Genomic DNA, 115,343 nt, shown 5'->3' on the forward strand with positions numbered 1-115,343 from the left:
ATGACCGAGGTCAGCCGTCCCACATTGCCGTGGAACTGGCCCTGAGGCCCGACTGCATCGCGCAGTATGTACTCGAGCGGATAGGGTGGGGCATCGAACACCAGGGGTTGCTCCCCGGCCATCACGGCCCAGCCCGAGGTGTAGTCGTACTCCATGGTGTGGCCGGTGACATGCTTGCCTTCGAGCAGACACTTGCGTTGATCGAACTCGCGGGCGAAGGCCAGGCAGGCGACGGTGTAACATTCGGCGGCGATCGGCTTGTCCTTGTAGTAAAAACCCAGGATCAGGTCGTGCAGCCGACTGTTGTTGACCATGTCGACCACGGGACCGCTTCCGCCCACCAGCAGCAGGGCGTCGTATTCGTCGATGCGCTCCCAAGCCTGGGTCCGCGCCGTGTAGTAGTGCTCAAGGGCGCCCAGGTAGCCGTCGCGGCTGCTCAGATAGGGGCGAACCGGAAACCACTCCTGCAAGGCGATGCGGTTCGCAAACAGGCTGTCCCAGTCCATGTCTTTACCGCGTACCGCGAGCTCGGGGGAGGTGACGGGGCGGCCCAGGGGAGGATCGCTATAGGTCGAATCCAGGCTGGCGCCGTCCGGGAAGGGCACCTTGTCTCCCTTGTTCACCAGGAAGTCGAAGCCGATGCCGGCCGCCTTCAGGTGATCCAGGGGTTTGAGCAGCTCTTCGACCCAGAAGCCGTGCTCGGAGACGGCGATCAGTACTTTTCCTGCCATGATGTCACTCCTTGTGTCAGTTGCGTGCGGCACGTGCCGCTATCTGGTTGGCGATGGCGCGGATGAAGGGGACTACCTCGTGCTTGCTAAATCCGGTGACGAGATCGTCGTCGACCACCACCTTGCTGGGGGCCATGGCGCCACTGCCGTCACTCTCGAACTGGATGTCGGCGTTGCAGTTGAGGATGTCGGCCATGACCACGGTATGGCAGGTGACCTTGCGGCCGCTGAGCAGCTCGGGGAAGGGGGTCAGGGCCCACAAGCCGTGGCATAGCGCCCCCTTGACCAGATCCTTGCGGGCCATCGCCTGGGCAAACAGTCTGGGCACGGGGGCTGACTGAACAAATTCCCGGGCCGACGAGGCGTCCGCCATCTCGGTGTAGCGCAGGCGCACACTGACGTAGTTAGCGGACATGATGATGGCGTCGTAGTCCTCCAGGCGGACCTGACTCACGTCCATGTTGTCGCCCAGCTGGATCTTGTTCGGGCCCTGCCAGGGGTCGTTGTCGCTGGGATCGACATCCCCGTAGAAAACGGGGGACTTCCAGCTCGGGTGGCCCGGCTTGTAGTCGCCATACCAGAGGCGGGAGATGAAATCGACCTCCATACCGAGCAGGGCGAAGTTATAGCGATAGGCGTCGAACTCCTCCGGGATGAACTTGTGTTCGGCGATCACCGCCACCCGCTTGCCGCTGAGCAGTTGCATATCCATAGGGATCTCCTGTGAAAGGAAGGAGGGGGCGAGTCGCCCCCCCGGGTTAGCGCTGCATGCCGATCTTGCTGATGGCCAGGCGGGCGTCTTTGATCTCCCGCTCCGTGGTCTTGCCGTGGCGCAGGGGCAGGTATTCCACTTCGATCACGGCTCCCTCCGGATAGGAGGAGATGTCGATCTGGAAACGGGTCTTGTCCTGGATGTCCACCACCATGCCGTTGACCTTGACGTTGATGATGATGAGATCCTTGGGCCGGAAGAAATCGGGCATCACGTTCAACGTGGTGACACTGCTGTTGTGCATCGGGCAGTAGGTGAGGGAGAAGCTGTCCCCCTTCACATAGGTGTGGATGTAGAGGTTGGCCAGGTAGTTCAACTCGAAGGCGTGATAGCCAGCGATGGCGTGCCCGGCCTGGTTACCGTACTGGCCGTCGATCACCGGCTCGCCGCTCTCGGTTGTTCTGAAATGTACTCGTCGCTGGTCGTGATCCAGGAAGAAGAGGTTCCAGAAGGCGGAGCAGTGGCGAGCCAGTCGCAGCAGCTTGCCATCCGGATCGGCCTGTTCGTCAATGCCGTGCATGATGTAGAAGGCCAGAATGGCCTGCTCTTGCTGCCAGAAGTCCTTGGTCGGATCCCAGGCAAATTCGGTCGGCATGCCGTTCTTGGGATGGCGCTCCAGCGCGTCGAAGATGCCGCCGCGCAGCAGATCGACGCCGACTTCAGACATGTTATGGCCAAGGCGCAGCGCAGTGTCATAGCAGCGTCGGGCCTGCTGCCGGCACTTGTCACGGGTCTGGACGTCACCCACCTCGTCGGCACGGGTTGCCCGCTGCTCGTAATAGTGGCCGCAGCGGGTCAGGTTCCAGGAGATCTTCAGGTTATGGCCCACTATGCCTCTGTCCTGCTGCCAACCCCAGGTGTGATCCGGCTGCCAGTCCTTGGTGAAACGCTCGTTGACGAACTTGGACTCATCTTCGGGGGGGAAGTGGTTGATGATGTTCTCGACGCAGTCATCCAGCATCTTCTGGCACAGGCTGCGCAGCTCTTCCCAGGCGGCCGAATGGGACGACTTGGGTAGGGGATCGACCGATACCAGCAAGTTGATCAGATAGGCGGGGATGTGATCGCCGATCGAGTTCCAGTTCTTCTTCTCCTTGTTGTTATACAGGCCTCGATCCAGGGAGACGGCGTCGGGGCGCATGGTCACTGTGTCGATGTGGGAGAAGTAACCCCCCTGGCCGGTGAAGCAGGGGTCTCCGTCGCGGAAGGCGTCCAGATAGAAGGTTTCGAACGCTGCCATGGTGCGAACTATGTAGCTCAATACCCAGGGATCCTGGGTGATGCGATAGTACTGGGCCAGGCCAGAGAGTGCGTAGATCTGCTCGTAGAGCGCATAGGTGCCGAGATCGTCATAGTTTTGGGAGGCCAGGATCTCGCGGGTGGTGTTCTCATCCTTGACCCGACTGAACTTCCAGAAGCAGTACTCTCTGTCGTGGCTCAAAATGGCGTAGGCGTTGATCAGGTACTTGGCACAGGCTCGCGCCGCCGACAGGGCGCGATCGTTGCCGGTCAGCAGGTAGGAAGAGGAGAGACCATACAAGAAGCGCGACAGGGTGGCGCACTCCTGAGAGCTGTTATCCAGCTGATTACCGACCATGCCCAGATAGGTGCGGTAGTGACGGGCGAAGTCGTTCTCGTCCAGCTCACGCTTGGATTCGAACAGGGTGTCGAGCCACTGCTCAAACAGAGTGTTGATCTGCTGGTTCCACCAGTGGTTGTCTTCCCAGCCGTATTTGTTCGGGTTGGAGTGCATCAGCACTACGCGTCGGGCCGACAGCTGGGATTGGCCGTCTGCTTGGCTGTAGACGCCAGAGACGCAGATCATGCAGCCCGCCTTGAGATACTTGTAGAGCTGGGCCTGGGCATCCCACAGCTCGCCGTCGGTAGCGCTCTCGCGTCGACCCAGGGCTTCCACCAACTCCTCTTGGCTCGGATTGGGTACGCGATCACGGTTATCGTCGGCCAGATTCTTGAGGACCTCGTACCAGGTGGTCTTGGTCACCAGAGCGGTGATCACGTCGCCCGAGGCCAGGGTCAGATCGAAACGAGCCGCTCTGGCATCGACCTGGGTTACTTCACCCATCAGGGTGATCGACTGGTAACACTTGGTCAGGTTATTGATATTCATGAAAGAAATTCCCTCTTCCCGTTAATGATTGCCTTGTTGCATGACAAGGGGGTGCTCACCGGCGGCACCACCGGTTTGACGCCGGGGCGATAGGCTGAGTGAGTACGCACGTAAATACCGGTATGTGTGGTGGGGAACTGCGGTTATCCCGTTGTTGGTTTTTTTATCACCAGCACAGTCTAGATGGTGAAAAAGGTTTCCACATGAAGCTTTAATGAACCATCCAACCATTTACGCATAAGCATTTGAGTCTCGTTGCGAGCGTTGGTTATAAGGCGCGGAATAGGTCCTCATCTGGAAATGGCTGAGGCGGGCTAAGGTTCTGGGTTCGGTCGGGTTTGTCTGCCCAATGCTGCGGGTCAGCTTATCGGCGGCGATCCCTGCCTGATGGGAGACTGACCAAATGAGGGTTGCTGGCGGAAGAAAATGGACTACGGGAGTCAACTTATTGAGGGGGAAAGGAAAGTGGCGGATCCCCATAGGGGACGTTTCATCATCGGAGAGAAGGAAAGGGCGCCTAACGGCGCCCTTGTTATGTCAGGAGCTGCGTTCGTCGACGAGAGCAGCCGGTCGGAACTTCACCAGGAAGGCCACGGTGAGGGCCAGGGTGGTGCCGATCCCGATCACGGTGGATACGGTCATTCCCATCCCAAAGCCGATGGGGGCGTTGGCCAAGTAGGTGATGCACACTGAGGTCATGAACATGGCCGGAATGGTGCAGATCCAGTGCAGCTTACCCTCTTTGATGAGATAGGCGGCGGCGGCCCACAGCATGATGACGGCCGTTGTCTGGTTGGCCCAGCCGAAGTAGCGCCAGATCACCCCGAACTCGGCCTTGGAGATGATGAAGCCCAGGACGAACATGGGGATGGCAATGAGCAGTCGCTTGGCCATCGGCTTCTGAGTCAGGTTCAGGAAGTCGGCGACGATGAGACGGGCGCTGCGAAACGCGGTGTCACCGGAGGTGATGGGCAGGATCACCACGCCCAGGATGGCCAGGATACCGCCCACGGTGCCGAGCAGACTGGTGGAGACCTCATGCACCACGGCAGAGGGACCGCCATTGGCCAGGGTGGCGTTCAGGGCATCGGTGCTCTCGTAGAAGGAGAGGCCAAGGGTGCACCAGATGAGGGCGATGATGCCTTCACCTATCATGGCTCCGTAGAAGATGAAACGGCCGGATTTCTCGTTCTGCATGCAGCGCGCCATCAGTGGGGACTGGGTGGCATGGAAGCCCGAGACAGCGCCACAGGCGATGGTGATGAACAAGAGTGGCCACAGCGGTAGCTCGGTCGGGTGCAGGTTGGAGAAATCCATCCCGGTGTTGTAGAACCCCTTGCCCGAGGCGATGAGGCCAACGATAAGACCGACCGACATGAACACCAGCAGGGCGCCGAAGATGGGATAGAAGCGGCCGATGATCTTGTCGATGGGGACTATGGTCGCGAGGATGTAGTAGGCAAAAATGGCGCCAATCCAGTAGACCAGGTCGGTGGAGGTTAGGTTGGCCAAGAGGCCCGCCGGGCTCAACACGAACACCACGCCCACCAGCATCAACAGCACCACGGCGAACAGGTTCATGAAGTGCTTGGCGGCGGTGCCCAGATGCTCACCGACCACGGTCGGCACAGAGGCGCCCTTGGCGCGTACCGACAGCATGCCGGAGAAATAGTCGTGCACCGCACCCGCAAAGATACAGCCAAACACGATCCACAGCATGGCGACCGGGCCATAGAGGGCGCCCAGGATGGGGCCGAAGATGGGGCCGACGCCGGCGATGTTGAGTAGCTGCACCAGGTAGACCTTCTTGTCCGACATGGGGACATAGTCCACCCCGTCGGCCATGGTCATGGCCGGTGTTGCCTGCTCGGGCTTGGGCCCGAAGATGTTCTCTACGAACTTGCCGTAGATGAAGTAGCCGGCTACGAGTAAACCGACGCAGAGGAAAAACCAGATCATTTCGACGCTCCTTTTCTTTTATTGTGCTTGGCATGGTAGGAGCGCAGGTGTCACTTTGCAGCCTCTTTGCCGCGAGCGGTGGGATGACACGATAAGCGGTTATCAGTTGTGATCTGCCTCACGTCAGGCCGAGCTGATCCCGGATTGAACGCAGGAAACGACGGCTCACCGGTACCGCCTGACCGCAGGAGGTAATCAGCTCCACCTGATGGCCATCGGTGTGCAGCTCGCGTATCGCGTTGGGGTGGACCAGATACTGGCGGTGGCAGCGTAGCAGAGGGGTGCGTTCCTCCAGCGTCTTGAGCGTTAGCTGGGTGTGCAGCACTTCGCCCTGATGAGAGTAAACATGCACGCCACCGGGATCGGAGAAGGCGACCTCCACCTCATCGAGCGGCAATACCCTGACCCGGTCGTGGCAGTAAACGGGCAGTCGGGTGAGAGGCGGAATCAGGGAGGCGAGGGCCTGAGGGGCGAGATCCTGACGCAGCCGCCGCAGCGTCTTGTCGAGTCGGCGGGGCTCTATGGGTTTGAGCAGGTAATCGAAGGCATTCTCCTCGAAAGCCTGCACTGCGTAGTCGTCGAAGGCGGTAACGAAGACGATGCGCGGCATGGGGGAGGTGAGCAGTGCCAGCAGCTCCATGCCACTGATCTGCGGCATCTGGATGTCGAGAAACAGCACGTCGGGTTTGTGCTGCTGGATCTGCGCCAGGGCCTCGATGGCGTTGGCGGCCTCCCCCAGAATTTGAAGGTCGTCTTGCTCGGCCAGCAGCGCCTTGAGCTCGGCACGGGCATAGTGTTCGTCATCAATGATGAGGGCGGTGATCATAGCGGCTCTCTGGGTAGGCTCAGTATGGTGCGGGTATAGCTGCCGTGTTGGCACTCGACGGTCAGGGTGGCTCGGGGGCCGCAGGCGCTCATGAGACGGCGCTCTACCAGCGTCATGCCCAGCCCGTCGCCTGCCTCTTCCCGTTGCCACAAGCCGGCATTGTCCTCAATGGTGAGGGTCACCAGTTCCCCCAGGTCTGCACTGGAGATGAGGATCTTGCCCTGGGTGAGCAGCTGCGCCGTGCCGTGTTTGATGGCGTTTTCGATGAGGGGCTGCAGGGTGAAACTCGGCAGTTTCAGAGGCAGGTGGGCGGGGTCGATGTGGCGTTCGACGCTCAGACGATCGCCAAAGCGAGCCAGCTCGATCTCGAGATAGTCATCGCAGTGTTCCAGCTCTTCGGCCAGGGTTGAGAGCTTCTCCTGGCGTTTTAAGTTCTTGCGAAAGAAGCGGGAGAGGTGCAGGAGCAGCTCCCGTGCTCGCTGAGGGTTACTGCGAGTGATGGCACCTATGGTGTTGAGGGTGTTAAAGAGAAAATGGGGGTTGACCTGAGTGTGCAGTAGCCGTAGCTCGGCCTGCATCAGCTGGTGTTTTTGCTGCTCGAGCCGGCCGCTGAGTAGCTGGTGGGAGAGGAGGGTGGCGATACCCTCACCCAGGGTGCGATTGAATTTCAGAAAGAGTCGCTGCCTCGGCTCATAGAGCTTGATGGTGCCGATCACCTCCTGCTCACCCTGCAACGGGATAACCAGCACAGAGCCGAGCGGGCAGTGACTGGCCAGAGAGCATTGATAGGGAGTGCTGTTGCCATCGGCAAACAGCACCCGATTCAGCGTCATGGCATCCAGGGTGAGTGGGGAGGAGATGGGGGTGCCCGGCAGGTGATGGTCCTGCCCGATACCGGTGAAGGCGAGGATGGCGTGCCGATCCGTGATGGCTACGGCCCCCACCCCCGTCTCTTCCTGCACGATGCGGGCAATGGCTCGGCTTGCCTCCGGGGTAAAGCCGTCGTGCAGCAGACCCACGGTGCGCTGGGCGATGCGAAGAGCCTTGGCGGACGAGTCGCTCGAGAATTTTTCATACATCCATTTCTGATCGCGGATCATGCTGATAAACAGCGCCGCGCCGAGGGCGTTGGCGGTGAGCATGGGGATGGCGATGTGGCGCACCAACTCGAGGGCGTCGGCGAATGGGCGGGCTACCAGCAGAATGATGATCATCTGCAGCGCTTCGGCCACGAAGGTGGTGATGAGAGCAACCTTGGGATGAAACAGGGTATCGAGGCGGTCGCGGCGCAGTAGATACCAGTGGACCAGACCGCCGAGCAGCCCCTCGACTGTGGTGGAGATGGCGCAGGCCACATCGGTGAAGCCACCCAGAGTCCAGCGATGCAGGCCACCGGTGAGGCCCACCAACAGACCGGTCAGGGGACCCCCCAGCAATCCGCCCAATACGGCACCCACAGCGCGGGTGTTGGCGATGGCCCCCTGGGTCTCCAGGCCAAAATAGGTGCCCATGATGCAGAACGAAGAGAAGAGGAAATAGATCACCACCTTGTGGGGAAGTCGGACCGAGTAGTTGACCAAGGGGTGAAACAGCGGTGTCTTGGAGAAGAGATAGGCGATGACCAGAAAGACGCTCATCTGTTGCAGCAGGGAGAGAACCAGCAGCATCATATTCATCCTTGCTGAAAAACGGCGCCATGGTACGCGCTGGTGGGATCAGTGGAAGTCCGGGGGCATCATAACGAGATCTCTCTCACAGACTCATCTCCCTGACAGGAGATAACTGATGCCATAGGCGTCGATTTTTTGCACACGGTACGATAGAGCAGGGAATGGGTGGTCCGAATAGATTATTCAGGGTTGTCCAATGAGTTATCCCCAGCTTCTGGGGATAACTCAGAAAGCAAAATAATAACTGAAGCGGCGGCTCAGGTTGAAAAACTGACGCTGTGCCTCGTCGAGCTCTTCGATAAGACAGGCCCGAACTATGGTGCGCTCATCCTCTTTCAGATCCACCATGGCAACCCCTTCCTGCCTCTGCCCCTTGATGTAAGGGAGGATCTTGGGTTTCAGTGCCGACGATGGCTCGGAGGAGAGTACCAGCGCGATGCTCTCGTCAGAGAGCTGCACCAGTGTCCCTGGCGGATAGATCCCCAGAATTTTGATGAGCAACTTCACCTGGTCTGGTTCAAATTTACCCTGAGACTGTTTGAAGAGCTGGCTGACCACCTGATTGGGTGGTGCAGGGAAGCCACTCATACGCGGGTGGAGCAACTCGTCATAGTAGTCCACCAGGCTGATGAGACGCGTGAGGGGGGAGATGTCTTCACCCTTGAGTCCCTTGGGATAGCCACTGCCATCGAGCCGCTCATGATGCTGTAAGGCCACGGCGCGGATCTTGGGCTCGAAGGCCTTGAGCTGGGTCAGCATCTCGAATCCGTATTGAGGGTGCATGCGCAAGAAATTGATTTCGGCCTTGTTCAGCTCTCCCCGCTTCTGGGTGATCTGGGTGGGCACCCTGAGTTCACCGATATCGTGGACCAGGCCGGCCAGTCCCACCTCCTCGATCTCGATGGGGGTCATGCCAAGTTCTCGTGCCATTAACATGGCCAGGTAGGCCACATTGAGGCTGTGCTGCAGCAAGACATCGGCGTGGGTTGAGCGAATAAGATGCAGACCGAGGGGCCCCTCATGCAGGGCTATCTGAGCGGCCGCATTGCGCACTATCTGTGCCGTGTTGGCCAATCCTTCATCGGGTTTGAGGTTGAGTGCTCCAAGTGCGTCGCGAAGCTCCGATACGGACTGGCTAAAGGCTTTCTCGGCCACCCGCATGGAGCGTCGAAACGCCTTCTCATCGAAGGGGAGTGGCCCCGATGGTTCAGCAATCACCGGAATGGGGGGGGGCTCTTTGATCACCTCACCGCGGATCAGCGGCTCAAGGGGGAGATCGCTCTTGTCGGTATCCACCATCACCAGCATGGTGGAGTCGAGATGGCGAATGATGTTGAGTTGATCCTCATCCTTTATCTTGAACGCATTGAACATGAAGGGGTGGTTTTTCCACCCGCCAGGCAGGTGGACAAAGTGACCGACTCGCAGCTGCTCGATAGAGGCCTGGATCAATGGCATGGCGTTATCCCTTTGCGCTATATAGCTAAACCTAGCAAGGAGATAGCAGAAAAGAAAAGCCCGCGCTGTGCGCGGGCTTATCTTTAGAGCGAAGAAGATTAGGCTTTGGCCTTCTTCTTGCTGTCAACCTTCTCGGCCTTGGGGGCTTCGGCGGCTGCAGTGCCCTCGGTGAAGGGACGACCGTAGTAGGAGTCCAGCAGCACCTGCTTGAGTTCGCTGATCAGCGGGTAGCGCGGGTTGGCGCCGGTGCACTGGTCATCGAAGGCCTCTACGGCCAGCTGATCAACGGCGGCCAGGAAGGCTTCTTCGGATACGCCGGCTTCGCGGATGGAGGCCGGGATACCCAGGGTGGCCTTCAGCTCGTCCAGCCAGGTCAGCAGCTTCTCGATCTTGGCGGCGGTGCGGTCACCGGCGGCGGTCAGACCCAGGTGGTCGGCCACTTCGGCGTAGCGACGGCGAGCCTGCGGACGGTCGTATTGGGAGAACGCGGTCTGCTTGGTCGGGTTGTCATTCGCGTTGTAGCGGATGACGTTGCTGATCAGCAGGGCGTTGGCCAGACCGTGCGGAATGTGGAACTCGGCACCCAGCTTGTGGGCCATGGAGTGACACACACCCAGGAAGGCGTTGGCAAACGCGATACCGGCGATGGTGGCCGCGTTGTGTACCTTCTCACGAGCGATCGGGTCGTTGGCACCGTTCTGATAGCTGGAGGGCAGGTATTCCTTCAGCAGTTTCAGAGCTTGCAGGGCCTGACCGTCGGAGTACTCGTTGGCCAGTACGGAAACGTAAGCTTCCATGGCGTGAGTGACGGCGTCGATACCACCGAAGGCGCACAGGGATTTGGGCATGCCCATCACCAGGTTGGCGTCGACGATAGCCATGTTCGGGGTCAGCTCGTAGTCGGCCAGCGGGTACTTCACGCCGGTGGCGTCGTCGGTCACGACCGCAAACGGAGTCACTTCAGAACCGGTACCGGAAGTGGTGGTGATACAGACCAGCTCGGCCTTCACGCCCATCTTCGGGAACTTGTAGATACGCTTGCGGATGTCCATGAAGCGCATGGCCAGGTCTTCGAACGCGGTGTTCGGGTGTTCGTACATCACCCACATGATCTTGGCCGCATCCATCGGTGAACCACCACCCAGGGCGACGATCACGTCCGGTTTGAAGGAGTTGGCCATTTCGGCACCCTTACGCACCACGGTCAGGGTCGGGTCAGCTTCTACTTCGTAGAACACTTCCACTTCCATGTTCATGCCCTTGAGCAGGCGCACCACTTCATCGGCATAGCCGTTGTTGAACAGGAAGCGGTCGGTCACGATCATGGCGCGCTTCTTACCTTCCAGGTCGCCAAGGGCGATCGGCAGGGAGCCACGACGGAAGTAGATGGATTTCGGAAGTTTGTGCCACAGCATGTTTTCTGCCCGTTTTGCGACTGTCTTCTTGTTGATCAGGTGCTTGGGACCCACGTTCTCGGAGATGGAGTTACCACCCCAGGAGCCGCAACCCAGCGTCAGGGAAGGAGCCATGGCGAAGTTGTACAGGTCGCCGATACCGCCCTGAGTGGTCGGGGTGTTGATCAGGATACGAGCGGTCTTCATCTTGTCGCCGAAGTACTTGATGCGGTCGGCGTTGCGATCCTGGTCGGTGTAGAGACCGGAGGTGTGGCCGATACCACCCAGGTTGACCATGTCGCAGGCCATCTCGACGGCTTCTTCGAAGGTCTTGGCGCGGAACATACCGAGCAGCGGGGAGAGCTTCTCGTGAGCGAACTCTTCCTCTTCACAGATTTTCAGGCCTTCACCGATCAGGATCTTGGTGTCGGCAGGCACGGTGACACCGGCCATTTCGGCGATCTTGATGGCCGGTTGGCCAACGATGTTGGCGTTCAGGGCGCCGTTGATCAGGATGACCTTGCGAACCTTGTCGGCTTCGTCTTTGGCCAGCACATAGCCCTTGTGGGAGGCGAAGCGCTCTTTCACCTGGTCGTAGACGGCGTCAACGACGATGACGGCTTGCTCAGAGGCACAGACCACACCGTTGTCGAAGGTCTTGGACATCAGTACGGAGGCGACGGCACGCTTGACGTCGGCGGTTTCGTCGATGACGACAGGTACGTTACCGGCACCCACGCCGATGGCCGGCTTACCGGAGGAGTAGGCGGCCTTCACCATGCCCGGGCCACCGGTGGCCAGGATCAGGTTGATGTCGTTGTGCTTCATCAGGGCGTTGGAGAGCTCAACAGAGGGTTGGTCAATCCAGCCGATGATGTCTTTCGGTGCACCGGCGGCGATAGCGGCATCCAGAACCAGCTTGGCAGCGGTGTTGGTGGCATTCTTGGCGCGGGGGTGCGGAGAGAAGATGATGGCGTTGCGGGTCTTCAGGGAGATGAGAGATTTGAAGATCGCGGTAGAGGTCGGGTTGGTGGTCGGTACGATACCGCAGATGATGCCCACCGGCTCGGCGATGGTGATGGTGCCCATCTCGTCATCCTCGCTGAGGATGCCGCAGGTCTTCTCTTCCTTGTACTTGTTGTAGATGTATTCGGAGGCGAAGTGGTTCTTGATCACCTTGTCTTCGATGATGCCCATGCCGGACTCTTCGACGGCCATCTGGGCCAGGGGAATACGGGCGTTGTTGGCGGCCAGGGCAGCGGCGCGGAAGATCTTGTCAACCTGCTCTTGAGAGAAAGTAGCGAATTCACGCTGAGCTTCCTTCACACGGGCGACCAGTGCATCCAGTTCTGCCAAGTTGGTTACTGCCATAGATGTCATCTCCTGATGATTTTTGAAAACTGTTTAACAAAACGTTGTGAGAAATTTTCAGGCTTGGCAATTATAGCCACAGCTCGGTGAGCCATTCACTCTATCTGGGTATTGCATGCCTTGTTAAACTGCTTTCGACACCGATTATAGGGGCGAGGGAACCCTGAAAAAATTGATCCCGATCAAATGTAACAAAAGAACAAAAGAAATTTTTTTTCATCGCCTCACGCCGCAACAGAGTCAGGCCGGAACGGGCGGTGATATATGCGGCGCTTTGGTTTTTTGTTTTTTAAAAACAAGGTATTAGTCCTGTTTTTGCGTGGTTGTTCAGCGTTAATCACCCCTTTGTGCAGAGAGTGACCAAGGGAAAGAAGAGGACATCATGAGAGATTTTCTATTACAAATTGAATCAAATACGGTGAATTAGTCTCCTTCGCCCGAGGTCGGGGTGCGACTCGGTAGTGGAGTAGGATGAGGTATTTCGTGATGTGACCGTCTTGTTGCTAGATTGTGCTGAGTGTGACGAAGTTCGGGTCTGTGCTGACCAATGTTGTGTTGCAAACTTGTGTGTTATTAGCCGGATTATCTGGAATCAGGGCAAATGGCCAAGATTAACTAATTGGCCTGCGCCATAGTGTTGATGTAAATTTACGCATGCTTTGAACATCGCCCTTCAGTGTGAACAGGACGCCATGGCTGAACTCGACTTCTCCCTCTATCTCAAATTTTTCATTGGCCTCATCGCCATCATCAACCCGCTCGGGTTGCTGCCGGTTTTTGTCAGTTTGACCAGCCATCAGAGCCCGGCCGAACGGATGAAGACCAACACCACAGCCAACTTGGCGGTGATGGTGATCCTGCTGGTCTCCATGTATCTGGGTCAGCTTATTCTCGATGGATTTGGTATTTCTCTGGCATCGTTTCGTATCGCCGGTGGTTCGCTCATTACCCTGATCGCCTGGTCCATGCTGCAGGGTAAGCTCGGTGAGGTAAAACATAACAAGGAAGAGAAGGGGGAGCTGGCCGCTCGCGAGTCGATCGCCGTGGTTCCTCTGGCGCTGCCCTTGATGGCCGGGCCGGGCGCCATCTCGTCGGTCATCGTCTATGCCAGCCAGAGTCACTGGCAGCAGCTTATCGGCATGTCCATCGTGGTGGTGGTCTTCTCGTTCTGTTCCTGGCTCATCTTCCGTGCCGCGCCGCTGCTGTTCAAGCTGATGGGCAACACGGGTATCAACGTGGTGACTCGTATCATGGGGCTCATCATGATGGCTCTGGGCATCGAGATCATGGTGGCGGGGATCAAGGCGATGTTTCCTGCGCTTGTTTAAGCCCGAACATGCTGACAAACCGGCCCTTGTGGCCGGTTTTTTATTTGTTCCCTTTTAGGTGTTGATTACCTACAATCGAGCGGATTTGTACAATAAAACGCCATTTCCACGTTAAGAAATTCTGCCGGCGCCGCGATTTGATGGCTTTCTATCCAGAAATAGCCAGGGATAACGCACGAAACTATTGCATTATTCAATAGTGCAGGGAATTATGCGCCAAGCGGGATTTTTTCTCGTGAATGGATGTCAGCATGGAATGTTCTTGTTGGAGTATGGAAATGACTCACAAAAAAACGATTATAAACACATTGTTGGTTGCAGCCCTGTTTGGCGGTTCGGTGCAGGCAGCCGAGGTTCCCGCCGGTACCAAGTTGGCGGATGTACAAGAGTTGGTGAAGGGCAACGGCTCCGAGCCCGCCACTTTGGATCCGCACAAGACTGAAGGTGACGTAGAATCCGCAGTCTTGCGCGACCTGTTTGAAGGACTGGTCACTTCTGGCCCCAAAGGGGAAGTGCTGCCAGGCGTCGCTGAGTCCTGGGAGACCAAGGACAACAAGCATTATGTCTTCCACCTGCGTAAAAACGCCAAGTGGTCCAACGGGGATCCGGTCACCGCCCACGACTTCGTCTACGCCTTCCAGCGCGCTGTGGATCCCAAGACCGCCTCTCCCTACTCCTGGTATCTGGAGATGCCAACCATCGTTAACGCCTCCGCCGTCATCGCTGGCAAGAAGCCGGCTGATACCCTGGGTGTGAAGGCGACCGATGATTACACCTTCGAGGTACAACTCGAGAAAGCCATTCCCTACTTTGTCAGCATGCTCTCCCACACCACCACCTATCCGGTGCCTAAGAAGGTGATCGAGCAGTTTGGCGAGAAGTGGACCCAGCCCGGCAACATGGTGTCCAACGGCGCTTATGTGCTGAAGAACTGGGTGGTCAATGAGCGCATCGAGCTCGAGCGCAACAAGAGCTACTGGGACGACGCCAAGACCGTCATCAACAAGGTGACCTATCTGCCGATCCAGTCCACCAACGCCGAGCTGAACCGCTATCTGGCCGGTGAGCTGGATATGACCAAGAACACTCCGATCGAGCGCTTCAAGCAGCTCAAAAAAGACTACCCGAACGAGCTGAAGGTGACTGGCCAGGTTTCTACCTACTTCTACCAGTTCAACTTCAAGAAGAAGCCGTTTGACGATGTACGGGTGCGTACCGCTCTTTCCTATGCGGTCAATCGTGACGTGATCGCCGACAAGGTGATGGGCCAGGGCCAAACCCCCGCTTATGGTCTGACCCCGGATTATGTTGATGGTTTCAAACCCGTCGTGGCCGAGTGGTCGAAGATGACCCAGGCCGAGCGTGATGCCAAGGCTAAAGCGCTGTTGACCGAAGCCGGTTTCGGCCCGGGCAACCCGCTCAAGTTTGAGCTGCTCTATAACACCGATGACAACCACAAGAAGGTGGCCGTGGCTGTGGCCTCCATGTGGAAGAAGCTCGGCGTTCAGGTGAGCCTGGTCAATCAGGAGTGGAAGACCTACATCGAGACCAAGAAACAGGGCCAGTTTGACGTCAGTCGCGCCGGTTGGGTTGCCGACTACAACGAAGCCTCCTCCATGCTGGACCTGATGCAGACCACTCATGGTAACAATGACGGCAAGTACTCTAACTCTGCCTATGACAAGCTGATGAATGAGTCCCGCGATGTGGCGGACGATGTGGCTCGTAACAACTTGTATGCCCAGGCTGAGGCTATTCTGGCGAAGGATATGCCGATCGCTCCCATCTATCAGTACGTCATTCCGCGTATGGTCAAGCCCTATGTAGGCGGCTATCCGGCCAACCCGCTGGACAACCTCTACAGCAAGGACATGTACATCATCGCCCATTGATGGGTCGAGTCGCATAAGAAGCAGGGGGTCCACCCGCCGGGTGGGCCCCTCATTACAAAGCGACCCTTTGGAAGCAGTTAGGACAGGTATTGTCTATGTTGAAATTTATCTTCAAGCGTCTTCTGGAAGCGATTCCGACGCTGCTGGTGCTCATCACCGTCTCCTTTTTCATGATGCGTTTCGCGCCGGGTAACCCGTTTAGTAGCGAACGTTCCCTGCCACCCGAAGTCATGGCCAACATCGAGGCCAAGTACGGGCTCGACAAGCCGATCGGGGTACAGTATCTCACCTACCTGGGTAACCTGGTGCAGGGGGATCTCGGTCCCTCGTTCAAGTACAAGGACTTCTCCGTCAACGATCTGGTGAGTGAGGCGCTGCCGGTCTCCGCCAAGATTGGCTCGGTGGCCTTCCTGTTTGCCGTGCTGCTTGGGGTGACCTTCGGCACCATAGCCGCTCTCAAGCAAAACACGGCCATCGACTATCTGCTGATGTCGTCGGCCATGGCGGGGGTGGTGATACCGGGCTTCGTGTTGGCGCCCCTACTGGTGCTCTTCTTCAGTATCCACCTCGGCTGGCTACCGGCCGGTGGCTGGCAGGGGGGCGGTGTCCAGTTTATGGTACTGCCGGTGTTTGGCATGATGATGTACTACATCTCGGCCATCTCCCGCATCATGCGGGGCAGCATGATTGAGACCATGAACTCCAACTTCATTCGTACTGCTCGCGCCAAGGGGTTGCCCCTGCGCTACATCATACTGCGTCACGCCCTGCGTCCAGCCATGCTGCCGGTGGTCTCCTACCTGGGCCCGGCGTTTGTGGGCATCATCACGGGGTCGGTCGTGATCGAGACCATCTTCGGCCTGCCGGGAATTGGTCAGCTGTTCGTTAACGGAGCGCTGAACCGTGACTACTCCATGGTGCTTGGCCTGACCATCCTGGTCGGCGCACTCACCATCACCTTCAACGCCGTGGTCGATATCCTGTATGCCTTTATCGACCCGAAAATTCGTTATTGATCAGGGAGTAGATCATGGTTGTATCAACAGAAAAACGTGCTGTGGTCGAGTCGTTCGCCCAGCAAATGGAGGTGGAAGGTCGCTCCCTGTGGCAGGACGCACGGCGGCGTTTCTTCCGTAACAAGGCGGCGCTCACCAGCCTTATCATTCTGGCCATCATCTCGGTGGCGGTGATAGTGGGCCCGCACCTCTCCCAGTACACCTTCGACGATCCGGACTGGAATGCCATGCAGTCTGCGCCGGATATGGAGACGGGTCACTGGTTCGGCACTGACAGCCTGGGGCGCGATCTGTTCGTGCGTACCCTGCTGGGCGGGCGTATCTCGCTCATGGTCGGTATCATGGGTGCCCTGGTGGCCGTCATCATAGGTACCCTGTATGGCGCCGCATCAGGCTTTATCGGCGGACGCGTCGACAGCCTGATGATGCGACTGCTCGAGGTGCTCAACGCCTTCCCCTTCATGTTCTTCGTCATCATGCTGGTGACCTTCTTCGGCCGTAACCTGGCGCTCATCTTCCTCGCCATCGGTGCGGTGAGCTGGCTCGACATGGCCCGTATCGTGCGCGGCCAGACCCTGAGCCTCAAGAGCAAGGAGTTCATCGAGGCGGCCCACGTCTGCGGCGTGTCGAAGTGGAAGATCATTACCCGCCACATAGTGCCGAACGTGCTCGGTATCGTGGCCGTCTACGCCACCTTGCTGGTGCCGGGCATGATCATGTTCGAATCCTTCCTGAGCTTCCTTGGCCTCGGGGTCCAGGAGCCGATGACCAGCTGGGGTGCCCTGCTGGACGAAGGCTCCAAGGCGATGGAAGTCGCCCCCTGGCAGCTCCTGTTCCCCGCCAGTTTCATGGTGGTGACCCTGTTCTGCTTCAACTTCCTCGGGGACGGTCTGCGTGACGCCCTCGATCCGAAGGACCGCTAATCGCGTGTCCTATGGGTCGTTAATAAAGCGTCACAAGACTGATAAGGAGTTTTTATGAAGTTACTGGATGTAAAAGATCTGCGGGTCGAGTTCAAGACCCCGGACGGCAATGTGGTGGCCGTGAACGACCTCAACTTCTCCCTCTCTGCCGGCGAGACTCTGGGGATCGTCGGGGAATCGGGTTCAGGCAAGTCCCAGACTGCGTTTGCCATCATGGGGCTGCTGGCCAAGAACGGCATCATCACAGGGTCGGCCAAGTTCCAGGGCGACGAGATCCTGAACCTGCCCGAGTCCAAGCTCAACCGTATTCGCTCCGAGAAGATCGCCATGATTTTCCAGGACCCCATGACCTCGCTGAACCCCTACATGAAGGTGAAGGATCAGCTGATGGAAGTGCTGATGTTGCACAAGGGGTTGACCAAGGCTGCCGCCTTCGAAGAGTCGGTGCGTATGCTCGATGCGGTGAAGATCCCCGAGGCGCGCAAGCGCATGGGCATGTACCCCCACGAGTTCTCTGGCGGTATGCGCCAGCGGGTGATGATCGCCATGGCGCTCTTGTGCCGGCCCCAGCTGCTGATCGCCGATGAGCCGACCACGGCGCTGGATGTGACGGTGCAGGCCCAAATCATGGAGCTGATGGCAGAGCTCAAGCGTGAGTTCAACACCTCCATCATCATGATCACCCATGACCTCGGGGTGGTGGCCGGCATCTGCGACAAGGTATTGGTGATGTACGCCGGTCGGACCATGGAGTACGGCAAGGTCAATGACATCTTCTACCGCCCGAGCCATCCCTACACCGAAGGGTTGCTGCGCGCCATTCCCCGTCTCGACACCGAGGGCGAGGTGCTGCCGACCATACCGGGCAACCCGCCCAACTTGCTGCGTCTGCCCGTGGGCTGCCCCTTCCAGGAGCGTTGCCACCGGGTGAGCGACATTTGTCGCAGCCAGTCCCCTGTACTGACTCCGTTTGGCGATGGGCGCCAGCGGGCCTGTCACTGGGTATCTGAAGTCATGGGCAAGGAGGCGGTATGACAGTCGAGAAGAAATTGCTGCTCGAGGTCTCCGACCTCAAGGTGCACTTCAGCATCAAGAGCGATCGGGCCTGGCCCTGGGCCAAGCCCTCTACCCTCAAGGCGGTGGACGGGGTGACCCTGCGCCTCTATGAGGGGGAGACCCTGGGCGTGGTGGGGGAGTCGGGCTGCGGCAAGTCGACCTTCGCCCGTGCCATCATAGGCCTAGTGCCGAGCACGGCGGGCAAGGTGGTGTGGCTGGGTAACGACCTGACCAAGCTGGATCACCAGGCGCTGCGCGAGAAGCGCAAAGAGATCCAGATGATCTTCCAGGACCCGCTGGCCTCGCTCAATCCACGTATGACCATAGGCGACATCATCGCCGAGCCGCTCATCACCTTCTATCCCGAGCTCTCGAAGGATGAGGTGAAGGGCCGCGTGCGCGCCATGATGAGCAAGGTGGGTCTGCTGCCCAACCTGGTGAACCGTTATCCTCACGAGTTCTCCGGCGGCCAGTGCCAGCGTATCGGCATCGCCCGGGCGCTGATCCTCGAGCCCAAGATGATCATCTGCGACGAGCCGGTCTCGGCGTTGGATGTGTCGATCCAGGCTCAGGTGGTAAACCTGCTCAAATCCCTGCAAAAGGAGATGGGGCTGTCGCTCATCTTCATCGCCCACGATCTGTCGGTGGTCAAACATATCTCGGATCGGGTGCTGGTGATGTACCTGGGCAATGCGGTGGAGCTCGGTGAAGGCAAGGAGATCTACGCCAACCCCCTGCACCCCTATACCAAGGCCCTGATGTCGGCGGTGCCGATCCCGGATCCGGACCTGGAGCGCAGCAAGACCATCCAGATCCTCGAGGGGGATCTACCGTCGCCCATGAATCCGCCGTCGGGTTGTGTGTTCCGCACCCGCTGCCCCCTGGCCGGGCCCGAGTGTGCCAAGACCCGTCCCGTGCTGGAGGGGAACTTCAGCCATGCAGTCTCCTGCCTCAAGGCCGATCCGCTGTAAGCATGAAAAGAGGGGGCAAGGCCCCCTCTTTTTTGTGCGCGGGCCCACAGATTTCCCTTGGCGCGGTTTAACCGCCCTGCTATTCTCCGCCCCATCAAGGGGAGTAACTTCTTTGCCGGCCTATCGTCAATTCGGTGCGCAGCGCGCATCCGGTAGCCGGGCGGACACGAGTCCGTAAGTGAGACCTTGCCGAAAGGCGAGGTCTATCTGCTCCAAATGCAAACCCACGCCTTTCGGACGTGGGTTTTGTCGTTTTGGAGGACTGAAAAATGGAACAAATGTGGTTGTGGGGTGGCTTCTTCGCCATCGTCTTGCTCCTCTTGTGGGTTGATATTCGCTTCGTTGGGGGTGGCAAGGCGCACAAGGTCTCCCTCAAGGAAGCGGGGATCTGGTCGCTGGTGTGGTTTGCCGTGGCGATGCTGTTCAACCTGGCTATCTGGTGGTGGTATCAGAGCAATGTGGGTGAGGCCGTCGCTCATCAGAAGGCGGTGGAGTTCTTCACCGGATACCTCATCGAGAAGGCGTTGGCAGTGGACAATGTCTTCGTCTGGCTGATGCTGTTTGGCTACTTTGCCATCCCGGCAGAGCTGCAACGCCGGGTACTGCTCTACGGCGTGTTGGGGGCCATCGTCATGCGTGCCGGTATGGTGTTTGCCGGTAGTTGGCTCATCGAACAGTTCCACTGGATCCTTTATCTGTTCGGCGCCTTCCTGCTGCTGACCGGCGCCAAGATGTTGTGGGCGGCCGACAAGGAGCCGGATCTCGAGAACAACGCCTTGCTCGGCTGGATGCGCCGCCGCTTCAAGGTAACCGAAACCCTGGAGGGGGAGAAGTTCTTCGTGCTGCGCGACGGGGTACGCTACGCCACGCCGCTCCTGCTCATCCTGGTACTGGTGGAGGTGAGCGATCTCATCTTCGCGGTGGACAGCATACCGGCTATCTTCGCGGTGACGACCGATCCCTTCATCGTGCTCACCTCGAATATCTTCGCCATCATGGGGCTGCGGGCCATGTACTTCCTGCTGGCCGGGGTGGCCGAGCGCTTCGCCCTGCTCAAATATGGCTTGGCAGCGATCCTGATGTTTATCGGGGTGAAGATGCTGCTGCTCGATGTGTTCAAGATCCCGACCGGCATTGCGCTGGGAGTGGTCGCCGCTATTCTGGCGCTCTCCATGGGGCTGAGCCTCTGGGTGACGCGCAAGCAGAAGACGGCGACAGCCGAGTAATGAGAAGGGCTCCCGTGGGAGCCCTTCTTGTATCAGCGCTTGATGATGCGCGGGTTGGTGTAGCCCCAGATGGTGTACATGTCCGCCAGGAGGGCGCCGTTGTACTCCTCGAGATCTGACTGCTTCACCTCGGCGTCGCCCTGGCGACCAAACAGGACCACCTCGTCACCCGGTTTGACTCCCTTGAGGTCGGTGACGTCCACCATGATGGTGTTCATGGAGGTTTTGCCCACCACCGGCGCCTTCTGGCCGTTCACCAGCACATAGGCCTTGTTGCTCAGCGCCCGGCGATAGCCATCGGAGTAACCGAGCGGCAGGTTGGCAAGCCAGGAGTCGCGACCCAGGGTGAAGGTGCGGTCATAGCCCACCGTGTTTCCCTTGGCATAGTGGTTCACCGAGGCGACCCGGGTCTTGAAGGCCATCACCTTCTTGTACTCGGTGTAGGAGGGGATGGTGTCACCGTAGATGATGCCGCCCGGGCGGACCATGTCCAGATGCGCCTCCGGCACTTCCAGTGTGGTGAAGGAGTTGGCGCAGTGCAGAGTCAACTTGCTGCGATCCAGACGAGCGGCCTCGATGAGCCACTGGGTGTCGAGCTGGAACTGGGCAAAGCCCATCTTCACGTCGTTTTTCTCTTCGACCGGGAAGTGGGTCATGATGCCGACCACCTGTAGCCCCTTGAGCTTGACCAGCTCGAGGGCATCGCGCTTGGCGTCGGAGAGGCGCAGATCCAGGCCGTTACGGCTCATGCCGGCGGAGTTGAGCCCCAGATGGTAAGCAATGGTGGTGTGGTGACGCAGGGCGATCTCAGACATCAGGCGGGCGCTCTCTAGGCTACCCACCAGCTCTTCCATCTTGTAGGGGAGGGCGGCTTCCACCTCTTGCGGGGTGGCGGCGCGCACCCGCATTAGGCGGCCTTCGAAGCCTTTCTCGCGGGCGACACGGGCCTCTTCGTTGCTGGCGATGCCGATGCAGGGGATGCCTGCCTTCACCACCGAGGGGACCAGCAGGTCGATGCCGTGGCCGTAGGCGTCGGCCTTCATGATGGCGCAGATCTGTGGGCCCTTGTCACCCAGGCGATCTTTCAGGGTCTGAATGTTGTGTTCGAAAGCGGCGACATCCACCTCGAGCCAGGCGTTGGCCGCGGCAAACTCCTGGCCGTTGCGATGATCGTTGTCGAGGGGGAGGTAGGGGGCGGCCATGGCAGGGGTGGCAAGAATGCCGAGGATCAGGCTGGCCAGCAGCGTCTTCTTGTTCATTGTTGTTCCTGTTATTGTCGTTGAGGTTGGTGCATCACGGGAGTATTCAAGAGGCTAGTCGAACTGGGATCCCCGTGCATGCCCAGGGTGCTGTTCAGGCGTTATCCCAGCAAGGCGTTAAGTGTAACTGCCTAAAAGAATAGAGAAAATGAAACAGATCAGGTTTTCAATAGAGGCTTTGTATGGCTGTCTCGGTCACCTGCCGCCACCGCTTGTCTTCCTCTGCTGCGCCATGGGTATGGCCCTGCCAGGAGAGCTAAACGGCCCCGATAATCTCTTCTGGTCCCTGCTGGTTGTCTGCCTCGCCGTTGTAGGGGCGCTTATTGCACTCTGGGCCCTGCTGGGTCTCAAGCTTCGCCATACCACTGTCGATCCCATCCATCCGGAACTCAGCTCTGTGTTGGTGACCACGGGGGCCTATCGCATCGGCCGTAATCCCATGTACCTCTCTTTGTTGATCTGGCTGATGGCATGGGGCAGCTGGCTACAAGGGGGATGGTGGGGCGGGGTCCTGTTTTGGCTCTGGATAGACAGGGTACAGATCCCCAGAGAGGAGCGTGCGCTGACCACACGCTTTGGCTCCCATTATCTGGAGTATTGCCGCCGAGTCCGGCGTTGGTGCTAGAAGGGGAGCACAAACAGCAGCTCGGCCAGATCCGGTTGCCACTGCCAGTCGCGAAGACGCACCCGACCACTGATGACCGAAATCCCCTCCTCCTGTAAGCGCCCCACCTGCTCCTGATAGCCATGGGAGCCTTCCGGGAGCGAGATGCGGCCGCTGGCTCCCAGCACCCGGTGCCAGGGGAGGGTCAGTGCCGTGGTTTTTAGCACCCGACCGACCAGACGGGCCCGTCCGGGTAGACCGGCGAGATCGGCCACCTGGCCGTAGGTGGCGATCCGTCCCTGTGGGATCAGGGTAATGACGATTTCGATGCGCTCTTGAGGGGTCATAGGGGATCCGGCCAAAAGCCTATTGTTATCGGTCGTGCCGGAAGAGACAAGGGGGGAGAAAAAGCAGGGGAGAGAGGTGGCGCTCTCCCCGGGCGGGCTAGCCGAAGGTGCGCGTCAGCTCCTTGAGCTGGTTGGTGCGTCCCAGCAAGGAGGCGCTGCTGTGGGTCACCTCCTCGATCTTCTGGCTGTTGTCGTGGGAGAGGGAAGAGATCTGGTTGACGTTACGGCTGATCTCCTCGATGACGGTCTGCTGCTCCATGGAGGCCGACGAGATCTGGGTAGAGAAGTCAGAGATCTTGTCGATCTCCTCCAGCATCCGATGCAGATTGTCAGAGCCGGCCTGGGTCGTGACCAGGCAGTGAGCGGTCTGATCCAGGTTGCGGTGCATCACATCTCGCCACTCGTTGAGGGTCCTCTGGATGTGTCTGATGCTCTCCTGGATCTGCTCGGTGGCGCCGTGAGTGCGGGTCGACAGACTGCGCACCTCGTCGGCTACTACGGCAAAGCCACGTCCCTGCTCCCCGGCTCGGGCGGCCTCGATGGCGGCGTTAAGGGCCAGCAAGTTGGTCTGATCGGCGATGCCCTGAATTTCGCTCATGATACTGCCAATCCGATCGGCTTCATTGGCCAGGGCCACGGCCGAGTCGAAGGCATCCTTGGCCTGTTTGGCCAGCTTGTCCATCTCCTGACCCACTTCGCTCAGCTGCCCATCGGTCTGCTTGCAGTGGCTACGGGCCTCCTCAATCTGGGAGCTGGTTTCCTGTATGTTGCGGGTGATCTCGTTGGCGGTGCTGGCCATCTCGGTGATGGCGGTGGCCACCTGTTGGATCTGTTGGTCTTGATCCGTGATGGCCTGGCTTGCCAGACGGGCCGAGTCAGAGAGATTGTCGGCCAGCCCCTTGAGGGAATAAGTGGCATCGTCCACCCGCCCCAGCACGGTACGGATGCGGGCCTGCCACAGCTTGATGTGAAAGTCGGCGATGCTATGGGGGGCATTCCCCGAGAAGATCAATCGGCTGACGCTGTCATATTCGCGACTCAGGCGCTGCAAGAAACGCGGGGTGGTGATGAGGGAGTCCCGCATCAGCAAGATGCCGGCGATGAGGGGCAGCAGTACCCAGAGGGCCGCGAGAGGGCCCGTCAACCAGAAGAGAGCGCCGAGGGACGCCGCCATGGCGGCCTTCGCCAGCCAGGGGGCCGCAGCCTTAAACAGCCCGGCACCGCGTCTTGCCTGCCGCTCCTGGCGCTTGAGATCCTCATAGAGACGGGCCGCGATGGCCTTGCTCTCGGCAGTGGTGCGGCAGCGCACCGACTGATAGCCACAAATGGCCCCGCGTTCATAGATGGGGGTGACATAGGCATCGACCCAATAATAGCGTCCATCTTTGCAGCGGTTCTTGACCAGGCCGCGCCAAGGTTGGCCCGCCTTGAGATGGTGCCAGAGGTCGCCAAACGCGGCCTTGGGCATGTCTGGGTGGCGCACCATGTTATGAGGCTTTCCGATTAACTCTTCCCTGGTGTAGCCGGCAACCCGGCAGAAGTGATCGTTGGCATAAGTAATGATGCCACGTAGATCCGTGGTGGATACCAACTGTTCGTCGTCGGCAAAATCCACCTCCTGATCCACCATTGAGTGGGGTCCAGTGCTCATGCTTGTCTCCCTGATTATCCCGCTTTTTTATTGCGTCCGGCCGTTTGTCCCATTCCTTGGGGTCAAACGGCTCGATGATCAGTGTAGACAAACTTTGGAAAATGATAGTTTTAACAGTTGATCAGCCAAAAGTATGGCCGAGCCCGGCCAGCTGCCCGGCTCGTCGCTGCAGCTCCTGCCCGGTGTCGCGAACCTCGTTCAACTTGGCACTATTGAGGCTGCTATGGTGTGAAACCTGCTGCAACGCTTCGCACATCTGCTCGATGACGGTCTGTTGCTCCGCCGTGGTGACACTGATATGACTGGCGCTCCGATTGACCTCGGCAAGCGAGCTTTGTACCTCTTCCAGGGTGTCGGCCCCCTCTCGGGTGAGGTCGGCACAGTGGCGAGTCTGGGCCAGATTGGCCTGCATCAGGCTCTGCCAATGGAGCAGTGTCTGCTGAATACCTTCCATGCGCTGCTGAATTTGCACCGTCGCATCCTGACTGCGCCTTGAGAGTGCCCGTACCTCCTCCGCCACCACGGAGAAGCCGCGCCCATGCTCCCCGGCGCGGGCGGCCTCGATGGCCGCATTGAGGGCGAGCAGGTTGGTCTGTTCGGCGATGGCGCCAATGGCCCCCATGATGTCATCAATCCGGCGTGACTCTTCGCTCAGGCGCTGGGCCATCTGGTGTGCCTCCTGCGCCTGCTCGGCCAGGGATTCAACCGCCTGACGAGTGTGGCGCAGGGTCTGGGTCGCCTGCTCGCTACGCTGGGTGATCCCCTCAATCTGGGTGGCGCAGTGATGAATATGACGGGTGACGTCGGTTGCACCGGTGCCGAGCTGGCTCATGGCGGCGGCCAGCTGCCGGGTTTGGTCTTCCTGTTGGCGTACCGCCTGACTGGCCACCTCGCTGGAGTGGTCGAGTCGCTCGGCCAATCGGTGCAGGTTGGCGGTGGCATCATCGACACGTCCCAGCACGGTACGGATCCTGGCCTGCAGCATCTTGATATGAAAGTCGGCAACCGCCCCCGGGCGCTTGCCCGAATAGATGAGTCGGGTCAGGCTGTCGTACTCTGCGGCCAAGTGTCTGAGGTAGCGCGGCATGGCGAAGAGTTCGTGACGGCAGAACAGGGCTACCAGCAGCAGTGGCAGAAGCTGATAGGGCAGGGCCTCCATTCCCTCCCGATAGGCGCCCCATCCCAGGGTGGTGACCAGCAGGAGTGGCAGCAGCCAGGGACGCAACCGCTGCAAGGAGAGGGGGGGGCGTCGCCCTTCACGCTCCATACCAAGCAGCAGGCGATAACTCTGCTCGGCCTTTTTCACCAGTGCCCGCTCAGGTTTGCTGCGAACAGATTGGTATCCCACCACACGTTCCCCTTCCAGCAGCGGCGTCACATAGGCATCGACCCAGTAGTAGCGGCCATCCTTGCAACGATTCTTGACCACGCCACGCCAGGGTTTTCCCTGTTTTAACTGTTGCCAGAGATCCCCGAATGCCGCCTTCGGCATATCGGGATGACGCACCAGATTATGGGGCTGACCGACCAGTTCATGGGGCGCGTAGCCCGCTATCTGGCAGAAGGCATCGTTGGCATAGGTGATGTTACCCGCGAGATCAGTGGTAGAGACCAGCTGCTGGCTGGCATCGAAGGTGACCTCTTGGTCGAGCAGGGGGGCGTGGCGCAGCATGAACCGAATGAAACCGTGAAGTGAGAGGAACGGGGCGCGATTTTGCCAAAAGTTTGTCGCCAGTGGCATTGCATGTAACGGCAATGTTGCCCTGTTTTTTATGATTCTGTGACGGCCATGACAAAAAAGGCGGCCAGAGGCCGCCAACAGAAAAGGACAACATCAGGTTCGAAGAGGGCGGTAGGCAACCCCCATTCGGTCGAGCATCCGCAACTGGCCCGGTAGTCGGGCACACAATGACTGCCAGGAGCGTTGTGTCATCATGCTCCAGGCCACCTCAGCCGAGGCGAGCAGGCGGGGATAGAGCATGTAATCCAATCGCTCCCGAGAGATGATGTGTTCACTCCACAGGGGGCTCAGGATGCCGAGTATGTTGTCATGGGCATGGAAATCGGTGGGGGCCGGATCACAGTCGTAGAGGGTGCGAAGATCCAGGGTCCCGGCCCAGTAAAGGCCGGGCTCGGCAGGGTCTTCACTCCAGGCGAGATCGAGGTAGAGATACTGGGCCGGCGCCATCACCACGGGGAAGCCGGCGGCGGCAGCCGCCAGTCCCGCCTCGAAGCGGGTCCAGGCCCACACGGCGGCCTCCCGGCTCACCTTGTCACCGTGCTGCATCTCCTCCCAACCGGCCATCTGCTTGCCCTTGCCAGCCAGATAGTGCTGGCAGTGGCGCAGCAGGTGACCCTGCAGCTCTTTGGGATCCTGATAACCGTGTTGCGCCATGAAGGCGTGGCAGGCGGGGCTGTCGGTCCACACCCCTTCCGGAACCTCGTCGCCCCCCATGTGAATCAGGGGGCCGGGGAAGAGCTCACACACCTCATCCAGCACCGCCTCGAGAAAGGTATAGGTGCCAGGCAGGGCCGGGTTGAGCACATTGTCTTCGAAAAACTGCACCGAACGGTAACGGGAGCCGTCGGCAGGCTCGGTCAGGAGAGCGGGCAAGGCCTTGATGGCTGCATGACAGTGACCGGGAATGTCGATCTCGGGGATGACGGTGATCCCGAGTGTCGCCGCGTGAGCCACCACCTCCCGCACCTCGCTCTGGGTGTAGTAGCCGCCATAGGGGGCGGGGCCGCCGCTCAGCTGGGGAGTGACAGGTAGATCGTGGCCGCGCCAGGCACCCACTTCGGTGAGGGCCGGGAAGGCCTTGATCTCGAGGCGCCATCCTTCGTCATCGGTCAGGTGCCAATGAAAGTGGTTGAACTTGAAGAGGGCCATCTGGGTAAGCAGCCGCTTGATGGTCGCCACGCTGTGAAAGTGGCGGGCGCAGTCGAGAAACAGGCCGCGAAAGCCGAAACGGGGGGCATCTTCTACCTCGATACAAGGGAGTGACTCACCGTGTTGCAACACCCATTGGGCCAGGCTCATCAGGGCGTGGCGCCAACCCTTGCTCGAGCCGGCGACAATGGTGATACCGGTCGGCGTGATGCGAAGGCGATAGGCCTCCTCGTCCATGGGCTCACGGTGCAGATGGATCAGGGCATCGTGATCTTGTCTGAGGGAGAGACCTGTCAGCTCGTTGAAGCCGCCAAGCAGGGTGTAGATGGGTTCTGGTGCGGCCACATGAGCCCGCTCCGGCAGGCGAAACTCGCCATCCAGCAGCCGCCAGTGGCGGGGGGCGGGCACCAGGCCGGCCTGCTCCTCTGCGGGATCCAGGTCCGGGATGGTGCGTGTCGTGGGGGGGAGCCTCAGCTCACGCCGGCCGATGGCCAGGGGCAGCAGAGCGGGTTGCGACTGGGGACCCGAGTAACCGAGGTAGCATCCCTGAGGGAGATCGGAGAGGCGCTGGGCGGGAGCCGCAGGGCAGCAGAACTCGATGCTGAGACTGTCGGGGGCCAGGGTGACCACCTTGTAACTGCCGACCTGGCGCTGCAGGGTCCCCCCCTGGAGGCTGTCGGGAGCCAGATATCGGGCCAGGCAGAAATGCAGCGTAGCGCCTACCGGGGGGCGCTCGGTCAGGGTCATGCGTAGCCAGACATCGTTTCCCTCCCGGCGAATGACATCCAGGTCGATCAGGGGTGCAGACATGGCAGCTCCTTGTTTTTGATAAAGAGAAGGGCCCCCTCCAGGGCATCGGCCCGGGGTGAGACCAGCAGATCCGGGCAACGCTGGGCGAGGCGAGGGGCCAGGGCCGTTCCTATCCCACCGAGCAGGGCGATGGCGGGCGCCCCCAGCCGATGCATGCCGTGCAGCAGGAGCGTCAGGGTACCCAACAGCTCCTCCTCGAGCGCTTGGGCGAGCTCATCCCCGTCCCGGGCGGCCTCTATGACCCAAGGAGCAAAGCGCCCATAGTCGGCGGGAATGGCCTGACTGGCCCAGCGTACCGCCTCGACCTGATCGCGACCGAAGTGATCCATGACGCGCACCGCCAGCAGGCTCGGCGGCAGTATGCCGTCGTGGCTGAGCAGGGCGCTCTGGAGCGCGCGCAGGCCAAGCCAGGCACCGCTGCCGAGATCCGAGATGGGAAAACCGCGCCCGGAGCAGGTGTGGATCGCGCCATGTCGATAGATGAGTCCCACCGAGCCGGTACCGGCGATGAGGATGGCGCCTTCATTGCCCCCGAAGGCGCCGAGGCAGGCGCCGAAGGCATCGGAGGTCAGACACACCTCGGCAAACGGTAACGGCTCGGCCAGGAAGGCGTGGTAGCAGTGGGGCAGCTCGGCCGAGGCCAGCGCCAGGCCCGCGTGCAGTCGGCCGTAGTCATGAGGGCCCAGGCCGGCCTCGGTCAGGGCGCCGTCGATGGCGGCCATGACCGCCCCTTTAGCCTGCTCGATACCGAGTTCCAGATTGCTGCCGGCGGCTATGCCTTCCCCGAGCAGCCGCCCGGTCACATCGCGCAGGCGGGCCCGGGTGTGGGTGCCGCCCCCGTCGACCCCGACGAAGAGATCACTCATGGGGGACCCCCTGCAGGGTGATCGCCAGGGCGAACCAGGCGGCGTGCGGGATCCACTGCTCTCCCCAGCGCCAGTTCTGATCCAGCCGCTCCCGATAAGGCTCCGGGATGAAGGCGATATCCGCCTCGTCGTCAAATCCTGCGGTGATGCCGTTGCAGATCCCCCCGGCGGCGTTGGGCCAGCCGGCGGTGTAGGCCGGGTTGTTGATGCCGTGGCCGTCCAGCATGCAGGCATTGAACGGGTTGGCGCCGAGGATCCAGTCGAGCTGACGCTGGCCGTGCGCCTCGAGGCGGGCCGCCAGCTGCGGCAGCAGGGGGCGGGCGGCGAAGGCGAGGGCCGCGAGCGAGGCGAGCCGCGCGTTCTCCCCCTGCCACCAGTAGCCCGACTCGTTACGATGGGGCATGAAGAAGGCGAGGCGGGCCGGTTCATCGACCCCCTTCACATACTGGCGAGCCAGGGCAAAGGGGTTGCCCGGAGCCGCGCACCAGGCCAGCTCGCTCGTGAGCGAACGCTCAATGGTGCGAAGCGCCCCCTGTAACCGCTCGTGCTCCGGCTCTATGCTGAGGTACTCGATGAGTGCCAATGCCGGCAATCCCGCTTCCACCGCGTGGTAGTAGGGGCGCGCGCCATCGTCGTTGGCGCTCCAGTAGTGCCCCCCGTCCGGATGGGGCCGCAGGCGCCGCTCCAGCCGGGTGGCCCAGTGACGGGCCTCTCCCAGCCAGTCATGGCCGAGGGTGCGGGTCAGCTCGACGGCGGCCAGCAGGGCGCAGTACTCGTCGATGATGTTCTCCTGCCCGTCATCGAGATAGTGGGGGTTCATCTCGCGCAGATGGTGATAGCCGAGCTCGGCCGCGGCGGCGTAGTGGGCATTGGCAAACTCCCCCGGCTCACTCTCGCGTGCGGCGCGGGCCAGGGCAGCGATGGCCATGCCGCCCCCCTGGCGAAAGCCAGCCTGATAGTCGGTCGACTTGTGTCCCTGCTGGGTCGCGTAGGCACACAGCTCCCGCTGCTCGGGATCCTTGCTCCATTTGTCGAACAGGGTCATGTAGAAAAAGCCCGACGCGTGTTGCATGCGGCAGAGAAAATCGGCCCCGTGCAGGGCCTCGTCGGTGAGGCGCTTGCACAGGTTCTGGCTGTCGATGTCTCCTTGCCGTGCCAGCAGGGCGCGACACTTGAGCAGGGACCAAACCACCAGCGGGGTCTGCTGGGGATTCATGTAGTTAGCGTAGGAGAGGTGGCTTAAGTACTTGCTCACATCGCCACTGGCGTCATACCAGCCGCCGTGCACGTCGCGGCGCTCTTCGCAGCCCAGGATGCGGGCCGCGCGATCGGCGCGCTGGAAACGGCCGCTGCAGCGCTGCCCCTTGAAGTAGTGGACAAGGTCGGAGAGGCAGCGGCGGCGCAGTAACTGCTCACCGACCCTGAACCGGGTCGAGCGGACTATGCCGTGGCGGGTGACCGCCTCAAGGCGATACTCTCCCGGCGCGGCGAGGGCAGAAAAGTCCCCTTGCCAGAAGAAGCGTCCCTGCCATCCGGGGACGACGCCCGCCGGCTCCAGCGGCACCTCCAACACCACGGCATCGTCACCGAGGCGGCGCACCCGCAGGCTTCCCTCGAGGGGCGCATCGCTCGCTTTTTGCAGCAGCGCCCGTTTAACGGCGCCGCACTCATAGCCGACCTGGTTGATCAGAAGTTCCATGGCGTCTCACTCGAACAGGTAGCAGCGAACGAAGTGGTTGTCGGCAAGCTTGGTCACCGGCGGCAAGGTGGTCTTGCAACGTGGCTGGACCGAGTTACAGCGACCGGCAAACGGGCAACCGCACGATTCGGGCGTCCATAGCGGTATCTCCCCCTTGCGCCCCCCCTCGAGGGCGGCGTGGATGCTCTTCTCGGGGTCCGGCACCGCCGAGATGAGCAGCTGGGTATAGGGGTGCTGAGGGTGGTGCAGGATCTCATCCACGTCGCCCCACTCCACCATGTGGCCCACGTACATCACCGCCAGATCTTCCGCCACGTAGCGGGCCGTGGCGATGTCGTGAGTGATGTAGAGCATGGAGATGCCGAGCTCATTCTTCATCTGCTCCATCAGGTTGAGGATGCCGATGCGAATGGAGACGTCGAGCATGGAGGTGGGTTCGTCGGCCAGCACCACTTCGGCCTCTACCGCCAGATTGCGGGCAATGTTGACGCGCTGGCGCTGCCCCCCGGAGAGCTGGTGCGGGTACTTGGCCGCGGTCGCCTTGGCCGGGGTCAGCCCCACCTTCTCGAGCAGGCCATAGACCATGTCGGGCAGGTCTCTCTTGTCGAGCACCTTGCTGTGCAGCAGCAGGGGACGGGCGATGTGGTGGTAGATGGTATGGGTGGGATTGAGTGAACCGAACGGGTCCTGCCACACCATCTGCACACTCTGGCGGTAGTCGAGCAGGGCGGTGCCCTTGTCAAACTCATCCAGATTGCGTCCCCGGTAGAGGATGCGGCCGGCGCTCGCCTTGTACATCTTGGCGATGATCTTGGCCACCGTGCTCTTACCCGAACCCGACTCGCCCACCACCGCCAGGGCACGCCCCTTGGAGAGGGTGAAGCTGATGTCCGAGAGGGCCCGCATCTTGTCGCTCTTCAGGGCGTTGGAGTTGATGGGGAAGTCCTTGTAGAGGTGCTGTACCTCGATGATGGCTTCCTGTCCGTGTGCAATCGTCATGGCTTACATCCTCAAGCGCCAGCGGCCCGACTGAAATGAATGATCTGATCCTCTGCCTGGGTGTGGAGATGGCAGGCGGCGAGCTGACCCGGCCGTACCTCGTGCAGGGCCGTGTACTCCTGTTTGCAGCGGTCGTGTACCCGGTTACAGCGGGCCTGGAAGCGGCAGCCGACCGGCACCTCCAGCAGGTTGAGCGGGGTCCCCGGGATCCCCTCCAGCACCTTCTTCGGCCCGTGCAGGGGCGGGAAGGAGTTGCCGAGCCCTTTGGTATACGGGTGCAGTGGCGCGGTCAGGATCGCCTTGGACGGAGCCACCTCTACCAGTTCACCCGCGTACATGATGCCGATGCGATCGCAGAACTCGACCATGAGCGAGAGATCGTGGGTGATGAAGAGGATTGAGAAGTTGAACTTCTCTTTGAGCGCATAGACCTTCTGCAGGATCTCGCGCTGCACCACCACGTCCAGGGCCGTGGTCGGCTCGTCCATGATGAGCAGCTCGGGGTTGAGGGCCAGCGCGATGGCGATCACCAGACGCTGGCGCATACCGCCGGAGAACTGGTGCGGGTAGTCGAGCAGCCGGCTCGGGTGGATGTCGACGATCTCGAGCAGCTCCTGGGCGCGCTTGATCGCCTCATAGCGGGTCAGCCCCGGGTTGTGGGCCAGCAGCACGTCGCAGAACTGCTCCTCCATGCGCAGCACGGGGTTGAGCGCGTTCATGGCGGATTGGAACACTACCGAGGCCTGTTGCCAGCGATAGTCGCGCAGACGGCGATCGTCGTAGCTCAGAATGTCTTCGCCCTTGAACAGGATCTGACCGCCACTGATGTAGGCGGGCGGCTTGTGCAGTCGGGCTACCGAGAAGGCGACGGTGGACTTGCCGCAGCCAGACTCGCCGGCAAGGCCAAACACTTCACCGGGGGCGATGTCGAAGCTGACCGAGTTGACGGCGCGCACGTCGCCATTTTCGGTGATGTAGTCGACGCAGAGATTGCGTACCGACAGCAGGGGTTGCTGGTTCATGCTGTCTTCTCCTGTGCTGTGGCAACCGGTGTGGTGACCGGGGCGGCGAGTTTCTTCCAGCGGCTCAGCCCCTTGTGGGAGCGCAGCTGCGGGTTGGCGATCTCGTCGATGGCGAAGTTGAGCATGGCCAGGCCCGCGCCCAGGGTGGCGATGGCAAAGCAGGGGGCCAGGATCTCCCACCAGGCGCCGATCAGGATGGCGCTCGAGGTCTGGGCGTTGTAGAGCATGATGCCCCAGCTCACGACGGTGGGGTCACCCAAGCCCAGGAACTCCAGGGTCGCCTCGGTGACGATGGCGTAGATGATGGAGCCGATAAAGCTCACGCCGATGATGGAGATGAGGTTGGGCAGAATTTCCACCAGTATGATGCGCCAGGCCGGCTCGCCCAGCACCTCGGCGGCGATGACGAACTCTTTCTCCCGCAGGGCCAGGGTCTGGGCGCGGATGACGCGCGCGCCATAGGCCCAGGAGGTTAGCCCTATGATGAGGGCGATGACCCAGGGGGAGGCTTCCCCGATGAAGCTGGCGAGCACCAATAGCAAGGGGAGGTTGGGGATCACCAGCACTACGTTCATCAGGAAGGTGAGGCACTCATCCACCAGGCCGCCGAAGTAGCCGGCGGTGATGCCGATAGCGACCGCCAGGGCGCAGACCAAGAGACCCGCGCTGAAGCCCACCATCAGGGAGACGCGCGCCCCGTTGGTGAACTGGGCCCAGATGTCGTGACCCATGCGGGTTGAGCCCATCACATACTCGGCACTGGGGGGCTGGTGGGGGCGGGCCACCCGCTTGGTCGGCTCGTTGCTGGCCAGGAGGGGAGCAAAGATGGCCATCAGTACGAAGGCGACGACGATGGCGAGGCCGAAGGCGGCCTTCTTGTTGCCCAGTAAAATCTTGAGAATGGTCGGCATACGCATCTTATTTGCCTCCTGTACGCAGACGGGGATCCAGGAAGACGTAGAGCACGTCGGCCAGGAAGTTGAAGCTGAGCATGGTGATGGTCATGATGAGCAGCTGCCCCTGAATGAGCGGGTAGTCACGGGCCAGAATGCCCTGATAGAGGGTCAGGCCCAGGCCGGGGTAGTTGAAGATCACCTCGGTGATGAGGGAGCCGCCGATGACGAAACCGAGCGCCATGGAGAGGGCGGTGACGCTGGGCAGGATGGCGTTGCGAGCGCCGTAGTTGAAGATCACCCGGTTGCTGGAGAGCCCCTTGGCCTTGGCCATGGTGATGTAGTCTTCGCCCAGCAGATTGATCATGTTGTTGCGCATGGTGATGAGAAAGCCCCCCACCTGCACCAGGGCCAGGGTGCCCACCGGCATGATGGCGTGGGTCAGGATGCTCTTGATGTGCTCCCAGCCCCAGTCGGGGGTGATCTCCGGGCTGTAGGCATAGCCGATGGGCAGCCATTCCAGGCTCACCCCGAACAGGAAGAGGGCGAGTAAAGAGACGACTACCGGGGGGATGGCTTGCATCACCAGGGTGAGGGGGGAAAGCACGCTGTCCATGCGGCCACCGCGATACCAGGCGGCGAAGATGCCGACGATGGAGCCGATGGAGAAGCTCAGGATGGTGGAAGTGCCCACCAGAAACAGGGTCCAGCCGATGGCGCGACCCAGCACGTCAGAGACCTGCTGCGGATAGAAGCGCACCGAGGTGCCGAGATCCCAGGTGAAGACGCTCTTCACATAGGTCAGAAATTGGGTGCCAATCGGGCCGTCAACGAAGCCGAAGGTGGCCTTGAGAGCCTCGAGGGCGGCCGGTTCCATCATGGCGCCGGCGCGGGCAAACATCACGGAGACGGGATCGCCTGGCATGGCGCGGGGGAGCAGGAAGTTGATGGTGGCGGCTACCAGAAAGGCAACCAGATAGAAGGAGAAACGTCTCAGTATGAATCCCATGATAGTACCTTTTACTGCAAGCCTGCCCCGCATCGGGTATAGCTACCCCAACCCCGGCAGAACCGGGACAAGAGGTGGATGACGGGGAAGAGGGCCCCCCGCAGGGGGCCGGGATTGATTAGCTGTTTGGCTTGAGGGACAACACGTGCAGCAGACGCTCGGGTGTGTCCGGGTGGAGCTGGGGTTTGGCAACCGGGTTGTCGGCACTGAACCAGCCATTGAAGCGCTTGGTGCTGTACTCGTACCAGGTCGGGTTGTTGAACACCGGGATGATGGTCTGGTTGGCACCGACCTTCTCCTGGATGGCGAACATGATCTCCTTCTGCTTGGCCGCATCGGCGGTCTGGGTGAAGTCGTCGATCAGCTTGTCCAGCGCCGGGTCCTTGTAGCGGGGGGCCGCGAAGCGGTTGCCACGCTCACCCATGTTGCGGGAGTGGAAGGCGGTCTCGAAGTACTTGTGCGGGTTGGCACCGGCAAAGTAACCCTGCAGGGCGACGTCGAAGTCGCCGGTGATCAGGTTCTCGGTCCAGACGGTGGCTTCCGGGGTGGCGGTCTTGGCATTCAGGCCCAGTGCCTGCAGCCCTTCCACGCCGATCTGTACCGTGTTGACCCAGTCGGTCCAGCCGTTCGGTACCAGCACCTTGAACTCGATCTTCTTGCAGCTCGGGGTGTCGAGGAACTTGTCGCCGTCACAATCCTTGTAGCCCGCTTCCTTCAGCAGCGCCTTGGCCCCTTCCAGATCGAACTTGTTGTACTTGCCGTACTTCTTGTCCACTTCCGGGTTGTTCCAGGAGTCGAATGCCTTGCCAAGGCCGGACGGGTATTCGTTGACGGTCGGGTAGCCGTAGCCCGCGATGTCCACCATGGACTGGCGGTCCATCGCCATGGAGAAGGCGCGACGGAAGTTGATGTCATTGAAGGCTTCGTGGTTGCCCGGGTTCTTGGTTTGGAAGTTGACGTTGAACGCCACGGTACCTGAGGCGGGGAACCAGTACTTGTTGTTCTTCGGATCGTTGCCGACGTAGAGACGCTCGATGTCCGGCACGAAGGAGCCGAACCAGTCGATGTCACCCTTCATGACGGCGGCCAGTACCTGGTCGTTGGTGGCCATCTGCGGCATACGGATACAGTCGATGGCGAGGTTGGCGTTATCCCAGTAGTGGGGGTTGCGGCACTGGGTGTAGAGCTGGGCGGAGAAGTTGTCCACCTCGGTGAACGGGCCGGTACCAACCGGCTTGTCGTTGGTGAAGGCGACCGGGTCTTTGACCGACTTCCACTGGTGTTCAGGCACAATCGGAACCAGAACCAGATCGTTCACCACGTTGGTGTTGACGGCACTCAGGATGAACTTCACCTTGTTGGGGGCCAGCTTCTCGACGCTCTCGATCTGGGTCCAGATTGAGCGCTCATCCAGGGCCTTGTTGGCCTTGACCAGGTTGAAGGAGAAGAGGATGTCGTCTGCATCAAAGGCTTCGCCATCAGACCACTTCACCCCGTCACGCAGATCGAAGGTGACGGATTTGAGGTCATCGCTGAAGGCGTAGTTGGTCGCCAGGCGGAAGACCGGTTTACCCCCCTGCATATCGTTGAAGATCACCAGGGGTTCATAGATGAAGTGGCGGGTGGTGTGCAGCAGGCCAGCCTGCAGGAAGGGGTTGAAGTTCTTCACCCAGGCAGTTTCCTGCTGGGCCACCAGGGTCAGTACCGTCTTGTTATCGGCAGCCACTGCGGTGCCGGCAGCACCGGCAATCATCAGGGTACCCAGCATGACCGAGGCAGAGAGTTTGGACAGTTTGGCAAGCATAGTTATTCCTTTCTTCTTTTATTCCTTGTTTTGGAGTGAGCACCGAGCCTCGCATGCTGGTGAGGTCGGCCCTCTGTCGTTGGTGTGGTCTTGTGCCACTTGTTGCTTTCCAACGTCTCTAGCAAAGCAGAGGTAAGGGCATAACCCAAGTGGTGAGATCGTCGATTTCGTAAAAAACCGCAGCGCTTCGTCAAATTCGTCAAAGCGATTTTTTAATCGTTTATTTTCAATGCGTTACATTCTTTCTTTTGGCGTAAAAAGTACCTGAAAAAATGCGCTTTTTACAAAAGTGTGACACGAGTCCGGCGGCCCGAACGCCCTCCTTTCACGGACCATATTTTCGATGAAAAAAAAGAGGGCACCGGGGATCAGGGACGTCGGCTGGCGAGTTGGCGCAGCTCCTGGCTGCACTGGTGCAGCCGCTGCCGAGCGCCTTCATCGAGGGGGCAGTGCTGCAGTACATACTCGGCGGTGGCCACCACCGTCTTCCAGCGCGGGGTCTGGGGCAGGGTATCCAGATGCAGGTACTTGTCGAGGGTGCGGGTCTGGGGGCTCGACTTGTCGAGATAGACGCGCCACAGCTTGCTCTTCTCGGCCAGCGCCACCTTGCCCTTACCGGTGGCGTCTTGCCACGCCTCGAGTGAGAGCTGCATGGTATCGACCAGAGTGCGGCGCAGGGGATCGTCATCTTGCTGGCGGATCAGGGTGTCGGCCAGAGTGCGGAACTCGCCGCCGAGGCGGCTGAGCTCGCCGAGCAGTTGATCGTCTTCGATGATGGCCTGACGCGACAGGCTACGCAGGGCATTCTCCAGGGCGAGCACCCGCTCCGGTGTGGCCGTCTCCCACGGCAGCAGGCAGAGGGCGAGTGCCGCTTCTCCCTGGAAGCGAGTCTCGATCAGGTGAGCCGTCATCGACGTTACCTGTCCCGCCAGAACGAGGGTCAGGGTCTGCTGCCCCTCCTTAAGCTCGGGGAGTGGGGCTGCCAGCAGCTCGGCGAGATGCATCTGCTCGAGGGGGCGCTCGTCGGACAGACCGAGCAACTCGGCAGCCGCTCGGGAGGCAAACAGCAGGGTGCCGTCATGACGCACGAAGAGCAGGGGATCGCGCCCCTGGGTCAACAGGTTTAGCAGGTGGCGCTGATCCTCCTGAAGGGCCTGTTGCAGGGAGAGGCGATGCTCGACTTCTCGCTTGAGCAGGTCGTTCTCCACCAGGGTGTCACGACCCCGTTTGGCCTCAAGCAGGGCATTGACCCGGGCCAGCAGCTCCTCCCGAGCGAAGGGCTTGACCAGATAGTCGTTGGCCCCGGCACTGAACCCTTCCTCGATATCCTTGGGTGCGCCGAGGGCGGTGAGCAGCAGCACGGGCAGACGATCGCGCGAGAGATGCTCACGCAGACGGCGGCAGACGTCGAAGCCCGAAAGGGTCGGCATCATGACGTCGAGCAGCAGGAGATCCACCGGCTCCTCCTCGAGGCGGCGCAGGGCGTCGTGGCCATCGCCACTGGTCAGGATGCGGTAACCGCAGGGCGCGAGCAGGTGCTGCAAGATGTGAAGATTGATGGGCTCGTCATCGACGATAAGCAGACAGGGAGCATCGTCCGGGAGCGGGGCCGCTTCGTATTCGGGCAACGGGGCCGGCTGTTGGCGTAGCAGTTGCTGCTCCATGGGGCGAACATCCGGAACCATAGGGATGGCGCCGCCGCTGGCCAGGGGGAGGGTGAAAGAGAAGGTGGAGCCCACGTCTCGCTCGCTGCTCACCTCCAGCGTCCCTCCCATCAGCTGTACCAGTTGGCGGGTGATGGTCAGCCCCAGGCCCGATCCCTGTTTGATCCCTTCCAGCTGCACCAGTGGCTCAAAGATGTGCTCCAGCTGTTCCTTCGGAATGCCGATCCCGGTGTCGGTCACCCGAAAGCGCAGACTGTCTCCCTCGACGGCGGCGCTCAGCACCACCTTGCCCTCAGGGGTGTACTTGATGGCATTGCCGACCAGGTTCCACAGCACCTGCTCGAGTCGCTGCTCGTCAGCCATCACCGCAGGCAGATCGTCTGTCGTGAGGTCGACCAGGCGCAAGGGTTTGGCCTGGATAAGGTGGTGGCAGAGATCGAGCACCAGCCGGATCACCCCCTTGGAGGAGACGGGAGCGGCATGGATATCGAGCTGGCCGTGGCGCATGCGATGGTAATCGAGCAGATCGTCGACCAGGCGTGCCAGGCTGTCGGCGCTTTTGACAATCAGGCTGAGCTGGTCCTGCTGTCGCTCGGTCAGGGCATCTCGCTGGGTGAGCATGGCCTCGGCCATGCCTCTGATGCCGTGAATGGGGGTACGCAGCTCATGGGAGGTGTTGGCCAGCAACTCATCCTTGAGGCGGTCCGCCTGCTGCAGGCTGAGGTTCTGACGGTGCGTCAACTCGACTTGCTCCTGCAACGCCTCGGTCTGGCGGGCGATGAGGGCCAGCTTTTCCCTGAGTGACGATTGCATGTGGGCAAAGGCGCGCGAGAGCATGGCAATCTCGCCGTCCCCGCCAGGGGGCGTGATGGGATGCTCAAGATCGCCGTTGGCGACGCGCTCTGCTGCCTTGGCCAATCCTCGCAGAGGCGCCGTAATGGTGTCCGACAGCCAGCGGGAGAGGAAGATGGCGAGAATGATGGAGCCGAGCGTGAGGGTAACGGTAAAGGTTTCGAGCTGGTGGATCCTGGCGTAGGCCTCGCGGGTGGAGATCTCGGCGATGAGCGCCCACTCCGAGCCAAACACCCTGACCGGGGTATAGGCAGCCAGTACCTCATCTCCCAGATAGGAGGTGAAGAGCCCCACCCCTTGCTTGCCGGCCAGCGTTTGCTCCACGAGCGGGGTATTCATGGGATGTGCCGCAGGTGAGAAGCTCTGTGCCACGCTGTAGCGGGGATCGAGCCAGGCATCGGCGCGCATGCGCCTGTCCGGCCCCACCAGTATGGTTTCGCCTGTCTCGCCGAGCCCCTCGCGCTCCCCCATGATCTCGCTTAGCTTGTCGGTGCGCAGCTCGAAGATGACCACGCCGCGCACGTAGTCATATTGCATCACAGGGGCAGCCAGGTAGGCGACCACCTCACCACTCAGGGGATTGAGGCCAAAATCGCTGAACTCGAACACTTGCTGCGGGGCCAAACCACCATCCAGGCTGCGTTTGACCCGTCTGAAGGTGGTGGCCAGTTCGCTGTTTTGATAGGGGCCCGAGAGCAGGTTGGTGGCAAAATTGGGGCGTTTGGTGACCGAATAGACCACATCCCCGCTGAGATCGACCAGATAGATATCCGAGTAGTGGCCGCTGCGCACCATATCCGCGTAACCGCGATGAAAGCGTTGATGAACTCGGCCGTACATCTCGTCGGCGAGGATCAGGGCACTGATCTCGGGTTCAACCGGCAGCTCAGGATCGGGTTTTTGCAGTTGATCCCATGAGCCGGGTTGATAACGGTGGGCCGCTCGTTGGCGTGCCTCTTCCGGGGTGGTACCCAGTTTTTCGAAGGCGCCGGTAAAGCCATAGAAGCGGCCTATGCTGTTGCCGGCGAAGTCCTGTCGGGCAAAGGTGACGACCTGCTCCTTGAGATTGCCAAAATAGTCCTCAAGCTGGGATTTCTTGATGTTTCGTGCCGAAACGAGGTGGTTGGACGTCTGTTCGGTCAGATCCTTGCCGTGAGAATGCAGAAAGAGCATGGAAACTGCCAAAAATGGCACCATGCCCAGCAGGAAGAAGACCAACATGAGTCTGGGCCGAAGGCCCGTTGCGCGTGAAATCCCTGTCATGCCAACGATTGGATTGAGTCGATATCGAATAACTAGCCACATATTGACCAAAACCATCAGTTTTTCAATGTGCTTAAGCGCAAAGCGCCTGTGGGCTCACAAAGGGGAGTCCTCTTTTTGACGGTTTTGTCTGAAGTGTGAGCAAACGAGCCAAAAGAGGATGATTCGTGGCAAAAAACACTTGTCTCATCCAGTGGCACCCGTATAATGCGCCTCGTTGTCAGGCAGTCGTCTGCACAAGGCGGGAATAGCTCAGTTGGTAGAGCACGACCTTGCCAAGGTCGGGGTCGCGAGTTCGAGTCTCGTTTCCCGCTCCAAACTCTCTTAGAGAGCATGGCGCGTTAACAAAGCGGTTATGTAGCGGATTGCAAATCCGTTTAGTCCGGTTCGACTCCGGAACGCGCCTCCACATTCAGAAAAGCCCGCTCAATGAGCGGGCTTTTTGTTTTCCTGAGGCTATTGCAGCGTCATGTCGCATGCCTTGTCTCGCCACTGTTTCAACAGGTGGTGGCTGACTTCATCGAAGGTTTGGCGATCCCTGACCTGGGTTGCCGTCGCCATCAACTCCTCTATATCGGCCATTCGGCTCTTCAACACGCCACACTGCCATATCGATCCATTGACGGGGACTCTGTCACTCAGTTGAACCAGATCGTTGCGATTGGTTCTCCAGTCTTGCGCCTCGGGCCAGAGTATCAGGCCGGCAAGCAGGACCAGAATAAGCTCGCTGAAATGCATGACTCCTCCTTGTGTCAGAAAGCGCGCTTCTTAACTGTGGTCAGCCTGGACCAAGAGGGCAATATGTGTTTTTTATGTAATTAAATTGTGTTTTTTGCTTTCACTATATCCTCTGACATCCAGATATTCTCTTTTTTTGTGAGATTGTGTAGTAAAAGTACATTGATGACGCTATGCTAGCTCAAGTGGTCCAACCAGTGAGGTATAGAGTCATGTTTCAGCCTTTTACTCTGACCCGGATCGTACTGCGTCGCTGCTTCGTACTGCTCATCGGGTTGTTGGCATTTCCTGTCATGCTGTTTCGCCGTGACAGGGCTCGTTTTTATAGCTATCTCCATCGCATCTGGTGCAAGACCAGCAGCAAGCCGGTGTGGCTCAAGCAGAGTGAGCGTGCCGAGCGCATTTTCTATTGATGATGCGAGCCCGAAAAAAATCCCGCTACGGCGGGATTTTTTATGCGAACAGGTGTGGTGGGAATAACGAGAGGCCCGCCAAGAGCGAACCTCGTGAGAGCAATACGGGTGTCGTCAGGCTATCAGCGGGGCAGGCAGCAAGAAGTCGGAGCGTTGTCTACGGTGACGCTGGCGCTTTTCGGCACTGAGCTTTAACCGGCGTCTGTGATTCCAACTGCTCTTGGGTTTGCTGCTCGCCACGTGTGCCCGTCTGCGTTTTAGCATTCTGACCTCCTTGTGTGGCAGAGGGCCCGGGTTCTCATGAACGATTTGATTTTCCACAAGAACCCTTAGGGCCATGGCTCGATACTAACAGAAGGGAACGGGGAGTAAACCAGCTCAGCTGGAGAGGGCGGTGAGCAGGGTGCTGGTGGCCGGGGCCGCCTTGACGGGTTCTGCGGCCAGCGCTTCATCCTGCTCCAGCAGGCTCTCCCGTTGCCTGAGCTTCTGCTGCTCGTTATCGAGCCACAGCAGGCTCTGGTAATACTGGCGTACGTTGTTGACGTAGTTACGTGCCTCGCCGCCACGGGCGTAGCCGTAGCGCACCTTGCGATGCCAGCGGGACTCCTGCAGCAGTGGCAGGACATCCTTGACGTCGCTCCAGCTGTCGGGGTTCTTGCCCTGCATCTTGGCCAGCCGGCGGGCATCCATCATGTGGCCATAGCCGATGTTATAGGCGGTCAGCGCAAACCAGAATTTCTCATCTTCGGGCACCGAGTCGGGCACCTGCTCGATGAGCTGGTGCAGGTAACGGGCGCCGCCGGCGATGCTCTCCGCGGGATGAGTCCGATCTTTGACTCCCAGAGACTTGGCCGTGTTTTCGGTCAGCATCATCATGCCGCGTACCCCTGTGTAGGAGCGGGCATCGGGATTCCAGTGGGACTCCTGATAGCTCAGGGCCGCCAGCAGACGCCAGTCGAGCTTGCCAGCGTGCTCCTTGAAGAGCGGCTGATACTTGGGCAGCAGGGTCTTGGCGCGCTTTAAGAAGGTGCGGGTATCGACGAAGTCGAAATTCTGCACATGGCCGAAGTACTTCTCGTCGAGCTGGGCAATGGTGCCGTCGAGGAAGCGCTGGCCAAAGAAGTCGATGACGCTGGCATAGAGGGTATCGTCGGGCAGCTTGGCCATGGCCCACCCGACCTGATAGTCGTTCTCCAGGGTCAGCCCTTCGGCCAGATCGGGATAGTAGCGCTGGATCCGCGCCAACACAGTGTCATGGACTATGGTGTAATCAATTTTGCCTTCGGCAACCTGGCGCAGCAGCTCCTCATGATCTGCGAGTTTGTTCATCTCCCAGGTCAGGTTGGGATAGCGCTCTTTGAGGCGCAGCAACTGCTCTTCACTGGCCGAGCCGGCGGCGATCACCAGCTTGCCATTGAGATCGGCGAAGCTCTTGGGTTTTTTGGTTCCCTGGCGATAGACAAGCTTTGGCGAGACCTGATAGTAGCCGGGGCCAAAGCGCATCCCCTTGCGACGCTCCGGGGTGATGGCAATGGCGCCCGCGGCCAGATCCAGATCTCCGTTGCTCAGTCCCTGTTGGATGGCGCTGGCAGATTCCATGGGTCGCATGCTCAGCTTGACGCCCAGCCAGTCGGCATACGCCTTGGCCAGCTCGTAGTCATATCCCTGGTCGGTGTTGTCACGCTGATAGTAGGAGGTGGGCCCATAGACGGTGCCGACTCTCAGCTCCCCACGGGCACGGATCTGCTCCAGCTGACTGGTGGGTTGGCTGAGGTTACAGCCAGCCAGCAGCAGGGCAATCGACAGAATGAACCATTTGGCTAGTAGTCTCAAATAGACCTCTCTGGTTGTCTAAAAAATCATCACTAGTCAAAAAAGAAGCACCTTTATACCAGAGAGTGTGCGCCCTGTCACATCGAGGGGAGGGTGAAAAACGTTTGTCCGCTCTGGGCCCCCTCCCTATAATACGCGCGTCTTCAATCCCCCCACTCTTGATACAAGGTGAGAAAGGCCATATGGAAATCTTGCGCGGTGCTCCCGCTCTGTCTGAGTTTCGTGTCCAGAAACTGATGCAAAGCCTGGCAGAACGAGGAGTCGAGATAACGGGCATCTATGCCGAATTCATGCACTTTGCCGAGCTTGTCGACCCCCTCTCACCGGATGAGCGAGCGACCCTGGACCGGCTTCTGCGCTACGGTCCCACCATCCCCGAACATGCTCCCCAAGGTCATCTCTTCCTCGTTACTCCCCGCCCCGGCACTATCTCCCCCTGGTCTTCCAAGGCCACCGACATCGCCCACAACTGCGGCCTGACCAAGGTCAAACGCCTCGAGCGCGGCGTCGCCTATTACGTCGAAGGGCAGGTGACCGATGCCAACCGGGGCCAGATCGCTGCGTTGTTACACGATCGCATGATGGAGACAGTCTTTGACGCGATGGGGGCCGCTTCGGCTCTGTTCGCTCATCACGAGCCTCGTCCCTTCACCCAGGTCGACGTGCTGGGCGGTGGTCGCGACGCCCTGGCGCAGGCCAACCTGAGTCTGGGCCTGGCCCTGGCCGACGACGAGATCGACTATCTGGTGGCGAATTTCCAGCGTCTGGGTCGCAACCCGAACGACATCGAGCTCTACATGTTCGCCCAGGCGAACTCCGAGCATTGCCGCCACAAGATCTTCAACGCCGACTGGATAATCGACGGGGAGGCCCAGCCCAAGTCACTGTTCAAGATGATCAAGAACACCTTCGAGCAGACCCCGGACTATGTGCTCTCTGCTTACAAGGACAACGCCGCCGTGATGGAGGGCAGCCTGGGTGGCCGCTTCTTCCCGAGCCCGGAGAGCGGCGAGTATGACTACCACCAGGAGCAGGTCGACATCCTGATGAAGGTGGAGACCCACAACCACCCAACCGCCATCTCCCCCTTCCCCGGGGCGGCCACCGGATCCGGTGGCGAGATCCGTGACGAAGGCGCCACCGGCCGCGGCGCCAAGCCCAAGGCGGGCCTGGTGGGCTTTAGCGTCTCCAACTTGCGTATCCCCGGCTTCGAGCAGCCCTGGGAGCAGGACTTTGGCAAGCCGTCGCGTATCGTCAGCGCCTTCGACATCATGCAGGATGGGCCCCTGGGCGGCGCCGCCTTTAACAACGAGTTCGGTCGCCCGGCCATCCTCGGTTACTTCCGTACCTTCGAAGAGGAGGTGGAGAGCCACAACGGTCGCGAGGTGCGTGGCTATCACAAGCCCATCATGCTGGCCGGCGGCATCGGCAACATCCGCACCGATCACGTCCAGAAGGGCGAGTTCCCGGCGGGCTCGGCCCTCATCGTGCTGGGCGGCCCGGCCATGAACATCGGCCTCGGTGGCGGCGCGGCGTCGAGCATGACCTCGGGCCAGTCGGCCGAGGATCTCGATTTTGCCTCGGTGCAGCGCGACAACCCGGAGATGGAGCGCCGCTGCCAGGAGGTGATCGACCGCTGCTGGCAGCTCGGTGACGACAACCCCATCCTCTTTATTCACGACGTCGGTGCCGGCGGCCTCTCCAACGCCATGCCGGAGTTGGTGAGCGACGGGGGGCGTGGCGGTCGCTTCGACCTGCGCGCCATTCCGAACGATGAGCCGGGCATGAGCCCCCTCGAGATCTGGTGCAACGAGTCCCAGGAGCGCTACGTGCTGGCGGTCGCCCAGGACAAGCTGCCCCTGTTCAAGGTCCTGTGCGAGCGCGAACGCGCGCCCTATGCGGTGATCGGCACCGCCACCGAGGAGCCGCACCTGACCCTGTCGGACAGCCACTTTGACAACCAACCCATCGCTCTGCCGCTCGAGGTGCTGCTCGGCAAGCCGCCCAAGATGCTGCGTGATGTGACGACTCAGCAGGCCGACGGGCAGGCCCTGCGCCTCGACGGCGTCACCCTGGGCGAGGCGGCCCTGCGGGTGCTGCGCCTGCCGACCGTGGCCGAGAAGAGCTTCCTCATCACCATCGGCGATCGCAGCGTGACCGGTCTGGTCAACCGTGACCAGATGGTCGGTCCTTGGCAGATCCCGGTGGCCGACTGCGCCGTCACCGCCGCTACCTACGACAGCTACCACGGCGAAGCCATGTCCATGGGCGAGCGCACCCCGCTGGCCCTGCTCTCCCATGCCGCCTCTGCACGCATGGCGGTGGCCGAGGCGCTGACCAATATCGCCCCGACTAACATCGGCAGCCTCAAGCGCATCAAGCTCTCCGCCAACTGGATGGCGGCCGCCGGTCACCCGGGGGAAGACGCCGGCCTTTACGAGGCGGTCAAGGCGGTGGGCGAAGAGCTCTGCCCGGCCCTGGGGCTGACCATTCCGGTCGGCAAGGACTCCATGTCCATGAAGACCCGCTGGCAGCAAGATGGCGAGGAGCGCAGCAACACGGCGCCGCTCTCTCTGGTGATCTCCGCCTTCGCCCGGGTCGAGGACGTGCGCAAGACCGTCACCCCTGAGCTGCGCACCGATCTGGGCGAGAGCGATCTCATCCTCATCGATCTCGGTCATGGCAAGCAGCGCCTCGGCGGCTCGGCACTGGCCCAGGTCTATCGCCAGCTTGGGCAGAGTGCGCCGGATCTCGACAACCCGGTGCTGCTCAAGGGCTTCTTCAACGCCATCCAGGCCCTGGTCTCCGACGGTCGCCTGCTGGCCTACCACGACCGCTCCGACGGCGGCCTGCTGGTGACCCTGCTGGAGATGGCCTTCGCCGGTCACTGCGGCCTCAACATCGAGCTCGACCGCGTCGGTGGCGAGGTGCTGCCGGCCCTGTTCAACGAGGAGCTGGGTGCCGTCATTCAGGTGCGCCGCGAGGACAAGGAGGCGGTGATGACCCTGCTCGCCGGTCACGGCCTGGCCGCCTGTGCCCACGTCATCGGCACAGTGACGAGCGGTGACGAGATCGTGCTGCGCCGCGCCGGCGGTGAGCTGTGGCGCGAGAGTCGCACCCACCTGCGCACCGTGTGGGGCGAGACCAGCTGGCAGATGCAGCGTCTGCGTGACAACCCAGAGTGCGCCGACAACGAGCACGCCGCCCGCCAGGACGCTACCGATCCGGGCCTGCAGGCCACGCTGACCTACAACCCGTCCGACGATGTGGCCGCGCCCTACATCGCCAAGGGGGCTTCACCCCGTCTGGCGGTGCTGCGCGAGCAGGGGGTCAACTCCCACGTGGAGATGGCGGCCGCGTTCGACAGAGCCGGCTTCACCGCGGTCGACGTGCATATGAGCGACATCCTCGGTGGTCGCATCGCCCTGGATGGCTTCCAGGCCCTGGTGGCCTGTGGCGGCTTCTCCTACGGCGATGTACTGGGGGCGGGCGAGGGCTGGGCCAAGTCCATTCTGTTCAACGGTGCCGCCCGCGAGCAGTTCCAGCGCTTCTTCGAGCGCGGCGATACCCTCTCCCTGGGGGTGTGCAACGGCTGCCAGATGATGTCCAATCTGCGCGAGCTGATCCCCGGTGCCGACCTGTGGCCGCGCTTTGTGCGCAACCGCTCCGAGCGCTTCGAGGCCCGCTTCAGCCTGGTCGAGGTGCAGGGCTCACCGTCCGCCTTCTTCGCCGACATGGTGGGCTCTGTGATGCCGATCGCCGTCTCCCACGGGGAAGGGCGGGTCGAGCTGCGTGACGAGGCGCATCTGGCGGCCCTCGACGCCTCCGGCCTGGTGGGACTGCGCTTCGTCGACAACCGCGGCGGGGCCACCGAGCGTTACCCGGCCAACCCGAACGGCTCGCCGCGCGGCATCACCGCCGTGACCACCACGGACGGTCGCGCCACCATCATGATGCCGCACCCGGAGCGGGTGTTCCGCACCGTCGCCAACTCCTGGCATCCGGACAACTGGGGCGAGGACGGCGCCTGGATGCGCATGTTCCGCAACGCCCGGGTTGCCCTGGGCCGATAGGCAGCAAGAGAGAGGGAGGCATTAGCCTCCCTCTCTCTTAGCGACAATCTATACCTCCGGATGAGGGAGTGATGGTGTCGGCCGGGGATGGGTCTCATGGCTCTGCCGCTGGCGCTCTTCCATCCACACCATCATCGCTTTCAGCTTCATCGGTCTGGCAAACAGGTAGCCTTGCATCAGATGGCATCCCAGCGCCAGAAGACGGCTCATCTCCTTATCGGTCTCCACTCCTTCTGCGATCACCTCCAGCTTCATCTCACGGCTGATCCAGAGGATGGCGCGCACCAGGCGTTCATCACCCCGCTCAAGGGTCTGGGTGAAGCTGCGGTCGAGCTTCAGAGTATCGACTGGCAGATTGAGCAGACGCTCTAGCGAGGAGTAGCCGGTGCCAAAATCGTCCAGATGCACCTTGAAACCGGCTTCGGTCAGCTGGCACAGATGTTGTACCAGCACTTCGTTTTTTTCGGCGAACAGGCTCTCGGTCAGTTCGAAATGCACCGCATCGCGGGGCAAGTTGTTGGCATCCGAAAGTTGGCAAAGTCGTTCAACCAAGGTGGTCTGCATCAGCTGCAGCACCGAGAGGTTGATGTTGAGCTTCAGGTCGGGGTTGACGGCGCGCAAGGCCGGTAGGTCAGCCATGGCTTTTTGGGCGATCTGGTAACCGAGTGGAACGATAAGCCCGGTATCTTCGGCCAGAGGAATGAAGTCGTTGGGCATGACATAGCCTTCCTCAGTCGGCCAGCGAGCCAGTGCCTCGACCATATCGACCCGCTGGGTGCGTACATCTATGATGGGCTGATACCACACCTCTAACTGACAGTCGGCGATGGCTTGGCGCAGCTTGTGCTCCATGTGCAGCCGGTTGCTGATGTTTTGATGAAGGCTATCAGAGTAGGCCTGAATGCCGTGCTTGCCGTGTCGCTTGGCCTCATACATGGCCAGATCCGCGTTACGGATCAGGTCGTTGCTATCGAGCTGACCATGGTTATAGGCAATGCCAATAGAGGCACTCAGCTGTACCTGGATCCCGTCGACATCCAACGCCCGGCTCAGTCCACTCAGGATACGCCTTGCCAGCCGCTCGGCGGCCTGACTGCCGCGGGGCAGTATGCTCAGCACGGCAAACTCGTCACCCCCCAGTCGAAACAGGACATCGGCGCCCCTGGCCAGGGCAGTCAACCGCTCGGCCACACACACCAGTACCCGATCTCCCCGCTCGTGTCCCAGGCTGTCGTTGATGACCTTGAACTCGTCCAGATCGATGAGCAGTAGCGCGAGATCGAGATGGTGATGTCGGCACAGCAGCGGAGAATAGCGCTCGACCAGCTCCAGCAGCAGGGTACGATTCCCGAGCCGGGTGAGAGGATCGCGACGGGCTTCGTTAAAGAGACTCTTCTGAGAGAGCTTTAACTGGTTGACCATGTCATTGAGAGAGCTGGCCAGGTTGTCGAGCTCATCTTTTCCCTCTACCGGCCAGAGCTGAGTCTCATCGAGCAGGCTTCTGGGGTGCATGGCCAGCTGTGAGAAGCGGCTGAGTCGTCGCATGACCATACGGTCAAACAGAAACGCCACCACGAGAAAGGAGATGATCACCAGGGTCAGCACGTTGCCCACCAGCACGCGTTTGGCAAGTTGACTCTCTTTGGACAAGGAGAGCTCGTCTTTGACGGCGAAGTGGACGCTGGAGGGGGCTCCCATACTCTGAAGCGCCCCGACCGGGAGGGCTTCGTCGTGACTGTCTGTGGCATGGAAGAAGCGGATCTCGCTCTTGAGCATGGTTTGCAGGCGGTCAAGGTTGCGTTGGTCCATCAGGCGCCCCATGGCGAGCCAACCATTCTGGGTGGCGCGGTCCTCCCCATTCCAGATGGGCTCGACCGCTAGCATGAGTGGTGTGCCATCGAGCCAGAGGGTAAGGTTGCCGCCCATCGCGCCTTGGGGCCAATAGGCCTCCAGGGCGGTCGAGATGGATTGCCAGATGGAAAGATCATTCAATGGAACCACCCGAGAGGCATCGTGCTTCAGAGAGAGCGTCAGCCGGTGCGCTCGGTCGATAAAGAACACCAGATTGACATTCAGGTTCTCAAGGGATTCGTTCGTATAGTTTTCATTCAGGTAGTCTTGGCCACCCTGCACCATAAATGACCAGGTATCCAGCCAGGCGGCATAGTCATTGGTCATGGTGGTGAGCGCTTGCTGCTGTGAGGCGAGGTAGAGGCTGGCCCGATCCAGACTCTCTTGCCTGTGATGCTGTTGCCATCTGGAAAACTGCAGGTCGATAAAGGTGCTACTGAAGTAATAGGCCACCCCTCCCGACAGGGAGACCAGCACCAATAAATAGAGTGAGACTCGCGTTCTCAGACTATTGATATTCATTATTGTATGGTCTCGATTGTGAATCCCGTTGCACAAAGAATAGGTTCCCCTCTTTTGGGGAGCAAATGAGCCGCCCCTGAATAGGGGGATAAGGGTGTGACATGATTCAAGTTTTCCCGCCCGAGGCGTGAATATTGGCGCATGCCGATCCCACCTTGGCCCAGCGTGAATCCCATGAAAAAGGCCACCTTGCGGTGGCCTTTTTTGCGCCTGCTTACTGACGGTAGCCCTTGAGGAAGCGGGCGAGGCGGCCGATAGCCTCCTCCAGCTCCTCTTCGCGGGGCAGGAACACCAGGCGGAAGTGATCCGGCGCCGGCCAGTTGAAGCCGGTACCCTGTACCAGTAGCAGTTTCTCCTGCTGCAGCAGGTCGAACACCATCTTCTGGTCGTCCTTGATGTCGTACACCTTGGGGTCGAGGCGCGGGAACATGTAGAGCGCCCCCCTGGGTTTGACGCAGGAGACACCGGGGATCTCGTTCAAGAGCTCCCACGCCTTGTCGCGCTGACGGCGCAGGCGCCCGCCCGGCAGGATCAGCTCGTTGATGCTCTGGTAGCCGCCCAGCGCCGTCTGAATGGCGTGCTGCATCGGCACGTTGGCGCACAGGCGCATGGAGGCCAGCATCTCCAGACCCTCGATGTAGCCGCGAGCGCGCCCCTTGGGCCCGGTCACCACCATCCAGCCCTGGCGGAAGCCGCAGGCACGGTAGGCCTTGGAGAGGCCGTTGAAGGTGACGACGATGACGTCATCACACAGGGTGCAGACGCTGGTGTGGGAGATGTCGTCGTAGAGGATCTTGTCGTAGATCTCGTCGGCGAAGATGATGAGGTTGTGCTGGCGGGCTATCTCGATCACTTCCAGCAGAAACTCGCTGCCGTAGACGGCGCCGGTCGGGTTGTTGGGGTTGATCAGCACGATGCCGCGGGTACGCGGGGTGATGCGGGCGCGGATGTCGTCGAGATCCGGGTACCAGTCTGCCCCTTCGTCGCAGCGGTAATGCACGGCGTGGCCACCGGACAGGGTGACGGCGGCGGTCCACAGGGGATAGTCGGGGGAGGGTACCAGCATCTCGTCGCCGTTGTTGAGCAGGGCCTGCATCGCCATCACGATGAGTTCGCTGGCGCCGTTGCCGATGTAGATGTCGTCGATGTCGACGTGACGCATCCCTTTCTGCTGGTAGTACTGCATCACCGCCTTGCGGGCGGAGAAGAGCCCCTTGGAGTCGCAGTAGCCCTGGCTCTGGGGCAGGTTCTGAATGACGTCCTTGATGATCTCTTCGGGGGCGTCGAAGCCAAACGGGGCCGGGTTACCGATGTTGAGTTTGATGATGCGATGGCCCTCGTCTTCGAGACGACGGGCTTCCTTGTGCACCGGGCCGCGGATGTCGTAGCAGACATCGTCGAGCTTGTGCGACTTGTCGATGGTGAACATGGTCGGGATGAATCCTTGCCTGTTGTGGCTTATGGGGCGGGAGTGCCCATTTAGAATCAAATCTGTCTTACCCTATTCTTCACAGAATTCAATTCCATCACAATCCCATTTTTAGAAGATCTGGCTAATTCTCTTCTGGTGGACAGAGTTTCCGGATAATTCCATTTAGCATGATTGTTTGTCTGAATATGCCTCACTAGACGATTCTCATGCACTCACCCTGAAGTGGCCCATGCTGCACCACGTTGTGCGCTTCGAGTGGCAGGAAACCCTCGTCAAAAAAAGTGTGGAGTACCCGCCATGGCGGTGGCACAGTGAGCCGCTTGCCATCGGTTTTGAGCATCAGGAAGGAGGAGAGGGTGGTTGGAAAACCCTTGCGCACCGGGTTGTGGCGTCACTACAAGGGGGGCCTCTACGACGTGTTGATGGAGGCGCGCCACTCGGAGCGGGAAGAGCTGTTGGTCATCTATCGCAGCGTCGATGACGGAACCTGCTACGCGAGACCCAAACCCATGTTTCTGGAGTGGGTGCGGCACGAGGGCCGCCTCATGGCCCGTTTTGCCCCTATCGATGAATAATAAAAAGCCCTGATCACTCAGGGCTTTTTCGTTGGTGAAGGCTTAGTGGAGGATACGGGCACGGATGGTGCCGTCGATGTCTTTGAGCTTGGCCAGCGCCTTCTCACTGTGCTCGGTCTCGACGTCGATCACCACATAGCCTATTTCGCTGCTGGTCTGCAGGTACTGGCCGGCGATGTTGATCCCCTCCTCGGCGAACGCCTGGTTGATCTTGTTCATCACCCCCGGTTGGTTGCGGTGCACGTGCAGCAGGCGGCTGGCACCACGATGACCCGGCAGGGAGACCTCCGGGAAGTTAACCGCAGAGAGGGTGGAGCCGTTGTCGGAGTACTTGATGAGCTTGTTGGCCACTTCCAGACCTATGTTCTCCTGCGCCTCCTGGGTGGAGCCGCCGATATGGGGGGTCAGGATCACGTTGTCAAAGCCGCGCAATGGGGTCATGAACTCCTCGTCGTTGGACTTGGGCTCGACCGGGAAGACGTCGATGGCGGCGCCACTGAGGTGGCCGCTCTTGAGCACGTCGACCAGGGCGTCGATATCGACCACGGTGCCGCGAGAGGCGTTGATGAAGATGGCGCCCGGTTTCATCATGCGTAGCTGCTCGGCACCGATCATCTCCTTGGTGGAGGGGGTCTCGGGCACGTGCAGGCTGATGACGTCAGACATGTTGAGCAGCTCGGCCATGGTCGGCACCTGGATGGCGTTGCCCAGCGAGAGCTTGTTCTCGATGTCGTAGTAGTAGACCTTCATGCCGATGCTCTCGGCGATGATGCCAAGCTGGGTGCCGATGTGGCCGTAGCCGATGATGCCAAGCTTCTTGCCACGTGCCTCGACGCTGCGGTTGGCCAGTTTTTCCCAGATGCCACGGTGGCATTTGGCGCTCTTCTCGGGTACACCGCGCAGCAGCAGCAGGATCTCACCCAGCACCAGCTCAGCCACCGAGCGGGTGTTGGAGAAGGGGGCGTTGAACACGGGAATGCCACGGATCTCGGCCGCCTTGAGCTCGACCTGGTTGGTGCCGATGCAGAAGCAGCCGATGGCGACCAGCTTGGCGGCGGCGTCCAGCACTTTCTCGGTCAACTGGGTGCGCGAGCGGATGCCGATAAAATGCACATCGCGAATGCGCTCGATGAGCTCCTCTTCAGAGAGTGAACCCTTGAGATACTCCACGCTGGTATATCCGGCCGCCCGGAAGGTCTCCACCGTGTTGGGGTGAACGCCCTCAAGCAGCAGCACCTTAATCTTGTCCTTGTCCAATGAAAACTTGACTGTCATGACGATCCCTTTGCGTTACTGATGGTGCGAGAAGAATTTGTAAATTAACAAAAACACCGGGCACAGGGAATAAGTGTGATGAAAGTCAAATTTTTTGAAGTTTTCAACGAATTACACAAGCCGCTAAAGGGAGAAAGGGAGCTCGCAGAGAAAATAAAAGGCGCCTGAAGGCGCCTTGGTCCGTACAAAATATTGATCAAATCACTTCAGGGTGACGACCCCGTCCGGCGTGCCCATTACCACCACGTCGGCACCGCGGGCGGCAAACAGGCCGTTGGTCACCACGCCGACGATGGCGTTGAGACGAGCCTCGAGCACCTTGGGTTCGGTAATGGCCATGCCGTGCACATCGAGGATATGGTTACCGTTGTCGGTGACGACCCCTTCGCGCCAGAGAGGGTTACCGCCGAGTTTTCTGATCTCGCGGGCCACGTATTCGCGGGCCATGGGGATCACCTCGACCGGCAGGGGGAACTGGCCGAGCACCTCGACCGTCTTGGTATTGTCGATGATGCAGATAAACTGATCGGCCACGGCGGCGACGATCTTTTCGCGGGTCAGGGCGGCGCCGCCACCCTTGATCATGTCACGGCTGGCATTGATCTCGTCGGCACCGTCCACATAGACAGAGAGGCTTTCGATCTCGTTGAGATCGAAGACGGTGATGCCGAGGGCCTGCATGCGCTCGGTAGAGGCAATGGAGCTGGAGACGGCGCCCTTGATCCGATCCTTGATGGTGCCGAGGGCATCAATGAAATGGTTGACGGTGGAGCCGGTGCCCACCCCGACTATGGTGTCGGGAACCACGTATTCCAGGGCTGCCCAGCCGGCGGCCTTTTTCATTTCATCTTGAGTCATGACTGCTCCTTGGGGACAAAAGCGGGCGCATTATAAGCCAAGGCGGCCGTGCGGAGCGACCGCCAAGGATAGGCAGGATGAGGGCTCTCTCACGTTTTTTTAAACTGCCAGTGCCGTGACGGGGTCAGCAGCTCCGGCAGGGGGATGTCCCACTCCTCGCTCGGTACCTTGTCTACCAGCTGGCAGTCGTGGGCGACCCCGATGGGCTTGGGGCCGAGCTGATGCTGCTGCCAGCAGGCCAGGGTGCGGTCGTAATAGCCGCCGCCCATGCCGAGGCGGTTGCCGTCGGCGTCGAAAGCCACCATGGGGGTGAACATGAGATCCAGGCCGCTGTAGGGGATCACGCGCTCCATATCGAGCTCGGGCTCTTCGATGCGGAACTTGTTACGCACCATGGGAGAGGTCGGCGTGTAGTGCAAGAAGAGCAGGTGGCCCGGGGTGAAGGGGTGCACCACCGGCAGGTAGACCTCTTTTTTCTGGGCCCAGAGCCAATGAATGGTAGGCAATGGGTTGATCTCGCCGTCGTTGGCCAGATAGAAGGCGATACGTCGGGCGTGGGCCACATCGGGATGACTCTTGATGCGCTCGAGCAGGGCCTGGGCGGCCAGATGCTGCTGCTCGGCTGTGAGCGCCCGGCGGCGCTCACGGATCTGTTGGCGCAGGGTATGGCGTTCTGACATGGTAACTCCTTGTGACTACCGGAGCATATCACTACGGGGCCTGCCTGTGCATGGCCCCGTGATGTGGATTAGCGGCTGCGCATCTGATGTTTGATAAAGACGGCCAGGATGGCGGTCAGGGCCAGGGCCATGGGGTAGAAGCTCATGCTGATAACGGCCAGCGGCGACAGACCGAAGATGGAGCCGAGCAGCAGGGCCTGGGCGCCCCAGGGGATGAGACCCTGCACCACGCAGGAGAAGATATCGAGCAGTGAGGCGGCGCGGCGCGGCGTGACACCGTGCTGCTCGGCCAGCTCTCTGGCCACCTTGCTCGCCACTATGATGGCCACCGTATTGTTGGCGGTGCAGGCGTTGGTCAGGCTCACCACGGAGGCGATTCCCAGCTCGGCTGCCTTCTCATTCTGATCCGAATCGTGACCCCGGCTGAAGCGGGCAATCAGGGCGGCGATGTGACCGGTGATCCAGGCGAGCCCGCCCTGGCGCTCCATCAAGGCGCCGAGGCCGCCAATGAGCATGGAGAGCAGGAAGATCTCCTGCATGGAGGTAAAACCCTTGTAGATATCCTGGGTGAACTGACCCAACTGATAGCCACTGCCGGCCAGCCCGACCAGACCTGCGGCCAGGATACCTGTGCCCAGTACCAAAAAGACGTTCATGCCAGAGAGCGCCAGCCCCAGGATCAGCAGGTAGGGGAGCACCTTGACCCACTGGTCCAGATGCTGCGTCGGTACTTCTGCCACGTGGCCGAGCAGCAGATAGCCCATCATCACCAGCAGTGCGGCCGGGGCGGCGATCATCAGATTCTCACGAAACTTGTCCTTCATCTCGCACCCCTGGCTGCGGGTAGCGGCTATGGTGGTATCCGAAATAATCGAGAGGTTATCGCCAAACATGGCGCCGCCGAGCACGGCACCGGCCACCAGCACGGGGTCGAGCCCGGCGCTCTGGGCGACCCCCAGGGCGACAGGTGCGACAGCGCCAATGGTGCCCATGGAGGTGCCCATGGCGGTGGCAATAAAGGCAGAGATGAGGAACAGACCCGGCAGCAGGGCCCAGCCCGGTATCAGTGACAGGCCCAGTGCGACGGTGGCATCCACTCCGCCGGTTGCCTTGGCCACGCTGGCAAACGCGCCGGCCAGCAGGTAAATGAGGCACATGGCCATGATGTTGCTGTCGCCCACCCCCTTGAAGAAGGTCTCGAGGTTCTTGCTCAGCCCCTCGCGACCGATGAACAGGGCGAGCACGACGGCAGGCAGTGCGGCAACCGGGGCGGGCAGTTGATAGAAGGCGAACTCGACCCCTTGCAGGGTCAACCAGGTGCCGGTACCGATAAAGAGGGCAAGAAAGAGCAGCAAGGGCAGCAGGGCCCGGGCGCTGGGTTGGGTCTGGATCATGTGTTCCTCTGAAATTGAACAATGACCTCCTGTCGTGAACTGCTTTGTGCCTTTATCGGGTTGGGATAGGGGAAAACAGGGCGGGCATCCTGCCGCATTGGGGGGCCCACAGTAGTGAGTCAACTCATTGGGGTCAAGATAGCCGTCCAGATGGATAGGTGTTTTTGTTTTGTGATTCTGCCACCTCTTAAATATCGGAATAATATTCTGAGTATTTAATTTTCACTGTTCATTATTCGGTGTGATTTGGGGGCTGATGTGGGTATTGAGCGGCGCTGTGTGCCCCTGACAAGAAGCGCCGCCCAGCGGTATCCAGGGGCAGGGTCTTGCTGCCGAATGTTTGCTGCATCATCCGGCAGTGGGCAGTGGGCAGTGGGCAGTGTCAGGAAATGTACAGACCGCCTCGCTAAAGGGAGCGACCGGGCAGTGGCTGGGCCAGTTTCTCCACCGCCTGAACCGCTGCCTGGGTGGCGTCATGGTCCAGAGTCAAAGGTATGTGCCCAATCCCCGGCAGCAGGGTGACAGGCCACTGAACGCCGAGGCGTCTTAACTCTGGCTCCAGTTGATCAGTCTGAAAGGCTTCATCATCAGTGCCAGCAAGCACGGCGCAGGGGCGCTTGGCACTGCGTATGTTTTGCTGGTATTCGCGGTCTGGCTGAAAGTTCGACGCCAAGTTGAAAGAGTAAGAAGGGGTCAGCTGGGACTTCGCTTCTTCATTGAGTGCAAAGTTGAGTACGGTCAGATGGTTGAGCGCGAAGATGCGCAGGCCATTGAGGATGTTCAGGGCAATCAGGCGAGGAATGCCGACACGCACCCAGCCACCACTGTTGGGCCGATAGTTGGCGGCAGTGGGGCCGAGATAAGGGGAGAGGAGCAGATAGTGATCGAACAGGGATTGCCGGGAGCTGCCGGCAACGCGCAGGGCAAAGCCTCCCCCCGATGAGAAACCGACAAGAGTGGCTGGCTTGCAGGGGGCTACCGCCCTGATGAAATCCTCCAGGTCGTCTTCGAGCTGACCGATGTAGGCGATGGTGCCCTTGTTGCCAGACTCGCCATGACCGCGAATATCGAGGGCGTAGGCGTCGTATCCGGCTTGCGAGAAGGCACTTGCCATCTTGTGCATGCTCTGGCTGCTGGCAGAAGAGCCATGAACCAGTATCACGCTGCCTCTGATGGCACTGCCTTCTGCGGCATAGTGGCGGTAGGCCAGCTGAGCGCCGTCACGCGCCGGGTATCTTGAAAGTGAAGGTAAACCGCTCCAGTCCAGGCCGGTAAAAGGATTGTTAATACTGGCCATCTCCTGCGCCTGTCTCGGCCCGCCAAACAGTAGAGCCATGGCCAGTGTCGCCAGCCCAAGCGACGCAAGGCCCACTGCCAACAGCCATCCTTCATGCATACTTGCCCATCTCCGATTGAAGTCGACGTGGGCCGACTCGTGGTTTTGACTCGCTCTGAATCTATCAGATGGCCTTTTGTCTGCCAAAACCCTTGGGACAACCATCAGAAGGGGCGCCTTCTGCCGAGCGGAGGGCGGCCCCGTTAGCGGGTGTCATAAGGTGGGGTGCGTGATGGCTTTTCAAAGCAGGCCCAGGCTGGTAAAACGGACTCTTTCCTTGATAACGAGATGAGAGGGTGGAGATGGACAATCCGATCCGTGTGGCCGTGATGGGCTGTAATGGTCGTATGGGCAAGGTGCTGCTGGAGGCGATCAGCCAAGCCGAGGGTGTGGTGGTCGGGGCGGCGCTGGAGCGACCGGGGTCGGCGGTGATCGGTCTGGATGCCGGCGAGCTCAACGGGTTGGGTCATCTGGGCGTGGCCATCAGCGACAGTCTCGACAAGGTGCGCGACCAATTTGATCTCATCATCGACTTCACCCGTCCCGAGGTGACCCTGCAAAACCTCGCCATCGCCCGTGCGCACGGAAAGATGATGGTCATCGGCACCACCGGCTTTGACGAGGCCGGTAAAGCCACCATCGAGCAGGCGGCTCGGGAGATTGGCATCGTGTTCGCCTCCAACTACTCGGTCGGGGTCAATCTGGTGTTCAAGCTGCTCGAGCAGGCCGCCAAAGTGATGGGGGAGTACACCGACATCGAGATCATCGAGGGGCACCACAGACACAAGGTGGACGCGCCGTCCGGCACCGCCCTCTCCATGGGCGAAGTGGTGGCCAAGACGCTCGGACGTGACTTGAAAGAGTGCGCCGTCTACGGCCGCGAGGGGATCACCGGCGAGCGGGATCGCAACACCATCGGCTTTGCCACCATCCGTGCCGGCGATCTGGTGGGCGAGCACACCGTCATGTTTGCCGACATCGGCGAGCGGGTGGAGATCAGCCACAAGGCCTCCAGCCGCCTCACCTTCGCCAATGGCGCCGTGCGTGCCGCCCGCTGGCTCAAGACTCAGCCTGCCGGCCTCTACAACATGCAGGACGTGTTGGGGCTGTACTGAGCAAAACGTATAAAAAAGGCGGCTTTGCCGCCTTTTTTTATTAAAGCATGTAAAACCAAGCGACTTCTATCTTCTCCCCGCACCGGTTGTTAATCGGCTTGCCGCTCACTTGTCATCACCCTGTTATCGGTTGGTCGTAACATGACCACAAAGACGCATCATCAAAAAAGATTAAAAATGCATAACTAGTAAAACGTTTTTCTTTGTCTTTGGAAATTTCACATGGCTCAAATGGGTTTTGTTTGTTTGTTGTGATTCCATGATTGCTTCTCAAGATGATGAAATAAAAGAAAAAAATAATGTTTTATTGGAAATTTGTGGCTCCGTGGTGCGCATCTGGCTAGAGGGCGCAAAAAAGTTTTACGGCGGGGGTTGCGCGGCGAGGCAATGCATAGATAATGACTGGAATTGCCTTTTTATAGAATTTAAATGCATTCTGGTTGAGGTTGCCGGTTGAAATGCCGCAAGTTTTCAGTAGAATGCGCGCAATTTGCCCGAAACCTGCCGGCCCAGCTGGGTCCAATTGACCCGGCGCTCGGTCAGTAACACCCAGGTAAATTGCTGAATTTCAAGCTAAAAAACTGGAGGTTGTCTTGAATCACACTGCATTGTTAGTGCTGGAAGATGGAACTGTCTTCAAGGGCGTTTCGATAGGCGCCGAGGGATGTTCCGTTGGTGAAGTGGTTTTCAATACGTCGATGACGGGCTACCAGGAAATCCTTACCGACCCCTCCTATTCCCGTCAGATAGTCACCCTCACTTATCCCCATATCGGCAACACAGGTACCAACGCAGAAGATGAAGAGTCCACCCAGATCCACGCCCAAGGCCTGATCATCCGCGACCTTCCGATACTGGCCTCCAACTTCCGCAATCAGCAATCCCTCTCCGATTACCTCAAGTCCCACAACATCGTTGGCATCGCCGACATCGACACCCGCAAACTGACCCGCATCCTGCGCGAGAAAGGCGCCCAGGCCGGTTGCATCCTGGCCGGCAAGCAGATCGATGAAGCATACGCCCTCGAACAGGCGCGCGCCTTCCCCGGTCTGAAGGGGATGGACCTGGCCAAAGAGGTTACGGTTGGCGAGGCGTACAACTGGACCGAAGGCAGCTGGCAGCTTGGCAAGGGGCACGTCACCCCGGATGCCGACCAGCTCAAATACCACGTGGTGGCCTACGATTTTGGCGTCAAGCGCAACATACTGCGCATGCTGGTGGACCGCGGCTGCCGCCTGACCGTGGTGCCGGCCAAGACCCCGGCTGCCGAGGTACTGGCGCTGAACCCGGATGGCATCTTCCTCTCCAACGGCCCAGGTGACCCCGAGCCGTGCGACTACGCCATCGAGGCCATCAAGGCCTTCCTTGATACCAACACCCCGGTGTTTGGCATCTGCCTGGGTCACCAGCTGCTGGGTCTCGCCTCCGGCGCCAAGACCGTCAAGATGAAGTTTGGCCACCACGGTGCCAACCACCCGGTGAAGAGCCTGGACGACAACACCGTCATGATCACCGCCCAGAACCACGGCTTCGCAGTGGACGAGAACAACCTGCCGGAGTGCCTGCGCGCCACCCACGTCTCCCTGTTCGATGGGTCCCTGCAGGGCATTCATCGCACCGACCGTCCGGCCTTCAGCTTCCAGGGTCACCCCGAAGCGAGCCCGGGCCCGCACGACTGTGCCGGTCTGTTCGACCACTTTATTGAATTGATTAAGCAGTATCGCGCCTAAGAGGATAAAGAGAGCCATGCCAAAACGTAACGACCTTCAGAGCATCCTGATCCTCGGCGCCGGCCCCATCGTCATCGGCCAGGCCTGCGAATTCGACTACTCCGGCGCCCAGGCGTGCAAGGCCCTGCGCGAGGAGGGCTACCGCGTCATCCTGGTCAACTCCAACCCGGCCACCATCATGACCGACCCGGAGATGGCCGACGCCACCTACATCGAGCCCATCACCTGGGAAGTAGTGCGCGAGATCATCAAGAAAGAGCGCCCGGACGCCATCCTGCCCACCATGGGCGGCCAGACCGCACTGAACTGCGCCCTGGCGCTGGAGCAGCACGGTGTGCTCAAGGAGTTTGGTGTCGAGATGATCGGTGCCACCGCCGACGCCATCGATAAGGCCGAGGATCGCTCCCGCTTTGACAAGGCGATGCGCAGCATCGGCCTGGAGTGCCCGCGTGCCGGCATCGCCCACAACATGGAAGAAGCCTGGAAAGTGCAGGCCGAAGTGGGCTTCCCCTGCATCATCCGCCCCTCCTTCACCATGGGCGGCTCGGGTGGCGGTATCGCCTACAACACCGAAGAGTTCGTCGAGATCTGCGAGCGCGGCCTGGACCTGTCGCCGACCAAGGAGCTGCTCATCGACGAGTCGCTCATCGGCTGGAAAGAGTACGAAATGGAGGTGGTGCGCGATCGCAACGACAACTGCATCATCGTCTGCGCCATCGAGAACTTCGACCCCATGGGCATTCACACCGGTGACTCCATCACGGTCGCGCCGGCTCAGACGCTGACCGACAAGGAGTACCAGATCATGCGCAACGCCTCCATGGCGGTGCTGCGCGAGATCGGCGTCGAGACCGGTGGCTCCAACGTCCAGTTCGGCATCAACCCGAAAGATGGCCGCATGGTCATCATCGAGATGAACCCGCGGGTGTCGCGCTCCTCCGCGCTGGCCTCCAAGGCAACCGGCTTCCCCATCGCCAAGATCGCCGCCAAGCTCGCCATCGGTTACACCCTGGACGAGCTGATGAACGACATCACCGGCGGTCGCACCCCGGCCTCCTTCGAGCCGGCCATCGACTACGTGGTCACCAAGGTGCCGCGCTTCAACTTCGAGAAGTTCGCCGGCGCCAACGACCGTCTGACCACCCAGATGAAGTCCGTCGGTGAAGTGATGGCCATCGGCCGCAACTTCCAGGAGTCCCTGCACAAAGCGCTGCGCGGCCTCGAGACCGGCAAGACCGGCTTCGACCCCATGCTGGATCTCAACGCCCCTGACGCCCTGACCCGCATCCGTCACGAGCTGCAGGATGCCGGTAGCGATCGCATCTTCTACATCGCCGACGCCTTCCGGGCCGGTCTCTCCATGGACGGCGTATTCCGCCTGACCAAGATTGACCCCTGGTTCCTGGTGCAGATTGAAGAGCTGGTGAAACTCGAAGAGCAGGTGAAAGAGCGCGGCATGGCGGGCCTTGATGCTGACTTCCTGCGCAGCCTCAAGCGCAAGGGCTTCGCCGATGCCCGTCTGGCCAAGATCCTCGGTGTGGCCGAAGGTGAAGTGCGTAAATTGCGCGCCCGCCACAACATCTTCCCGGTCTACAAACGGGTCGATACCTGCGCCGCCGAGTTCGCCACCAACACCGCCTACATGTACTCCAGCTATGACGAGGAGTGCGAGGCCAACCCCACCAACCGCGACAAGATCATGGTCATCGGTGGCGGCCCGAACCGTATCGGCCAGGGTATCGAGTTTGACTACTGCTGCGTACACGCGGCGCTGGCTCTGCGCGAAGACGGTTACGAGACCATCATGGTCAACTGCAACCCGGAGACCGTCTCCACCGACTACGACACCTCCGACCGCCTCTACTTCGAGCCGGTCACCCTGGAAGACGTGCTGGAGATCGTGCGCGTCGAAAACCCGAAAGGCGTCATCGTCCAGTACGGCGGCCAGACCCCGCTGAAACTGGCTCGCGCCCTGGAAGCGAATGGCGTGCCGGTCATCGGCACCAGTCCGGATGCCATTGACCGCGCGGAAGACCGCGAGCGCTTCCAGTCCGCCGTCGAGCGCCTCGGTCTCAAGCAGCCGGAAAACGGCACCGTCACCGCCCTGGAGCAGGCGGTGCTGCTGGCAGAGCGCATCACCTACCCGCTGGTGGTTCGTCCCTCCTACGTGCTGGGTGGCCGCGCCATGGAGATCGTCTATGACGAGCAGGACCTGCGCCGCTACTTCGCCGAGGCGGTGAGCGTCTCCAACGAATCGCCGGTGCTGCTGGACCGCTTCCTGGACGACGCCACCGAGGTGGACGTGGACGCCATCTGCGACGGCGTGGACGTGGTCATCGGCGGCATCATGGAGCACATCGAACAGGCCGGTATCCACTCCGGTGACTCCGCCTGCTCCCTACCGCCCTACACCCTCTCCAAGGCCATCCAGGACGAGATGCGTGAGCAGGTGCGCAAACTGGCGCTGGAGCTTGGCGTAGTGGGCCTGATGAATGTGCAGTTCGCGGTTAAAGACAACGAGATCTACCTCATCGAGGTGAACCCCCGTGCCGCCCGTACCGTGCCCTTCGTCTCCAAGGCCACCGGCGCGCCGCTGGCCAAGATCGCCGCCCGGGTGATGGCCGGTCAGAGCCTAAAGGAACAAGGTTTCACCAGCGAGATCATCCCGCCCTACTACTCGGTGAAAGAGGTCGTGCTGCCGTTTGCCAAGTTCCCGGGGGTCGACCCGCTGCTGGGGCCGGAGATGCGCAGTACAGGTGAAGTCATGGGGGTGGGCAGCAGCTTCGCCGAGGCCTATGCCAAGGCGCTGCTGGGTGCCGGCCATCAAGTGCCGCGCGAAGGTCGCGCCCTGCTCTCGGTGCGTCACGGCGACAAGGAGCGGGTGGTCAACCTGGCCGCCAAGCTGCTGGAGCTGGGCTATGACCTCGATGCCACCCACGGCACTGCGGTGACTCTGGGGGAGGCGAGCATCAATCCGCGTCTGGTCAACAAGGTACACGAGGGTCGCCCGCACATTCTGGATCGCATCAAGAATGGCGAGTACACCTACATCGTCAACACCGCCGAGGGCCGCCGCGCCATCGAGGACTCCAAGCAGCTGCGCCGCGGCGCCCTGCAGCACAAGGTGGCTTACACCACCACTCTGCACGCGGCGTTCGCCACCTGCATGGCCATCAGCGTCGATGCTACCGCCAACGTGAGCTCGGTGCAGGAGTTGCACGAGAAGGTGAACAATCGCTAAAGGTTCGTTCGATAAGTCAAACACCCCGCCTCGGCGGGGTGTTTTGTTATGGGCGGCGGTGGCCGGCGAGGAAGGCATCCACCGCCGACTCGGCGCTGCGGCGCATCTCGGCGGGGCTCGGGATGGTATCGGCGTAGAGGGCCTCGAAGTGGCGGTTGCCCCGCAGTGCCCCGAGCAGCTGCTCGCAGGCCAGCTCGGGATCGTCCAAGTGCACTATGCCCTGGCCGTCGAGCGCCTTGAGGAAGGTGCCGAGCATGCTCTGGGAGTGGTAGGCACTGCGCTCGAGGAAGAAGCGGATGAGATCGGGGTCCTTGTGCACCCGGGTCATCACCAGCCGGCATAACTTGAGGCGGCGTTCGTCATAGACCAAGTGCAGGTAGTTCACGGCGAGTGCCATCAGCTGTTGACGTGGCGTGCTCTGGTCGGTGGGGAAGGCGAGGGCCTCCTCCAGCGGCTCGGTCAGCTCGGCCACCACGGCGCGCAGCAGTCCCTGCTTGTCGCCGAAGTAGTTATACAGGGTCAGCTTGGAGCCGCCACAGCGCTCGATGATCTGTGCCATGTTGGTGTCGTCATAGCCCTGCTCCAGAAACAACTCGATAGCGCTCGCCAGGTAGCGTTGGCGCTTCTCCAGACTCGATGGACGCATAGTTACAGTACTCCTCGGTACATTTTTTGTCGTCGGGGGCTTGTCACCGTTCACGACGCCCTCTATGATTTTGGTACTGTACGGTACAGTATCATGCGCGGAGTGAAGATGAAAGCGACGATGAAGAAGGGAGCGGTCGCCCTGGCGCTGCTGGGGGCCGTGGCCGGTCTCTATGTTTATCTGATGCCCCACGTCGGGGAGGTGGTCACCGACAACGCCTATGTGCAGGGGGAGATAGCCCAGATCAGCGCCGAGGTGGCCGGCGTGGTGACCCGGGTTCATGTCGCCGACAACCAGTTCGTGCATGCCGGTGAGCTGTTGGCGGAGGTGGATGCACGCGACTACCAGGCCCTCAAGACCCAGGCGGAGGGTGCTCTGGCCGCCGCCGAGGCGGCGCTGGCCAACGTGCGCGAGCGCATCGCCATGCAGGAGATCGGCATCGGGGAAGCGGCCACGCGTATCGAGGCGGCCCAGGCCGATGCCGAGCTTCAGCGCACCGAGTGGGCACGCTATGACAACCTGCTCGGCAAGAAGCTGGTGGCCAAGTCGAGTGCCGACGCCCAGCGCACCCGGATGCGCCAGGCCAACGCCAGCCTGGAGGCGACCCGCCTTGGGCTGGCCAGCGCCAAGCGTCAGCTGGGCTCCCTGCAGACCGAGCGCGCCCAGCGGCTGGCACAGCGGGATCAGGCCCGCGCCGCCCTCGAGCTGGCCAGCCTGAGCCTGGAAGACACCCAGATCCGGGCCCCCATCAGCGGCGTGGTCGGCAATCGCAGCGTGCGCAAGGGGCGCTTCGTTACCAAGGGGACCAACCTGCTGGCCATAGTGCCGGTGGACGATGTGTGGGTGGAGGCCAACTACAAGGAGACCCAGATCACCCACATCCTGCCCGGCCAGACGGTAGAGGTGAGGCTCGACAGCTTCCCGGACCGCCCGCTGCGCGGCCACGTGATCGGCGCCTCGCCGGCTACCGGCGCGCGCTTCAGCCTGCTGCCGCCGGACAACGCGACCGGCAACTTCGTGAAGATTGTGCAGCGGGTGCCGGTCAAGATCGCCCTCGACATCCCGAGTGAGCTGCGCGGTCGGGTGGTGCCCGGCCTCTCGGCCGAGGTGGCGATCGCCGTCGGCGGGCGGGGCTGATCATGCTGCGCATACCCCAACTGCTGGTGCTGACCCTGCTGCTCTTGCTGCCCCAGGGGATCACGGGGGAGCTCTACGGCTCGGGGGCGGCCGAGATTGCCGGTGCTCTCGGCCTCTCCGGGGACGAGGCGAGCTGGCTCAAGACGCTCAACATGATGGGCCAGCTGATGACGCTGCCGCTGGCGGCCTGGCTGGCGCGTCGGCTGGGTTATCGAAGCATGACCCGGCTGGGTGCCCTGATTGGCCTCGTCGCCGCCCTGCTCGCCTGCCTGTGCCGGCAACCTGCGCCGCAGCTGCTTGCCTGGTGGGGGCTCGGGGTGTCGGCCAGTTTGTTGCTGCTGGTGGCCCACGGCCTGGTGCTGCGGGGGCTTGGCTATCGGGCCATCGCCCTGGTCGAGGGGGCCATGCTGCTTGGGGTCGTGCTGATCCCTATGGGGCTCTATCCGCTACTGCTGGCCCATCTGGCCGAGGAGAGCCTGTGGCACTGGGCCTTCGCGGTGCAGGTGCCGGTGTTTCTGGCGCTGCTCTACTGGACCCGCTTTGGCCCCTGGTTTGCGCGCGGCGAACGCTCACCCCTGCACTTTAACCTGTTGCAGGCGCTGCTGCTGAGCGGTTTCATCGGCGGGCTGACCTACCTGCTGCTGCGCGGCGAGCGCTTCGACTGGTTTCAGACGCCCCATCTGGTGGCCCTGGGCTGGTTGCTGCTCGGCTTCGGCGGACTGACGGTGTTGGCACTGCGCCGGCGCTGGGGGCGCGGCGTCTACCTGCGCCCCGATCTGCTGGCCGCCCCCCTGTGCAAGGCGGGCATGCTGGATGCGGTGATGGCCGGTTTTGTCGTCCTCGGCACCAACCAGCTGGTCACCGTCTACGTCACCCAGGCCATGGGCTACAGCCACGTCGAGCTTGGGCGCATGGGGTTGGTGGGCTTTGCCGGCATGCTGGTGGGCTTGCTGATCGCCCTCTATGCCACCACGAACCCGGCGCGGGATCCGGAGAAGGTGATCCCCATCGGTATCGTGCTGATGCTCACCGCCTGCTGCCTGCTCGCCGGGCGCAGTGCCGGCAGCGGCTTCGATGACTTCTGGCCGGCCCTGCTGCTCAAGGGGGTGGCCATCGGCATCCTCAACATCACCCTCACGGTGCACGTGCTGCGCAGCCTGCCGTGGGCCTATCTCGACGAGGGAGTGGCCTGGTTCTATCTGTTTCGCAGCCTGGGCTCCCTGCTGGCGGTCGCCCAGCTCTCGCACCTGATGCATCAGGAGACGAGCCAGGCCGTCAACCGGCTGGGGGAGCACTACAACAGCGCCAGCCAGGCCTTCCTCGACTATCAGCAGGCCGCCTCAGCCCTGGGGCAGGAGGCCGCGCCGGCCCTGCTCGCCAAGCCGCTGCACACCCAGGCCATGGCGGTGGCCGGGGTCAACAATGTGCAGTGGTTCCTGTTCACCCTGGCGTTTCTCATCCCGGTGGTGATTGGCACCATGCGCTGGGCCCACCACAAGTCGCAGCAAGGGCAATAAGGGGTGCACCGGGCTGCGGCGCTCCACTACAATGGCGCAGTTTGTTTCTCGCGCCGCCTGCCGGTGCCCAACAGGGAGCTCCCGATGACCCGATTGCCACGCCTGCCGCTGGCCGTCCTCTCTCTTGCCTTGCTGCTCGCCGGTTGTGCCAGCGAGCCGCCCGCACCGGCCAGCTCGGCGACCCCGGCGGGACGCCCTATCCCTAAGGCGATGCAGCCACAGAAACCGGCCGACATGAAGACTCGCATCGTGCGCTTCCTGCCCAAGCAGGTGCCGGACAAGCCGGGCTGGGCCAACGACGTGGTGACGGCGCTCACCAGCCAGGGGCTGACGGTGAGCGATCACAACGTCTGCACCGTGCTGGCGGTGGCCGAGCAGGAGGCCACCTATCAGGCCGACCCCGTGGTGCCTGGCCTTAGCAAGATGGCCTGGAAGGAGATCAACACCCGGGCCGGCAAGCTGCTTATTCCCGAATTCATGGTGCGCACCGCGCTCTCCATCAAATCCCCCACCGGCAAAACCTACGCCGAGCGCATCGATGCGCTTCGCACCGAGCGGGAGATGAGCGAGATTTTTGAAGACATGATAGGCACCGTGCCTATGGGCAAGCAGCTCTTTGGCAACATGAACCCGGTGCGTACCGGCGGCCCCATGCAGGTGAGTGTGGCCTTTGCCGAGGCGAGCGCCCGCGGTTACCCCTATCCGGTCAAGGAGTCCATTCGCCACGAGGTGTTCACCCGCCGCGGTGGCATCTGGTTTGGCACCAAGCACATCTTCGGCTATCCGGCCGACTACCCCGATACCCTCTATCGCTTCGCCGACTTCAATGCGGGCTGGTACGCGAGCCGCAATGCCGCCTTCCAGGCCGCGGTGAGCCGGCTAAGTGGCAAGACCCTGGCGCTGGATGGGGATCTCATTCGTTACGATACCGACAAGCCCGGCAACACCGAGCTGGCCGTTCACACCCTGGCCGGCCAGCTCAAGATGAGCAAGACGGCCATCCATCAGAGCCTCAGGCTCGGCGACAGCAGCGAGTTTGCCCAGAGTGCCCTCTATCACAGGGTCTTCACCCTGGCCGACCAGAAGGCCGGCAAACGGCTGCCGCGCGCCATTTTGCCCGGCATCCAGCTGAAAAGCCCCAAGATCACCCGCAATCTCACCACCGCCTGGTTTGCCAAGCGGGTGGATGAGCGCGAGCAGCGCTGCGTGCAGAAGATGGCGACGATCCGCTGACCCTGTCTGGCCGCTATTTCAAGCGGGATAGCGGCTCACTGTTTTCCCACGATCTCGGCCTTGTCACCAGTGACCACAATGGCTTGGGCGTTGCTGAAGGGATAAAGCGCAATGTCATCTGATAGCGTGTTGATAATCTCTTCCACCACCTCTTTGAACGGGAAATTGGTGTGATGGGGAAGAGGATAAAACGAGACGAGGGCCAGTGATGCAAGAGAGCCTAAATCGGGCGCGGCACGGATATCATCCATCGCCTTGATATAGGAAATATCGGGAGAAAGCACGATAGCCCCTGCGGACTCGCCGATGTAACACTTTCCTGCCTCTATCTGGCGGACGATGAGCTTGTCAGCACCACTCTTTCTGAGCTCTTGCAGTAGGAAAAAGGTATTTCCACCAGAAACATAGATATAGTCACACCTCTCGAGTGCCTCTGACATTTCGGCTTCTGTGGCGGTGGCTATCTCCAGCTCGCAGACCTCCATCCCCATGGCGATGAACGCTTCTCTTGCCGCGGCGACATAGAAGTTGATCTCCTCATGAAGGCTCGCCGTGGGAATGAATGCCACGGTTTTACCCTTGCCCTCACCCTGTGAGAATTGCGCGAAGATGTCGGCGACATCGGCGAATGATGAGGCTAAAAAGAGTCGTTTCACTTTCCTTTCCTTGTAATGAGCCAAATGGCTATCTGTTATTCCTTGCTGGTGCAATAGGGGGCCCTGTATTTGCACCTTGGATAGGCATGGCATCCCCAAAATGGGTTGCCTTTATTCTCCCCTCGCTGAGCCGTACGCAGCACCAGAATATTGCCGCATCTGGGGCATGCCGGGGTCTCACTCTGGTTGGTGGACCCCATGGCCACAGGCGGTGTTGGGTTGGCGGAGACCGCAGAGTTGGGAGAAGTCTGATGACGTTCCCTCAGCTGGGCCACATGCTGTCTGTGGGTCTGCCAGTTGGCGGCTAGCCGCCCTTGCTCGATGGTGTCAACCACACGGGTGACGTCGGCTGGGGTTAATACCGGTGTGGTTTTCCCCTTGACGTAGCGAATGAGCCCGCGGTTCATCACGTTGTCCGGCATAGGGGTCTTGAAGGTGCAGTCACCTATAAAGCAGATGACGGAGTGAAGCTGGTGGTCCGCCAGCCCCAGCAGGGACTTGAGCGTCATCACATGCAGGTAGTTCTGATGCAGGGGATTTTGAAAATTGTGCCGGCTGCGATAGATCTGTTGGGTCCAGCGCTTGTGATCCGGGTGGCCGAAGATCCATCCCCTCATGTTCTTCGTCTCGATGACAAAGACCCCGAAGCGCGACACCAGTACATGATCGATCTGGGTTGTGCCCTGCGGGGTGGGCAGGGTCACGTCCTTGAGCAGGTGATATTCCTGTTTGTCGAGAAAAAGGCGAATGCTGAGATTGATAAACCACTCCCCGATCATCCCCTTGAACCAGGGGGTTCTGATCAGAGTGATAATCAGCAGCAGAGGCAGCAGATACCAAAGCTGTGCCAGCAGCGGGGCCATCGCAGCAGTGACGTTCATCTAGTGTCTCCTCTACATCCCCTTATCAGGGGGGGATTTGACCATGTTTCCAGCAATAGTGGCGGGTCATGACGCATATCACTCGGTGTCCGGCATGGGGCACCTGAAGCATGAGTGCAGAACATGTTGAGCCACTAGCCCGGTTGATTGAGCCCAATGGCAGGTCCCGGGCGCTCTGGATAAGCCGTCTGAGCCCATTGGCGTTGACGTGGGCCACGCTCGTTGTCGACTTGACTGGGGCTCGTTTGGGTGTATTAAATCGCTCCGTAATGAAGATGTACAGTGAAGAGCAGAGGACTGGCCATCAGCGCAGGATGAGTGCTGTGGTCGACATCTTTATGGAAGACAAGGAAAAATCCTTAAGATTGCCAACCTGGCAAGGCAATACCATATGAACCGAGAAGGAAGTAGCCATGACAAACGCCATACTCTTTAGCTTGCTGCTTGCTGCTTGCTGCTTGCTGCTTGCTGCTCGCTGGCGCTGCCGCGAGTGCGACGGAATTGACCGTGCAGCCACTGTCAGCGCAAAGTCGGTACATCGAGATCCCCGCCGAAGGGGGGCCGTTGTGGAAGTTTGAGCAGGGGGACGAGTGGGTCGAGGTGAGGCGCGACGGCAAGGAGCCCAATCAATATAAGATCACGCTGCTGCAGCTGGATAAAGATGGGAGCTCCAGAGCACTCACCAACAGCGTGTATCTCGAACCTGGGCGGACTGAATCGCTCGGTGGTTCCTGGGATGACAAGCGAGGAATGACCATCTATCTGGTCTCGGTAGCCCTTCCCTTTACAAAGAACGGCGATGAAGGGGCGCCATGAGCATGTCGATCCCGTGCCAGGGAGAGGGTGATGCTAATCTTAAAAAGCGATTGATGTGAGCTTTTTAATTCAATGTTCAATGCATTTTAGCGGGCGTAGGCTAGTCTCATCAGCGAAGCGAAGGGTTTCGCCGTCAGTATGACCACACGAGGATCTGATAGATGGACAAACACGCCAGCGGGGCCGGTCAATGCCCCATCGCCCACGGTGCCGCCACTTCCGCCGGCCAGGAGCCTCAAGTTTGGTGGCCCAATGCCCTCAACCTCGACATCCTGCACCAACATGACCGCAAGACCAATCCGATGGATGAGTCTTTCAATTATGCTGATGCCTTCAGCAGCCTCGATTACGATGCCCTCAAGGCCGACCTCCATGCCCTGATGACCGACAGCCAGCCCTGGTGGCCGGCCGACTGGGGGCACTACGGCGGCCTGATGATCCGCATGGCCTGGCACTCCGCAGGCAGCTATCGCGCCACCGACGGCCGTGGCGGTGCCAACACCGGCAACCAGCGCTTCGCCCCCCTCAACAGCTGGCCAGACAACGGCAACCTCGACAAGGCGCGCCGCCTGCTGTGGCCCATCAAACAGAAATACGGCAACAAGATCTCCTGGGCCGACCTGATGATCCTGGCGGGCAACGTCGCTTATGAATCCATGGGGCTCAAGACCTTTGGTTTTGCCGGTGGCCGCGAGGACATCTGGCATCCGGAAAAAGATGTCTACTGGGGCTCCGAGAAGGAGTGGCTGGCGCCGAGCGGCAGCGAAGGGAGCCGTTACAGTGGTGAACGGGATCTGGAGAACCCGCTGGCCGCGGTGATGATGGGGCTTATTTACGTCAACCCGGAAGGGGTGGATGGCAACCCTGATCCCCTGAAAACCGCCCACGACATGCGCGTCACCTTTGCCCGCATGGGGATGAATGACGAAGAGACCGTCGCCCTCACCGCAGGTGGCCACACCGTCGGCAAGGCCCACGGCAACGGCAGCGCTGCCAAATTGGGGCCGGCCCCGGAGGGCGCCGAGCTGCACGAGCAGGGGCTTGGCTGGATCAACCACGAGAGCCGCGGTATCGGCCGCGACACGGTCACCAGCGGGATCGAGGGCGCCTGGACCAGCAACCCGACTCGCTGGGACAACGGCTACTTCAAGATGTTGCTGGGCCATGACTGGTGGCTCAAGAAGAGCCCGGCCGGTGCCTGGCAGTGGGAGCCCATTGCCATCAAGGAGGAAGATCGCCCGGTGGACGTGGAAGACCCCTCCCTGCGCTGCAACCCCATCATGACGGACGCAGACATGGCACTGCGCTTTGACCCCGTCTACCGGGAGATCTCCGAGCGCTTCGCAGCGGATCAAGACCTCTTCTCCGACGCCTTTGCCCGCGCCTGGTTCAAGCTGACCCACCGCGACATGGGGCCGCGCAGCCGCTACCTGGGGCCGGAGGTACCGAGCGAAGTCATGGTGTGGCAGGATCCGGTGCCGGTGGTGAATTACCAGCTCTCCGAGCAGGAGGTGAGCGAGCTCAAGGGCAAACTGCTGGCCTGTGGCGTGGCGCCAGCCGATTTGATCGCCACCGCCTGGGACAGTGCCCGCACCTTCCGCGGCTCCGATTATCGCGGTGGGGCCAACGGTGCTCGTATCCGCCTTGCGCCGATGAAGGAGTGGGAAGGCAACGAGCCCGCTCGCCTCGAGAAGGTGCTCAACGCCCTGACTGCCCTGCAGGCCACCCTGAACAAGCCGGTCAGCATCGCCGACCTGATTGTGCTGGGCGGCAGCGCAGCGGTAGAGCAGGCGGCCAAGCTGGCCGGCGTTGATATCGTCGTTCCCTTTGCGCCGGGTCGCGGCGATGCCGGCGCCGAGCAGACCGATGCCGAGTCGTTCGCCTTCCTGGAGTCGGTGCACGATGGTTTTCGCAACTGGCAGAAGGGGCACTACCAGGTGCAGCCGGAAGAGATGCTGCTCGACCGTGCCCAGTTGCTGGGGCTCACCGCCCGCGAGATGACAGTGCTGGTCGGCGGTATGCGGGTGCTTGGCACCAACCACGGCGGCTCGGCCCACGGCGTCTTTACCGACCGGGTCGGGGTGCTCAGCAACGACTTCTTCGTCAACCTGACCGACATGGCCTATAGCTGGCAGCCAACTGGCCGCAACAGCTACCAGATCGTGGATCGTCAGAGCGGCGCAGTGAAGTGGACCGCCACCCGGGTTGACCTGGTGTTTGGCTCCAATTCGGTGCTGCGTGCCTACGCCGAGGTCTATGCCCAGCAAGACGGCAAGGAGAAGCTGGTGCGCGACTTCGTCAAGGCCTGGGTCAAGGTGATGAACAACGACCGTTTCGACCTGAAATAATCCGCCAGGTCCGTAGAGAGAACGCCAGCGCTCATGCTGGCGTTTTTTTATGTGTTAGGCTCAGTTGCCGCCACTCTGCATTGACGGCAATGTTTGCCGCTTGCCGGCCACAGGTTGCACCGCCGAACGGTTTGAAAGAAGCGAACTCGGCCCGGAGGGGCCTTCGCGAAGGGACTGATAAATTGGCCCATTTTTTGCTGAAACAGGGTGGGTCCGTCAGAGACCCGGCGTCGGCCAACGATGCACAATGCTCAGGAGAATGATGACAGTGGTCATCAGAGGAGAAGGTCACCGGCCTCTCTCCCCGGATACCGGCCTTCGGGCCGGTATTTCTTTATCTGCTTAAACCATGAAGTCGCTCATGCCGAAAATGGATCCGCTCGCCTACGCTGATAGCTGACAGTTTGCTAAGTCGATGAGGTGAGTGATGAAAAAGCTTGGGCTGACCGGCAAGATGCTGCTGATCGTCTGTCTTCCACTCCTGGCGCTGCTCTTCTTCTCGGGCCGCTTCGTGCTGGATCGTTATCATAGTGGCGTCCGGACTGGAGAGGCCTTGGCGCAGCTGACCGTGGTGCAGGAGACGGCGCAACTGGCCCATGAGCTGCAAAAAGAGCGCGGCATGTCGGCGGGTTTTGTGGGCTCGAAGGGGAGTAAGTTCGTTCAGACGTTGCCAGAGCAGCGTGCCCGGGTCGATGCCCTGCTGGGCCGCTTTTCCAGCGAGCCTGCGCTGCAAGCCTTGAGCGATGTTCAGCAATCCCTGCGAGGATTGGCGGCGATGCGTGATCGCGTCTCGTCCCTCTCGGTAGAGGTTGGGGACTTGGTCTCTTTTTATAGCGGTCTGATTGGCCATCTGCTCGCCGCCGTCGATGGGGTCAGTCAGCGCAGCGAAGATGCGGATCTTGCGTTGCAGACCAGCGCCTACGCGGCCTTCTTGCAGAGCAAAGAGCGTCTGGGGCTGGAGCGGGCCACCTTAAGCAATGTCTTCGCCAGCGATGCCTTCACGCCTGTGCTGTTGCAGAAATTTATCGCGCTGCTGTCGGCGCAACAGACCTATCTGGAGCGGTTTGATGCCCTGGCTACCGAGGCCCAGCGGGACTTGTTCGCCAAGGCGCTGCAAAGCCCTGTGGTCGGTAAGGTGGCCGAGCTGGAGCAACTGGCCCTCTCCAAGGCCAATGAAGGCCACTTTGGTGTCGATCCCGAGCAGTGGTTTGCCCTGATCACCGACAAGATCAACTTGTTCAAACAGGCCGAGGACAGCCTCTACGGGGAGCTCCATCAGGGGGTTGCGCGCCTTTATGAAACCACATGGCAGCAGTTCTGGTGGGCGGCCGGCGCCGTGCTCCTCTGTCTGCTGGTGACCATAGCCGTGAGCTGGAAGATAGTCACCGACTTGCATCAGGGCTTTACCCGCTTGCACCGCACCTTCCGGTCTCTGGTGCAGAACAACGACCTGAGCGTGCGGGTTAACTGGCAGTCGGAAGATGAGCTGGGGGCTCTGGCCAGGGATCTCAACCATTTCCTCGAGCATCTGGAGGGACTGATGGTCGAGGTCCGTCGCTCCTGCCATGTGCTGACGCGCAGCGCCGCCGATTCGGCGCGGGTGATAGCCCAGGTTAATGAGGGGGTGGCGCGCGGATTTGGGCAGGTCGATCTGGTGGCCACGGCGGCCACCGAGATGGCGAGCACGGTGAGCGAGATTGCACGCAATGCCACCGAGACCTCTCAGGCGACTCAGCAGGCGATCGGGCGTGCCCGTCAGGGGGATGAGGAGGTTGACCAGACCATAGCCGCCATTCAGCAGGTCTCCTCGACCCTGGCCGAGACCCAGTCTCTGGTCGATAGCCTCAATGCCGAGACCGAGTCGGTGGCCGCCGCCCTGGACCTTATCAAACAGATCTCCGATCGCACCAATCTGCTGGCCCTCAATGCGGCCATCGAGGCGGCGCGGGCCGGAGAGTCGGGCCGCGGTTTTGCCGTGGTGGCCGAAGAGGTGCGGGCATTGGCGGCGCGCACCCAGCACTCGGCCGATGAGATTGAGCAAATGTTGTCGAGGCTGCGCAGCGGCGCCCGTCAGGCCGTGGTGGCCATGCACTCGGGGAGTGAGCAGGCCGAGCGCTGCGTCTATGAGGCCAAGCGAGCCGGCGGCGAGCTCTCGGAGATTGTCAGCGAGGTGCGCCGGGTCAGCGACATGACGGCTCAGGTGGCCACGGCGACCGAAGAGCAGCGTTATGTCACCGACGACATCCAGAACAACGTGCTGGGGATAAGGGAATTGTATGAGGCCCATCGGCTGCACTCAGAGACGCTGGAGCGCAGCAGTGTAGAGCTCGATGCCCTGGCCCGGGAGTTGTCTAATCGTCTCGAGCGTTTTCGTATGCGCGACGAGATGACGCCCCATTAAGACGCGGCGCCATCGCCGGTGCGATGGCCTGGTCAGTTGCCGTTATTGTGGCGCAGTGGGCTCACGAGAGCACGGAGCAGCTTGCCGGCCGTGACCCAGAAGGGACGAAGGATCAGGTTGTGGATCCGCATGTAGCGTTCGTTGTCTTTGGGTCCAACCCCGAACTCCAGTTGCTCCGGTACCTGTGTCGTGACATAGAGGGTGCCAAACATCCAGTCCCACAGTGAGAGATTGGTGCCAAAGTTGCGGTTAAAGTGCTTGGGATCCCGGCTGTGGTGGATCTGGTGCTGGGCCGGGCTATTGAGGATGTGCTCGATGCGAGGGCCGAACGAGAGCCAGATATGGGTATGGCGCAGGTTGGCCGCCAGCGAGTTGAAGATGAGCACCATATAGCTCACCCCAAACAGGGTGTATTTATCCACTTCGCCGCCGCAGAGCCAGTAAACGATGCCGCCATAGAGGGCGAGCAGGGTGCCCTTGACGATCATCTCGCTCAGCTTCTCCATCACGTGGATGCGGCTGGCGGTTGGGGGCACCATGACGGTGGCACTGTGGTGTACCTTGTGAAACTCCCACAGCCAGCGACCATGAAAGGCGCGATGCAGCCAGTAGTGGGCAAAGTCGCTCACCACGAAGGCGCCCAGGCCGTAGAGTGCCATGATCGCCATGTTTTCCCCTACACGCGGGCGAGCCCCCCAGAGCCGTTCGAGCAATGCCTGTACGTCGGCGCTTTTCAGCAGCACAGGATCGAGCCAGCCCAGAATGGGCAGGATAAAGAGCAGGTGAAGTAGGGCGCGAACGAAATAGTACTGGTAATCAACCAGCGCCGAGCGGTGCAGCCAGATGCGCCGCCCCCCCAGAAAGGCGCCGAAGCTCTTGGCCTGGCTATACCCCTTACGGGTCTGATGGCGATAGAGCAGAAAGGCGACCAGCAGCGAGATGGTCAGGAAGGGGAGGCCGAGACGGCCATTAAAATCGAGTAGCCCCGCGGCTTTTTGCCAGAGAGGGGAGAAAACAAGCTGCGTCAGGCTATCCATATTGGGGTCCGGTACTGCACTGGGACGCCATTTTAAATACTAATGGAAATCACTTCCAGACACCCCTTATGCCCTGTAAGCGATGAGTGCCAGGCGAGGCGCGCAGTGCTATGGTGGTGTTTTAGACTCAAGGTGCCACCCTGTGCCGGAGCTCACCATGAAAATTAGCCGCCGAATCACCCTCTCCATTCTGCTGGTGCTGTTGCTACTGCTCACCTCCGGCTACCTCGGACTGCATCTGCTGGTCGAGGGGCGTTTCGCCGAGCTCGAGCACGGGGCCATCGAGCGCAATCAGAACCGTGTGGAGCAGGCCATGGGGGGGGAGGTGGGTAATCTGCTGAGGTTGGCGCGCGACTGGGCCGAGTGGGACGACACCTATGACTATATGGAGACCCGGGATCCCCGCTATCTGGCCTCCAACATCAATGCTCGCACCTTTGAAACCCTGGGGTTTGATCACATCGCCCTGTTCGATGGGACCCGCCGTCCACAATTTGCCGAGCGTTACGAGAAAGGCCAAACCCTCGCCATGACGCCCGAGCAACTGGCCGGTCTGGAGAGCCTGCTGGCTCGTCAGGCCGCCGGGCGGGAGTTTTCCGGTCTCTGGCTGGATGGCAATGAGCGTTTGTTGATAGCGGGCTCCCCCATCCTTACCAGCGAGGGGGAGGGGCCTGGCCGAGGCATGCTGCTGATGGCCAGGCACCTGGATGAGCCCTTTCTTGCGCAGCTGCGAAAGCGTCTCTCCCTCACCTTTACCTTACCCGATGAGCAGACGCTGACCGAGGCGCTTGGCGAGGAGCAACGGCGCAATCTCGCGCTGGGTGAGCGCGTGCTCAAGGTGGACGAGCAGGAGATCACCTCTTTTGGGTCTTTCGAGACCCTGGATGGGACAGTGATCCCGTTTGCCGTGACCCAGGGCCGAATGTGGCGGGAAGAGGGGCGCGAGATCGCCGACCGCCTTATCCTCTGGTCGGGCGGTGCTGTGGTGCTGTTTGGCGCCTTGGTGCTGCTCATCCTCAACCAGGGCATCACGGCCAGACTCGAGCGACTCGCCGCTAACCTGCGCCTCATCAACCATGAGGGCGCGGTGCGCCGGGTGCTGGTGGAGGGACAGGATGAACTGGCCCAGGTGGCGCTCGATTGTAACCGGATGCTCGATACCCTGGAGCAGCTGCGTGAAGAGCAGCTCATGGCTCAACGGCGTCTGCGTGGGCAGCTCGATGCCCTGCTTGCCCTGGCGAGCAGCGATGCCCTGACCCGAGAAGATGTCAGGCGCGCCGCCGGCGCGGTGACGCGCGCCATCTGTGAGGGGACTGGGGCGGTGCGTGCCAGCCTCTGGTTTTGCACCGAGGGAGAGGCGCGGCTCTATTGCCAAGATCTCTATCTCGCCCCCAAGCAGGAGCACCAGCAGGGCTTTTCCATGCCCATGGCGATGTTGCAGGGGCGCTATGAGCAGTCCCGTCAGGGGGATGAACCCTGTCTGGTACTCAGTGACCCCTATGATCTCTCCCGCTTCAGCGCCATGTTGACCCAGCTTGGTCTCACCCCCTTCGCGGGTCGTGTCCTGATGGCGCCCCTGCACCATGAGGGGGAGCTGCTTGGCTTCATCATCGCCGAGCATGAGCGCCCCCAGCAGGCCTGGCAGGCCGATGAGCTGACGTTTGTGCTCTGTGTGAGCGACTTCTCAACACAGACCCTATTGACGCTGAGTAAACTCACCCGCCTCAACGGACATTAAAAAAGTACAGAAAAGGTGAAAGCGATTTGCCGTGATCCCGGTTTTATCTGTGAGCGTGTCATGAGGGCACGTCACACTAAAAAAGGAAACAGATCATGAGCAAATCAATCGCTATCGCCTCCGTCGTGACCGGCCTGTTGACACTGGGTGCCCAGATGGCCGCCGCTCCTGCCTTCGCCGCAGAAGAGAAAGAGAAGTGCTATGGCGTGGCCAAGGCGGGTAAGAACGACTGTGCCACCAAGTCCAGCTCCTGTGCCGGCACCGTCAAGGACGATGCCATGAAGGATGCCTTCGTCGTCGTGCCCAAGGGGCTCTGTGAGAAGCTGGCAGGCGGTAGCCTCAAGCCCATGTAAGTGGGGGCAGGGGGCAAGCGCCCCCTGCCGTCTCAGGAGCGACAGATGAACAGCGCGTTTCACCCTCTGGTCGGCATTGGCTGGCGTCCCCCCCACTATCAGGCTCTGCTCACCGAGCGCCCTCCCTTGGGATGGATCGAGGTGCACAGCGAAAATTACTTCAATCCTCATGGCGAGGCCCGGGCGTGGTTGCGTCAGGCGGCCTGCCACTATCCGATCAGTCTGCATGGGGTCGGCATGTCGCTCGGGTCGGCCGATCCCCTCGACGGCCAGCATCTGCGGCAGCTAAGGCAGTTGGTTGACGAGATGAAACCGATCCGGCTCTCCGAGCATCTGAGCTGGAGCTCGGTGGATGGCCGTTTCTTCAACGATCTGCTGCCCATGCCCTATACCCGGGCGGCGCTGGCTCACTTTGCGGACAAGGTGAGTGCGGTGCAAGACGCCCTGGGGCGTCGCCTGCTGATTGAAAATCCCTCCTCTTATCTCATGTTTGCCGCCGCAGAGCTGACCGAATGGGAGTTTTTGGCCCGCTTGCAGCGACAGACGGACTGTGGGCTCTTGCTCGATCTCAACAATCTCTATGTGAGTGCCCACAACCACGGCTTCGATCCCGAGGTCTATCTGGCGGCGCTCGACCCAGGCTCCGTCGAGGAGATCCACCTGGCCGGTTATAGCGAAAAGCCCTTGCCCGGGGGGAGCATCTACATCGATACCCACAGTGCTCCCGTGGTCGACGGGGTCTGGCAGCTCTACCGGCAATGGGTGGCTCATCACCCGGTGTTGACCCTGATCGAATGGGATCTCGATATTCCGCCCCTCGAGGTGTTGCTGGCGGAAGCCGGTAAGGCGGCAACCATACTGGAGGCCTGCCATGAGCGCGCTGCATGAGTGGCAGCGAGGGGTGGCGAGCGCCCTGCTGGGGGAGGGGGATGAGGTGGCCGTGACCCTTCGCCAGGGCGCCATACCCGCCGAGGCCCTGCTGCAGATCTACCGCAACCATTTCATTCTGAGTCTGTGTGATGCGCTGGCGGCAACCTATCCGGCGGTGGCGGCCATGGTCGGGGAGGAGTACTTCGCCGCCGCCGCTCGCGGTTTTGTGTTGGCAACCCCCCTGGCTCAGGGGGCGCTGCAAGATTACGGCGAGGGATTTGACGGTTGGCTGGCGAGCCTGCCGACGGCGGCTCATCTTCCCTGGCTTGTCGAGTTGGCCCGCTTCGAGTGGATGCGTGAGCGCTGTGCCCTGCGTCCCTATGACGACCGGGTCTTCGTGCCCGATCAGTTGGCGGGTCTGGATCCCGCTCTCATGGGCAGGGTGCGCCTGTTACTACCCCATGATCTCTGCCTGTTTAGGGCCGAGACGCCGGTCGAGGCGCTTTGGGCGATGGCACTGGGGCAGGGACAAGCCCCCAATGACCTCGCTCAGCCCTGTTGGTTGGCCCTGCGTAAGGGAAGGGATCACCGGGTGATGGGCGTCAGCCTTACCCAGGCGCAGTGGCAGTTATTGGCGCAGATCCAGGCCGGAGCCACCCTGGATCACCTGGCCGAAGGGCAGACCCATCTGCTCGCAACCCTGGCCACCCTGCTACCGCACCGGTTGATCGTGGGGTGGCAAGCGAATGATAAGGAGTGTTTGGATGATATCCCTGTTTGAACGGGCCTCGCAGTGGCAGGCGCGCCTGCCCTCTCACGCCCTCGATCTGCTCTTGCTGCTGGCCCGTGTCACGGTTGCCATGGCGTTCTTGCGGGCCGGGCTCCTGAAGATAGAGAGCTGGGACAGCACCCTCTACCTGTTCGAGTTCGAATATCGGGTTCCCCTGCTGCCATGGCAGTGGGCCGCCTGGATTGGTACCGCTACCGAGTTACTGCTGCCTCCCTTATTGCTGTTGGGGCTGATGACCCGCCCGGTGGCGGCGCTGCTGTTTGGCTTCAATGCCATGGCGGTGCTCTCCTATCCCGTCTTGTGGGAGCAGGGGTTTTACGATCACCGGTTGTGGGGATGGCAGCTGCTGACCCTGGTGGTGCTGGGGGGGGGCCGCTGGTCGTGTGAGCGATGGCTGCGGCGCGGCAAGGGACGCGTGCCGCCGGGTCATTAATGGTTTATTCAGTTGCCTTACCCTATAAGGGAGCCCGGGAGCTGGGCTCCCTTCATCTTTTCCCCACTCGGAGTCGCAGTAGATGCAGGAGATGCTGGTCGCCATCTGGCAGCAGGATTACGAACAACTGAGCCACCTTGGTGCCGTCGGCCTGCTGGTCACCTGCCTGGTGGCCATCCTCTTTCTGGAGTCGAGCTTCGTCTTTCTGCCCCTGCCGGGTGACAGCCTGGTGCTGCTGGCCGGTGGGTTGGTGGGGCTGGGCGTGCTCGGCCCCGAGGTGACGCTGCTCTACCTGCCGCTGGCGGCGGGTCTGGGGAGCATGGTGGCCTATTGGCAGGGCCATGCCTTGGCCGGTACTCGCTTCATGCACCACATCGAGCGGCTGATCCCGGAAGGGAGTGTGGAGCGGGCCGGGCATTTGCTTCGCCGCTACGGCTTCCTGGCCATGTTTATCTCCCGCTTCATCCCGTTCGTGCGAGTGCTTACTCCCATGTTGATGGGGGTGTCTCGGCTGCACCTGCCGAGGGTTGCCCTGGTCAGCTTCGCCAGTGCATTTCTCTGGAGTCTTGCGCTCAGCCTCATCAGCAAGGGGATGATGCAGGTGCCGCTGCTGGCCGAGTACCACCATCTCTTCGCCAAGTGCCTGCTGGTCACCTCCCTGCTGCTCTTCATGCTGGCCATCATCACCATCGGCTTGCGTCTCTATCGACGCCGTCAGGCAGCACGTCTCGGATCCGGCGAGTAGAATCGGGTCGAAATTGGAGCATCCTCACGTCCTGCAGCAAATTTGGTCTCTTATGGGGCTGTTCATGGCAGGCTTGGCGCGGTAGGCTTCTGTGACCGTGTTTTGGAGTGGCCCCGGCCGCCCCCTCCTCTCGTCGACGCTGTGGTCGACGGGAGCCTGTATTACGAGGAGCGTGAGCACATCATGCATGATTTGCTGCTGGCCATCTGGCATCAGGATTACAACCATCTGATCCATATGCAGGCCATGGGACCCCTTATCGCCTGCCTGATGGTGATCCTCTTTCTCGAATCGAGCTTCGTCTTTCTCCCCTTGCCGGGAGACAGCCTGGTGTTGCTGGCGGGCGGGCTCACCGGCCTCGGCGTCATGGGGCCCGAAGTGGCACTGGTCTACATGCCCGTGGCTGCCGGGCTGGGCAGTCTCATCGCCTATTGGCAGGGGCATGCCCTGCACGGCACCTCCTTCATGGGGATGATAGAGAGAGCCATCCCCGACGAGAGCCTGCCCAAGGCCTCCCGCTTGCTGAAACGTTACGGTTTCCTCGCCATGTTCTCTTCCCGCTTCATCCCCTTCGTGCGGGTCTTGACCCCCATGCTGATGGGGATGTCGCGCCTGCACCTCTCCGGGGTCATGGTCTCGAGTTTTGCCAGCGCCTTTCTCTGGAGCATGTTGCTTGGCCTCTTCGGGCGCGCCGTCATGACGATCCCCTTCTTCGCCCAGCATCAGCAGCTCCTGACCAAGAGCCTGCTGATCTGCTCTATGACCCTCTTTGTCGCCGCCATGGTGACCATCGGTCTGCGCCTCTATCGTCGCCGTTACGGTTAGCCAGGTCATGGGCTCCCAACGCGGGGCCGCCCACTCCCGCGGTGCTTGCCCAGGGGGTGGGTAAGTGGCACCCTGTCGTACTCCAATGAGTACGGAAGGGAGGCCGAATGCAGATTGCTATTCTCGATGACTACCAGCTCAGCAGTCAGACTATGGGGTTGCCCGAGCCCCACCGGTTGACACGTTTTACCCGCCCGGCACCGGATCGGCAGACCCTGATCGATCGACTCTTGCCCTTTGATGCGTTGATCCTGATCCGCGAACGCACCCGGCTCGACGCCGAGCTGCTCGCCGCCTTGCCCAATCTGAAGGTGATAAGCCAGACCGGACGCGTCAGCGGCCACATCGATCTGGCCGCCTGTGAACGGTTGGGGATTACTGTGTTGGAAGGGGGCGGCTCCCCGGTGGCGCCGGCCGAGCTCACCTGGGCGTTGATCCTGGCGGCCAGCAAGCGCCTGCAGCCCTATCACGCCTCGTTGGATCGGGGCGAGTGGCAGTGGGGAGCGGGGGCGTCGCTCGGGCGCACCCTCGCTGGCCTTACCCTCGGGATCTGGGGGTTTGGCAAGATTGGCCAGCGGGTGGCCCGGTTTGGCGAGGCCTTGGGCATGAAGGTGCTGGTGTGGGGCTCGGATTCTTCGCGTCAGGCGGCCATCGCGGCCGGTTATTCGGCTGCGCCGGACAAGGGCAGCCTGTTTGCTCGGAGCGATGTACTGAGCCTGCACCTGCGGCTGGTTGAGGCGACCCGGGGTTGTGTGACGTTCGACGAACTCGCACAGATGAAACCAGACGGCCTACTGGTCAACACCAGCCGGGCCGAGCTGATTGCACCGGGGGCGCTGGAGGCGGCACTGCGGGCGGGATGCCCCGGTGCGGCGGCCCTCGATGTCTATGAGCAGGAGCCCCTGCTCGACTCCCCCCTGTTCGCCCTGCCCAACGTGCTCTGCTCCCCGCACCTCGGTTATGTCACCGAGCAGGGGATGGCCCTCTACCTGCAAGAGGCGCTGGCTAATCTGGCCGCCTGGCTGGAGGCCAATCCATGAATCTTGAAGCCCTCAAGCGAGAGCTGGAGCTCTTTGGTGAACGCCACGACGCCGAGACGGCCCATCATGGCCAGCGCATGCTCAACATCACCCGGGACACGGGGGAATTTCTGGGGGTACTGGTACGCGCTACCGGGGCCAAGAGGGTGCTCGAGGTGGGTACCTCGAACGGCTATTCGACCCTCTGGCTGGCCGAGGCGGTGCGTGATCTGGGCGGCAAGGTGATGACCCTGGAGAGACAGGAGAGCAAGCGCATGCTGGCGCTCGCCAACGTCGAGCGGGCCGGGCTCTTGCCCTGGATTGAGCTGGTGGGGGGCGATGCAGAGGCAACGCTGGATAAGCTGTCCCCGGGGAGCATAGATCTGCTGTTTCTCGACGCCGACCGCAGCCGCTATCAGGGCTGGTGGCCGCAGCTGCAGCGCCTGCTTGCCCCGCGGGGTCTGCTGGTGGTCGATAACGCGCTCTCCCACGCCCATGAGCTGGCCGACTGGCGGGGCGAGGTCGAGGCCGATCCCCGTTTTGTCACCAGCCTGGTGCCGGTGGGAAAGGGGGAGTGGCTGGTGACGCGCCGTTAGGGGAGCGTGAGGGTAAAGCGGGCTCCACCGAGAGGGGATTCATCCACCCTGATGGTGCCACCGTAGGAGTCGACTATCTCGGCCGCGACGGCGAGGCCTATCCCTTGTCCCCCCGAGCTGTCGGCGCGTACCCCGCGCTGGAAGATCTGCTCGCACTTGCCCGGCTCGATGCCGGGTCCGTCGTCTTCGATGAGGATCAGCAGCCGCTTCTCCTTGTAGCGCAGGGTCACCTGCACCTGGGAGATGGCGAACTTGCAGGCGTTGTCGAGCAGGTTCCCCATCAGCTCCATCAGATCGCCCTGATCGCCGGCGAAGAGGGCATCGTCGTCGAAGTAAAAACGGGTCTGCAGCTTCTTGTGGCGATAGACCTTGGCCAGACTGGCGAGCAGCTTCTCGATGAGGGGAACAGGCTCGGTACCGCGTCTGGATAGCCCCTGGCGCCCGGTCACGGCACGCCGCAGCTGATACTGGATGATCTGATCCATGGTGAGGATCTGGTCATTGAGGCTGTCATTGGCCTCGCGCCCAATCCCCGCATCCTGCGCCGTGATCTGGATGAGGGCGAGCCGGGTCTTGAGGCTGTGGGCGAGATCGTTCAGGGCGTGCTGATAGCGCAGGGTCTGCTGACGCTCGTTCTCTAACAGCTGGTTGACCGATTCGGTCAGCGGCAGCAGCTCGCGCTCGTATCCGCTCGAGAGAGCCTCGCGCTTGCTCTCGCGGATCTCGTCTATCTCCTGGCGCAGGGTGGAGAGGGAGCCGAGGGTCCAGCGGGTGGTGAGTAGCAGCAGGCCAAACAGTAGCAGATAACCGGCCACCGCCTGGCGGATCCGTTTGCCGAGATAGGCGTGGGTCTCCTCCAGGTAGCGCTTGGCCGTGTCGATCATCACCACATAGTAGGTGACGGGCTGTCCCTGCTCGCTGCGCGAGAAGCGCATGCTGTAGATGAAGTAGTTCCCCTTGCTGAGCTCCAGATAGCGAAACAGGTAGTCCTTGTCCTCATTGCCGAGATAACGGGCGAGATCGCCGCAGATCTTCTCCTTGTGGGCCAGCACCTCGGGCATGAACATGTTGGCCCAGCTCATCTGGCCATCGGCGCGGCAGATCAGGGTATCCAGGGTGGGGTCGATGGCCTCCCGGTTGAGGACCAGGGCGTTCGGATCCTGGCTCTGATGCTTGAGCCCGCTCGCCGAGAGCAGGCGCGAGAGGTTCTGGTTCATCCGGGTGCTGTACTCCTGGGTCAGCTCCTCCGAATGGGTGCGATAGAGGGCGTAGACGGCCACGGCGGTGATGAGGCCGATCACCACCATGGAGCTTAACAGCAGCTTGAGGTGCAGGGAGCGGCGGATCAGCTGCATGAGAGGTTGAAGATATAGCCCTGACGACGAATGGTCGAGATCGGCTGGATCTTTCCCGCGGGATCGAGTTTCTTGCGAAGACGGCTCACCATCACCTCGATGGTGTTGGGGTCCCCCTCACCATCGCCGTAGAGCTGGTCGAGCAGCTGCTGCTTGGAGACCACCTGGCGGGCGTTGCGCATCAGGTACTCGAGGATCAGATACTCGAAGCTGGTCAGGGTCACTACCTCCCCGGCCACCTTCAGCTCCTTGCGCGACAGATCCAGCTCGTAGTCACCGGCGCACACCCGCGGCGAGATAAAGCCGGCGCTGCGGCGCACCAGGGCATTGAGACGCGCCAGCAGCTCATCTTTTTGAAACGGCTTCACCAGATAGTCGTCGGCACCGGCCTCGAGCCCCTCAACCTTGTCCTGCCAGTTACCCCGGGCGGTGAGGATGATGATGGGGAAGGGGATCTGTCGCTCGCGCAGGCGGCGGATCAGGGTCAGCCCATCCATGCCGGGCAGCCCCAGATCGACGATGCCCACATCGATGGGGTAGTTATCGGCATAGTGGAGCGCCAGTTCACCGTCGTGGGCGTTGTAGATCTGATTGCCCGCCTCGCCCAGCACAGTGGTGAGGTGGTGATTGAGCAGCTTGTCGTCTTCAACGAGAAGGATCTTCATCTTGATATCCAGCGAGTCGGTACGGGGTCTAACTTATGCAGACGGAGAGGAAGGGTCAATGCGGAGGGTATCAAACAAAGCCTGAACCGTGACTGGACGCAAACAAAAAGCCCTGCATTTGCAGGGCTTGTGGCTCACTCCAGTTCGGAGAGGCACATCTCTTCGTGCAGCTGTTTGCACCACTTCTGCACGCGCTCGGCAGTCAGTTCGGGTTGGCGATCTTCATCGATGCCCAGACCCACGAAGTGCTTGTCGTCGACCAGCGCCTTGGAGGCTTCAAACTCGTAGCCGGCGGTCGGCCAGTGACCGATGATGACGGCACCGCGCGCCTCAACCACGTCACGCAGGGTCCCCATGGCATCGAGGAAGTACTCGGCGTAGTCTTCCTGATCGCCGCAACCGAAGATGGCAACCAGCTTGTTGTTGAAGTCGATCTCTTCGAGCTCCGGGAAGAAGTCATCCCAGTCGGCCTGGGATTCGCCGTAGTACCAGGTCGGGATGCCAAAGATCAGCAGATCGAAGTTCTCGATATCTGCCTTGCTGCTCTTGGCGATGTCGTGGACCTCGATCAACTGCTTGCCCAGCTCTTTCTGGATCATCTTGGCGACAGCTTCGGTATTACCGGTATCGCTGCCAAAAAACAGACCTACACTTGCCATGTGTCTCGTTACCCGTTTGTGGTGTTAATTCTGGAATTCATCAGAAGGTTGCCTCGGGGAGGAGGGCATCCATCTGCTGCTTCAGGATAGATTGGATCAGCTCGGCACGGCTGACATTCTGGCGCTCGGCCAGCTGGTTCAGGCGTTCCAGCAGGTCGGCCTCCACCTTCAACTCGACTCGCTTTAGCCCATTCTCGCGATCGCGCTTCAGCTGGTTGCGCTTGTTGATCTTGAGCTGTGCCTCGCGGGGGAGTGGGTTGGTTTTCGGCCGGCCCGGGCGTTTTTCGTTGGCGAACAGATCCAGAGTAGTGCGATCAGCTTGCTGCTTGGCCATACAACTTCTTTTTTAGCCGATCCCTGCGCCTTCCCAGCTCAGTTCGATCAGCCCCTTGGCGACAAAACCCGCGCACCCCAGGAACAGTACCAACCAGACGATAAAGCGGCCAAACTTGGGCACATTGCCCCGTTTCAGCACGTCATGGATGGCGAGACCGATCAACAGAAACACGGCCAGAAAGAAGATCTTCAGACCGAGACTTTCAATTAAATCAATATGTTCACTCAACATGGGATGCGCACACTCCTTATGACCGGCGCACTATAGCACAAAGGCGCTCGAACTGTTAACCGCCTGTCGACAGGAAATCCACAACCAAACGGTTGAACAGGGAGGGTTTTTCCGCGTGCAGCCAGTGACCGGCCGGGCTCACCACCCTGGCCCGGGCCGCCGGGAACTGGGCCTGCACCGCCGTCTGATGGGCGCTCTGAATGTAGTCCGATTCGGAACCCTTGATGAAGAGGGTCGGCCCCTCGAAGCGAGAGTGGGGATCCGGCCAGCCCATGATGTCACCGTAGGCGGCGATGATGGCGTTCACGTTGAAGCGCCAATCCCAGCCATGCTCTCCCTTGGCAAACGACTTGAGCAAAAACTGGCGTACCCCGGCCTCCTCTACGTGGGCGGCGAGGATGGCGTCGGCTTCCCCGCGACCGGCGGGGGCGGCGGCGATCACCGCCTGCAGACCGGCGAAGACATTCTGATGGCGGGCGTGGGGATAGGCGACCGGCGCCATGTCCACCACCACCAGGCGATGGATGCGCTCGGGCGCCTGCTTGGCCACCTGCATGGCGATCTTGCCCCCCATGGAGTGACCGATGAGGGTAGCCCGGGGCAGGCCGAGTGCATCCATCAGGGCGAGGATGTCGTCGGCCATCTCGGGGTAGGTCATGCTCTCTCGATGAAACGAGGCGCCGTGGTTACGCACGTCGACGCTGATGACGTCGAATCCCTCGCTCAAGGGGCGGGCCAGCAGGCCGAGGTTGTCGAGGCTGCCGAACAGGCCGTGGATCAGGATGACCGGCTCACCGGCGCCCAGGCGTTTAAAATTAAGTAGCAAAATTACCTTCCTGCAGCAGGTTCATTGATTCGTACAGTGATGTAATACGCTGAAAGAAAACAGTTTCGATCAACTTTTAGGTAAATTGGTGTGGTAATGTTCCAACAAAATACCCCAGAGGGTGCACAGGATCACATACCGGCAGCGCCATTATGCCTTATTCTTGCCCCATTGCCGCGCACTCCCCTTCCCTTGGGCTGGCGGGGCTGCCTATGTATAATCGCCGCATCCGTTTTCCGATGAGCCCAGTGCCAACCCTATGAAAACCATCGAGCTTGATGACGATCTCTACCTCTACATCGCCAGCCAGACCCGCCATATCGGTGAGAGTGCCTCCGATATCCTGCGCCGCCTGCTTGCCCAGCCGGTTGCCAGTGGCGAGAGTAGCGTCGCGGTGACCAGAAAACCGGCCCAGGCCAGCGCCTCGGCCAGCGGTCTGCTCGCCCTGCTCGAGAGCGGCGAACTGGCCCAGGAGGAGCGATCCATCCAGCGTTTCATGTTGGTACTGGCCAGCCTGTACGGGGAGAACCCGGACGCCTTTACCCAGGCCGCTGAGATCAAGGGGCGCAAGCGCATGTACTTCTCCCGCGATCCCGAGGCCCTGCGCGCGAGCGGCAGCACCACCAAGCCCAAGCCGGTACCCGGTACCCCCTTCTGGGTGATTACCAATACCAATACCAGTCGCAAGCAGAACATCATTGCCCAGCTGATGAGCAGCATGGGGTATGACGAGGCGCTGACGACCCGGGTATGTGCCGCCATCTGATTCATCGTTAGCAAGGAAAGACGACATGGCCCTCCATCCTCACGCCGGTCAGCCGGCTCGCGCCGAAGACCTGACCAACATTCCCCGTCTGGTCAGCGCCTATTACCTCAACAAACCGGACATGAGCCGCCCAGAGCAGCGGGTTGCCTTCGGAACCTCTGGCCACCGGGGTAGCAGCCTGGACGGCGCTTTCACCGAAGCCCATATCCTGGCGGTGACCCAGGCGCTGGTGGAGTATCGCCAGCAGGCCGGTATTCGCGGCCCTCTGTTTGTGGGCATGGATACCCACGCCCTCTCCGAGGCGGCCCTGGCGAGCGCCGTCGAGGTGTTGGTGGCCAACGGCGTCGAGGTGCGCATTCAGGCCGGTCTTGGCTACACCCCGACCCCGGTCATCTCCCATGCCATCCTCGCCTATAACGGGGCGGGGCACGCCGAGCAGGCGGACGGTGTGGTGATCACCCCGTCCCATAACCCGCCGCGCGATGGTGGCTTCAAGTACAACCCGCCCCACGGCGGTCCGGCCGAGGGAGAGATCACGGCCTGGGTCGAGGCTCGCGCCAATGCCATTCTCGAGGCGGGGCTGGTGGACGTGAAGCGGGTGCCGTTTGCACAGGCGCTGACCCTGGCCAACGTGGTCGAGCACGACTATGTGACCCCCTATGTGGACGATCTCGAGCAGGTCATCGATGTGGCGGCCATCAAGCGGGCCGGCATCAAGATAGGCGTCGACCCGCTCGGCGGCTCGGGCGTGGCCTACTGGGACGTGATCGCCAAGCGCTATGACCTGGATATCGAGGTCGTCAACTACCGGGTCGACCCCACCTTCTCCTTCATGACTCTGGACAAGGACGGCAAGATCCGGATGGATTGCTCCAGTCCCTACGCCATGGCCAGCCTGATTGCGCTCAAAGACAAGTTCGACATCGCCCTGGGTAACGACCCGGATTACGACCGTCACGGCATCGTCACCAAGGCCGGGTTGATGAACCCGAACCACTATCTGGCGGTGGCGATCCACTATCTCTTCACCCACCGTACCGGCTGGCCAGAGGCCGCCGCCGTGGGCAAGACGCTGGTCTCTTCGTCCATGATCGATCGGGTCGCCGCCGACATCGGCCGCACCCTCAAAGAGGTGCCGGTCGGCTTCAAGTGGTTCGTCGACGGCCTCTTTAGCGGCGAGTTTGGCTTTGGCGGCGAGGAGAGCGCCGGCGCCTCCTTCCTGCGTAAAGACGGCCGCGTCTGGACCACCGACAAGGATGGCTTCATTCTGGCGCTGCTGGCTGCCGAGATCCTGGCCGTCACCGGCAAGGATCCCCAGGCGCACTACGACGCCCTGGAGGCTCGCTTCGGCCGCTCCAGCTACCGCCGCATCGATGCGCCGGCCAACACGGCGCAGAAGGCGGTGCTCTCCAAGCTCGATCCGAGCCTGGTCGAGGCCTCCAGCCTCGCCGGCGAACCAATCCTGGCCAAGCTGACCGCGGCCCCCGGCAACGGGGCGGCCATCGGTGGCCTCAAGGTGGTGACCGAGAACGGCTGGTTCGCGGCGCGTCCCTCTGGCACCGAGTCCATCTACAAGATCTACATGGAAAGCTTCCGCGGTGAGGCGCACCTGGATCTGATCCAGAAAGAGGCTCAGGAGATCGTCTCCGCCGCCCTGGCCAAGGCCGGGGTCTGAGTTCCTCCTCCCGGCAGGCCGCCTCAAGGCGGCCTGTTTTTTTTCTTTCTTAAGCCCCCCTTAAGTTTGCTGCGGCACCCTCTGCCCATCCGTTTTGATGGGGAAGTACCATGCCGTTTCGTCTTTCCATGTTCCGTCTGCACCTCTTGTTGGTGCTCTACTTTGCACTCGTGCTGAACTGGCCCGTGCTGTTGCACATAGCCGATATCCTGCAGCGCCTCGACCACGTCAAGGTGGGCTTCCTGCTCTCCATCCCGCTGCTGCTGGTGGCGGCCCTGAATCTGGTCTTCTTGCCGTTCTCCCTGCGCTTCGTGCAAAAGCCCTTCTTCATCCTGATGCTGCTGACCGGGTCGCTGGCGAGCTTCGCCATGCTCAAATACGGGGTGCTGTTTGACAGCTCCATGGTGCGTAACATCATAGAAACCAACTCGGGGGAGGCGGGCTCTTACCTCAGTCTGCCGAGCGCGCTCTGGTTCCTGCTCACCGGCCTGCTGCCGGCCCTGTTGCTGCTGCTCACTCGCATCGAATACCCGCGCGGTTGGTGGCGTGGTGGCGCCATGCGTCTGGCTGGCGCCGCCTTGTCGGTGGTGGTGGTCGCGGGCATCGCCGCCGGTTACTACGAGGACTATGCCTCGGTGGGGCGCAACAACAAGATGCTGACCCACCAGCTGGTCCCCTCCAGCTATGTCCATGCGACCTGGAAGATTGTGCGGGATCGCTACCTGATGCCCCCCATGCCCTATCGGGAGCTGGGCAGTGATGCCCGCCTGCTGGCTGGTGAGGGTGACAAGCCGACCCTGCTGTTTCTGGTGGTGGGTGAGACGGCGCGTGCCCAAAACTATGCCCTCAACGGTTATGACCGCGATACCAATCCCTACACCCGTGACGCCGGTGTCATCTCGTTCGCCAACGTCTCCTCCTGCGGCACCGCCACCGCCGTCTCCGTGCCCTGCATGTTCTCCAACCTGACCCGGGCTCACTATGACGATCGGGTCGCCTACAGCCAGGACGGGGTGCTTGACGTGTTGCAGCGCGCCGGTGTCTCTGTGCTGTGGAAAGAGAACGATGGGGGCTGCAAGGGGGTGTGTGATCGGGTGCCGACCATAGAGCGGGATCCCAAGCAGTATCCCGAGCTGTGCCACGGGGATGCCTGCCTCGATGCTGTGCTGCTCGACGGCCTGGAGAGCCAGATAGAGAAGATGAAGGGCAGTGCCCTGGTCGCCTTCCATCTGATGGGGAGTCACGGCCCCACCTATTTCCGCCGTTATCCACAAGCGCTGCGCACCTTCACGCCCGACTGTGCCCGCAGCGACATCGAAAATTGCTCTTCAGAGGCGCTGGTCAACACCTATGACAACAGCATTCGCTACACAGACTGGTTCTTGGGGCAGCTGATCCAGCGACTCAAGGGGTTGGAATCCCGTTACCGGGTAGGGCTCATCTATCTGTCGGATCACGGCGAGTCGCTCGGTGAGAAGGGGCTCTATCTGCACGGCACCCCCTATGCCCTGGCTCCCCAGGAGCAGACTCACATCCCCATGTTGATGTGGCTCTCCCCGGAGTTTGCCAAGGGTAAGGGGATCGATGCTGGATGCCTGACCCAGGAGGCCAGGAATGGGACCTTCTCTCAGGACAATCTGTTTGACTCTCTGCTGGGCGTCATGGATGTGAGTACCAAGGTGTACCGACCCGAGCTCGACCTCTTTCGCAGCTGCCGCGCCTCGTAACCGGCAAGCAGAAACAGTGAGGCCAGGCATTTGCCTGGCCTCACTCATATAAGGGGGGATTACTCCACCAGCGCGGGTTGCGCCGACTTGTCGGCCCGCCACAGGCGGTAGCGCACCTCGTACTCCTGGGGAATATAGATGACGAAGGGGAGCTTGGAGTTGTAATTAAGGAAATAGCCCTGGCCGAAGACCTGGACGAAGGCTTCTTTCTTCTGGGGATCCGGACAGGCCATCAGGGTTGAGATGGGATCGGAGACCTTGCCGAGGGATAGGTAGTTATAGCCCCATCCCTTGACGCTGTGCTGCTCCAGGTTGCCCGAGAAGCGGGGCTGGTTGCAATCGACCATCATCATCTTGCCCACCTGGAGCTCGACCATCATGTCGGCCTCGTTCTCCATTTCCGGCAGGCGGATCACCACACGTTCCTGGTTCGGCTCGGCCGCCGGGAACATGCTGATATCAAATTTTTTCGGCTCATCAGCAAAGGCGTGACCACCCAGCATCAAGGCGCCCAGCAGGCTGAAACGCACTATGGTTTTCATCGGTACCTCACGGGGATTGCATTTACGCCGCTAGACTAACCGTTTGTCCCCCCTGATACCAGCTCCACCGCGCTTTTGCATCATGGGCTTAGCGACAATTTGAGGCCAGATCGCACAAGGGTTCGCCACCGGGTTGAAAAAAGGCGCAGGTATCACCCTGCGCCCTCTCTTGCTATCGGCTCGCCACCAGCAGCACCTGCTGCGGATAGGCGAATGGCTTGCGATAGCCGAGCCCCCCCTGGGTAATGTCCAGATAGAGCACCTGGCCATTGTGGGCGGCGGCGGTGGACGTCCACAGATAGACATAGCCGTCTTGCACCTCCTTGCCTTCGCCGGCCATGGCGCGGGGGAAGAGCACCTCGTTCAGGGTTGGCTTGATGCAGGCCGACTCATAGATGGTGAGGATCTCCTTGGCATCGGGCAGACGCCACGCCTGCTTGCCACCGAAGCCGTGCAGGGCGTGGCCCGGCTGCTCGCGGATGCGTTCGGCCTCCTGCAGCGCCTGTTGCCAGTAGAAGCGACTTGGCTCTCCGCTGCAGCCGGTGCCACTCCATTTCTGGCCGAGTTGGCAGCGCATCCAGGTCAGGCCGCTCCCCAGATCGGTGACGGTGCCGTTGCCGTTGTCGCTGAAGCGGGCGGTCGGCACGGTGCGGTCGAGGGTTTCGCTGCAGATGGCGACGGCGCCTGCGGCACCGGCGTAGAGGGTCAGCAGCAGAGTAAGGCTGGCGGTCAGTTTCATGGGGTTACCTCGGCGACCAGTCTGATGAGAAGGGGTTCGATGCCAAATTCTTGGCTCCCGATGGCGGTGGTGCCGGCCACGCCGGCATCCTCCCCGTAGAAGGTGACGTTCTGGGCGCTGACCGGGGTGTTTTCGAGCACGCGAGCCAGACTCAGGGTACTGCTCCAGTAGGCCCCGTCGTTGTATCCCAGGTAGGAGGGGGTCACGTCCGGGAAGAAGCGGGTGTCGATGGTGATGGCCTCCCCGGCGGCGTCGCGCGACAGGCTACCCAGATGGAGCAGGGAGCTGAGCTCGCCAAAGGTGGGCAGGCGCCAGCGCTTGATGCCGCACGGCTGGCGTGCGTTAAACCAGCGCACGTATTCCTCGGTGGTGACGGCACTGCGCAAGGTGGCCTCAATCTCGCTGGTCTCCAGCCCCTCCGCGTTCCACTGGGCAATCTGCTCGTCGATCACCTTCGTCGTGATCTCGTTGCGCTCCCCGCTTGTGGCGGGGTGGCGGCTGTCGGCATAGACGAAGGGGCGACCGGACCAGGCGGGGCTGCGCGGATCGCTTGACTTGACCTCCCATACCAGGCGAGTACGCAGATCTTCCACGCACTGCCAGGTCTTGGCGTCCGCCGGCAGGGGGGAGCCATCGGCGGCCAGCTTGCGATAAGACAAGGGGGCGCGCGCTTGGCTCCAGCTGGCGTCCTGGCCCGGATAGTCGGCGGGCTCCTCACCGAGCAGGGCGCTGACGCCATCGGCATAGGTGGTGACGCCGGTGACCGTGAGCGTCTCTTCGGGTTGTTGCAAGTCGAGCAGGGCCTGCAGGCGGGGCAGGGCTCCCTCCAGGCTGGCCTGCTCCTGCCACTGGCGCGAGAGCGCCGGCAGGGCATCGGAGAGCGCCCGATAGAGGGCAGCGAACGGGGCGGCCCCTTCTGCGCGCGGGTGATAGCGCCTCAGGGCGTCGGCCCCGAGCGCCGACAGGGCTGACTCGAACTCGGGGAAGGCCGAGAGGGCACCGATCCCTTCACCCGGCGCGAGAGGGGCGAGATCGTCTTGCAGGCTACGCAGGGCCTGCTCGGTGGAGCGCCCTTGGGCGATGCGGCTTTGCAGCAGCGTGGTCAGCACGCCGGGGGCGAGCTCGAGCCCATCGCGCATCGCTGCCGGATGGAGCAGCGGGGACGCCCCTGCCGGGATAAACAGAAGGGGTGAGGTAAGCAGGCTGGAGTGGCTGCCGATCAGGGTGAGGCGGCCGCTGCCGGTGACGATCGGCTCGCCGGCGCCGCACTGCCAGTTTTGGTCCTGATCGACGCACAGGGTGCCGCCGGTCGGCACAGTCACATGGACCCGATAGTCGGGGGCGGTCAGGGGGGCGCTATCCTCGGCGCCTCCGCAGCCGGTCAGCTGGACGCACAGGGTGGCCAGCACACAGATGGGGTATCGCATCTTGATTCCTCGTTCGCAATATCAGTGGCGGGCGCGCAGTCGGCGCACCAGCAGGAGCAGGGTGAGCAGGGGCCAGCCGAGTGCGCCGCCGCCCCCTTCCGAGTCGTCGCCGAGCGGGATGACACCCGTGGTGGGGATCTCTACCTTCTTGCCGCACTCGGCACCCACCTGCTGCTGCAGGTACCAGTCGTGCAGGGCGCCACCATGGCCCGGCTCGGCATCGACGATGTCGAGCTGCCAGGTTCCGGAGAGGGGCTCACCGAGCAGCGCATCGAGGGGCTCGAGGGGCTGCAGCGTGATGGGGAAGGCCCCATGCAGACGGGTGCCCGAGCTGTGGGCCCGATCCCAGAGCACGATGCGGGTGCCGTAGGGGGAGGTGAGCCAGATCTGCAGCTCCTCGAGGCGCTCATGTTCGAGATCCATCCCGAGAATGAAGCCCTCGTCCACCCGTGCCGTCCCCGCGTCCAGCGTGAGGCGATAGCGGGTGAGGCCGTGCTCTTCCGATGACGTCGCCTCCTTGAGGGGGCCACCGTTGCCGCCGGCATGGGCCAGCACCGGCTTGCCGACCGGCAGGCGCAGGGTGAGGCGCGCGTTGCGCTCGCTCGGCGCCACCCCGTCCAGGGTGAGGGAGAGGGGCAGCTCGACGGAACGGCCACACTGCAGCTTGGCATCGGCCGTTACCGTCAGCGGCCACCGGGTCTGGCTGTGACCCGCCACCGAGCCCTGCCAATCGCCTGTCGGGGTGAGGCCGTTTTGGGGGTGAGCCTGGGCCTGGATGACACGCACCTCGTCAGCGCCGTCGTTGACCAGCTCGAGGATGAGCGCCTTGGGCTCGCCGGGTTGCAGGTAGCTGCCGTCGGCCGGGCGCACCGTGAGTGGGGCTTGCAGTATGCCGTGGTGGCGGAACGCCTGCTCGAGCAGGAGGGCATAGTCGCGCTCGGGATAGAGGCGGCGGGCCGTCTCCACCGTGACCCGTGCCAGCTGGGGCATGCGGATGTCGGGGCCGAGGCCGAAGTGAGACTCGATCAGCAGGCGATCCATCTCGTCGCGGGCCGGTTCGCCGTGGCGCTCGACCGCCTCGCGCAGGGCCGTGAACAGCGGCGTGCCCCACAGCTGATCGGCATTGCTGCCGTTGACCGTGACATGGGCCGGGTAGCGCATATCCGGGTGGTAACGGGCGCGGCCATCGTCGAGCTGGCGCGGGGTACGGCCACTGAACCTGGCATCCCAGTTGAACACCATGAAGGGCTCGAATCCCTGACCCTGAGGACTGCGCTGGCGCCAGCTGGCGGCCAGGTAGTCGCTAAAGCCTTCCCCGATGGCGCCCCAGTCACCCGCATCCCCCAGATCTGGCAGTATGTGGTGCTGCACCGCGTGGCCGAATTCGTGCCAGATCACCATGGGATCTTCGGCATCCGGCACCCCGCTGCGGCCTATCTCGAGACGCCGCTCGTAGGGATCGTACAGGGAGTTGTCCTGCCAGCCGGCGTCGGTGTCGATGTTGAGCGCGCCGCCCATCAGGTCGGCAAAGCCGAGCCGCGCCACGTGGCGCTGCGCCAGATCCAGGTGGTAGTAAGCGTTGATATCGAGAAAAGCCGGATGGCTATGCGCCAGCATGAAGGCGTCGGCGTGCTCCCCGATGAAGGGGGCCGTGTCGGGGGCGGTGGCATCCACCACCCGGGCGTAGGGCCCGGCCAGGTGCCAGCCGTCGCTCATGCGGGTCACCGGCAGGGAAACCCGACTGTAGGCCTCGGCGGGCAGCGTCAGCTCGGCCCGCCACACCAGCTCGGGGTGAGCGAGCCGGGTGCGCGGATCCTGCTCGAAGACCTGGGTGCTCACCGTCTCGGCGCTGCCGGCAAGGGGCTGGGCCTGATCCCGGGTGGCGGCATTCTGAGTCAGGCGGCCAAGCTCGCTCTGGCCGTCACAGGAGAGAAAGATCTGCCAGGCGGTGGACTTGAGGGTATCGCGCTTGTGTTCCACCGCGAGCAGCCGCCAGGCCGGCACCAGGCCCTCGGCGGTCGGCCAATACCAGGCTTGGGCCTGGGCCGCATCGGCCGCGAAACGGGCGATGGTCTCGCTCGCCTGTTGGGCGGCGACATAGTCGGCGAGGGGGGCCGGATCGCGACAGGCGGCCGGGGCGGCCGTCACCGGACGGGTGTGGTGATAGTAGCGCCAGGGGCGGCCGTCGCCATCCAGGCTCAGGGCCGCGAAGCGGGTGGCGATGGGCACCCCCTCCCAGGTCTGTTGGAAGTGGTAGTGATGGCCGGTCAGCGACGCCTTGTCGTAGTCGGAGCGCAGCGTCACGCCCAGCGTCTGGCCGAGCCACAGCGCCGGCTGATCCACCACTGAGGCGTTCTCGAGCAGGCGAAGCTCGGCGCCCTGAGCCAGGGTCGATGCGAGCAGTAACAGGGGATAGAGGGGTTTCATGGTTGTTCTCCAGAATCATTCAAGCCCACCTGGGTCAGCAGGAATGCCAACTCCCGGGCGCGATCGCCGCCACCGGCCCGGTGGCCGCCCTCGAGTTCGGTGAGCAGCAGATAGGGGCCCTGGCTCGTGCTCTGCTCGCGCAGGCGCGCCATCCACTTCAGGGGTTCCCAGTAGGGGACCTGGCTGTCATAGAGGGCGGTACTCACCAACACCGGGGGGTAGGGACGGCGGGCCAGATTGTCATAGGGGCTGATGCGGCGCAGGGCGGCGTATTCGGCGGGGAGCGCCGGGTTGCCCCACTCCTGATACTCCTGACGGGTCAGCGGCAGCTCGGGATCCATCATGGTGGCGATGGGATCGAGGAAGGGTACCTGCAGCACGGCGGCGGCGAAGTGCGTGGGGGCCTGGTTGAGGGCGGCGCCCACCAGCAGTCCGCCGGCGCTGCCGCCCATGGCCAGCACCGGCAGCCGGCCCTGCTGGCCCAGGGTGTCGGCGGCGGCGAGGAAGTCGTCGATGCCGCGCTGCTTGTGGATGCCACGACCGGCTTGGGTCCACTCCTCGCCGAGCAGACCACCGCCGCGGACGTGGACGATGGCGTAGAGCACGCCGCGATCGAGCAGGCTCAGCACCTCGCGCTGGTAGTAGGGGCGCATCGGTGTGCCGTAGGCCCCGTAACCATAGAGCAGCACGGCGCGCGGTGTGACGCCCTCGCGCCAGGCCAGCGAGACAGGTACCCGGGTGCCGTCGGCCGAGGTGATCCAGCGGCGCTCGCTGCGATAGGCCGTGGTCGTGTCTTCGAGGGGGGCGCTCCAGCGCCCCTCATTCAGATCGAGCCAGCGCTCACGCGGCGGCGTACTCAAGGATTGGCTGCGCACCAGGATGCGATCGGCCGCCGGATCCTGGGCGCCCTGCAGCCAGCCGGTGCCGGCGCTGCCCGAGAGGGGCAGGCGGTGGCGCTCATTGCCCTGCCTGTCTAGCAGGGCCACCTCGTCTTGCCCTGCGTGACGCAGTTGCACCACCAGATGGCGTTCAAACAGGCGCCACTTCTCCATGGTGGCGCCCGCCGGTGGTTGCCACAGTCGCAGCCAGCGCCGGTCCGGCTGCTCGGCCCCGTAGAGGGCGAAGGCGCCGTCCCGGTTGCTGCGGATCACCCAGCCGCTCTGATGGTCGGCGTAGTACTCAACCCCGGCGCGGCGCCCTTGCAGCAGGTGCGGAGCCCGAGAGCCCTCGAGCAGGTACTGCTCGCTGCTGTCGTGGTTGTTGCTCTGGAGCAGCAGGAAGCGATCGTCAGTGGTGCGGTAGAGGCTGACGAGCCAGGCGGGGTCGCGCTCTTGCCAGAGCGCCTTCTCCTGACCGCCATGCCAGGCGAGCAGCCGGTAAGGGCGCAGGGTGCGGCGCTCGTTGCCGATGGTGTAGAGGGTCTGGCCGTCATCGGCCCAGGCCAGATCGCTGCTGCGTCCCGTCAGCTCGGCCAGCACCTGGCCATCCTCCAGGCGCAGTACGCTGACCCGGTAGTCGCGGCTGCCGCGCCTGTCCTCGGCGATGGCGAGCAAGCGGCCGTCTGGGCTCAGGCTCCAGCCCCCCGCCTCGTAGTAGCCCTCTGCGCTGCGAGCGGGCAGCACGGGGTGAGCCTCGCCCTTGCGCCATAGGCTGCCATCGGGGGCGAGGCGCCAGGCGTGCCCTGCTCGCGTCACCCAGCTCTCGGACGCCGCATCACCCCGTGGGCGTGCGTCGAACTCCTGGCGCAGGCGTGCCTCGAGGGGCTGCTGACCGGCCAGCACGGCTTCGCTCCAGGCGTTTTGCGCCTCGAGCAGGGCCAGCAAGTCGGGGCGGCTGCGGCTGTCGTCGCGCAGCCAGGCATAAGGGTCGAAGCGGGCCGGCGTACCCTGAATGACCCCGTCATGGCGGGGGATGGGGGGCGGCAGCGCAGCCGCCGGAGTGGCGGCCAGAAGGGCCGCCAGCATCATAAAGGACATGATCAGAGCCCCACGAAGCGGTAGTTGAGGCTGGCCGAAAGGTAGCGGCCGCTCTGGGTATAGAGGCTGGTGTTGCTCCCCGGCGCCTGACCGGCCACATCCTGATAGCGGATGTAACGGGCATCGAGCAGGTTGCCGACGGTGGCGTTGATCTTGAGCGCATCGCTGGCCTGCCAGTCGAGCCCCAGGTCCAGGCTCAGCCAGCCCGGCGTGCCGAGGCAAGCGCCCCGGTAGCCGCTGCGCTGATCCTCGCAGCGGGGAACCTGGCTCATGGCGGCGGCATAGTTGGCGATGAGGGAGAGACCCAGTTCGCTACCCTGCCAGCGCAGGGTGCTGCTCCCCTCGAGCGGGCTGAGGGTGCGCAGGGGCTGACCCTGGCTGTCGCGACCATCCATCCAGGCGAGGGACGAGCTCAGCTCCCACTGCTCACTCAGCCAGAGGCTGGCGGCCAGCTCGGCCCCCCAACTCTCGGTGTTGGCGAGGTTGCGGTATTGACGCAGATAGACGCCATCGTCGAGGCGCAGACCGAACTGGCGCCAGTCGATCTGGTTGTAATAGCGGTTGTAGAAGAGGGTCGGGGTCAGGCTCCAGCGCTCTCCCTGACCGTTCACTCCCCACTCGAGGGCGTGGCTGGTCTCGGCCTTGAGCTTGGTATTGGGGACTATCTCGAACGGCGGCAGGGCGAAGTAGTGAGGAATGGAGCCATACACGTGGTCGTAGGAGGGGGCCTTGAACCCCTTGGCGTAGCTCAGCCAGGTGCGCCAGGTCTCGTCGAAGCGATAGCCGCCCATCAGGCTGGGGGAGAGGTTGCTGCTCTCGTTGCCGGGGAAGAGGCTGCTCTTGGCCTGCAGGCTCTGGTGATCGAAGCGCAGGGAGGGGGTCAGCTGCCAGTCACCCCAGTTCATCACGTCGCTCAGCCAGAGACCTACTCGCTGGGTGGTGGCCTGACTGAAGGGCGCGCGCGCGGCGGCGCTGGCCACGCCATTTTCGAAGCTGCGCTCCTCGACCGGGCGACGGTGCTCCGCCTGCTCCAGCTCCAGGCCATAGCTGAGGCGATGGCGCAGGGCTCCCTGACGATGGCTGCTCTGCAGCTCGAGTTCGCTGCCCAAGCGCTCCTCGTCGAAGCGGGCAAGGGTCTGCTGGCTACGGTAGCGGGGGTAGCCGCTCAGCGCGTCGTTACGCAGCAACTGACGCTGGTTGGCCAGGTTGCGGGCATCGCTGCCATAGAGGCTCCAGGTCAGGCTATCCAGGGGGCCGAGATCACGGCGCTCCCAGCTCAGTTTGCCGCTGTTGCTGCGCTGCTCCCCACGTTCCCGATAGGCGATCACGTCCCAGTTGCCGTCGGATTGAGTCAGAGTTCGGGGACCTTGATCCCGGCTGCCATTGTCGGCGAAGTGATCGTATTCGATGCGCAGGGTGTCGCTATCTCCGAGGGCGAATCGGCTGGCGGCGGAGAGGCTCATGCCGTCGAGCTCGGCCGGAATACGGCTCTGCTCGAAGTTGGCACTCTCGTGGCCACGCCAGCCGGAGAGGCGCAGCAGGTGCTCGCCACCGAGCAGGCGGGTGGCGCCGGTCAGCCCCAGCTTGTTCTTGTCGCTGTCACCCGAATGGAGCCCCTTACCGGCGAGGTAGGCGTCTTGCCCCTGCAGATAGTCCTCGGGCTGCTTGGTGGTGATGTTGATGGTGCCACCGATGGCATCGGAGCCATGCAGGGAGGCGCCGGCCCCCTTGGCGATCTCAATCTGCTTGATGTCATCGAGATCGAAGGTGAAACGCCCCACCTTGTCGTTGAGGTTATCGGCACCGAAGCCGTCGCTGACCCGGATCCCGTCTTTGATCATCAGGATGCGGTTGCCGCCGATGCCCCGGATGGAGATGTTCTGGGGGCGGCCGGCCGAGCCGGTAACCGAGACGCCGGGGGTGCTGCGAAACAGATGGGTGAGCTCGCTCGCCACCTGGCGCTCAATCTCTTCATCCGTGATGACGGTCAGAGAGCCGGGCAGCTCTGACAGCTTCTGCTTGACCCTTTGTCCGGTGACTATGATGGTTTCGTCCCGCTGCTGGGGAGAGTTGGCGGCCAGAGTCGAACAGCAAAAGAGTGCCGACCACGCCATGAGGTGCGGTTTCATTTTTTGATAATGATTATTGTTTGCCTGAACGGGCCGGCATTATGACAAGGGAGGGAGGGGCTTGCAAGGAATGATAATTATTATTGATTACGCTGAGAAAAAGGCCGGCTACGAGAGCCGGCTCACTACCATCAGGAGGATTTGCCGCTACGCACATCCTTGATGAAGGCCTTGAGCGTGGCCAGATCGCGGGGGGCGCCCCGCAGGACTTGATCCCCGATGATGAAGGCGGGGGTACCGCTGATCCCCAGCGCCTCGGCCAGGGCCCGGCTGGTGCCAAGGCTCTGGTTGACGGCAGGATCGTCGAGCTTGGCCTTGGCCTTGCTCCAGTCCACACCGGCCTCTTTGGCCAGCTTCTCTACCTGGGCCTCGTCACTCAGGTGGCCCTGAAAGCCAGCCAGCTTGTCGTGGAACGCCACATACTTGCCCGGTTGGGTCAATTGCACCGCCAGGGCGGCACGGGCGGCGTAGAGAGAGGTTTCGCTCAGGATGGGGAATTGCTTGTAGATGTAGCGAATGTCCTTGTCGTCCTTGAGCAGTTGGGCAATCAGCGGATGGGCGCGCTTGCAGTAGCCGCAGTTGTAGTCAAAGAACTCGACGATAGTCAGGCTGCCCTTGGGGTTGCCGATCTCGGGATCCTTGTTGTCATAGAGCTGCTTGGCGTGGGCCTTGATCAGATCTTTGTCGTTGGCGGCCTGCATGCTCTCCTGCTTGGAGCGCAACTGGTTGGACATTTCGACCAGGATTTCGGGGTTCTTCAGCAGGTAGTCGCGAACGATCTGCTCCACATCGGATTTGGTCAATTCGGCAGCCTGCAGCGGCAGGCCCATCAGGGTGGCGCCGGCCAAGGCACCGATCAGAACGGATTTGATACGCATGATACTCATCATCGCAGGATTGGGTCGCCCTATAGTGGGAGAGTGGTCAGAGATGTCAAGGGAGGGGAGGGCAAATGGACCTTTTTGCTACCAAGTTCGGCACTTTGTCGATTTAATCGGCAAACGGAACCGAGGGGGATTTACAAGGGGAAAAGCCACGGTTAGTATTCACGCCACTGCTGCGGAGGGGTGGCAGAGCGGCTTAATGCAACGGTCTTGAAAACCGTCGATGGGCGACCATCCGTGGGTTCAAATCCCACCTCCTCCGCCATCAAATTCAAGGGGTTAGGTGATTCACGTCGCCTAACCCTTTTGCTTTTTACCCCCCGTAAACTATCCCACTATCGAGCTACTTGACGATTCAAGGTCGAGCGTCGGGGGGGGGATCTGCATTTTCCGGTCGTAAGCGGCCGCCTGCACCAGGGGCTTATGCCCCCCACATGGCTGCTTATCTGCGGCAGTTCCTGCGTAGTCCGATACCCCTCACCTACCGTCCGGCATGACTGGACCACCGCATATAGCCTGACCAACCATTTGGATTTCTTTGAATACGGCAGCCAGTTATCTTCTAAGCTAAGATATTGAATATATTGGGATAGGTTGTCAGGTGACGTTCATCAGGCGCTTGTTGGGCTGGGAGGCATTGTGGCTTTGTGGGCTGCGATAACTAAAAAAAACGGCGTGATGGGCCGTGGCTGGTGGTCAGGCAAGTGGTTTTTCATCACCTTTGCCGCCTGCTTGGGAGTGACCCTGCTTCTGGCTTGGCGCCAGTACGACGCTAATCGCACTGGCGTTGAAGAAGCTATCAAAGAGCATGCCCATAGACTGCGGCATGAGGTGTTAGACCGAATCACCCTCTATCAATACGGGCTGCGCGGCGCCAGAGGCGTCATCCTGACCAAGGGTGATGACAAGATCACACGCAAGGACTTTCAGCGCTACATTGCTACCCGCGACATCGACACCGAGTTCCCCGGTGCTCGTGGTTTTGGTTTCATTCGTCGTGTCAGCCAGGGCAGCGAGGCTGACTTTGTAGCCCGTGCCCGCCAGGATGGTTGGCCGCAGTTTGCTGTGCGTCAATTAACCCCTCACGATGGGGAGCGCTTTATTATCCAGTACATAGAGCCTGTGGGCCGCAATATTCAGGCCGTTGGGCTAGATATTGCCTCTGAAACCAACAGACGCGTCGCAGCCATAGCGGCTATCGATACTGGCCAGGTGCAGCTGAGTGCACCCATCACCCTGGTACAGGCCACAGGGGCACCAACCCAGTCGTTTCTCATCCTGATGGCCATCTATCAAGAGCCTGTCGTCCCAGCGACGCTGGCAGAGCGGCGCCAAAAAGCGGTGGGCTGGAGCTATGCGGCCTTGAGCATGAGTGACGTGCTGGCCAAGCTACCAATGAGGGACGAGCGTTTGTTATTAACGCTGCGAGATGTGACCGACCCCAAGGCCCCAGTACCGTTTTATACCGCCTTAACATCCCAAGCGGATCAGTGGTTATACCCGCAGCATGCTCGTACTAAGGTCTTTGGCCGTACCTGGGAGTTCACTGTCGCCGCCTCGCCAAGGTTTGTGGCGAGTCTGAACCAGCTTCAACCCAGCCTCATTCTCACCGTCGGCTCTCTGGCCAGTATGCTGGTGGCGCTGTTGGCTGTGGCTCTGGTTGCCAACTGGCGAAGCCGGCGCGCCATCGACATGGAGCGAGCCCGCACTGCCACGATAGTGGAGAACACTTCTGATGCCATCATTGGGCAAGGATTAGACGGTAATGTTACCCACTGGAACCATGCCGCCAGCGATCTGTTCGGATTCAGGGAGGGAGAGGCGCTGGGACGACCCTTGGCCAGCTTGCTGTGGCCTGAAGGGGAGCTTGATAAAGACCAGCTGATATTGTCTGAAATAACCCATGGCAATACGGTTCGCATCAATGAAGCCGTGTGTCGGCGTAAGAACGGCAGCACGGTAGAGGTATCGGTCACCGCGAGCGCCATCACGGACGAACATGGCCGGATAATCGGGGTTGCCAAGCTGATTCATGATATCAGTTACCATAAGGCCGCCGAGCGCCGGTTGCGGGATTTCAACCTCTCGCTGGAGCGGCAGGTGGCCGAGCGCACCACTGAGCTGGACAATGCCCGCAGTATTTTACGCACCGTGCTGGATGCCGTGCCTTCAATGATTGGGTATTGGGACCGAGATCTGGTCAATCGGGTGGCCAACCAGGCCTATCACCGCTGGTTTGGTCTCGACGCGGGTGAGATCCCAGGTAAACGCCTGCCTGAGCTGTTGGGGCCCCAGCAGTTTGCGAAAGACCGCTCGGCTGTTGAGCTGGCACTCGCCGGTATTCCCCAGAGTTTTGAGCGGGTCACTCCCCGGCCTGATGGCGGCGGTGATCTGCACTTCTTGGTCTATTACCTGCCAGATATGGACGCTGGAGAGGTGAAAGGTTTTTACTCCGTCGTCCATGATGTCACCGAACTGGTGGAAAATCGCCAGGCGTTGGCCGATGCCCTTCGGGAAAACGAGGCCCTGCTCAGCACCCTTAACGCGCAAATGTTGTATTCGGCTACCGATATGGCTGGCCGTATCATCGACGTCAATGACAAATTTTGTGAGCACACCGGCTACAGTCGCCAAGAGCTGATTGGCCAAAACCATAAGCTGCTTAATTCCGGTGAGCATGGGGCCAGCTTCTGGCAGCAGATGTGGCAGCGGGTGCTGGCGGGACAGGCTTGGCATGGTGAGGTGTGCAACCGAACCAAAGATGGACAGTTACATTGGTTTGATACGGTCATCGCGCCTTTTCACGACAGTGCCGGTCACATCGAGCGGCTGGTGGCGCTGCGTACCGATATAAGCGACCGTAAGGCCGCAGAGGCAGAGCGCCACCGCGTTAACCAGATGCTCAACAACGTGCTAAAGGCGGCCTCTGAATTTGCCATTATCGCCACCGATACATTGGGCCAGATCTCCATCTTTAATACCGGGGCCGAGCGAATGCTCTCCTACCAGGCTGACGAAATAATGGGTCAGTCACCTCTCATATTCTTTAACCACGAGCAAGTTCGCGACCGCACCAAGGCGCTCAGTCGCCGTTATAAGGCGAATATTGAGGGATTCGAGGCCTTGGTATATCGCTCCAAGATCGATACCGCCGAACGCAGCGATTGGGAACTGTATCGTCGGGACGGCACTCTTGTACAAGTCTCTCTGGTCGTGACACCCATCCGGGATGAGCGCCATAACATAGAAGGCTACCTGATGGTGGCCCAAGACATAGGACGGCAAAAGGAATTCGAACAGCACCTGATGACCGCCAAGCTGGCTGCCGAGCAGGCCGCCAATGCCAAGGGCCAGTTCCTGGCTAACATGAGCCATGAAATACGCACGCCCATGAACGCCGTGCTGGGCATGTTGCAGTTGGTGCAGCAAACCAATCTCACCTCCCGTCAGGGTGATTACGTTGCCAAGGCGTTTTCGGCGGCCAAATCCCTGTTGGGGGTGTTGAATGACATCCTCGATTTTTCCAAAATTGATGCGGGCAAACTGAACCTGGACCCCCACCCCTTCCGCTTCGAAGAACTGATGCGCGATCTGGCGGTCGTGCTGTCGGGCAACCTGGGCAGCAAGCCCGTTGAGCTGATGTATGACATCGACATCCGTATGCCGGCTGAAGTGGTGGGGGACGCCATGCGTCTACAGCAGGTGTTGGTCAATCTGGCCGGCAACGCCCTCAAGTTTACCGAGCAGGGCCATGTATTGGTGCGCATCTCGGAACTCATGCGCGATGATAGCGACATCAAGATTCGCGTGAGTGTCGAAGACACCGGCATCGGGATTAGCAGGGATCAACAAAGATACATCTTCGACAGCTTTACCCAAGCCGAGGCGTCCACCACTCGACGTTTTGGTGGCACCGGGCTGGGATTAGTCATCAGTAAACGGCTGCTCTCTCTCATGGAGAGTGAGTTATGTGTTGAAAGTGCCCCCGGGAGAGGCAGTCGTTTTTGGTTCGATATTCAGCTGCCCATCTCGGACCAAAAACCGATAGTCATCTGGCCAGAAAAGAGCCATCCAAAAATTCTTGTGGTGGATGACAGTGCAGTGGTGCGGGAGCTGATGGTTGACCTGGGCACTGACCTGGGCTGGCAGATGCATGCCGCCACCGGTGGTAACGATGCGTTGACGATGCTCAACAATGAATTCGAAAAAGGTCCCGAACATGCCTTCAAACTGGTTTTGCTGGACTGGCGGATGCCTGAAATGGATGGCCTTACGGTCGCTCGAGAAATAAGGCAGCGTTATACAGATAAGGCCCCGGCTGTGATCATGCTGAGCGCTGTTGGGCATCAGATGTTTCTTGAGGAACAAAAAAAAGGCGATACCCCCTTCGATTCTTTCTTGCTCAAGCCGGTGACTCCGGCGCAGTTGGCGACAGTGGTATCGGCCTGCCTCAACGGTGACACTCCTGTGTCGCAGCCCCGCATCGAACCCCCGCCGCAGCGCTTGCAGGGCATGACCCTGCTGGTCGTGGAAGATAATGCGTTGAACCGAGAGGTGGCAGAGGCGCTTCTGACCGGCGAGGGCGCCACAGTGGTGCTGGCTCAAGACGGACAGGTCGGTGCCAATTTGGTTCTGGCCGCCCGCCAACAATTTGATGCTGTGCTGATGGACATGCAGATGCCAGTCATGGATGGCCTGGAGGCCACCACCCTGATTCGTGCTGACCGGCGCTTTGACGCTCTGCCCATCATCGCCATGACCGCCAACGCCAGTGCCAGCGATCGCCAGCAATGCTTGCAGGCAGGCATGAATGACCATGTGGGCAAGCCCTTTATCCTCGATCAATTAGTCACTGTGCTGCAGACCGCAACATCTCGGCAGAGAGAGACGGGCGAGGTGGATAGCGGCCCACAGAAAGGCATCGAGTTGGTGCTGAGCCGATTTGGCGGTAAGGTGGAACTCTATAAACGCACCCTGGCGCGGTTTAAACCTGAGGGAATGGCGTTGCTTGATGATTTGCGCCAAGGCTTGGCCGATAGGGACGTGACGGGCTGTCATACTGCGCTACACAGCCTCAAGGGCTTGTCTGCAACCCTCGGCGCCGATGAATTGGCAGCCCAGGCGACAGCCTTTGAGGCCTTGTTCAAGGAGAGAGCGGCCAACCCTGGCGATATCCATCCGTTGATGAGTGAAGACGATATCGATGAGCTTCAGCGTCTGTTGCTCTGCCAGTGTGACGAGTTGGCAAGCCAGTTGGAGACCCTGAGCGCAGCAGATAGTGCCGCAACAAATAGTGCAGCAAGTGGGGAAGAGCCCGAGCTGACACCCCAAACGGTGCACCCCATCAAGGCGTTGTTGCTGGAGATCCAGGTGTTACTGGACGAGCGTAACCTCAAGGTGCTGAGCGAGCTTCCGGTCATCAAGGGGCATGCCGGGGCCAGGGGGCCACTTTATGACACCCTTGCCCAGCAGGTAGAGGCCTTGGATTTTGAATCGGCGTCGACCACAGTGCGGCAATTGTTAAGCCAGTAATATACGAGGAGCGCCCATGCCCGATATCGCCAGCATGATTGCCAACAGTTTGCCTCGTGGCCGATTGCTGGTGGTCGATGACCAACCCACCAATATCCGCCTTCTCTACGAGGCGTTTCACCAGCAGTACGACATCTTCATGGCGGCCAGCGGTGAAGAGGCACTAGAGCAGATAAAGCGTGCGCAACCGGATCTGATTCTTCTGGATGTGGTGATGCCCGGTATGGATGGCTATGAAGTGTGCCGACGCCTGAAGGCCGAGCCGATGACAGCCGAGATCCCGGTGATTTTTGTGACCGCCCAGCACAGCGAGTCCGATGAAGTGCTGGGTTTTGAAATCGGGGCCGTGGATTTCATCACCAAGCCGATCAACCCGGTTATCGTCAAAGCCAGGGTCGCCACGCATATGGCTCTTAAGCGGCAGAACGATGTGCTGCGTTCGATTGCCATGTTGGACGGCTTGACAGGGATAGCCAATCGCCGCAAGTTCGATGAGGCACTGGCTTCTCTTTGGCATCAATGTCGGCGTGATCAAGAGCCCTTGTCGTTGATCATGTTGGATGTGGATTATTTCAAACGCTATAACGATCACTATGGCCACCAGGCCGGTGACGATTGCTTGCGCGCCTTGGCAGACGCCTTTCGCCGCGCACTTCTACGCCCTCAGGATCTTCTCGCCCGTATCGGTGGTGAAGAGTTTGCCTGCCTCCTGCCCTGGACAGATGCCACGGGTGCCATGACCACAGCCGAACGCATCAAGGACGCGGTACACCAGTTGGCTCTCGAGCACCAGGCCTCGCCGGTCGGGAAGATAGTGACGGTGAGCATGGGGCTGGTCACTCAAATACCGGGTTCTGCCAACGGCAGTAGTCGCTTGATGGAGCTCGCTGACCAGGCGCTGTATCGCCAGAAAGCCAATGGTCGGGATGGTATTTGCATTGCGCAAGGTGCCTAGCCGGGCTTGCGAGGCCAATAACCCTGAGTGAGCGTTTACCCTGTGGTGACGGAGAATGAGGTTTCACTCTGTGTGTCTGGCGTCGTATGCCTGACTCTCGGTCTCTATCTGTACAGATCTGGTTATCACGTTGGCGGCGTCTTGGTGCAGGTTATCATTTTTTAGGAATAAGGCTTTGATTTAAAAAAGATTGTTGTTCTGGTTTCTGATTGCATCTCCCTTGTCATCTTCAGAGCAGCCCTCGGCAACCTGGTTGCCGGGGGCTTTTTGCTATGCGGATTTGACCATAGAACGAAGGGGGCCGTGATGCTCCCTTGCACTTTTAACCGCGAATGGCCGCCGAGGGCTGGCAGTTTGCAAAGGCCGTGAGCGGGGGGCTCTCCAGGGTCAAGGCCTCCGCCTGATGCAGCATGCGGCTTATCAGGTCCACCATGATCTCCAGATCGAGTTTGTCCAACCACTCGCGAGCCCAGAGCAGGGTCGTGTGTTCATCCGTGCGGCTAAGCTGTAGCACCGGCCAATCGGCCATATTGGCCAGCGATGTTGCCTGAACGTCCCCCAGCGCAATGAACAGGGTAACCAGTTGATCCCGCTGCCGGACATGGAGGCTGAACGCGCCGACCGGGATGTCCAGTCCATCCCTATGCAGATACTCCTGTGGCAGTGAGAGATGGCGGCAGAGGGCGGATAGCAGGGCATTGAACATCATCGGGACTCCTGACTGGTGTTATCAAATACGGACTCGGTGGGCGGCCAGAGATTGGCGATCGGGGGCCTGTCCGGTGTGCCGACCAGACGAGCACCGATGGTGGCGGCCCAAGGATCGATAACCTTGGCATTAGGGCCCCAGCTCTGGGGCTTGGAGAGTTCACTCCCTTCGGCCCGGCCGATCACCACGAAGCAGTGGGTCTGGGAGTGCCCCTGAGCGCCACGATGGGCCAGTACTTCGATCCGCTGATCGCTGTTGTGGCGCAGCAGCTCGGCCGCGGCCGAGTAGGCCAGGGTTGAACAGCAACCCGCCTTGGCTTCATCCACCGCCTTGGCGATGTTTTCCATGGTGCGCAGTGAGATGGGCTGCTTGTGACGGGTTATCTGAATGGCGGCCATGTTGGCGCTGTTATTGGCGCGCTGATTGGCGGCCAGACGTTGTGGATCCTGTCCGAAGGCATGGAGCTTGCCAATGATCTTCTGGTACGACGGGTTACTCGGCTGCACGAAGGTCTGGGCGTCGGTGCAGGCATAGCTGCCCAACTTTTCCAGGCCCGCCATGCTCCGTTGCAATAACGCCTGTGCTCCGCCGCCGACCACGCGAGTGGTCTGTTGCTGGGGTCTGGCGATGGCACCCTGCTCCGCCAGCGCCTGTTTCAACTCGGTCAGACGAGCGCCACGGGCTGCCACTTCCTTGGGGTGATGCTGCTCCCAGTGCTGGATGGCGTCTTGTACCCGCTGCGCCCTGCCTGCATCCGGGGTGGTCTGCAGTTGGCGCAGCGCATGAATGACACTCTTCAGGTCGCCGCTCTGAAAATGGCCGATGCCCCGCTGTACCGATTGCTCAAACAGTGTGTTCCCCCGAGCCAGCAGAGCATTGCCCTGGGATGATTGGGAAGAGACGGGGGCTTGCTGAACGGGTCCCCCGATGGCAGATAAGGCCATGCTGTTGTTCCTGAAATGGCTGACGAGCGCAAATCATAACGAGTCATGGATGTGCGCTATATCAATCCGCGGTCGGGGATTTGTCAGTTTTTCGTGTCAGGGCGGGCCTGCGTTTACCACTGCGGACCTTCACTCTGGCGCCACTGCTCCAGCCAGCGCAGTACCTCGGCGGTCGCCTCTATCTGATCGGCGGGAATGTAGTTATTGATCAGGGCATCACGATAGAGGGCACGGGCCAGCGGAATGCGCTGCAGCACCGGAATCCCCTCCTCCTCGGCAATCTTGCGCACCAACAGTGCCTGGGCATCGGTGAACTTGAGGGTGACCACCGGCAGCGGGGTCTCCCCCCGCTCATAGCGAATGCCGATGGCGATATGGGTCGGGTTGGCCACGATGACCGAGGAGCGCTTCACGTCGGCGCGCATGTTGCTCGATTGCAGCTCCTGGTGGAATTGGCGACGCTTGCTCTTGATCTCGGGGCTCCCCTCCATCTCCTTGTACTCCCGTTTCACCTCGTCCTTGCTCATCTTGAGCTGCTTGATGTGTTGATGATGCTCGAAGGCATAGTCGGCGATGGCGATCACCACGAAACCCATGGCGCAGACCGCCATCAGCTGGCCCAGCATGCCCCCCAGCACAGGGGCGATGCAGCTCATGCCACAGCCGGGCAGTTGCAGCATGGCCTGCAGGTTACCCTCTATGGTGACCCACACCAGCAGGCTCAAGAGGCTCACCTTGAGCAGCGATTTGACGAATTCCATCAGGCTCTTGATGGAGAAGATCTTCTTGGCCCCCTCAACCGGATTGATCTTCTTGATATCGGGCTTGATCGACTCGCCGCTCAGCAGAAAGCCGTACTGGGCGATGTGGGAGACGAGCACCACCAGCGCCGAAACCGCCAGAATGGGGATGCAGAGGTAGGCTAGCTCCTGCAACAGATTCTCGACCACGTGGTTGAGGGCTTGGGCAAAGGGGAGATTGAGGTGGGACTCCGGGATCAGCATCAGCTTGCCCAGATGCTCGAGGTAGTAATCGGACATCGCCATCAGCATGCCGACCAGGCTCAGGATGATGGTGGTGGAGACCACCTCCTTGCTCTTGACCACCTGCCCCTTGTTGCGGGCATCGCGCAATTTCTTGGCGGTGGGCTGTTCGGTCTTCTCGCCGCTCATCGTGGCTCCAGTATGGGGGCAAGCAGCCGCAGGGGATCCATCACCGCCAGCACCTGCCTATAGGCGTGATCCATCATCAGCTTGATGTAGATGACCAGCAGCAGGCTGGCGACGGCGCTTTTGATCGGCATCGCCAGTACGAAGACGTTGAGGGAGGGGGCGAAGCGGCTGATGAGGGCCAGCCCGAATTCGGCCAGAAACATGGCGATCAGGAGCGGCGCCGCCAGCAGGGCGCAGAGCAGCAGCATCTGGCTGAACTGGCTGTAGAAGAAGTTCACCCAGAGATCGCCGATGGCGGGAACGAAGCGGGTGACAGGCCAGCTGGCATAGCTCTGGAACAGGGCCGAGAGCAGGGCGAGAAAGGCACCTCCGGAGAAGAAGAGGGTGATCAGGGTCTGGGTCAGCAGCAGGCCGGTGGGGCTGGTCTGGCTGGCGAGGCTCGGGTTGAAGAGCGAGGCCATGGCCGCACCGCGCTGGTTGTCTACCAGAAAGCCGCTTGCCTCAACGGCCCAGAAGGGGATGGCGGCGACAAAACCGATCAGCAGGCCGAGCAGTACCTCCTTGGCCACCAGCAGGGCCAGATCGAGGGCATCGATGGCGGGGGGCAGGGTGTCGGCCACCATGGGATAGGCGAATAGCGCCAGCGAGCAGACCACGCCGTTGCGGATCATCGCCCCCCCCAGCATCTGCTTGCTGAGCACAGGCAGCATGACGAAGCAGCTGATAAAGCGCGGCAGCAGCAGGGTGTAGGCCAGCATCTGGCCCTGCAGACTCTCGAAGGTCATTGGATCTGCGGTACCTTGAGCAGCACCATGTCGGCAAAGCTGTAGAGCTCGTTGCCAAGCCAGGCGGTGGTGGCAAACAGGGTGATCACCACGGCGACGAGCTTGGCGACAAAGCCCAGCGTCTGCTCCTGGATCTGGGTCAGCGCCTGCAACAGCGAGACGAGGGTGCCCACCAGTGCGGCCACCAGAACGGGGGGCATCGAGAGGATCAGCACCAGCCAGAGGGTCTGGCTGGTGAAGTGAAGAATATCGGCGTGGCTCATGACTAGCCTCCGTAACTGGTAACCAGCCCATGGGTGAGGCGGGCCCAGCCATCGAGCAGCACAAACAGCAGCAGCTTGAAGGGGAGCGAGATGGTCATGGGGGAGACCATCATCATCCCCATCGCCAGCAGAATGTTGGAGATGATGAGGTCGATGGCGATAAAGGGCAGATAAATCAAAAACCCGATCTCGAAGGCACGGCTCAGTTCGCTCACGGTAAAGGCGGGTAGCAGGATCAGCAGGCTGTCTGGCTCCAGTCGGTCGGCGTATTCGCTGGGCCAGAGCTGCTTGGTGCTGTCGATGAAGAAGGCGTGCTCCCGCGGCTTGATCTGCTTTTTCAGAAAAGCTCGGTAGGGGGCCATCCCCTCGTCGAGAAACTTCTCCACCGATTCTGACTTGCTGAGCGATACCTCGTTCTGGCGCAGGTAATCCTGGGTGGCAAACCCGACCGGTGCCATCACATAGATGCTGAGGATGATGGCCAGCCCGTACATCGCCATGTTGGGGGGGATCTGCTGCACCCCGAGGGCGTTGCGCAGCAGCGAGAAGACCACCGCCAGCTTGACGAAGGAGGTGGCCATCACGGCGATAAAGGGGAGCAGGGCCAGCAGGGCCAAGCCGACGATGAGATTGAGCTCGTCCGGCAACTGGATCATGACGGCGACTCGCTCTTGAGGCGCTCGACCCGTACCCCGAGCCGTCCCTGGATTTCGACCAGTCGACCGCTGCCGAGCAGGTGACCATTGCTGATGATACGCACCTCGCCATCGATGGGGGCGCCGAGATCGACAAGGGAGCCCGGTTGCAGTGTGGTGAGGGTGTGCCAATCCAGCGTCTGGCGGCCCACTTCGAAGGTGACCTGAACGGGCAGGCCCTCCAGCTGGCTGGCGTCGAGGGCGTCATCGGGGGCGGCGTTGTGCATGGCAGTCAGTTCCAGATGTTGTGGATGGGGTTGGCAGTAGGCAAAGGGGCGTCCCTCGACGCAGACCAGTAGTTGCTGGCCGAGCAGAGGGTGGGGCGGCGGCAGCAGCACATCGCCACAGGCCAGCGTCTCGAGATCGGCGATGGCGACGCGCATCGCCCCCCATTGCAAGGAGAGGGTGAGCGGCAGCGGCAACCGCTGTTGGATAGGCCGGGGAGGCAGTTTGCCAAGCAGTGGGCCGGGCTCGGCGAGCCAGAGGGCAAGGGTCGCTCCCTCGCGCTTGAGCAGGAGTTGCAGCGCGGGCTCGTCGGTTTCTTCACCGATAGCATGGGCGGCCAGCGCCGAGCAGGTGAGGCCGCCAAGGGGCTGCCCCAGCCGCTCGATCAGTGCCAGCTGCAGGGACTCGGGCAGGCTCAGCAGGGCCGCCTGCTGCAGCTCCGGTGCCAGCCAGCGGGCCAGCTCGGCGCCATGGCACAGAAGTGGCACAGAGAGCCCCTGCCACTGCAGTTGCAAGCGGCAGTCGAGGCTGGCCGGCAGCGGCGCGATGGTGAGTCGGAGCTCGCCGCCACTCCAGTCGTAGTGGTGGCGGCACTGGCTGAGCCGCTGCTGCAGGGTCAGCTCAGTCTGCGGGGCAAGGGTAAAGGCAATCGATGTCATGCGTCGGCATCCCACTCGTCATAGATGGATCGTTTCTGGCGCGATCCCTGTTCGCTGTCGCCTCGGGTGAAGAGATCGAAGGCGACCCGCTCGCCGGGGTAGAGCCGCTGCAGGCGATCGATGAGTTCACTGCGCCCCTGATTGAGCAGCAGCTGTCCCTGCTCGCTGGCGAGGATCTCCACCTGCAGCGCCCCCTGATGGTGCTCGATGCGGATGGCGAGATCGCCGAGCGCAGGCAGGGTGAGCTGCAGCAGGGGAGGGCGATCCGGGCGACCCACTTCCAGCTGAATGTCTACCGCAAGCCGGCTCAGCAGCTGACCCAGCTCGTGGTAATCGGAACTGGGGGCAACCCGAGCCAGCAGCAGATCCCCCGGTGTCACTGTGAGGGGGGGCACCCGGATGACCGAGCCGACAAAGCTTCCCCCCTCAGGCGGTACTTCCTCGTCGCCGATGGGCGCACTCTCGAGCGGCTCCTCTTTTGGTGGTGTCGGCTCAACGCATCGCAGGGATGCAAACTCGCCGCGCTCCGGCAGTGTGTCGCTCTCTGTCGGGGGCTGGCTTTCTACTTGCAGAGCCGGTGCGTGCACATAGTGTTGTTCCTGCGCGCCGGGTTCGGCCGCAACAGGGGACGTGGCATCGCTTGCGATATCGCGCGGCAACCTCGTCTCCTGAGCGTCCTCGTCCCCTTGTTGTGCAACCGGCGCCGTGTTGCCTTCCCCTGTTGATGGTGACGCAGCGGGCAGTGGTTGGGCTTCTTGCCGATCGCTTCCCTCTGGCAGGTCGGAGGGATCCTTGGGCCGTGGGGCCTGGCGAGCTTGCCGCTTCTGCGCGAGTCTTCTCTCTTCGGCGGCACCCTGGCGGCTGGCAAGGTCGTCATCCGGTGTCGACCTGCGGCTCTCGTCCGGCTTGCCGAGCCGCTCCTGTGGGCCACTTGCCTTCTGCTGTGTGGACCCGAGGCGCAGGGCCTGCTCGAAGCGCTGCTGCTGCGCCTGATCGGCCTTGATGAGCTCCTGTCGCAGACTCAGCGGCTCGGAGGCGGCCATGGTGTCTGCACTGGGGGTGATGAGTCGGTTCATCTCTGGTCACATCCTGATCTGCTGGCGGAACTCTTCCTGTTCCTGCTCTTCGTTGTAGTCGCGCAGGGCTTGCCGGGCGGCCTGCTCCTGTCGGTGTAATTCGGCAAACTTCTCTAGCTGCTGGCGAGCGCGGTGCACCGCCAGTTGGCACGCCTGCAAGCGGGTGCGCTCCTCGGCCACCCGTTCGCCTTGCTCGGCCGCCATCTGCTCGAGGTGCGCCTCTTTCTCTCGCAGCAGGGCGACCTTCTGTTGCCACGCCTTGAGCCCCTTGCGATCGAGCTGCTCTTGCTGACAGAGGGCAAACAGGCGGTCCTCCTCGGCAAGGCGCCACTGGCGGTAGTCCAGGCTCTCCTGTTCGGCTTCCCGCTGACGGGCGTGGGCCTGTTGCAGCCGGGCCTGCTGGGCCGCGAGCTGCTGCTCGGCTCGTTCCAGCCGCAAGTGCTTGATTTTTTGCAGACGCCCGATCATCGGGTCAGTGCATCCAGGGTGGCGAGCGCGTCTGG

The 115,343-nt window shown here is 61.3% G+C and carries 92 protein-coding genes and 3 tRNA genes (2 of these 95 cut by a window edge); 38 read left to right on the forward strand and 57 right to left on the reverse strand.

What is annotated here, in order from left to right; all coding sequences use genetic code 11:
- The 8 genes from BN1121_RS10800 to adhE all read right to left on the reverse strand — a co-directional run.
- Window positions 1–731 carry the 5' portion of a type 1 glutamine amidotransferase domain-containing protein gene (locus BN1121_RS10800; protein ID WP_005346901.1) on the reverse strand. Its footprint begins 106 nt before the window's first position, so the window shows 731 of its 837 coding nt (coding positions 1–731); its start codon is at window positions 729–731; the stop codon falls past the left edge of the window.
- A gap of 16 nt (window positions 732–747) precedes the next feature.
- On the reverse strand, window positions 748–1,443 hold the full coding sequence (locus BN1121_RS10805) for a DJ-1/PfpI family protein (RefSeq protein ID WP_005346902.1): 696 nt from the start codon (window positions 1,441–1,443) through the stop codon (window positions 748–750).
- A 46-nt stretch (window positions 1,444–1,489) separates the two neighbouring features.
- On the reverse strand, window positions 1,490–3,631 hold the full coding sequence (locus tag BN1121_RS10810) for an AGE family epimerase/isomerase (protein ID WP_005346904.1): 2,142 nt from the start codon (window positions 3,629–3,631) through the stop codon (window positions 1,490–1,492).
- A gap of 537 nt (window positions 3,632–4,168) precedes the next feature.
- Window positions 4,169–5,590, reverse strand: a complete 1,422-nt coding sequence (locus BN1121_RS10815) for a carbon starvation CstA family protein (protein ID WP_005346907.1) — start codon at window positions 5,588–5,590, stop codon at window positions 4,169–4,171.
- 118 nt (window positions 5,591–5,708) lie between these two features.
- The gene (btsR, locus tag BN1121_RS10820) at window positions 5,709–6,416 is read right to left on the reverse strand and encodes a two-component system response regulator BtsR (protein WP_005346910.1); all 708 of its coding nucleotides are present in this window, start codon (window positions 6,414–6,416) and stop codon (window positions 5,709–5,711) included.
- Entirely contained in the window at window positions 6,413–8,083 is a 1,671-nt protein-coding gene (locus BN1121_RS10825) for a sensor histidine kinase (protein ID WP_005346912.1), read from the reverse strand. The genes btsR and BN1121_RS10825 overlap by 4 nt, the downstream gene beginning before the upstream one ends.
- 228 nt (window positions 8,084–8,311) lie before the next feature.
- Window positions 8,312–9,544, reverse strand: coding sequence for an HD-GYP domain-containing protein (locus tag BN1121_RS10830; RefSeq protein WP_005346914.1), 1,233 nt, complete (start codon window positions 9,542–9,544; stop codon window positions 8,312–8,314).
- 98 nt (window positions 9,545–9,642) lie between these two features.
- Window positions 9,643–12,318, reverse strand: a complete 2,676-nt coding sequence (gene adhE / locus BN1121_RS10835) for a bifunctional acetaldehyde-CoA/alcohol dehydrogenase (protein WP_081606388.1) — start codon at window positions 12,316–12,318, stop codon at window positions 9,643–9,645.
- A 683-nt stretch (window positions 12,319–13,001) separates the two neighbouring features.
- Between adhE and BN1121_RS10840 the strand changes: the two genes are divergently transcribed.
- The 7 genes from BN1121_RS10840 to BN1121_RS10870 all read left to right on the forward strand — a co-directional run bounded on the left by BN1121_RS10840 (window position 13,002) and on the right by BN1121_RS10870 (window position 20,721).
- Window positions 13,002–13,637, forward strand: a complete 636-nt coding sequence (locus BN1121_RS10840; protein WP_005346920.1) for a YchE family NAAT transporter — start codon at window positions 13,002–13,004, stop codon at window positions 13,635–13,637.
- Window positions 13,638–13,915: 278 nt separating this feature from the next.
- Complete coding sequence (locus BN1121_RS10845) at window positions 13,916–15,529, forward strand: ABC transporter substrate-binding protein (protein WP_043157059.1); 1,614 nt, start codon at window positions 13,916–13,918, stop codon at window positions 15,527–15,529.
- Between the two features lie 95 nt (window positions 15,530–15,624).
- Window positions 15,625–16,545, forward strand: coding sequence for an oligopeptide ABC transporter permease OppB (gene oppB, locus BN1121_RS10850; protein WP_005346926.1), 921 nt, complete (start codon window positions 15,625–15,627; stop codon window positions 16,543–16,545).
- A 14-nt stretch (window positions 16,546–16,559) separates the two neighbouring features.
- On the forward strand, window positions 16,560–17,468 hold the full coding sequence (oppC, locus tag BN1121_RS10855) for an oligopeptide ABC transporter permease OppC (protein WP_005346929.1): 909 nt from the start codon (window positions 16,560–16,562) through the stop codon (window positions 17,466–17,468).
- Between the two features lie 54 nt (window positions 17,469–17,522).
- A complete protein-coding gene (locus BN1121_RS10860) occupies window positions 17,523–18,503 on the forward strand; it encodes an ABC transporter ATP-binding protein (protein ID WP_005346933.1) in 981 nt (326 codons plus the stop codon).
- The gene (gene oppF / locus BN1121_RS10865) at window positions 18,500–19,495 is read left to right on the forward strand and encodes a murein tripeptide/oligopeptide ABC transporter ATP binding protein OppF (protein ID WP_005346935.1); all 996 of its coding nucleotides are present in this window, start codon (window positions 18,500–18,502) and stop codon (window positions 19,493–19,495) included. The genes BN1121_RS10860 and oppF overlap by 4 nt, the downstream gene beginning before the upstream one ends.
- Before the next feature lie 278 nt (window positions 19,496–19,773).
- Window positions 19,774–20,721: a TerC family protein gene (locus tag BN1121_RS10870; protein WP_005346937.1), complete on the forward strand. Its 948-nt coding sequence runs from the start codon at window positions 19,774–19,776 to the stop codon at window positions 20,719–20,721.
- 32 nt (window positions 20,722–20,753) lie between these two features.
- On the opposite strand, the gene alr is transcribed toward BN1121_RS10870, so the two are convergent.
- The gene (alr, locus tag BN1121_RS10875; RefSeq protein ID WP_005346939.1) at window positions 20,754–21,980 is read right to left on the reverse strand and encodes an alanine racemase; all 1,227 of its coding nucleotides are present in this window, start codon (window positions 21,978–21,980) and stop codon (window positions 20,754–20,756) included.
- 148 nt (window positions 21,981–22,128) lie between these two features.
- Between alr and BN1121_RS10880 the strand changes: the two genes are divergently transcribed.
- On the forward strand, window positions 22,129–22,605 hold the full coding sequence (locus BN1121_RS10880) for a methyltransferase family protein (protein ID WP_005346941.1): 477 nt from the start codon (window positions 22,129–22,131) through the stop codon (window positions 22,603–22,605).
- Here BN1121_RS10880 and BN1121_RS10885 read toward each other — a convergent pair.
- The 12 genes from BN1121_RS10885 to BN1121_RS10940 all read right to left on the reverse strand — a co-directional run bounded on the left by BN1121_RS10885 (window position 22,602) and on the right by BN1121_RS10940 (window position 40,311).
- Window positions 22,602–22,931 carry an MGMT family protein gene (locus BN1121_RS10885; protein ID WP_005346944.1) on the reverse strand — a complete coding sequence of 110 codons (330 nt, stop codon included), beginning with the start codon at window positions 22,929–22,931 and terminating at the stop codon, window positions 22,602–22,604. The two genes, BN1121_RS10880 and BN1121_RS10885, sit on opposite strands and share 4 nt — an antisense overlap.
- Window positions 22,932–23,028: 97 nt before the next feature.
- Window positions 23,029–24,582 (reverse strand): methyl-accepting chemotaxis protein, encoded by a 1,554-nt coding sequence (locus BN1121_RS10890; protein WP_043157062.1) that lies wholly within the window; start codon window positions 24,580–24,582, stop codon window positions 23,029–23,031.
- Between the two features lie 121 nt (window positions 24,583–24,703).
- A complete protein-coding gene (locus BN1121_RS10895) occupies window positions 24,704–26,254 on the reverse strand; it encodes a methyl-accepting chemotaxis protein (RefSeq protein WP_005346950.1) in 1,551 nt (516 codons plus the stop codon).
- Window positions 26,255–26,416: 162 nt separating this feature from the next.
- On the reverse strand, window positions 26,417–28,282 hold the full coding sequence (locus BN1121_RS10900) for a beta-N-acetylhexosaminidase (RefSeq protein ID WP_043597786.1): 1,866 nt from the start codon (window positions 28,280–28,282) through the stop codon (window positions 26,417–26,419).
- Window positions 28,267–29,148: a glucosamine kinase nucleotide-binding domain-containing protein gene (locus BN1121_RS10905; protein WP_043597788.1), complete on the reverse strand. Its 882-nt coding sequence runs from the start codon at window positions 29,146–29,148 to the stop codon at window positions 28,267–28,269. Before BN1121_RS10905 ends, BN1121_RS10900 begins: the two co-directional genes overlap by 16 nt.
- Window positions 29,141–30,847: a glycoside hydrolase family 9 protein gene (locus tag BN1121_RS10910; RefSeq protein WP_043597791.1), complete on the reverse strand. Its 1,707-nt coding sequence runs from the start codon at window positions 30,845–30,847 to the stop codon at window positions 29,141–29,143. Before BN1121_RS10910 ends, BN1121_RS10905 begins: the two co-directional genes overlap by 8 nt.
- A 6-nt stretch (window positions 30,848–30,853) precedes the next feature.
- On the reverse strand, window positions 30,854–31,846 hold the full coding sequence (locus BN1121_RS10915) for an ABC transporter ATP-binding protein (RefSeq protein ID WP_005347761.1): 993 nt from the start codon (window positions 31,844–31,846) through the stop codon (window positions 30,854–30,856).
- An 11-nt stretch (window positions 31,847–31,857) separates the two neighbouring features.
- Entirely contained in the window at window positions 31,858–32,868 is a 1,011-nt protein-coding gene (locus BN1121_RS10920) for an ABC transporter ATP-binding protein (RefSeq protein ID WP_005347763.1), read from the reverse strand.
- On the reverse strand, window positions 32,865–33,785 hold the full coding sequence (locus BN1121_RS10925) for an ABC transporter permease (RefSeq protein ID WP_005347766.1): 921 nt from the start codon (window positions 33,783–33,785) through the stop codon (window positions 32,865–32,867). The genes BN1121_RS10920 and BN1121_RS10925 overlap by 4 nt, the downstream gene beginning before the upstream one ends.
- Window position 33,786: 1 nt before the next feature.
- Window positions 33,787–34,770, reverse strand: a complete 984-nt coding sequence (locus BN1121_RS10930) for an ABC transporter permease (RefSeq protein WP_005347768.1) — start codon at window positions 34,768–34,770, stop codon at window positions 33,787–33,789.
- A 118-nt stretch (window positions 34,771–34,888) separates the two neighbouring features.
- Window positions 34,889–36,574 carry an ABC transporter substrate-binding protein gene (locus tag BN1121_RS10935; protein WP_005347772.1) on the reverse strand — a complete coding sequence of 562 codons (1,686 nt, stop codon included), beginning with the start codon at window positions 36,572–36,574 and terminating at the stop codon, window positions 34,889–34,891.
- A gap of 368 nt (window positions 36,575–36,942) precedes the next feature.
- A complete protein-coding gene (locus BN1121_RS10940; RefSeq protein WP_005347775.1) occupies window positions 36,943–40,311 on the reverse strand; it encodes a hybrid sensor histidine kinase/response regulator in 3,369 nt (1,122 codons plus the stop codon).
- Between the two features lie 283 nt (window positions 40,312–40,594).
- On the opposite strand from BN1121_RS10940, the gene BN1121_RS10945 reads away from it, so the two are divergent.
- Window positions 40,595–40,670: transfer RNA gene (locus tag BN1121_RS10945), tRNA-Gly, on the forward strand.
- A gap of 18 nt (window positions 40,671–40,688) precedes the next feature.
- Window positions 40,689–40,762, forward strand: a tRNA-Cys gene (locus tag BN1121_RS10950).
- 47 nt (window positions 40,763–40,809) lie between these two features.
- Here the strand turns inward: BN1121_RS10950 and BN1121_RS10955 are convergent.
- A complete protein-coding gene (locus BN1121_RS10955; protein ID WP_005347778.1) occupies window positions 40,810–41,091 on the reverse strand; it encodes a hypothetical protein in 282 nt (93 codons plus the stop codon).
- Between the two features lie 212 nt (window positions 41,092–41,303).
- Here BN1121_RS10955 and BN1121_RS10960 point away from each other — a divergent pair, with 212 nt between their 5' ends.
- A complete protein-coding gene (locus BN1121_RS10960; protein WP_005347781.1) occupies window positions 41,304–41,504 on the forward strand; it encodes a YbfA family protein in 201 nt (66 codons plus the stop codon).
- 378 nt (window positions 41,505–41,882) lie between these two features.
- Here the strand turns inward: BN1121_RS10960 and mltF are convergent, their stop codons facing one another.
- Window positions 41,883–43,337, reverse strand: a complete 1,455-nt coding sequence (gene mltF, locus BN1121_RS10965) for a membrane-bound lytic murein transglycosylase MltF (protein ID WP_005347782.1) — start codon at window positions 43,335–43,337, stop codon at window positions 41,883–41,885.
- Between the two features lie 182 nt (window positions 43,338–43,519).
- Here mltF and purL point away from each other — a divergent pair, with 182 nt between their 5' ends.
- Window positions 43,520–47,410: a phosphoribosylformylglycinamidine synthase gene (purL, locus tag BN1121_RS10970; RefSeq protein WP_005347785.1), complete on the forward strand. Its 3,891-nt coding sequence runs from the start codon at window positions 43,520–43,522 to the stop codon at window positions 47,408–47,410.
- A gap of 48 nt (window positions 47,411–47,458) precedes the next feature.
- Here purL and BN1121_RS19035 read toward each other — a convergent pair whose 3' ends face one another.
- Window positions 47,459–49,783, reverse strand: a complete 2,325-nt coding sequence (locus BN1121_RS19035) for a putative bifunctional diguanylate cyclase/phosphodiesterase (protein WP_081606392.1) — start codon at window positions 49,781–49,783, stop codon at window positions 47,459–47,461.
- A 214-nt stretch (window positions 49,784–49,997) separates the two neighbouring features.
- Entirely contained in the window at window positions 49,998–51,212 is a 1,215-nt protein-coding gene (locus BN1121_RS10980; RefSeq protein WP_005347791.1) for a pyridoxal phosphate-dependent aminotransferase, read from the reverse strand.
- A 359-nt stretch (window positions 51,213–51,571) separates the two neighbouring features.
- Here BN1121_RS10980 and BN1121_RS10985 point away from each other — a divergent pair, with 359 nt between their 5' ends.
- On the forward strand, window positions 51,572–51,790 hold the full coding sequence (locus BN1121_RS10985) for a DUF1653 domain-containing protein (RefSeq protein ID WP_268744111.1): 219 nt from the start codon (window positions 51,572–51,574) through the stop codon (window positions 51,788–51,790).
- A 42-nt stretch (window positions 51,791–51,832) separates the two neighbouring features.
- On the opposite strand, the gene serA is transcribed toward BN1121_RS10985, so the two are convergent.
- The 5 genes from serA to BN1121_RS11010 all read right to left on the reverse strand — a co-directional run bounded on the left by serA (window position 51,833) and on the right by BN1121_RS11010 (window position 57,393).
- The gene (gene serA / locus BN1121_RS10990) at window positions 51,833–53,065 is read right to left on the reverse strand and encodes a phosphoglycerate dehydrogenase (protein WP_005347794.1); all 1,233 of its coding nucleotides are present in this window, start codon (window positions 53,063–53,065) and stop codon (window positions 51,833–51,835) included.
- A gap of 201 nt (window positions 53,066–53,266) precedes the next feature.
- Window positions 53,267–53,923, reverse strand: coding sequence for a ribose-5-phosphate isomerase RpiA (gene rpiA / locus BN1121_RS10995; protein ID WP_005347799.1), 657 nt, complete (start codon window positions 53,921–53,923; stop codon window positions 53,267–53,269).
- Between the two features lie 89 nt (window positions 53,924–54,012).
- A complete protein-coding gene (locus BN1121_RS11000) occupies window positions 54,013–54,603 on the reverse strand; it encodes a 5-formyltetrahydrofolate cyclo-ligase (RefSeq protein ID WP_005347801.1) in 591 nt (196 codons plus the stop codon).
- A 68-nt stretch (window positions 54,604–54,671) separates the two neighbouring features.
- Window positions 54,672–55,997: a Na+/H+ antiporter NhaC family protein gene (locus BN1121_RS11005; protein ID WP_005347804.1), complete on the reverse strand. Its 1,326-nt coding sequence runs from the start codon at window positions 55,995–55,997 to the stop codon at window positions 54,672–54,674.
- Between the two features lie 406 nt (window positions 55,998–56,403).
- A complete protein-coding gene (locus BN1121_RS11010; protein WP_043157125.1) occupies window positions 56,404–57,393 on the reverse strand; it encodes an alpha/beta hydrolase in 990 nt (329 codons plus the stop codon).
- A 242-nt stretch (window positions 57,394–57,635) separates the two neighbouring features.
- Here BN1121_RS11010 and dapB point away from each other — a divergent pair, with 242 nt between their 5' ends.
- From dapB to carB, 4 genes are all read left to right on the forward strand, one after another.
- Window positions 57,636–58,448: a 4-hydroxy-tetrahydrodipicolinate reductase gene (gene dapB / locus BN1121_RS11015; protein WP_005347812.1), complete on the forward strand. Its 813-nt coding sequence runs from the start codon at window positions 57,636–57,638 to the stop codon at window positions 58,446–58,448.
- A 259-nt stretch (window positions 58,449–58,707) separates the two neighbouring features.
- The gene (locus BN1121_RS19780; protein WP_156139398.1) at window positions 58,708–58,905 is read left to right on the forward strand and encodes a hypothetical protein; all 198 of its coding nucleotides are present in this window, start codon (window positions 58,708–58,710) and stop codon (window positions 58,903–58,905) included.
- 136 nt (window positions 58,906–59,041) lie between these two features.
- A complete protein-coding gene (gene carA / locus BN1121_RS11020; RefSeq protein ID WP_005347815.1) occupies window positions 59,042–60,178 on the forward strand; it encodes a glutamine-hydrolyzing carbamoyl-phosphate synthase small subunit in 1,137 nt (378 codons plus the stop codon).
- A 16-nt stretch (window positions 60,179–60,194) separates the two neighbouring features.
- Window positions 60,195–63,419: a carbamoyl-phosphate synthase large subunit gene (gene carB / locus BN1121_RS11025; RefSeq protein ID WP_005347817.1), complete on the forward strand. Its 3,225-nt coding sequence runs from the start codon at window positions 60,195–60,197 to the stop codon at window positions 63,417–63,419.
- 46 nt (window positions 63,420–63,465) lie between these two features.
- Here carB and BN1121_RS11030 read toward each other — a convergent pair whose 3' ends face one another.
- The gene (locus tag BN1121_RS11030) at window positions 63,466–64,065 is read right to left on the reverse strand and encodes a TetR/AcrR family transcriptional regulator (RefSeq protein ID WP_005347829.1); all 600 of its coding nucleotides are present in this window, start codon (window positions 64,063–64,065) and stop codon (window positions 63,466–63,468) included.
- 108 nt (window positions 64,066–64,173) lie between these two features.
- Between BN1121_RS11030 and BN1121_RS11035 the strand changes: the two genes are divergently transcribed.
- The 3 genes from BN1121_RS11035 (at window position 64,174) to BN1121_RS11045 (ending at window position 67,952) form a co-directional block, all read left to right on the forward strand.
- On the forward strand, window positions 64,174–65,202 hold the full coding sequence (locus BN1121_RS11035; protein WP_231553027.1) for an HlyD family secretion protein: 1,029 nt from the start codon (window positions 64,174–64,176) through the stop codon (window positions 65,200–65,202).
- Window positions 65,203–65,204: 2 nt separating this feature from the next.
- Window positions 65,205–66,719, forward strand: coding sequence for an MFS transporter (locus tag BN1121_RS11040; RefSeq protein ID WP_005347832.1), 1,515 nt, complete (start codon window positions 65,205–65,207; stop codon window positions 66,717–66,719).
- An 84-nt stretch (window positions 66,720–66,803) separates the two neighbouring features.
- The gene (locus tag BN1121_RS11045) at window positions 66,804–67,952 is read left to right on the forward strand and encodes a DUF1615 domain-containing protein (RefSeq protein WP_005347835.1); all 1,149 of its coding nucleotides are present in this window, start codon (window positions 66,804–66,806) and stop codon (window positions 67,950–67,952) included.
- A gap of 35 nt (window positions 67,953–67,987) precedes the next feature.
- On the opposite strand, the gene BN1121_RS11050 is transcribed toward BN1121_RS11045, so the two are convergent.
- Both BN1121_RS11050 and BN1121_RS11055 read right to left on the reverse strand, forming a co-directional pair.
- Window positions 67,988–68,608 carry a Type 1 glutamine amidotransferase-like domain-containing protein gene (locus BN1121_RS11050; RefSeq protein WP_005347837.1) on the reverse strand — a complete coding sequence of 207 codons (621 nt, stop codon included), beginning with the start codon at window positions 68,606–68,608 and terminating at the stop codon, window positions 67,988–67,990.
- A gap of 35 nt (window positions 68,609–68,643) precedes the next feature.
- Window positions 68,644–69,489, reverse strand: coding sequence for a nuclease-related domain-containing protein (locus BN1121_RS11055; protein ID WP_005347839.1), 846 nt, complete (start codon window positions 69,487–69,489; stop codon window positions 68,644–68,646).
- A 507-nt stretch (window positions 69,490–69,996) separates the two neighbouring features.
- Here BN1121_RS11055 and BN1121_RS11065 point away from each other — a divergent pair.
- From BN1121_RS11065 to BN1121_RS11075, 3 genes are all read left to right on the forward strand, one after another.
- The gene (locus BN1121_RS11065) at window positions 69,997–70,305 is read left to right on the forward strand and encodes a hypothetical protein (RefSeq protein WP_005347842.1); all 309 of its coding nucleotides are present in this window, start codon (window positions 69,997–69,999) and stop codon (window positions 70,303–70,305) included.
- Window positions 70,306–70,466: 161 nt separating this feature from the next.
- On the forward strand, window positions 70,467–72,653 hold the full coding sequence (katG, locus tag BN1121_RS11070) for a catalase/peroxidase HPI (RefSeq protein WP_005347844.1): 2,187 nt from the start codon (window positions 70,467–70,469) through the stop codon (window positions 72,651–72,653).
- A gap of 427 nt (window positions 72,654–73,080) precedes the next feature.
- Window positions 73,081–75,054: a methyl-accepting chemotaxis protein gene (locus BN1121_RS11075; protein ID WP_005347845.1), complete on the forward strand. Its 1,974-nt coding sequence runs from the start codon at window positions 73,081–73,083 to the stop codon at window positions 75,052–75,054.
- Window positions 75,055–75,086: 32 nt separating this feature from the next.
- Here BN1121_RS11075 and BN1121_RS11080 read toward each other — a convergent pair whose 3' ends face one another.
- Complete coding sequence (locus BN1121_RS11080; RefSeq protein ID WP_005347847.1) at window positions 75,087–76,091, reverse strand: sterol desaturase family protein; 1,005 nt, start codon at window positions 76,089–76,091, stop codon at window positions 75,087–75,089.
- A gap of 157 nt (window positions 76,092–76,248) precedes the next feature.
- Here BN1121_RS11080 and BN1121_RS11085 point away from each other — a divergent pair, with 157 nt between their 5' ends.
- The 9 genes from BN1121_RS11085 (at window position 76,249) to BN1121_RS11125 (ending at window position 83,460) form a co-directional block, all read left to right on the forward strand.
- On the forward strand, window positions 76,249–77,829 hold the full coding sequence (locus tag BN1121_RS11085; RefSeq protein WP_043597883.1) for a CHASE4 domain-containing protein: 1,581 nt from the start codon (window positions 76,249–76,251) through the stop codon (window positions 77,827–77,829).
- A gap of 95 nt (window positions 77,830–77,924) precedes the next feature.
- Window positions 77,925–78,182, forward strand: a complete 258-nt coding sequence (locus BN1121_RS11090; RefSeq protein ID WP_005347853.1) for a BufA1 family periplasmic bufferin-type metallophore — start codon at window positions 77,925–77,927, stop codon at window positions 78,180–78,182.
- A gap of 45 nt (window positions 78,183–78,227) precedes the next feature.
- Window positions 78,228–79,070, forward strand: coding sequence for an MNIO family bufferin maturase (gene bufB, locus BN1121_RS11095; protein WP_005347854.1), 843 nt, complete (start codon window positions 78,228–78,230; stop codon window positions 79,068–79,070).
- A complete protein-coding gene (locus BN1121_RS11100; RefSeq protein ID WP_005347856.1) occupies window positions 79,054–79,833 on the forward strand; it encodes an HvfC/BufC N-terminal domain-containing protein in 780 nt (259 codons plus the stop codon). Before bufB ends, BN1121_RS11100 begins: the two co-directional genes overlap by 17 nt.
- Window positions 79,817–80,275 carry a DoxX family protein gene (locus BN1121_RS11105; protein WP_082038238.1) on the forward strand — a complete coding sequence of 153 codons (459 nt, stop codon included), beginning with the start codon at window positions 79,817–79,819 and terminating at the stop codon, window positions 80,273–80,275. Before BN1121_RS11100 ends, BN1121_RS11105 begins: the two co-directional genes overlap by 17 nt.
- Before the next feature lie 82 nt (window positions 80,276–80,357).
- On the forward strand, window positions 80,358–81,020 hold the full coding sequence (locus tag BN1121_RS11110) for a DedA family protein (RefSeq protein WP_005347860.1): 663 nt from the start codon (window positions 80,358–80,360) through the stop codon (window positions 81,018–81,020).
- Window positions 81,021–81,203: 183 nt separating this feature from the next.
- Entirely contained in the window at window positions 81,204–81,845 is a 642-nt protein-coding gene (locus BN1121_RS11115; RefSeq protein WP_005347862.1) for a DedA family protein, read from the forward strand.
- 107 nt (window positions 81,846–81,952) lie between these two features.
- A complete protein-coding gene (locus tag BN1121_RS11120; protein WP_005347864.1) occupies window positions 81,953–82,885 on the forward strand; it encodes a D-2-hydroxyacid dehydrogenase family protein in 933 nt (310 codons plus the stop codon).
- On the forward strand, window positions 82,882–83,460 hold the full coding sequence (locus BN1121_RS11125) for an O-methyltransferase (protein WP_005347866.1): 579 nt from the start codon (window positions 82,882–82,884) through the stop codon (window positions 83,458–83,460). The genes BN1121_RS11120 and BN1121_RS11125 overlap by 4 nt, the downstream gene beginning before the upstream one ends.
- Here the strand turns inward: BN1121_RS11125 and BN1121_RS11130 are convergent.
- The 6 genes from BN1121_RS11130 to BN1121_RS11155 all read right to left on the reverse strand — a co-directional run bounded on the left by BN1121_RS11130 (window position 83,457) and on the right by BN1121_RS11155 (window position 87,533).
- Window positions 83,457–84,815: an ATP-binding protein gene (locus tag BN1121_RS11130; protein WP_005347868.1), complete on the reverse strand. Its 1,359-nt coding sequence runs from the start codon at window positions 84,813–84,815 to the stop codon at window positions 83,457–83,459. The two genes, BN1121_RS11125 and BN1121_RS11130, sit on opposite strands and share 4 nt — an antisense overlap.
- Window positions 84,806–85,480: a response regulator gene (locus tag BN1121_RS11135; RefSeq protein WP_005347870.1), complete on the reverse strand. Its 675-nt coding sequence runs from the start codon at window positions 85,478–85,480 to the stop codon at window positions 84,806–84,808. Before BN1121_RS11135 ends, BN1121_RS11130 begins: the two co-directional genes overlap by 10 nt.
- Window positions 85,481–85,614: 134 nt before the next feature.
- Entirely contained in the window at window positions 85,615–86,139 is a 525-nt protein-coding gene (gene fldA / locus BN1121_RS11140) for a flavodoxin FldA (RefSeq protein ID WP_005347871.1), read from the reverse strand.
- A 40-nt stretch (window positions 86,140–86,179) separates the two neighbouring features.
- Window positions 86,180–86,473, reverse strand: coding sequence for a LexA regulated protein (gene ybfE, locus BN1121_RS11145; RefSeq protein ID WP_005347873.1), 294 nt, complete (start codon window positions 86,471–86,473; stop codon window positions 86,180–86,182).
- Window positions 86,474–86,485: 12 nt separating this feature from the next.
- A complete protein-coding gene (locus BN1121_RS11150) occupies window positions 86,486–86,707 on the reverse strand; it encodes a DUF2788 domain-containing protein (protein WP_005347875.1) in 222 nt (73 codons plus the stop codon).
- Between the two features lie 55 nt (window positions 86,708–86,762).
- Window positions 86,763–87,533 (reverse strand): alpha/beta fold hydrolase, encoded by a 771-nt coding sequence (locus tag BN1121_RS11155; protein WP_005347876.1) that lies wholly within the window; start codon window positions 87,531–87,533, stop codon window positions 86,763–86,765.
- Window positions 87,534–87,792: 259 nt separating this feature from the next.
- Between BN1121_RS11155 and seqA the strand changes: the two genes are divergently transcribed.
- The 3 genes from seqA (at window position 87,793) to BN1121_RS11170 (ending at window position 91,701) form a co-directional block, all read left to right on the forward strand.
- Window positions 87,793–88,299: a replication initiation negative regulator SeqA gene (seqA, locus tag BN1121_RS11160; protein WP_005347879.1), complete on the forward strand. Its 507-nt coding sequence runs from the start codon at window positions 87,793–87,795 to the stop codon at window positions 88,297–88,299.
- A gap of 25 nt (window positions 88,300–88,324) precedes the next feature.
- Window positions 88,325–89,974, forward strand: coding sequence for a phosphoglucomutase (alpha-D-glucose-1,6-bisphosphate-dependent) (gene pgm / locus BN1121_RS11165; RefSeq protein WP_005347881.1), 1,650 nt, complete (start codon window positions 88,325–88,327; stop codon window positions 89,972–89,974).
- Between the two features lie 110 nt (window positions 89,975–90,084).
- Window positions 90,085–91,701 carry a phosphoethanolamine transferase gene (locus BN1121_RS11170; RefSeq protein ID WP_005347883.1) on the forward strand — a complete coding sequence of 539 codons (1,617 nt, stop codon included), beginning with the start codon at window positions 90,085–90,087 and terminating at the stop codon, window positions 91,699–91,701.
- Between the two features lie 59 nt (window positions 91,702–91,760).
- On the opposite strand, the gene eco is transcribed toward BN1121_RS11170, so the two are convergent.
- From eco to BN1121_RS11205, 7 genes are all read right to left on the reverse strand, one after another.
- Window positions 91,761–92,243 carry a serine protease inhibitor ecotin gene (gene eco / locus BN1121_RS11175; protein ID WP_005347885.1) on the reverse strand — a complete coding sequence of 161 codons (483 nt, stop codon included), beginning with the start codon at window positions 92,241–92,243 and terminating at the stop codon, window positions 91,761–91,763.
- A gap of 172 nt (window positions 92,244–92,415) precedes the next feature.
- A complete protein-coding gene (locus tag BN1121_RS11180; protein ID WP_005347887.1) occupies window positions 92,416–92,982 on the reverse strand; it encodes an Lcl C-terminal domain-containing protein in 567 nt (188 codons plus the stop codon).
- Window positions 92,979–94,409 (reverse strand): Lcl domain-containing protein, encoded by a 1,431-nt coding sequence (locus BN1121_RS11185; RefSeq protein ID WP_005347888.1) that lies wholly within the window; start codon window positions 94,407–94,409, stop codon window positions 92,979–92,981. Before BN1121_RS11185 ends, BN1121_RS11180 begins: the two co-directional genes overlap by 4 nt.
- A 21-nt stretch (window positions 94,410–94,430) precedes the next feature.
- A complete protein-coding gene (locus tag BN1121_RS11190) occupies window positions 94,431–96,836 on the reverse strand; it encodes a proprotein convertase P-domain-containing protein (protein WP_005347891.1) in 2,406 nt (801 codons plus the stop codon).
- Complete coding sequence (locus BN1121_RS11195) at window positions 96,833–98,812, reverse strand: prolyl oligopeptidase family serine peptidase (RefSeq protein ID WP_005347893.1); 1,980 nt, start codon at window positions 98,810–98,812, stop codon at window positions 96,833–96,835. Before BN1121_RS11195 ends, BN1121_RS11190 begins: the two co-directional genes overlap by 4 nt.
- A 2-nt stretch (window positions 98,813–98,814) precedes the next feature.
- On the reverse strand, window positions 98,815–100,941 hold the full coding sequence (locus BN1121_RS11200; RefSeq protein WP_043157134.1) for a TonB-dependent hemoglobin/transferrin/lactoferrin family receptor: 2,127 nt from the start codon (window positions 100,939–100,941) through the stop codon (window positions 98,815–98,817).
- Window positions 100,942–101,072: 131 nt separating this feature from the next.
- Window positions 101,073–101,819: a DsbA family protein gene (locus BN1121_RS11205; protein ID WP_005347896.1), complete on the reverse strand. Its 747-nt coding sequence runs from the start codon at window positions 101,817–101,819 to the stop codon at window positions 101,073–101,075.
- Between the two features lie 183 nt (window positions 101,820–102,002).
- On the opposite strand from BN1121_RS11205, the gene BN1121_RS11210 reads away from it, so the two are divergent.
- From BN1121_RS11210 to BN1121_RS11220, 3 genes are all read left to right on the forward strand, one after another.
- Window positions 102,003–102,090: transfer RNA gene (locus BN1121_RS11210), tRNA-Ser, on the forward strand.
- A 374-nt stretch (window positions 102,091–102,464) separates the two neighbouring features.
- Window positions 102,465–107,357, forward strand: a complete 4,893-nt coding sequence (locus BN1121_RS11215) for a PAS domain S-box protein (RefSeq protein ID WP_052450253.1) — start codon at window positions 102,465–102,467, stop codon at window positions 107,355–107,357.
- 16 nt (window positions 107,358–107,373) lie between these two features.
- The gene (locus BN1121_RS11220) at window positions 107,374–108,312 is read left to right on the forward strand and encodes a diguanylate cyclase domain-containing protein (RefSeq protein WP_005347902.1); all 939 of its coding nucleotides are present in this window, start codon (window positions 107,374–107,376) and stop codon (window positions 108,310–108,312) included.
- Between the two features lie 322 nt (window positions 108,313–108,634).
- Here the strand turns inward: BN1121_RS11220 and BN1121_RS11225 are convergent, their stop codons facing one another.
- The 10 genes from BN1121_RS11225 to ascN all read right to left on the reverse strand — a co-directional run.
- Window positions 108,635–109,021 (reverse strand): type III secretion system chaperone family protein, encoded by a 387-nt coding sequence (locus BN1121_RS11225; RefSeq protein ID WP_043157135.1) that lies wholly within the window; start codon window positions 109,019–109,021, stop codon window positions 108,635–108,637.
- Window positions 109,018–109,965, reverse strand: a complete 948-nt coding sequence (locus BN1121_RS11230; protein WP_005347905.1) for a hypothetical protein — start codon at window positions 109,963–109,965, stop codon at window positions 109,018–109,020. The genes BN1121_RS11225 and BN1121_RS11230 overlap by 4 nt, the downstream gene beginning before the upstream one ends.
- A gap of 113 nt (window positions 109,966–110,078) precedes the next feature.
- A complete protein-coding gene (sctU, locus tag BN1121_RS11235) occupies window positions 110,079–111,137 on the reverse strand; it encodes a type III secretion system export apparatus subunit SctU (RefSeq protein WP_005347908.1) in 1,059 nt (352 codons plus the stop codon).
- Window positions 111,134–111,922 (reverse strand): type III secretion system export apparatus subunit SctT, encoded by a 789-nt coding sequence (gene sctT, locus BN1121_RS11240; RefSeq protein ID WP_005347910.1) that lies wholly within the window; start codon window positions 111,920–111,922, stop codon window positions 111,134–111,136. Before sctT ends, sctU begins: the two co-directional genes overlap by 4 nt.
- Window positions 111,919–112,185: a SctS family type III secretion system export apparatus subunit AscS gene (gene ascS / locus BN1121_RS11245; protein WP_005302482.1), complete on the reverse strand. Its 267-nt coding sequence runs from the start codon at window positions 112,183–112,185 to the stop codon at window positions 111,919–111,921. The genes sctT and ascS overlap by 4 nt, the downstream gene beginning before the upstream one ends.
- Window positions 112,186–112,187: 2 nt before the next feature.
- Window positions 112,188–112,841, reverse strand: a complete 654-nt coding sequence (gene ascR / locus BN1121_RS11250; protein WP_005347912.1) for a SctR family type III secretion system export apparatus subunit AscR — start codon at window positions 112,839–112,841, stop codon at window positions 112,188–112,190.
- Window positions 112,838–113,764, reverse strand: coding sequence for a type III secretion system cytoplasmic ring protein SctQ (gene sctQ / locus BN1121_RS11255; protein ID WP_005347913.1), 927 nt, complete (start codon window positions 113,762–113,764; stop codon window positions 112,838–112,840). The genes ascR and sctQ overlap by 4 nt, the downstream gene beginning before the upstream one ends.
- On the reverse strand, window positions 113,761–114,840 hold the full coding sequence (locus BN1121_RS11260; RefSeq protein ID WP_005347918.1) for a type III secretion system needle length determinant: 1,080 nt from the start codon (window positions 114,838–114,840) through the stop codon (window positions 113,761–113,763). The genes sctQ and BN1121_RS11260 overlap by 4 nt, the downstream gene beginning before the upstream one ends.
- A 6-nt stretch (window positions 114,841–114,846) precedes the next feature.
- Window positions 114,847–115,308, reverse strand: coding sequence for a type III secretion system stalk subunit SctO (gene sctO / locus BN1121_RS11265; protein WP_005347921.1), 462 nt, complete (start codon window positions 115,306–115,308; stop codon window positions 114,847–114,849).
- Window positions 115,305–115,343, reverse strand: the 3' end of a protein-coding gene (ascN, locus tag BN1121_RS11270) for a SctN family type III secretion system ATPase AscN (protein WP_005347922.1). The gene runs 1,284 nt beyond the window's last position; only the last 39 of its 1,323 coding nucleotides appear in the window; its start codon lies beyond the right edge, outside the window — the gene reads right to left on this strand; the stop codon is at window positions 115,305–115,307. Before ascN ends, sctO begins: the two co-directional genes overlap by 4 nt.

It is taken from the genome of Aeromonas diversa CDC 2478-85 (genome assembly GCF_000819805.1).
In the GTDB taxonomy this organism is placed as follows: domain Bacteria; phylum Pseudomonadota; class Gammaproteobacteria; order Enterobacterales; family Aeromonadaceae; genus Aeromonas; species Aeromonas diversa.

Bases quoted from the DNA above. Each gene is read 5' to 3' on its own strand.
- BN1121_RS11115 (WP_005347862.1), top strand. From the start codon at position 81,204: ATGCATGATTTGCTGCTGGCCATCTGGCATCAGGATTACAACCATCTG.
- BN1121_RS10940 (WP_005347775.1), bottom strand. From the start codon at position 40,311: ATGTTGGTCTTCTTCCTGCTGGGCATGGTGCCATTTTTGGCAGTTTCC.
- oppB (WP_005346926.1), top strand. From the start codon at position 15,625: ATGTTGAAATTTATCTTCAAGCGTCTTCTGGAAGCGATTCCGACGCTG.
- BN1121_RS10895 (WP_005346950.1), bottom strand. From the start codon at position 26,254: ATGCTGCGCCACGCCCCCCTGCTCGACCAAGAGGTCACCTTCGATGCC.
- BN1121_RS11000 (WP_005347801.1), bottom strand. From the start codon at position 54,603: ATGTCAGAACGCCATACCCTGCGCCAACAGATCCGTGAGCGCCGCCGG.
- BN1121_RS10890 (WP_043157062.1), bottom strand. From the start codon at position 24,582: ATGAGCACTGGACCCCACTCAATGGTGGATCAGGAGGTGGATTTTGCC.
- BN1121_RS11035 (WP_231553027.1), top strand. From the start codon at position 64,174: ATGAAAGCGACGATGAAGAAGGGAGCGGTCGCCCTGGCGCTGCTGGGG.
- BN1121_RS11010 (WP_043157125.1), bottom strand. From the start codon at position 57,393: ATGCATGAAGGATGGCTGTTGGCAGTGGGCCTTGCGTCGCTTGGGCTG.
- BN1121_RS11030 (WP_005347829.1), bottom strand. From the start codon at position 64,065: ATGCGTCCATCGAGTCTGGAGAAGCGCCAACGCTACCTGGCGAGCGCT.
- BN1121_RS11205 (WP_005347896.1), bottom strand. From the start codon at position 101,819: ATGCGTATCAAATCCGTTCTGATCGGTGCCTTGGCCGGCGCCACCCTG.
- BN1121_RS10860 (WP_005346933.1), top strand. From the start codon at position 17,523: ATGAAGTTACTGGATGTAAAAGATCTGCGGGTCGAGTTCAAGACCCCG.
- BN1121_RS11040 (WP_005347832.1), top strand. From the start codon at position 65,205: ATGCTGCGCATACCCCAACTGCTGGTGCTGACCCTGCTGCTCTTGCTG.
- BN1121_RS11135 (WP_005347870.1), bottom strand. From the start codon at position 85,480: ATGAAGATCCTTCTCGTTGAAGACGACAAGCTGCTCAATCACCACCTC.
- BN1121_RS10870 (WP_005346937.1), top strand. From the start codon at position 19,774: ATGTGGTTGTGGGGTGGCTTCTTCGCCATCGTCTTGCTCCTCTTGTGG.
- BN1121_RS10830 (WP_005346914.1), bottom strand. From the start codon at position 9,544: ATGCCATTGATCCAGGCCTCTATCGAGCAGCTGCGAGTCGGTCACTTT.
- BN1121_RS11170 (WP_005347883.1), top strand. From the start codon at position 90,085: ATGCCGTTTCGTCTTTCCATGTTCCGTCTGCACCTCTTGTTGGTGCTC.
- BN1121_RS10930 (WP_005347768.1), bottom strand. From the start codon at position 34,770: ATGGGATTCATACTGAGACGTTTCTCCTTCTATCTGGTTGCCTTTCTG.
- BN1121_RS10905 (WP_043597788.1), bottom strand. From the start codon at position 29,148: ATGAGTGATCTCTTCGTCGGGGTCGACGGGGGCGGCACCCACACCCGG.
- BN1121_RS11180 (WP_005347887.1), bottom strand. From the start codon at position 92,982: ATGAAACTGACCGCCAGCCTTACTCTGCTGCTGACCCTCTACGCCGGT.
- BN1121_RS10980 (WP_005347791.1), bottom strand. From the start codon at position 51,212: ATGTTCACCATCGACAAGTCGCACAAGCTCGACGATGTCTGCTACGAC.
- BN1121_RS10935 (WP_005347772.1), bottom strand. From the start codon at position 36,574: ATGCTTGCCAAACTGTCCAAACTCTCTGCCTCGGTCATGCTGGGTACC.
- BN1121_RS10960 (WP_005347781.1), top strand. From the start codon at position 41,304: ATGTTTCAGCCTTTTACTCTGACCCGGATCGTACTGCGTCGCTGCTTC.
- BN1121_RS11195 (WP_005347893.1), bottom strand. From the start codon at position 98,812: ATGTCCTTTATGATGCTGGCGGCCCTTCTGGCCGCCACTCCGGCGGCT.
- ascS (WP_005302482.1), bottom strand. From the start codon at position 112,185: ATGAGCCACGCCGATATTCTTCACTTCACCAGCCAGACCCTCTGGCTG.
- oppC (WP_005346929.1), top strand. From the start codon at position 16,560: ATGGTTGTATCAACAGAAAAACGTGCTGTGGTCGAGTCGTTCGCCCAG.
- ybfE (WP_005347873.1), bottom strand. From the start codon at position 86,473: ATGGCCAAGCAGCAAGCTGATCGCACTACTCTGGATCTGTTCGCCAAC.
- BN1121_RS11150 (WP_005347875.1), bottom strand. From the start codon at position 86,707: ATGTTGAGTGAACATATTGATTTAATTGAAAGTCTCGGTCTGAAGATC.
- BN1121_RS11045 (WP_005347835.1), top strand. From the start codon at position 66,804: ATGACCCGATTGCCACGCCTGCCGCTGGCCGTCCTCTCTCTTGCCTTG.
- serA (WP_005347794.1), bottom strand. From the start codon at position 53,065: ATGACAGTCAAGTTTTCATTGGACAAGGACAAGATTAAGGTGCTGCTG.
- BN1121_RS10900 (WP_043597786.1), bottom strand. From the start codon at position 28,282: ATGTCTGCACCCCTGATCGACCTGGATGTCATTCGCCGGGAGGGAAAC.
- BN1121_RS10920 (WP_005347763.1), bottom strand. From the start codon at position 32,868: ATGAACCAGCAACCCCTGCTGTCGGTACGCAATCTCTGCGTCGACTAC.
- alr (WP_005346939.1), bottom strand. From the start codon at position 21,980: ATGAACAAGAAGACGCTGCTGGCCAGCCTGATCCTCGGCATTCTTGCC.
- bufB (WP_005347854.1), top strand. From the start codon at position 78,228: ATGAACAGCGCGTTTCACCCTCTGGTCGGCATTGGCTGGCGTCCCCCC.
- BN1121_RS10880 (WP_005346941.1), top strand. From the start codon at position 22,129: ATGAAACAGATCAGGTTTTCAATAGAGGCTTTGTATGGCTGTCTCGGT.
- katG (WP_005347844.1), top strand. From the start codon at position 70,467: ATGGACAAACACGCCAGCGGGGCCGGTCAATGCCCCATCGCCCACGGT.
- BN1121_RS10910 (WP_043597791.1), bottom strand. From the start codon at position 30,847: ATGGAACTTCTGATCAACCAGGTCGGCTATGAGTGCGGCGCCGTTAAA.
- BN1121_RS11090 (WP_005347853.1), top strand. From the start codon at position 77,925: ATGAGCAAATCAATCGCTATCGCCTCCGTCGTGACCGGCCTGTTGACA.
- BN1121_RS19035 (WP_081606392.1), bottom strand. From the start codon at position 49,783: ATGAATATCAATAGTCTGAGAACGCGAGTCTCACTCTATTTATTGGTG.
- sctU (WP_005347908.1), bottom strand. From the start codon at position 111,137: ATGAGCGGCGAGAAGACCGAACAGCCCACCGCCAAGAAATTGCGCGAT.
- BN1121_RS10925 (WP_005347766.1), bottom strand. From the start codon at position 33,785: ATGCGTATGCCGACCATTCTCAAGATTTTACTGGGCAACAAGAAGGCC.
- BN1121_RS11185 (WP_005347888.1), bottom strand. From the start codon at position 94,409: ATGCGATACCCCATCTGTGTGCTGGCCACCCTGTGCGTCCAGCTGACC.
- eco (WP_005347885.1), bottom strand. From the start codon at position 92,243: ATGAAAACCATAGTGCGTTTCAGCCTGCTGGGCGCCTTGATGCTGGGT.
- BN1121_RS19780 (WP_156139398.1), top strand. From the start codon at position 58,708: ATGATTGCTTCTCAAGATGATGAAATAAAAGAAAAAAATAATGTTTTA.
- adhE (WP_081606388.1), bottom strand. From the start codon at position 12,318: ATGACATCTATGGCAGTAACCAACTTGGCAGAACTGGATGCACTGGTC.
- sctT (WP_005347910.1), bottom strand. From the start codon at position 111,922: ATGACCTTCGAGAGTCTGCAGGGCCAGATGCTGGCCTACACCCTGCTG.
- BN1121_RS11005 (WP_005347804.1), bottom strand. From the start codon at position 55,997: ATGATCCAGACCCAACCCAGCGCCCGGGCCCTGCTGCCCTTGCTGCTC.
- BN1121_RS11125 (WP_005347866.1), top strand. From the start codon at position 82,882: ATGAATCTTGAAGCCCTCAAGCGAGAGCTGGAGCTCTTTGGTGAACGC.
- pgm (WP_005347881.1), top strand. From the start codon at position 88,325: ATGGCCCTCCATCCTCACGCCGGTCAGCCGGCTCGCGCCGAAGACCTG.
- BN1121_RS10840 (WP_005346920.1), top strand. From the start codon at position 13,002: ATGGCTGAACTCGACTTCTCCCTCTATCTCAAATTTTTCATTGGCCTC.
- BN1121_RS11105 (WP_082038238.1), top strand. From the start codon at position 79,817: ATGATATCCCTGTTTGAACGGGCCTCGCAGTGGCAGGCGCGCCTGCCC.
- sctQ (WP_005347913.1), bottom strand. From the start codon at position 113,764: ATGACATCGATTGCCTTTACCCTTGCCCCGCAGACTGAGCTGACCCTG.
- BN1121_RS10885 (WP_005346944.1), bottom strand. From the start codon at position 22,931: ATGACCCCTCAAGAGCGCATCGAAATCGTCATTACCCTGATCCCACAG.
- dapB (WP_005347812.1), top strand. From the start codon at position 57,636: ATGGACAATCCGATCCGTGTGGCCGTGATGGGCTGTAATGGTCGTATG.
- BN1121_RS10825 (WP_005346912.1), bottom strand. From the start codon at position 8,083: ATGCTGCTGGTTCTCTCCCTGCTGCAACAGATGAGCGTCTTTCTGGTC.
- BN1121_RS11100 (WP_005347856.1), top strand. From the start codon at position 79,054: ATGAGCGCGCTGCATGAGTGGCAGCGAGGGGTGGCGAGCGCCCTGCTG.
- rpiA (WP_005347799.1), bottom strand. From the start codon at position 53,923: ATGACTCAAGATGAAATGAAAAAGGCCGCCGGCTGGGCAGCCCTGGAA.
- BN1121_RS11225 (WP_043157135.1), bottom strand. From the start codon at position 109,021: ATGATGTTCAATGCCCTGCTATCCGCCCTCTGCCGCCATCTCTCACTG.
- BN1121_RS11230 (WP_005347905.1), bottom strand. From the start codon at position 109,965: ATGGCCTTATCTGCCATCGGGGGACCCGTTCAGCAAGCCCCCGTCTCT.
- BN1121_RS11055 (WP_005347839.1), bottom strand. From the start codon at position 69,489: ATGAACGTCACTGCTGCGATGGCCCCGCTGCTGGCACAGCTTTGGTAT.
- BN1121_RS11110 (WP_005347860.1), top strand. From the start codon at position 80,358: ATGCAGGAGATGCTGGTCGCCATCTGGCAGCAGGATTACGAACAACTG.
- BN1121_RS10810 (WP_005346904.1), bottom strand. From the start codon at position 3,631: ATGAATATCAATAACCTGACCAAGTGTTACCAGTCGATCACCCTGATG.
- BN1121_RS11220 (WP_005347902.1), top strand. From the start codon at position 107,374: ATGCCCGATATCGCCAGCATGATTGCCAACAGTTTGCCTCGTGGCCGA.
- carB (WP_005347817.1), top strand. From the start codon at position 60,195: ATGCCAAAACGTAACGACCTTCAGAGCATCCTGATCCTCGGCGCCGGC.
- sctO (WP_005347921.1), bottom strand. From the start codon at position 115,308: ATGATCGGGCGTCTGCAAAAAATCAAGCACTTGCGGCTGGAACGAGCC.
- btsR (WP_005346910.1), bottom strand. From the start codon at position 6,416: ATGATCACCGCCCTCATCATTGATGACGAACACTATGCCCGTGCCGAG.
- BN1121_RS11120 (WP_005347864.1), top strand. From the start codon at position 81,953: ATGCAGATTGCTATTCTCGATGACTACCAGCTCAGCAGTCAGACTATG.
- BN1121_RS10915 (WP_005347761.1), bottom strand. From the start codon at position 31,846: ATGACGATTGCACACGGACAGGAAGCCATCATCGAGGTACAGCACCTC.
- BN1121_RS11075 (WP_005347845.1), top strand. From the start codon at position 73,081: ATGAAAAAGCTTGGGCTGACCGGCAAGATGCTGCTGATCGTCTGTCTT.
- BN1121_RS10815 (WP_005346907.1), bottom strand. From the start codon at position 5,590: ATGATCTGGTTTTTCCTCTGCGTCGGTTTACTCGTAGCCGGCTACTTC.
- BN1121_RS10845 (WP_043157059.1), top strand. From the start codon at position 13,916: ATGACTCACAAAAAAACGATTATAAACACATTGTTGGTTGCAGCCCTG.
- purL (WP_005347785.1), top strand. From the start codon at position 43,520: ATGGAAATCTTGCGCGGTGCTCCCGCTCTGTCTGAGTTTCGTGTCCAG.
- BN1121_RS11080 (WP_005347847.1), bottom strand. From the start codon at position 76,091: ATGGATAGCCTGACGCAGCTTGTTTTCTCCCCTCTCTGGCAAAAAGCC.
- BN1121_RS10955 (WP_005347778.1), bottom strand. From the start codon at position 41,091: ATGCATTTCAGCGAGCTTATTCTGGTCCTGCTTGCCGGCCTGATACTC.
- BN1121_RS11130 (WP_005347868.1), bottom strand. From the start codon at position 84,815: ATGCAGCTGATCCGCCGCTCCCTGCACCTCAAGCTGCTGTTAAGCTCC.
- oppF (WP_005346935.1), top strand. From the start codon at position 18,500: ATGACAGTCGAGAAGAAATTGCTGCTCGAGGTCTCCGACCTCAAGGTG.
- fldA (WP_005347871.1), bottom strand. From the start codon at position 86,139: ATGGCAAGTGTAGGTCTGTTTTTTGGCAGCGATACCGGTAATACCGAA.
- ascR (WP_005347912.1), bottom strand. From the start codon at position 112,841: ATGATCCAGTTGCCGGACGAGCTCAATCTCATCGTCGGCTTGGCCCTG.
- seqA (WP_005347879.1), top strand. From the start codon at position 87,793: ATGAAAACCATCGAGCTTGATGACGATCTCTACCTCTACATCGCCAGC.
- BN1121_RS10805 (WP_005346902.1), bottom strand. From the start codon at position 1,443: ATGGATATGCAACTGCTCAGCGGCAAGCGGGTGGCGGTGATCGCCGAA.
- BN1121_RS11260 (WP_005347918.1), bottom strand. From the start codon at position 114,840: ATGAACCGACTCATCACCCCCAGTGCAGACACCATGGCCGCCTCCGAG.
- BN1121_RS11085 (WP_043597883.1), top strand. From the start codon at position 76,249: ATGAAAATTAGCCGCCGAATCACCCTCTCCATTCTGCTGGTGCTGTTG.
- BN1121_RS11190 (WP_005347891.1), bottom strand. From the start codon at position 96,836: ATGAAACCCCTCTATCCCCTGTTACTGCTCGCATCGACCCTGGCTCAG.
- BN1121_RS11200 (WP_043157134.1), bottom strand. From the start codon at position 100,941: ATGAAACCGCACCTCATGGCGTGGTCGGCACTCTTTTGCTGTTCGACT.